General features: G+C 64.2%; 96 protein-coding genes and 2 pseudogenes (2 of these 98 running past the window's edge). 31 read left to right on the top strand and 67 right to left on the bottom strand.

Translation table 11 applies throughout. The features are described from left to right. Window positions 1–39, top strand: partial view of a LysR family transcriptional regulator gene (locus tag HWV67_RS08325; RefSeq protein WP_175650768.1) — the end only. 867 nt of this gene lie to the left of the window's left edge; only the last 39 of its 906 coding nucleotides appear in the window; the start codon falls outside the window, past its left edge; it ends in the stop codon at window positions 37–39. A gap of 1 nt (window position 40) precedes the next feature. On the opposite strand, the gene HWV67_RS08320 is transcribed toward HWV67_RS08325, so the two are convergent. After that, window positions 41–349: a hypothetical protein gene (locus HWV67_RS08320; protein WP_175650767.1), complete on the bottom strand. Its 309-nt coding sequence runs from the start codon at window positions 347–349 to the stop codon at window positions 41–43. A 153-nt stretch (window positions 350–502) separates the two neighbouring features. After that, entirely contained in the window at window positions 503–1444 is a 942-nt protein-coding gene (locus HWV67_RS08315) for a LysR family transcriptional regulator (RefSeq protein WP_175650766.1), read from the bottom strand. A gap of 127 nt (window positions 1445–1571) precedes the next feature. Here HWV67_RS08315 and HWV67_RS08310 point away from each other — a divergent pair, with 127 nt between their 5' ends. Continuing rightward, entirely contained in the window at window positions 1572–2624 is a 1053-nt protein-coding gene (locus HWV67_RS08310; RefSeq protein ID WP_175650765.1) for a Rieske 2Fe-2S domain-containing protein, read from the top strand. A 7-nt stretch (window positions 2625–2631) separates the two neighbouring features. Continuing rightward, window positions 2632–3582, top strand: a complete 951-nt coding sequence (locus tag HWV67_RS08305; RefSeq protein WP_175650764.1) for a PDR/VanB family oxidoreductase — start codon at window positions 2632–2634, stop codon at window positions 3580–3582. 8 nt (window positions 3583–3590) lie between these two features. On the opposite strand, the gene HWV67_RS08300 is transcribed toward HWV67_RS08305, so the two are convergent. Further along, window positions 3591–4100: a GNAT family N-acetyltransferase gene (locus HWV67_RS08300; protein ID WP_175650763.1), complete on the bottom strand. Its 510-nt coding sequence runs from the start codon at window positions 4098–4100 to the stop codon at window positions 3591–3593. Between the two features lie 188 nt (window positions 4101–4288). Here HWV67_RS08300 and HWV67_RS08295 point away from each other — a divergent pair, with 188 nt between their 5' ends. The 4 genes from HWV67_RS08295 (at window position 4289) to HWV67_RS08280 (ending at window position 8151) form a co-directional block, all read left to right on the top strand. After that, entirely contained in the window at window positions 4289–5200 is a 912-nt protein-coding gene (locus HWV67_RS08295) for a LysR family transcriptional regulator (protein ID WP_175650762.1), read from the top strand. A 141-nt stretch (window positions 5201–5341) separates the two neighbouring features. Then, complete coding sequence (locus tag HWV67_RS08290) at window positions 5342–6541, top strand: NAD-dependent formate dehydrogenase (protein ID WP_175650761.1); 1200 nt, start codon at window positions 5342–5344, stop codon at window positions 6539–6541. A gap of 56 nt (window positions 6542–6597) precedes the next feature. Continuing rightward, complete coding sequence (locus tag HWV67_RS08285) at window positions 6598–7083, top strand: HPP family protein (RefSeq protein WP_256680038.1); 486 nt, start codon at window positions 6598–6600, stop codon at window positions 7081–7083. Between the two features lie 87 nt (window positions 7084–7170). Next, window positions 7171–8151, top strand: coding sequence for a D-2-hydroxyacid dehydrogenase family protein (locus tag HWV67_RS08280; RefSeq protein WP_175650759.1), 981 nt, complete (start codon window positions 7171–7173; stop codon window positions 8149–8151). Here the strand turns inward: HWV67_RS08280 and HWV67_RS08275 are convergent. From HWV67_RS08275 to HWV67_RS08255, 5 genes are all read right to left on the bottom strand, one after another. Beyond that, window positions 8139–9032 (bottom strand): LysR family transcriptional regulator, encoded by an 894-nt coding sequence (locus HWV67_RS08275; RefSeq protein WP_175650758.1) that lies wholly within the window; start codon window positions 9030–9032, stop codon window positions 8139–8141. The two genes, HWV67_RS08280 and HWV67_RS08275, sit on opposite strands and share 13 nt — an antisense overlap. A 74-nt stretch (window positions 9033–9106) precedes the next feature. Continuing rightward, a complete protein-coding gene (locus tag HWV67_RS08270; RefSeq protein ID WP_175650757.1) occupies window positions 9107–10174 on the bottom strand; it encodes an alpha/beta hydrolase in 1068 nt (355 codons plus the stop codon). Further along, window positions 10171–10962, bottom strand: a complete 792-nt coding sequence (locus tag HWV67_RS08265; protein WP_175650756.1) for a carboxymuconolactone decarboxylase family protein — start codon at window positions 10960–10962, stop codon at window positions 10171–10173. The genes HWV67_RS08270 and HWV67_RS08265 overlap by 4 nt, the downstream gene beginning before the upstream one ends. 6 nt (window positions 10963–10968) lie before the next feature. After that, window positions 10969–11958: an aldo/keto reductase gene (locus tag HWV67_RS08260; protein WP_175650755.1), complete on the bottom strand. Its 990-nt coding sequence runs from the start codon at window positions 11956–11958 to the stop codon at window positions 10969–10971. A 202-nt stretch (window positions 11959–12160) separates the two neighbouring features. Next, on the bottom strand, window positions 12161–13354 hold the full coding sequence (locus HWV67_RS08255) for a GAF domain-containing sensor histidine kinase (protein ID WP_175650754.1): 1194 nt from the start codon (window positions 13352–13354) through the stop codon (window positions 12161–12163). Window positions 13355–13552: 198 nt separating this feature from the next. Between HWV67_RS08255 and HWV67_RS08250 the strand changes: the two genes are divergently transcribed. Continuing rightward, the gene (locus HWV67_RS08250) at window positions 13553–14647 is read left to right on the top strand and encodes an NAD(P)-dependent alcohol dehydrogenase (protein ID WP_110968798.1); all 1095 of its coding nucleotides are present in this window, start codon (window positions 13553–13555) and stop codon (window positions 14645–14647) included. A 51-nt stretch (window positions 14648–14698) separates the two neighbouring features. Here HWV67_RS08250 and HWV67_RS08245 read toward each other — a convergent pair whose 3' ends face one another. From HWV67_RS08245 to HWV67_RS08225, 5 genes are all read right to left on the bottom strand, one after another. Continuing rightward, window positions 14699–17143, bottom strand: coding sequence for a TonB-dependent siderophore receptor (locus HWV67_RS08245; protein WP_256680037.1), 2445 nt, complete (start codon window positions 17141–17143; stop codon window positions 14699–14701). Window positions 17144–17242: 99 nt separating this feature from the next. Then, window positions 17243–18196 (bottom strand): FecR family protein, encoded by a 954-nt coding sequence (locus tag HWV67_RS08240; protein ID WP_175650753.1) that lies wholly within the window; start codon window positions 18194–18196, stop codon window positions 17243–17245. 3 nt (window positions 18197–18199) lie between these two features. Then, on the bottom strand, window positions 18200–18712 hold the full coding sequence (locus tag HWV67_RS08235) for an RNA polymerase sigma factor (RefSeq protein ID WP_175650752.1): 513 nt from the start codon (window positions 18710–18712) through the stop codon (window positions 18200–18202). Between the two features lie 155 nt (window positions 18713–18867). Continuing rightward, the gene (locus HWV67_RS08230) at window positions 18868–19056 is read right to left on the bottom strand and encodes a hypothetical protein (RefSeq protein ID WP_175650751.1); all 189 of its coding nucleotides are present in this window, start codon (window positions 19054–19056) and stop codon (window positions 18868–18870) included. Window positions 19057–19174: 118 nt separating this feature from the next. Continuing rightward, window positions 19175–19336: a DUF2986 domain-containing protein gene (locus tag HWV67_RS08225; protein WP_110968793.1), complete on the bottom strand. Its 162-nt coding sequence runs from the start codon at window positions 19334–19336 to the stop codon at window positions 19175–19177. Window positions 19337–19458: 122 nt separating this feature from the next. Between HWV67_RS08225 and HWV67_RS08220 the strand changes: the two genes are divergently transcribed. Both HWV67_RS08220 and HWV67_RS08215 read left to right on the top strand, forming a co-directional pair. Beyond that, entirely contained in the window at window positions 19459–19959 is a 501-nt protein-coding gene (locus tag HWV67_RS08220; protein WP_175650750.1) for a hypothetical protein, read from the top strand. A gap of 49 nt (window positions 19960–20008) precedes the next feature. After that, window positions 20009–20455, top strand: a complete 447-nt coding sequence (locus tag HWV67_RS08215; protein ID WP_175650749.1) for a GNAT family N-acetyltransferase — start codon at window positions 20009–20011, stop codon at window positions 20453–20455. A 385-nt stretch (window positions 20456–20840) separates the two neighbouring features. Here the strand turns inward: HWV67_RS08215 and HWV67_RS08210 are convergent, their stop codons facing one another. The 7 genes from HWV67_RS08210 to HWV67_RS08180 form a co-directional block, all read right to left on the bottom strand. Continuing rightward, window positions 20841–23354 (bottom strand): TonB-dependent siderophore receptor, encoded by a 2514-nt coding sequence (locus HWV67_RS08210; protein WP_175650748.1) that lies wholly within the window; start codon window positions 23352–23354, stop codon window positions 20841–20843. Window positions 23355–23429: 75 nt separating this feature from the next. Next, window positions 23430–24371 (bottom strand): FecR domain-containing protein, encoded by a 942-nt coding sequence (locus HWV67_RS08205; protein WP_175650747.1) that lies wholly within the window; start codon window positions 24369–24371, stop codon window positions 23430–23432. Next, window positions 24371–24916, bottom strand: a complete 546-nt coding sequence (locus HWV67_RS08200) for a sigma-70 family RNA polymerase sigma factor (RefSeq protein WP_371929288.1) — start codon at window positions 24914–24916, stop codon at window positions 24371–24373. Before HWV67_RS08200 ends, HWV67_RS08205 begins: the two co-directional genes overlap by 1 nt. 71 nt (window positions 24917–24987) lie before the next feature. Beyond that, a complete protein-coding gene (locus HWV67_RS08195) occupies window positions 24988–25809 on the bottom strand; it encodes a hypothetical protein (protein ID WP_175650745.1) in 822 nt (273 codons plus the stop codon). 80 nt (window positions 25810–25889) lie between these two features. Further along, a complete protein-coding gene (locus HWV67_RS08190; RefSeq protein ID WP_175650744.1) occupies window positions 25890–26726 on the bottom strand; it encodes an SDR family oxidoreductase in 837 nt (278 codons plus the stop codon). A gap of 7 nt (window positions 26727–26733) precedes the next feature. Continuing rightward, window positions 26734–27216 (bottom strand): (R)-mandelonitrile lyase, encoded by a 483-nt coding sequence (locus HWV67_RS08185; RefSeq protein ID WP_175650743.1) that lies wholly within the window; start codon window positions 27214–27216, stop codon window positions 26734–26736. 151 nt (window positions 27217–27367) lie between these two features. Next, on the bottom strand, window positions 27368–28048 hold the full coding sequence (locus HWV67_RS08180; protein WP_175650742.1) for a phytanoyl-CoA dioxygenase family protein: 681 nt from the start codon (window positions 28046–28048) through the stop codon (window positions 27368–27370). Window positions 28049–28244: 196 nt separating this feature from the next. On the opposite strand from HWV67_RS08180, the gene HWV67_RS08175 reads away from it, so the two are divergent. The 3 genes from HWV67_RS08175 (at window position 28245) to HWV67_RS08165 (ending at window position 33310) form a co-directional block, all read left to right on the top strand. Beyond that, window positions 28245–29996 (top strand): SulP family inorganic anion transporter, encoded by a 1752-nt coding sequence (locus tag HWV67_RS08175; RefSeq protein WP_175650741.1) that lies wholly within the window; start codon window positions 28245–28247, stop codon window positions 29994–29996. A gap of 123 nt (window positions 29997–30119) precedes the next feature. Then, entirely contained in the window at window positions 30120–32324 is a 2205-nt protein-coding gene (locus HWV67_RS08170) for an OsmC domain/YcaO domain-containing protein (protein WP_175650740.1), read from the top strand. Between the two features lie 176 nt (window positions 32325–32500). Continuing rightward, a complete protein-coding gene (locus HWV67_RS08165; RefSeq protein ID WP_175650739.1) occupies window positions 32501–33310 on the top strand; it encodes a substrate-binding periplasmic protein in 810 nt (269 codons plus the stop codon). Here the strand turns inward: HWV67_RS08165 and HWV67_RS08160 are convergent, their stop codons facing one another. Then, complete coding sequence (locus HWV67_RS08160; RefSeq protein ID WP_175650738.1) at window positions 33311–33742, bottom strand: hypothetical protein; 432 nt, start codon at window positions 33740–33742, stop codon at window positions 33311–33313. Window positions 33743–33933: 191 nt separating this feature from the next. Here HWV67_RS08160 and yfcF point away from each other — a divergent pair, with 191 nt between their 5' ends. After that, on the top strand, window positions 33934–34566 hold the full coding sequence (yfcF, locus tag HWV67_RS08155) for a glutathione transferase (protein ID WP_175650737.1): 633 nt from the start codon (window positions 33934–33936) through the stop codon (window positions 34564–34566). Window positions 34567–34646: 80 nt separating this feature from the next. Continuing rightward, on the top strand, window positions 34647–35144 hold the full coding sequence (locus HWV67_RS08150) for an AAA family ATPase (protein ID WP_175650736.1): 498 nt from the start codon (window positions 34647–34649) through the stop codon (window positions 35142–35144). Between the two features lie 409 nt (window positions 35145–35553). Here the strand turns inward: HWV67_RS08150 and HWV67_RS08145 are convergent, their stop codons facing one another. The 3 genes from HWV67_RS08145 to HWV67_RS08135 all read right to left on the bottom strand — a co-directional run bounded on the left by HWV67_RS08145 (window position 35554) and on the right by HWV67_RS08135 (window position 40109). Then, window positions 35554–37872, bottom strand: coding sequence for a TonB-dependent receptor (locus HWV67_RS08145; protein WP_175650735.1), 2319 nt, complete (start codon window positions 37870–37872; stop codon window positions 35554–35556). 79 nt (window positions 37873–37951) lie between these two features. After that, entirely contained in the window at window positions 37952–39070 is a 1119-nt protein-coding gene (locus HWV67_RS08140; RefSeq protein WP_175650734.1) for an aryl-sulfate sulfotransferase, read from the bottom strand. Between the two features lie 61 nt (window positions 39071–39131). After that, window positions 39132–40109 (bottom strand): ABC transporter substrate-binding protein, encoded by a 978-nt coding sequence (locus HWV67_RS08135; protein ID WP_175650733.1) that lies wholly within the window; start codon window positions 40107–40109, stop codon window positions 39132–39134. 34 nt (window positions 40110–40143) lie between these two features. Here HWV67_RS08135 and HWV67_RS08130 point away from each other — a divergent pair, with 34 nt between their 5' ends. Next, window positions 40144–41280, top strand: a complete 1137-nt coding sequence (locus HWV67_RS08130; RefSeq protein WP_175650732.1) for a GlxA family transcriptional regulator — start codon at window positions 40144–40146, stop codon at window positions 41278–41280. A 52-nt stretch (window positions 41281–41332) separates the two neighbouring features. Here HWV67_RS08130 and HWV67_RS08125 read toward each other — a convergent pair whose 3' ends face one another. The 3 genes from HWV67_RS08125 to HWV67_RS08115 form a co-directional block, all read right to left on the bottom strand. Beyond that, window positions 41333–42469, bottom strand: coding sequence for a M14 family metallopeptidase (locus tag HWV67_RS08125; protein ID WP_175650731.1), 1137 nt, complete (start codon window positions 42467–42469; stop codon window positions 41333–41335). A gap of 52 nt (window positions 42470–42521) precedes the next feature. Then, window positions 42522–43034: a sigma factor-like helix-turn-helix DNA-binding protein gene (locus HWV67_RS08120; protein WP_175650730.1), complete on the bottom strand. Its 513-nt coding sequence runs from the start codon at window positions 43032–43034 to the stop codon at window positions 42522–42524. Between the two features lie 437 nt (window positions 43035–43471). Beyond that, complete coding sequence (locus HWV67_RS08115; protein ID WP_175650729.1) at window positions 43472–43810, bottom strand: DUF6124 family protein; 339 nt, start codon at window positions 43808–43810, stop codon at window positions 43472–43474. A 127-nt stretch (window positions 43811–43937) separates the two neighbouring features. Between HWV67_RS08115 and HWV67_RS08110 the strand changes: the two genes are divergently transcribed. Further along, the gene (locus tag HWV67_RS08110) at window positions 43938–44552 is read left to right on the top strand and encodes a LexA family protein (protein WP_175650728.1); all 615 of its coding nucleotides are present in this window, start codon (window positions 43938–43940) and stop codon (window positions 44550–44552) included. A gap of 64 nt (window positions 44553–44616) precedes the next feature. Here the strand turns inward: HWV67_RS08110 and HWV67_RS08105 are convergent, their stop codons facing one another. The 4 genes from HWV67_RS08105 to HWV67_RS08090 all read right to left on the bottom strand — a co-directional run bounded on the left by HWV67_RS08105 (window position 44617) and on the right by HWV67_RS08090 (window position 50270). Further along, complete coding sequence (locus tag HWV67_RS08105; RefSeq protein WP_175650727.1) at window positions 44617–46578, bottom strand: acetyl/propionyl/methylcrotonyl-CoA carboxylase subunit alpha; 1962 nt, start codon at window positions 46576–46578, stop codon at window positions 44617–44619. Further along, window positions 46575–47393: a gamma-carboxygeranoyl-CoA hydratase gene (locus HWV67_RS08100; RefSeq protein ID WP_175650726.1), complete on the bottom strand. Its 819-nt coding sequence runs from the start codon at window positions 47391–47393 to the stop codon at window positions 46575–46577. Before HWV67_RS08100 ends, HWV67_RS08105 begins: the two co-directional genes overlap by 4 nt. Window positions 47394–47396: 3 nt before the next feature. After that, window positions 47397–49001 carry a carboxyl transferase domain-containing protein gene (locus HWV67_RS08095; protein ID WP_175650725.1) on the bottom strand — a complete coding sequence of 535 codons (1605 nt, stop codon included), beginning with the start codon at window positions 48999–49001 and terminating at the stop codon, window positions 47397–47399. Window positions 49002–49106: 105 nt separating this feature from the next. Then, the gene (locus HWV67_RS08090; RefSeq protein ID WP_175650724.1) at window positions 49107–50270 is read right to left on the bottom strand and encodes an isovaleryl-CoA dehydrogenase; all 1164 of its coding nucleotides are present in this window, start codon (window positions 50268–50270) and stop codon (window positions 49107–49109) included. 183 nt (window positions 50271–50453) lie between these two features. On the opposite strand from HWV67_RS08090, the gene HWV67_RS08085 reads away from it, so the two are divergent. Further along, a complete protein-coding gene (locus tag HWV67_RS08085) occupies window positions 50454–52124 on the top strand; it encodes an AMP-binding protein (RefSeq protein ID WP_175650723.1) in 1671 nt (556 codons plus the stop codon). 46 nt (window positions 52125–52170) lie between these two features. Here the strand turns inward: HWV67_RS08085 and HWV67_RS08080 are convergent. Beyond that, window positions 52171–53474, bottom strand: a pseudogene (locus HWV67_RS08080) (NtaA/DmoA family FMN-dependent monooxygenase). 79 nt (window positions 53475–53553) lie between these two features. Further along, window positions 53554–55644: a TonB-dependent receptor gene (locus HWV67_RS08075; protein WP_256680035.1), complete on the bottom strand. Its 2091-nt coding sequence runs from the start codon at window positions 55642–55644 to the stop codon at window positions 53554–53556. Between the two features lie 283 nt (window positions 55645–55927). Here HWV67_RS08075 and HWV67_RS08070 point away from each other — a divergent pair, with 283 nt between their 5' ends. Continuing rightward, window positions 55928–56698, top strand: coding sequence for an IclR family transcriptional regulator (locus HWV67_RS08070; protein WP_175650997.1), 771 nt, complete (start codon window positions 55928–55930; stop codon window positions 56696–56698). 561 nt (window positions 56699–57259) lie between these two features. Here the strand turns inward: HWV67_RS08070 and HWV67_RS08065 are convergent. Next, a complete protein-coding gene (locus HWV67_RS08065) occupies window positions 57260–58051 on the bottom strand; it encodes an ABC transporter ATP-binding protein (RefSeq protein WP_175650722.1) in 792 nt (263 codons plus the stop codon). 127 nt (window positions 58052–58178) lie between these two features. Here HWV67_RS08065 and fepB point away from each other — a divergent pair, with 127 nt between their 5' ends. The 3 genes from fepB to HWV67_RS08050 are packed head-to-tail and all read left to right on the top strand — an operon-like array spanning window position 58179 to window position 61162. Further along, window positions 58179–59081: a Fe2+-enterobactin ABC transporter substrate-binding protein gene (gene fepB / locus HWV67_RS08060; RefSeq protein ID WP_175650721.1), complete on the top strand. Its 903-nt coding sequence runs from the start codon at window positions 58179–58181 to the stop codon at window positions 59079–59081. 39 nt (window positions 59082–59120) lie between these two features. Continuing rightward, the gene (locus HWV67_RS08055) at window positions 59121–60131 is read left to right on the top strand and encodes a FecCD family ABC transporter permease (protein ID WP_175650996.1); all 1011 of its coding nucleotides are present in this window, start codon (window positions 59121–59123) and stop codon (window positions 60129–60131) included. After that, complete coding sequence (locus HWV67_RS08050) at window positions 60128–61162, top strand: FecCD family ABC transporter permease (protein WP_175650720.1); 1035 nt, start codon at window positions 60128–60130, stop codon at window positions 61160–61162. The genes HWV67_RS08055 and HWV67_RS08050 overlap by 4 nt, the downstream gene beginning before the upstream one ends. A gap of 31 nt (window positions 61163–61193) precedes the next feature. Here the strand turns inward: HWV67_RS08050 and HWV67_RS08045 are convergent, their stop codons facing one another. Genes HWV67_RS08045 through HWV67_RS08035 form a run of 3 tightly spaced genes read right to left on the bottom strand, consistent with a single transcriptional unit; the run spans window position 61194 to window position 65843 of the window. Beyond that, complete coding sequence (locus HWV67_RS08045) at window positions 61194–62513, bottom strand: di-heme oxidoreductase family protein (RefSeq protein ID WP_175650719.1); 1320 nt, start codon at window positions 62511–62513, stop codon at window positions 61194–61196. Next, entirely contained in the window at window positions 62513–63811 is a 1299-nt protein-coding gene (locus tag HWV67_RS08040; RefSeq protein WP_175650718.1) for an ABC transporter substrate-binding protein, read from the bottom strand. The genes HWV67_RS08045 and HWV67_RS08040 overlap by 1 nt, the downstream gene beginning before the upstream one ends. Further along, window positions 63798–65843 (bottom strand): TonB-dependent receptor plug domain-containing protein, encoded by a 2046-nt coding sequence (locus HWV67_RS08035; RefSeq protein WP_175650717.1) that lies wholly within the window; start codon window positions 65841–65843, stop codon window positions 63798–63800. Before HWV67_RS08035 ends, HWV67_RS08040 begins: the two co-directional genes overlap by 14 nt. Window positions 65844–66205: 362 nt before the next feature. Between HWV67_RS08035 and HWV67_RS08030 the strand changes: the two genes are divergently transcribed. After that, window positions 66206–66847 (top strand): LysE family translocator, encoded by a 642-nt coding sequence (locus HWV67_RS08030; protein ID WP_175650995.1) that lies wholly within the window; start codon window positions 66206–66208, stop codon window positions 66845–66847. Between the two features lie 43 nt (window positions 66848–66890). Here HWV67_RS08030 and HWV67_RS08025 read toward each other — a convergent pair whose 3' ends face one another. From HWV67_RS08025 to HWV67_RS08000, 6 genes and pseudogenes are all read right to left on the bottom strand, one after another. Next, window positions 66891–67193, bottom strand: coding sequence for a DUF3077 domain-containing protein (locus tag HWV67_RS08025; protein ID WP_175650716.1), 303 nt, complete (start codon window positions 67191–67193; stop codon window positions 66891–66893). 375 nt (window positions 67194–67568) lie between these two features. Then, window positions 67569–68352 (bottom strand): annotated as a pseudogene (locus tag HWV67_RS08020) (SDR family NAD(P)-dependent oxidoreductase). Between the two features lie 216 nt (window positions 68353–68568). Continuing rightward, a complete protein-coding gene (locus HWV67_RS08015; protein WP_175650715.1) occupies window positions 68569–69237 on the bottom strand; it encodes a class I SAM-dependent methyltransferase in 669 nt (222 codons plus the stop codon). A 186-nt stretch (window positions 69238–69423) separates the two neighbouring features. Continuing rightward, on the bottom strand, window positions 69424–69705 hold the full coding sequence (locus HWV67_RS08010) for a hypothetical protein (protein WP_175650714.1): 282 nt from the start codon (window positions 69703–69705) through the stop codon (window positions 69424–69426). Between the two features lie 160 nt (window positions 69706–69865). Continuing rightward, complete coding sequence (locus HWV67_RS08005) at window positions 69866–70468, bottom strand: hypothetical protein (protein WP_175650713.1); 603 nt, start codon at window positions 70466–70468, stop codon at window positions 69866–69868. A gap of 224 nt (window positions 70469–70692) precedes the next feature. After that, the gene (locus HWV67_RS08000; protein ID WP_175650712.1) at window positions 70693–71250 is read right to left on the bottom strand and encodes a GNAT family N-acetyltransferase; all 558 of its coding nucleotides are present in this window, start codon (window positions 71248–71250) and stop codon (window positions 70693–70695) included. Window positions 71251–71331: 81 nt separating this feature from the next. Between HWV67_RS08000 and HWV67_RS07995 the strand changes: the two genes are divergently transcribed. Continuing rightward, window positions 71332–71808, top strand: coding sequence for a GNAT family N-acetyltransferase (locus tag HWV67_RS07995; RefSeq protein ID WP_175650711.1), 477 nt, complete (start codon window positions 71332–71334; stop codon window positions 71806–71808). A 220-nt stretch (window positions 71809–72028) separates the two neighbouring features. On the opposite strand, the gene HWV67_RS07990 is transcribed toward HWV67_RS07995, so the two are convergent. Next, the gene (locus tag HWV67_RS07990) at window positions 72029–72373 is read right to left on the bottom strand and encodes a carboxymuconolactone decarboxylase family protein (protein ID WP_095153678.1); all 345 of its coding nucleotides are present in this window, start codon (window positions 72371–72373) and stop codon (window positions 72029–72031) included. A 95-nt stretch (window positions 72374–72468) separates the two neighbouring features. Then, the gene (locus tag HWV67_RS07985) at window positions 72469–73866 is read right to left on the bottom strand and encodes an L-lactate permease (RefSeq protein WP_175650710.1); all 1398 of its coding nucleotides are present in this window, start codon (window positions 73864–73866) and stop codon (window positions 72469–72471) included. Window positions 73867–73942: 76 nt separating this feature from the next. Here HWV67_RS07985 and HWV67_RS07980 point away from each other — a divergent pair, with 76 nt between their 5' ends. Beyond that, complete coding sequence (locus HWV67_RS07980) at window positions 73943–74497, top strand: helix-turn-helix domain-containing protein (protein ID WP_175650709.1); 555 nt, start codon at window positions 73943–73945, stop codon at window positions 74495–74497. A 43-nt stretch (window positions 74498–74540) separates the two neighbouring features. On the opposite strand, the gene lpxO is transcribed toward HWV67_RS07980, so the two are convergent. Together lpxO and HWV67_RS07970 are read right to left on the bottom strand one after the other, a co-directional pair. Then, window positions 74541–75440 (bottom strand): lipid A hydroxylase LpxO, encoded by a 900-nt coding sequence (gene lpxO / locus HWV67_RS07975; protein WP_175650708.1) that lies wholly within the window; start codon window positions 75438–75440, stop codon window positions 74541–74543. 159 nt (window positions 75441–75599) lie between these two features. Then, window positions 75600–76115: an AidA/PixA family protein gene (locus tag HWV67_RS07970; protein ID WP_175650707.1), complete on the bottom strand. Its 516-nt coding sequence runs from the start codon at window positions 76113–76115 to the stop codon at window positions 75600–75602. Window positions 76116–76488: 373 nt separating this feature from the next. On the opposite strand from HWV67_RS07970, the gene HWV67_RS07965 reads away from it, so the two are divergent. Further along, window positions 76489–78045: a GGDEF domain-containing protein gene (locus tag HWV67_RS07965; protein ID WP_256680034.1), complete on the top strand. Its 1557-nt coding sequence runs from the start codon at window positions 76489–76491 to the stop codon at window positions 78043–78045. Here HWV67_RS07965 and HWV67_RS07960 read toward each other — a convergent pair. Next, window positions 78029–78577, bottom strand: a complete 549-nt coding sequence (locus HWV67_RS07960) for a cysteine hydrolase family protein (RefSeq protein ID WP_175650705.1) — start codon at window positions 78575–78577, stop codon at window positions 78029–78031. The genes HWV67_RS07965 and HWV67_RS07960 overlap by 17 nt on opposite strands. A gap of 186 nt (window positions 78578–78763) precedes the next feature. Between HWV67_RS07960 and HWV67_RS07955 the strand changes: the two genes are divergently transcribed. Next, window positions 78764–84322 (top strand): Tc toxin subunit A, encoded by a 5559-nt coding sequence (locus HWV67_RS07955; protein ID WP_175650704.1) that lies wholly within the window; start codon window positions 78764–78766, stop codon window positions 84320–84322. After that, window positions 84319–88443, top strand: a complete 4125-nt coding sequence (locus HWV67_RS07950) for a Tc toxin subunit A-related protein (protein ID WP_175650703.1) — start codon at window positions 84319–84321, stop codon at window positions 88441–88443. Before HWV67_RS07955 ends, HWV67_RS07950 begins: the two co-directional genes overlap by 4 nt. A 108-nt stretch (window positions 88444–88551) precedes the next feature. On the opposite strand, the gene HWV67_RS07945 is transcribed toward HWV67_RS07950, so the two are convergent. From HWV67_RS07945 to HWV67_RS07900, 10 genes are all read right to left on the bottom strand, one after another. Next, a complete protein-coding gene (locus tag HWV67_RS07945) occupies window positions 88552–91380 on the bottom strand; it encodes an RHS repeat-associated core domain-containing protein (protein ID WP_175650702.1) in 2829 nt (942 codons plus the stop codon). Beyond that, window positions 91373–95686, bottom strand: coding sequence for a SpvB/TcaC N-terminal domain-containing protein (locus HWV67_RS07940; RefSeq protein WP_175650701.1), 4314 nt, complete (start codon window positions 95684–95686; stop codon window positions 91373–91375). The genes HWV67_RS07945 and HWV67_RS07940 overlap by 8 nt, the downstream gene beginning before the upstream one ends. A gap of 90 nt (window positions 95687–95776) precedes the next feature. Next, on the bottom strand, window positions 95777–96628 hold the full coding sequence (locus HWV67_RS07935; RefSeq protein WP_175650700.1) for a CAP domain-containing protein: 852 nt from the start codon (window positions 96626–96628) through the stop codon (window positions 95777–95779). Window positions 96629–96835: 207 nt separating this feature from the next. Further along, window positions 96836–97456, bottom strand: a complete 621-nt coding sequence (locus HWV67_RS07930; RefSeq protein ID WP_175650699.1) for a cell wall hydrolase — start codon at window positions 97454–97456, stop codon at window positions 96836–96838. 162 nt (window positions 97457–97618) lie between these two features. Further along, the gene (locus HWV67_RS07925) at window positions 97619–98326 is read right to left on the bottom strand and encodes a GNAT family N-acetyltransferase (protein ID WP_175650698.1); all 708 of its coding nucleotides are present in this window, start codon (window positions 98324–98326) and stop codon (window positions 97619–97621) included. Between the two features lie 67 nt (window positions 98327–98393). Next, the gene (locus tag HWV67_RS07920; protein WP_175650697.1) at window positions 98394–100019 is read right to left on the bottom strand and encodes a methyl-accepting chemotaxis protein; all 1626 of its coding nucleotides are present in this window, start codon (window positions 100017–100019) and stop codon (window positions 98394–98396) included. 116 nt (window positions 100020–100135) lie between these two features. Continuing rightward, on the bottom strand, window positions 100136–100990 hold the full coding sequence (locus HWV67_RS07915; RefSeq protein WP_175650696.1) for a helix-turn-helix transcriptional regulator: 855 nt from the start codon (window positions 100988–100990) through the stop codon (window positions 100136–100138). Next, window positions 100987–101310 carry an AzlD domain-containing protein gene (locus HWV67_RS07910; RefSeq protein WP_371929276.1) on the bottom strand — a complete coding sequence of 108 codons (324 nt, stop codon included), beginning with the start codon at window positions 101308–101310 and terminating at the stop codon, window positions 100987–100989. The genes HWV67_RS07915 and HWV67_RS07910 overlap by 4 nt, the downstream gene beginning before the upstream one ends. After that, window positions 101310–102005 (bottom strand): AzlC family ABC transporter permease, encoded by a 696-nt coding sequence (locus HWV67_RS07905; protein WP_110971137.1) that lies wholly within the window; start codon window positions 102003–102005, stop codon window positions 101310–101312. The genes HWV67_RS07910 and HWV67_RS07905 overlap by 1 nt, the downstream gene beginning before the upstream one ends. Before the next feature lie 293 nt (window positions 102006–102298). Continuing rightward, window positions 102299–102940: a sel1 repeat family protein gene (locus HWV67_RS07900; RefSeq protein ID WP_175650993.1), complete on the bottom strand. Its 642-nt coding sequence runs from the start codon at window positions 102938–102940 to the stop codon at window positions 102299–102301. A 276-nt stretch (window positions 102941–103216) separates the two neighbouring features. Here HWV67_RS07900 and HWV67_RS07895 point away from each other — a divergent pair, with 276 nt between their 5' ends. Beyond that, window positions 103217–105583, top strand: coding sequence for a DNA polymerase II (locus HWV67_RS07895; RefSeq protein ID WP_175650992.1), 2367 nt, complete (start codon window positions 103217–103219; stop codon window positions 105581–105583). 211 nt (window positions 105584–105794) lie between these two features. Beyond that, window positions 105795–106352: a DUF4174 domain-containing protein gene (locus HWV67_RS07890; protein ID WP_175650694.1), complete on the top strand. Its 558-nt coding sequence runs from the start codon at window positions 105795–105797 to the stop codon at window positions 106350–106352. Between the two features lie 57 nt (window positions 106353–106409). Here the strand turns inward: HWV67_RS07890 and HWV67_RS07885 are convergent, their stop codons facing one another. From HWV67_RS07885 to HWV67_RS07860, 6 genes are all read right to left on the bottom strand, one after another. Beyond that, window positions 106410–107195: an amino acid ABC transporter ATP-binding protein gene (locus HWV67_RS07885; protein WP_175650693.1), complete on the bottom strand. Its 786-nt coding sequence runs from the start codon at window positions 107193–107195 to the stop codon at window positions 106410–106412. A 30-nt stretch (window positions 107196–107225) separates the two neighbouring features. Next, window positions 107226–108467: an NAD(P)/FAD-dependent oxidoreductase gene (locus tag HWV67_RS07880; protein WP_175650692.1), complete on the bottom strand. Its 1242-nt coding sequence runs from the start codon at window positions 108465–108467 to the stop codon at window positions 107226–107228. 24 nt (window positions 108468–108491) lie between these two features. Continuing rightward, window positions 108492–109202: an ABC transporter permease gene (locus HWV67_RS07875; protein WP_175650691.1), complete on the bottom strand. Its 711-nt coding sequence runs from the start codon at window positions 109200–109202 to the stop codon at window positions 108492–108494. Next, complete coding sequence (locus HWV67_RS07870) at window positions 109199–109918, bottom strand: ABC transporter permease (protein ID WP_110971118.1); 720 nt, start codon at window positions 109916–109918, stop codon at window positions 109199–109201. Before HWV67_RS07870 ends, HWV67_RS07875 begins: the two co-directional genes overlap by 4 nt. Before the next feature lie 141 nt (window positions 109919–110059). Further along, a complete protein-coding gene (locus HWV67_RS07865; protein WP_175650690.1) occupies window positions 110060–110818 on the bottom strand; it encodes a transporter substrate-binding domain-containing protein in 759 nt (252 codons plus the stop codon). Between the two features lie 32 nt (window positions 110819–110850). Continuing rightward, window positions 110851–111720 (bottom strand): MurR/RpiR family transcriptional regulator, encoded by an 870-nt coding sequence (locus tag HWV67_RS07860; protein ID WP_175650689.1) that lies wholly within the window; start codon window positions 111718–111720, stop codon window positions 110851–110853. Window positions 111721–111869: 149 nt separating this feature from the next. Between HWV67_RS07860 and HWV67_RS07855 the strand changes: the two genes are divergently transcribed. Next, complete coding sequence (locus HWV67_RS07855; protein ID WP_175650688.1) at window positions 111870–112880, top strand: Ldh family oxidoreductase; 1011 nt, start codon at window positions 111870–111872, stop codon at window positions 112878–112880. Between the two features lie 20 nt (window positions 112881–112900). Here HWV67_RS07855 and HWV67_RS07850 read toward each other — a convergent pair whose 3' ends face one another. The 3 genes from HWV67_RS07850 to HWV67_RS07840 form a co-directional block, all read right to left on the bottom strand. Then, window positions 112901–113650 (bottom strand): SDR family oxidoreductase, encoded by a 750-nt coding sequence (locus tag HWV67_RS07850; RefSeq protein ID WP_175650687.1) that lies wholly within the window; start codon window positions 113648–113650, stop codon window positions 112901–112903. Between the two features lie 54 nt (window positions 113651–113704). Further along, window positions 113705–115093, bottom strand: coding sequence for an MFS transporter (locus HWV67_RS07845; protein WP_175650686.1), 1389 nt, complete (start codon window positions 115091–115093; stop codon window positions 113705–113707). Between the two features lie 241 nt (window positions 115094–115334). Further along, window positions 115335–115343, bottom strand: the final stretch of a protein-coding gene (locus HWV67_RS07840; RefSeq protein WP_175650685.1) for a dipeptide ABC transporter ATP-binding protein. Its footprint extends 1602 nt past the window's final position; 9 of the gene's 1611 nt are visible here — the last part of the coding sequence; its start codon lies beyond the right edge, outside the window; its stop codon occupies window positions 115335–115337.

Below are 115343 nucleotides of genomic sequence, written 5' to 3'. Positions count from 1 at the left end.
CGGCGCAAGATTCGCGCGCTGTGCGAGGCCAGCGCTTGAGTCAATCAGTGCTCTGCACGCACTCACCGTCCTCGACCAGTTCGAAATACTCGCCATTACCGGTGCGCTCGGTCACACGCCCGGTGAACACTCGCCCGTCCGGCAGGGTCAGGCGAGCACGGCTGGGGCCCTTGAGCACATCAAGGTACAGCGCTTTGGGCAACAGCACGGCAAGCGGGCGATCCTTGGTGCGGCGGCTCAGCACCAGATCGGCCCCCGGGCGCTGCGCCTCCCGGCCAAGGCCGCCGGCTTCGCCGTAGGTCAGCGTCAGGTCAACCGGCCCGCGATACAGCACATCCGCGAAGCTCATAAGCGTTTCTCCGCCAGTATTGTCGCCTCTCTGTCCAAGGCAGGCCCTGGCTTCAGGCGCAGGTTCAGCAGCCGTTGGGTCATGTCGCGATCTCCTTTACTTCACTGTCGAAGGTGTCGGCTAAAACCAATACCAAGGATTGTGCAATTGAGTCTAGCGGGACCGGTCAGCGATGTTTTCCTGGGCCATTTCGCGTTGCAAGTCATCCATCTGCACCTGCAAGGACTCAAGCGTGAGCTGCGCCGCCTTGGACAGTTGCCGCTGCGCCGCGACGCTGAGGCTCAACAGCATGGGTTTGGCCTGGCCTCGCTTGAGGGGGACGAACGCCAGTTGACCCGCGCGCAGGTCCTGGGCGACGTCCAGCCAGGACAGCAGGCCAACGCCCACGCCCTGGCGGATCAGCGAGCGCATTGTGCGCATGTCGTTGCAGGAGGTCAGTTGATGAACGTTGACCCGTTGCCGCTGGTACAGCGTCAGCGCGTGGCGATGGACGATCAGCGGCTCGGCCGGAAGCAACAGGCGAAAACCCAGTGTCTCCGCCAATTGCAGATCGGCTTTATCCGCCAGCGGATGGCCGACCGGCATGGCGATGCCCAGCGGGATTTCCACGGTCGCTTTCGATTGCAACTCTGACGTGGGCGGCGGATCGAGCAGTAGTCCCAGGTCGACCTCAGCCGACAGCACCTGATCGATCACTTCCTGGTTGTGCGCCGTGCGCAAGCCGAACGTCAGCCGTGGAAAGCGCTCGACCAGTTCGGCGACCGCTTCGACGACGAAGCCTTCGCTGAGGGCGTCGATCATTGCAATGTCGGTGTGGCCGCGGCGCAGACCCTGCAGTTCGTCCATGTGCTCCAGGGCCCGGCGGAACGACTTCTCGGACTGGCGCGCGCTGGCCAGCATCAGCTCGCCCGCCGCGGTCAGGCGCAGGCCACTCGGCAAGCGTTCGAACAGCGGAACCCCCAGTTCCTGCTCGGCGTTGAGTATCTGCCGGTCGATCGCCGAGGCGGAAACATGCAGGACTTCAGCCGCCTTGCGGATGCTCCCGCAGCGGGATACTTCGATGAAGTAGCGAGTGAAGCGGGACAGGGTCAGCATCCGGGGTGTTCTCTTTTTTGCAACGGGGCGGTGTAAAAACGATGTTTGAGTGCATCACGTTGGCTCTCTAAAGTCCATCGACAAGAGGCTCTGTAACGGGCCCTGGATCAACTACCGAGCCGATGAGATGACCTATCAAGATTTCCTGAGCGTTCCCCCCAACTGCACCTTCGAAGAGAACGACTGGCGGCTCTTGGCCCAGCACTGGTACCCGGTGGCCGCCGCCGCCGATGTCGCCCAGGCACCGGTGAAGGCCACCTTGTTGGACGAACCGCTGGTGCTCTATCGAGTCGAGGGCGCGTTGGTGGTGGCACGGGACGTTTGTCCCCACCGCGGTGTGCCGCTGAGCATGGGCGAGAACGACGGCGCAGGGGTCGTCTGTCCTTACCACGGGCTGCGGTTTGGCCAGGGCGGGCGCTGTAACCGGATTCCCGCCAGCCCCGGTCAGGCGGTGCCGGCGAAAATGCACCTGCGCGCCTACGCGGCGACCGAACGCTACGGTTTGATCTGGGTTTGCCTGGCCCAGCGGGCCGAGGCGTTGCCAGGGCTGGACCCGGACATCCCCGCGATGCCGCACTGGGACGACCCGCAATTCCAGCAGATCCTGTGCCCGGCTTTCGAGGTCGAAGCCTTCGCCGGGCGTCAGGTGGAGGGGTTTATCGATGTCGCCCATTTCGCCTGGGTCCATACCGATACTTTCGCCGACCCGGGCAACGCCGAGGTCCCGCCGTACAGCACCCGGCCGATCGACAAGGGGTTCGAGGCCAATTACTACAGCACGGTCGGTAACTACCCAATCGGTGTCGATGGGCATGCGCCGGAAGGGTTTGTCTGGCACCGGCAGTTCCGGGTGCATTTGCCGTTCACCGCGACGCTGTCCATCCAGTTTCCCGATGACGCGCGCCTGGTGATCATGAATGCGGCGTCACCGGTGTCCGCTAGAAAAACCCGGATGTTCGCGCCCATTGCCCGCAACTTCGACAAGGAACTGCCCATTGCCGATGTGCACGCCTTCAACCTGATGGTGTTCGAAGAGGACCGGGCGCTGGTCGAAGCGCAAAAGCCCGAGAACCTGCCGCTGGACCCGGCGCTGGAGGCACACATTCCCGCCGACATGAGCTCCATCGCGTACCGCCGCGGGCTGCGTGCGCTCGGCATCAGCAGCTTTTTCCTGAGTTGAGGTGGGTATGACGACCATAGCGGTTCGCATCAGCGCTATCGATGAGCAAGGCGCGGGCAATCGAAGCCTGCGGCTGGAGCCGGTTTCGGGTGACCTTCCGCCTTTCGAGGCCGGTGCACATATCGATGTTCACCTGCCCAATGGGTTGACCCGCCAGTATTCGCTGGCCGGTTCGCCGCGTGAACGCGGGCATTACCTGCTCTGTATCAAGCACGAGCCGCAATCCCGTGGCGGCTCGTCCTTCGTCCACCAGCAGTTGGCGGCGGGGGCCGAGCTGCTGATCTCCGCGCCGCGAAACGCCTTTCCACTGCTGGAAGCCGAGCATTACCTGTTGCTGGCGGCCGGGATCGGCATCACGCCCTTGTTGTCGATGGCTGAGGAGTTGCAGGCGCGCGGCACGCCGTTTTCGCTGCACTACTACACCCGCAGCCCGGCTGAACTGGCCTTTGCCAAGCGCCTGAGCGACGGGTTTGCGGAGGGCAGCGTGCAACTGCACCACAGCATCACGGGGTGCAGCCCAAGGCAGCATGTCCCGGAAACGATGCTCGCCAGACGACCGGGAAGCCGCCTCTACCTCTGTGGCCCGGCGGCCTTCATGGCGGCGCAGCGTGAACGCGCTGCACTGGCGGGCTGGCCGCAGAGTCATGTGCACACCGAAGCGTTCGCGCCGGCGACCGAGGGCGTGGTCGGCGATGCGTTCGAAGTGACCCTGGCGAAATCTGGAACGACCGTCGCTGTTGGCCCCGAACAGAGTATTGCCGCAGCGCTGCTGGCGGCGGGCGTCGAGGTGCCGTTGTCCTGCGAAATGGGTATGTGTGGGGCCTGCCTCACCGGATTGCTGGAAGGCGAGGGCGATCATCGCGACCAGGTGCTCAGCGATGCCGAGCGCGCCTCCAACCAGCAGATCGCGCTGTGCTGTTCCCGTAGCCACAGTGCGCGTCTGGTGCTGGATATGTAGGCGGGAACTTACCCATTCGCGCGGAGCATCACCCAGTCCCGGTGGACATCGGCCCCGCACTGGAACGTCGTTTCACCGACGATTGCAAAGCCGTTGCGGGTATAGAAAGCGATCGCGCGGCTATTCGTGTCGTTGACCGTCAAGCGCAGCGGTCCCGCAACACCACCGAGGACGTCAGCGACGAGGCTCTGGGACGCGCCCGTGCCATGGTAGTCGGGCAGAACGTAGCACTTGGTCAGCTCCGCGACGCCATCGGCACCGGCGATACCCAACGGTTCGGGATCATGGCTGACCAGGCTGTAGCCGACGATGGTATCGCCCAGCAGCGCCACCGACAGGCGCTTGTCCGGCTCCTGGCTCAGTCGCTCGAAGTCCGCTGGCTTCAGGTGTTCCTGTATGTACGCGTGAATCTCCGACGCTGGCGTATTCGCCGGGCACGCCAAGGCGAAGGTCTGCGCGGCAACCTGGCTGATTGCAGGGCCATCGGCGGGCATGGCGCGCCGGATAGAAAATTGCATTCGGGTCATCCTGGTAGAGGGTGTCTGGTTTGTCTTGAACAGCCGCGAAGGTCGTCTTGCGCCAATCGCTATATTGCTGACTATATATCGGTCGGCGCGATGGAGATAACCTGCTCTGCCTCGGGCAGCGGTAGCGCTGACCCGGCAGCCATCGGCTGTATCCAGACAAGAACAAGGAATGCCCAGCCATGCTTTTGCGCCAACTGACCTACCTGGTAACGCTCGCCCAGGAGCAACACTTCGGCCGGGCCGCGGAGAAGTGCAACGTGTCGCAGCCCGCGCTGTCCGAGGCGATTCGCTCCCTGGAACAAGACCTCGGGGTCGCCGTGGTGCAGCGCAGCCGGCGGTTCGAGGGGTTCACCGCCGATGGCCAGAAGGTCCTGGTCTGGGCCCGGCGTATTCTCGCCGACTGTGGCGCCATGCGCCAGGAAGCGAGCCATCGCGAGCAGGGCCCGGCCGGGACGCTGCGTCTCGGCGCAATCCCGACGGTGCTGTCGATGGTGCCGCTGATGACCGATTCATGCCTGATCGCCTACCTGGGGATGAACCTTGAGGTCTACACGCTCGCCACCTCGCAGATTCTCCAGGGCATCAGCAATTTCGAGCTGGATATCGGCATGACCTACCTGTCCGACGGCCGCCTGAAGTCCTTCGATACCTACCCGCTGTTCACCGAGCGCTACGTGCTGATCGCCCGCGACGACAGCAGCCTGCAAGGCAAACCGGCGCTGGCTTGGGAGGAGGTGGCGCAACTGCCCCTGTGCCTGCTGACCCGCAACATGCAATGCCGGCAAGGCGTGGACGAGGCATTCGCCAAGGCTGGGGTGCAGGTCACTCCACGGGTGGAAACCGATTCGATGATGGTGCTTTACGGCCATGTGCGCTGTTCCGGCCTGTACAGCGTGGTGCCCCACAGCGCGCTGGCCCTGGCGGAAATGCGCGGGGAAATCGTCGCGATCCCGATCGTGCCCGAGTTGCAGCGGGAGATCGGCCTGGTGCTGTTGCGCCGCGATCCGCAGCCGCTGCTGCTGGAGTCCGCGCTGACGCTGTTCACGTCGCTGGACCTACAACGCCGCGTGGACGGCTTTCTGCACTGCTGATCGGTTTGCCTGATCTATTGATCGGAACAAGCGATTGGCCGCCACCCGCCGCTCTCCCTGAGGATGCCCGCAGGCAGCACGATCTGCCCGGGACCGCGCCGACACGGTCGCGCGACCCATTCCAATAATCAGGAGGCTTCAATGGCGAAGATTGTTTGCGTACTTTACGACGACCCTGTCACCGGCCAACCTCACAGCTACGCCCGCGATGATCTGCCCCATCTGGACCGCTATCCCGACGGCCAGACCCTGCCCACCCCGAAAGCCATCGACTTCCAGCCGGGCACGTTGCTGGGCAGCGTTTCCGGTGAGCTGGGCTTGCGCAAATACCTCGAAGCCAACGGCCACGAACTGGTAGTGACCTCCAGCAAGGACGGTGCCGACAGCGTTCTCGACCGCGAACTGCACGATGCCGAAATCGTTATCTCGCAGCCGTTCTGGCCGGCCTACATGACCGCCGAGCGCATGGACAAGGCGCCGAAGCTGAAGATGATCGTCACCGCCGGCATCGGCTCGGACCACACCGACCTGCAGGCGGCTATGGAGCGCAACATCACCGTTGCCGAAGTCACCTACTGCAACAGCAACAGCGTCGCCGAACACGTGGTGATGACTACCCTGGCGCTGGTGCGCAATTACCTGCCGTCGCACCAATGGGTGCTCAAGGGCGGCTGGAATATCGCCGACTGCGTGGCACGCTCTTACGATGTCGAAGGCATGCACGTCGGTACCGTGGCGGCCGGCCGTATCGGCCTGCGGGTGCTGCGCCTGCTCAAACCGTTCGACATGCACCTGCACTACATGGACCGCCATCGCCTGCCCGAGGCCGTGGAGAAAGAACTGAACCTGACGTACCACAGCACCCTGGAAAGCCTGGCCAAGGTCTGCGATGTGGTCACCCTGAACTGCCCGCTGCACCCGGAAACCGAGCACATGATCAACCAGGACTCGCTCAAACACTTCAAGCGCGGCGCGTACCTGATCAACACCGCGCGGGGCAAGCTGTGCGACCGCGATGCCATCGCCGCGGCGCTGGAAAGCGGGCAACTGGCGGGTTACGGCGGCGATGTCTGGTTCCCGCAGCCGGCGCCGGCCGACCACCCATGGCGCGGCATGCCGCACCACGGCATGACCCCGCACATCTCCGGCACCAGCCTTTCGGCCCAGGCGCGTTATGCCGCCGGCACCCGCGAGATTCTCGAGTGCTATTTCGAGAACCGGCCGATCCGCAACGAGTACCTGATCGTCAAGGGCGGCGAGCTGGCGGGTGTGGGGGCGCACTCGTACAGCGCCGGTAACGCCACCAAAGGCTCGGAAGAAGCAGCGCGCTTCAAGAAATGACCTCACCCACGACGAAAGCGGGCCAGGCACCTGGCCCCCCTCGGCGACTCCGGGCCTTGTCCTTGTTGTGGATCGGGCTCGGAGCCTTCATCGGGCTTGCGGCATTGGGCGCCATCACCGTCAGCACCGGCCAGCCGTTGCTGATCGGTTCCTTCGGCGCCAGCGGGGTGTTGCTCTTCGCTTATCCGGAAGGGCCGTTTTCTCAGGTGCGCAACGTGATTGGCGGGCACTTGTTGACGTCCCTGGTTGGGCTGGTGTGCTTGCACGCTCTTGGGCCTGGTCTGTTGCCCATGGCATTTGCCGGCGCTCTGGCGACCGTGTTGATGGTGGTCACGCGCACTGTTCACCCGCCCGCGGGTGGCAACCCCATCATCGTGTTCATGACCCAGGCTGGCTGGTCGTTCTTGCTGCTGCCCACCTTGGGCGGTGCCTGCCTGCTGATGTTGATGGCCTGGCTGTACTGGAAAGGTGTTCGCTGGCTTAGCCAGAAGCCTGATGAATCATCGGTCACTAAAACCAGCAAGCCGGTAGCCGGAGACTGAATGGAACGGGCGGTTGATGCGCAGCCATCAATCCGCCCTGCATTCAGCTATCGTCTAACCCCACACAACCGGCAGGCTCCCATCACCATGCGCATTGTCATCCCCGACGACTACCAGAACGTGATCCGCACGCTCGACTGTTACAGCCTGCTGGCCGGGCACGAGGTCACTGTCCTTCATGAGCGGCAACCAGCCTCGCTGGACGAACTGGCCGCACGCTTCGCCGAGGCGGACGCGCTGGTGCTCACCCGCGAGCGCACCCGTATCGATGCCGCGTTGCTGGACCGGCTGCCGAAACTGCGCTTGATCAGCCAGACCGGCAAAGTCGCCGGCCATCTCGATCTGGACGCCTGCACCGCGCGCGGCATCGTCGTGACCGAGGGGCGCGGCTCGCCGGTGGCGCCGGCGGAGCTGGCGTGGGCGCTGATCCTCAATGCGCGGCGTCAGCTCGTTCCGGCCATCGAGGGGTTCAGACGCGGTCAATGGCAGGTCAATCTGGGCCAGTCGGTGGCGGGGCAGGTTCTCGGGATCTGGGGTTACGGCAAGATCGGCCAGCGGCTGGCGCGCTATGCCCAGGCGTTCGACATGCCGGTGCTGGTGTGGGGCAGTGAGAGCAGCCGCGCCGCTGCCGAAGCCGATGGACATTGTGCTGCGGCGTCGCGCGAGGCGTTCTTCGCCGAGTCGGACATCATCAGCCTCAACCTGCGCCTGTCCGAGCGCACGCGCCATATTGTGACCCTCGACGACCTGTCGAGGATGAAGGCCGACGCCTTGCTGGTGAACATCAGCCGCGCCGAACTGATCGCCCCCGGCGCCTTGCTGCAGGCGCTCGATGCCGGGCGGCCGGGCTTTGCCGCCGTGGATGTGTATGAGGAAGAACCGGTGCTGGACCCGAGCCACCCCCTGTTGCGCCACCCCCGTGTGCTGTGCACGCCGCACCTGGGATACGTGGAGAAAAACGGCTACGCGCTTTACTTCGGCGATGCCTTCGACAATGTGCGGGCGTTCTTTGCCGGTGAACCAAAGAACGTCGCGAACCCGCAGGCCCTGGCGATTCAGCGGCTGTAACGCAGCGCATCCACCACCACCCGGAACGCCGAGGAGTGCTCGCGGCGGTTCGGGTAGTAGAGGTGGTAGCCGGCGAACGGTTGGCACCAGTCCTCGAGCACCCGCACCAGCGACCCATCGGCGACTTCTTTGGTCACCATGTCCTCCGGCAGGAAACCCAGTCCGCACCCGGCAATCGTGGCGCGCAGGATGGGCAGGCTGCTGTTGAATGTCCATTGGCCTTCGACGCGGACTTTAAGTTCGCGGTTGTCCTTCTCGAAGTCCCACTGCAACAGGCTGCCGTGAGTGGGAAGGCGCAGATTGATGCAGTTGTGACCGGCAAGGTCGCCCGGCACCAGCGGTGCAGGGCGGTTTTCGAAGTACCCGGGCGAGCCCACCACCGCCATGCGCAACGACGGACCGATCGGCACGGCAATCATGTCCTTGGCAACCTGCTCGCCCAGCCGCACGCCGGCGTCATAGCGCTGGGCGACGATGTCCGTGAGGGCGTAGTCGACGGTGATTTCGACGTGGATGTCCGGGTAGTCGGGAAGCACCTTCTGCAGTGCGGGCCAGAGGATGTTGTTCGCCGCATGTTCGGACGCCGAAATGCGCACGGTGCCGGCCGGGGTGTCGCGGTACTCGCTGACCACCGCCAGTTCCTGATCGATCTCGGCAAACAGCGGTGCCATGGACAGGTACAGGCGCTGGCCGGCTTCGGTGGTCGAGACGCTGCGGGTAGTGCGGGTCAGCAGCCGCACCCCGAGCCGCGCTTCGAGGGTGCGAAGGGTGTGGCTCAGGGCCGACTGCGAAACCCCGAGCTGCGCCGCCGCGCGGGTGAAGCTGCCCTCGCGGGTAATCACCACGAAGGCTTGCAGGTCGTTGAGGTTGGGACGGTACATGGGTGAAAACCTCTCATGAGACGCCCGAGATTATCCGATGCAGCCCGGTCCCGCATGGCGAAGCTGAAGTGCGCTCAACGCGGATCAGACAGGGTTTTAGCGTAGAACGCCGTCAACTTGCCCATCGCCGCGTCCACATAGCGCGGCACCCAGTAGGTTTCGATATGGGTCGCGCCGTCGATCATGAACAGTTCCTTGTTCTGAGTGCCGGTCGCCTTGGCGAACGCGTCCTTGGTCATGTACAGGCTGTCCGCCTTGCTGCCGGCGATCATCAGCAGGGGCTGGTCGATCAGTTCGATCTGGTCGGTGGCGTCGAAGCGCATCAGGTCGAGCAGACTGCTGGTGGTGTACTTGAAGGTCGAATTGGGGTGCGCGTGGGTCTTCCAGTAGTACGCGTAGCCTTCGCGATACAGGTCGAAGGGCAGTTTGGCGACCTGTTCATCCGTCAGGTTGACGTCGCCCGAGTAGATCACCGCGCCGCCGGCGGCTTCCTGGGCGCGGGCCGCGGAAGCCTGGCGTAGGCGTTGCTGGACGGTGTCCAGTTGCGAGTCGTTGTAGCCGTTGCGACGAACCCGCCCGGAATTGAACATGCTGATGGTGGCCACCGACTTGAAGCGCTTGTCGGTCTCGGCGGCCGCCAGCGAATAGCCCCCGCCGCCACAGATACCCAGCAGCCCCAGGCGCTCACCATCGACCCCGGCATAGCGGGTGATGAAGTCCGCCATGCCGTGGATATCCTCGATCCGGTTTGCCGGCTTGTCGACACTGCGTGGCTGTCCTGCGCTGCCGCCCTGGTAGGCGGCATCTGCGGTAATCGTGATGTAGCCCTGCTCGGCCAGGCGCTGTGCGTAGAGGCCGGCGACTTGCTCTTTTACCCCGCCATTGGGGTGGGCGACGACGACCGTCGGGTAGGCCTTTTTCGGGTCGTAGTCGGCCGGGGTGTAGACGTTGGCGGCGATGTCCAGGCCATTGAGTTTGTAGGTGACGGGATGGATGTTGACCTGGCCCGGCTGGTTTTTCGCAATCGCGCCGTCGTAGGCCAGGGTAAACGGGTTGGCCTTGTAGTCCGCGGCGCTGGCTTCGCCAGTCGAAAGGCCGACCATTGCGGCCATTAGCGAAGCTTTCAAAAAGGTATTTCTCATGATTTTTCTCCTGATAACGCAAGTGCTTGTGCCAGCGCGCTGCTCGCTCGCCTGGCTGCTTGTTCATCGCCACGCTCGGCCAGCACTTGGCAGAGGTGATGCAACTGTTCTGCGCTGAGCCCGACCCGAAGGCTCGCACCCATGTGCGAGCGCAACTGGGGTTCGACGCCCGGCGTTGCCGCCAGCGCCCCGACCGTGGCCAATTCCCGGCTTTGCCAGTCCAGGTTGTCGCGTTCGAAGATGTCGCCGAACAAATGGGCCTGGAGGAACTGGTTGATCACCGGGGCGAAGTCGAATACCGGGCCTTTTACCGGACCACCCGAGATGCGTGTCTGATTGGCCGTGCCGGCCGCGAGCAAAGCTTCGCCGGTCGCGATCGTCCGGCTGGGTTCACGCCCTGGCGCATCCTGAAGGCCACGCTGTTTGCGCGCTTCGACCACCGTCATCAGTTCGTTCAAGGCATTGAGGCTGCGGGGAAAGCCGACATAGGCGTAAAGCTGCACCAGGATTTCTCTGGCATCGCTGATGGTCAGGCCCGCGTCCAGGCCCTGCTCCAGCGCAGTGTTGAGCCTGGGCATGTCGCTCGTGGCCATGAACGCGGCGATCAGTGGAATGGCCTGTTGCGTGGCTGAAAGCGTCGTCAAGGCGGGCTGTGTGCGGGGCATGGCTGGCGACTCCTCGGCGTTTTGGGCGGCAATGCCCGGGGCCATTCCCAGCCCCAGGCTTATCGCCAATAGCGCGCAGAGCGCCGTGCGGGGCAGCGGGTTACGAGCGTTGATCATGGTCATCCTCCGCTAGCGGCCGACGCGGGCCTTGAGCGCCTCGGGGTAGCGGTCGCCGAGGATGCGCACCTGCGACAGCGCCGAATCGATGGCCTGCAGGTCGGTTTCGCTGAGGGTGATGTCCGCGCCGCCGAGGTTTTCCTCCAGGCGGTGCAGCTTGGTCGTTCCGGGAATGGGCACGATCCAGGGCGCTTGGGCGAGCAGCCAGGCGAGGGCGATCTGCGCGGGTGTCACCGCTTTCTGCGCCGCCAGTTCGCGGACCACGACCACCAGCGCCTGATTGGCCTGCAGGGCTTGCGGGCTGAAGCGCGGCACGATGCTGCGGAAGTCGTCGCTGCCAAACGAGGCGTCCGCCGCTACCGCACCAGTGAGGAAACCCTTGCCCAGCGGGCTGAACGGCACGAAACCGATACCCAGCTCGGCGAGGGTCGGGAGAATCTCCTGCTCCGGCTCGCGCCACCACAGCGAATACTCGCTCTGCAAGGCGGTGACGGGCTGCACCGCGTGGGCGCGGCGAATGGTCTGCGCGCCGGCTTCCGAGAGGCCGAAGTGCTTGACCTTGCCTTCCCAGATCAGCTCTTTCACTGCGCCCGCGACATCTTCGATTGGAACGTCAGGATCGACCCGGTGCTGGTAGAGCAGGTCGATGACATCGGTCTTCAACCTGCGCAAGGAGCCCTCGACCGCGATGCGGATGTGCTCCGGGCGGCTGTTGAGAATCTGCTGCTTGTTGTCCGAACCGAAGGTGAAGCCGAATTTGGTGGCGATCACCACCTTGTCGCGCACCGGTGCCAGGGCCTGACCCACCACTTGCTCATTCAGGTAAGGGCCGTAGACCTCGGCGGTATCGAAGAAGGTGACACCGCGCTCGACCGCTGCCCGGATCAGCGCGATGGCCTGTTGGGTGTCGGTGGCCGGGCCGTAGCCGTGGCTGAGGCCCATGCAGCCCAGTCCCAGGGCCGATACTTCCAGAGCGCTGTTGCCGAATTGGCGCTTTTGCATTTCCCGTTTCCCTGTTCAAACCGTTGGCAGGCGTGCGCGCGAGCTTTTGGCCTGACGCACATTCGTTGGGAAAACACTAAGCGAGGAGGGGGATGGGGACTAGATGGATAAATCAGCAAGCACTTATGAAGATGATTCATCAGTGCGGTAACGCGCGGGGATCACAGGCAGGGCGGTCATGGCTGACCGCCCTCGGCTCACGTCAGGCCCATTGCAGTTTCGCGGGAAATCTCGCGACGAAACAGGTGCCCGCCTCAGGCGTGGACACAACGTTCAAGGTGCCGTTGTGGGCCGTCACGATCTGCGAGGCGATATACAGCCCCAAGCCCAGGCCTTCACCGTGTTGCCCTGCCTCGGAGCGGGTAAAGGGTTCAAACAGCAACGGCATCAGTTGCGCGGGGATGGGCGGCCCCTGGTTGGTCACGGAGATGACGATTTCACCGTTCAGCGCGTGGGCCTCGACGGTGACTGGCGTTGTGGTCGAACCGTGGGTCACGGCATTACCCAACAGGTTCGAGAGCATCTGGCTGATCCGCACGGGGTCGCAATAGACGCCGCTTGGCAGGTCCAGCGAATGAATGAAGGTGACCTGCGGGTACGAGCTTTGCAGTTCATCCAGGGTCAGGCCAAGGGTGTGGCCGAGGTCATCGACCAGTTGCCGCTTGATCGGAATCCCGCCGCCCATTCGGCCGCGCGCCAGATCCAGCACGTTTTCGATCAGCACGCCCATGCGGATGGCGCTGTTGCGAATCGCCGAGACCAGTTTCAGCGATCGTTTGTCGGTGGTCTTGGTTTCCAGCAGGTCGGCGCTCATTCGCACGGCACTGAGCGGGGTGCGCAAGTCATGACCGAGCACCGCAACGAACTGTTCGCGCAGCCGGCCTTGTTCATGGGCGCTGGCCAATGCGACTTGAGTGGTGTGAAGGGTGTTGTGGGTGTCGAGGCTCATCGCGATCAATTGGGCGAAGAGGGTCAGCGTCTGGGCAATGGACGGTTCATCAAGGTGGGCGGGAACCGAGTCGATGGCGCACAGGGTGCCGAAGAAGTCGCCGTTGGCCTTGACGATGGGAATAGAGATATAGCTTTCCAGCCCATAGGCCTTGGGGGTGTGGTGCGAGGAAAAAACCGGGTGCTCACTGGCATGGCCAAAGATCACCGGCTTTCGGTGCTGGCGGATTTCGTGGCAGATGGTTGATTCAAGGACCAGTTCGTCACCGGGCCTCAAGCCGAACTCGATGGAGTCATCGACGGCGCAGGTTACCCAGTTCTTTTCGGTCACCCGGGCCACGGCGGCGAAGCGCATCCCGGTGTAGTGCTTGACCATGCTCAGGATGACCGGCACCGCCTCGATGGCTTGAACGGCATTGATGTCTTGCGAGAACTCTGGGCTGGTCATGTTCGGGGTCGTTCGAATGAGTGCTGCGAAAGAGTAATCCTTATCTGCAGGCGGGCCAATGACCGGCACTCGGAAGTTCAACTAGCGGTTCTGTACGCGCTCAATCGCCAGCAACATTCCCCCTTTATGTTTGCCAGACCGCTCTAACTGGGCTTTGCTTGATGGCTCAGCACATTTCAGCAGTCAGGAGGATGAGAGATGGCCACGATGAGAGCAGCCGTTTTCGTAGCGCCCGGGCGAATCGAACTGGCGGATAAACCCGTCCCGGACGTTGGCCCCACCGATGCGCTGATCCGCATCACCACGACGACCATCTGCGGCACCGATGTGCATATCCTCAAGGGCGAGTACCCGATCGCCAAGGGGCTGACCGTCGGTCATGAGCCGGTGGGGGTGATCGAGAAGCTCGGCAGCGCGGTCAAGGGCTACAAGGAAGGCCAGCGGGTGATCGCCGGGGCGATCTGTCCCAACTTCAACTCTTATGCCGCTCAGGACGGGGTTGCCTCGCAGGACGGCAGTTACCTGCTGGACCGCGGCGCCTGCGAATGCCATGGCTACAAGGCCACGGCCGGCTGGCGCTTCGGCAACCTGATCGACGGCACCCAGGCCGAATACGTGCTGGTGCCGGATGCCGAGGGCAATCTGGCGCCGATTCCCGATGGCCTGACCGATGAACAGGTGCTGATGTGCCCCGACATCATGTCCACCGGCTTCAAGGGCGCGGAAAACGCCAATATCCGCATTGGCGACACCGTGGTGATTTTCGCCCAAGGGCCGATCGGGCTGTGCGCAACCGCCGGTGCGCGGCTGTTGGGCGCCTCGACCATTATTGCGGTCGACGGCAATGACCATCGCCTCGGCATTTCCCGGACCATGGGCGCTGACATCACGCTGAACTTTAATCAGTGCGATGTGGTGGAGGAGGTGATGAAGCTGACCCGTGGACGCGGCGCCGATTCTTCCATCGAATGCCTGGGGCTGCCTTCGACGTTCGAGCAGGCCATGAAGGTGCTCAAGCCGGGCGGCACGCTGTCCAGCCTGGGCGTGTATTCCAGCGATGTGAAGATTCCGCTCGGAGCCTTTGCCGCTGGTCTGGGCGACCACCGGATCAATACCGCCTTGTGCCCGGGCGGCAAGGAGCGCATGCGTCGGCTGATGAGCGTGATCGAGTCGAACCGGGCGGATTTCGGCTCGCTGGTGACCCACCATTACCCGCTGGGCGACATCGTTGCGGCCTATGACCTGTTCGCCCATCAGCGCGACGGCGTGCTCAAGATCGCGATCAAACCGTAAGACGGGAGCGGAACGCCCGGTGGCGGGCGTCCCGTGGGGTGACGCCGGGCCTCAGAAGGTCGGCGTGTAGGTCAGGGTGAACATCACGTTGCGCGGGTCGCCGAAGTAGTTGTTGCCGGTCAGCGTCCCGTACGACGGAATCAGGTAGTTCTTGTCGAACAGGTTGTTCAGGTTGGCTGCCACGCTGACCTGATCGCTGACCTTGTAGGCCACCCGCGCGCTCCAGATGGAGAAGCCGCTGGCTTCATAGGCGCGGTCGAAGCCGATGGTGCGGCTCTGGCTGTTGACGCCGCCACCGACGCTGACGCCTTCCAGGTCACCCTGCAACTGGTAGTCGGCCCACACCCGCAGCATGTGCTTGGGGGTGAAGGTGCTGAAGGTCTTGCCCTTGAGTTCCGGGTCGTCCATGAAGCGAGTGGTGTTGTAGGTGTAGCCGCTGGACAGTTGCAGGCCCGGCAGCACCTCGCCGTTCACCTCCAGTTCGACGCCCTGGCTGCGCACCTTGCCGCTGGCCATCGAGCAGTACCAGCCATCGCACTCGAAACCACTGCCCAGGTCGGCGACCGCACGGTTTTCATGCAGGTAGCGGAACACCGCCAGCGAGGTGTTCAGGCGGCCATCCATCAACTCGCCCTTGATACCGACTTCATAGTTGGTGCCGGTGATCGGTTTCAGCGGCGCCTGGTTGAGGCCGCGCTCGCTCTGCGGGATGAACACGTCGGCGTAGCTGGCATAGGCCGACCACTGATCGTTGAGCGCGTACACCAGACCCGCGAACGGGGTGACCTTGCCGGTGCTCTGGGCCGTGGAGTGCACCGGATCGCCGTTGACCTCGCGCTGGAAGTAGTTGTTCGCGTCGTAGCTCATTTCATACCAGCTCGCCCGGCTGCCCAGCACCAAGGTCAGCGGCTCCAGCAGGTTGATCCGATAGCTGGCGTAAATGCCTTTCTGGCGCACGTCGTATTCGCTGGTGGTCAGGTTGGCACGGTCGGCGATGCCGTTGTAAGTCTGGTAGGGGCGGTCGTGGTTGACGTTGGTGATATCCACGCCCGGAGTGAATGCGCGGGCATAGCCATCGTCGGTGGTGTATTTCGAATAGTTGGCGCCCAGCACCAGGCTCTGCTTGAAGCCCAGCCCTTCGAACTGGCCGTCGACGTACATGTCCAGGCCCAGGTTGTGGTTGCTGAAGTCGGTGCCGTAGTCGGCATAGATCGGCGCCGGGCCAGGTCCCACGGCGCCGGTGATGAACTGGTAGACCGCTTCGTTGGATTCGAACATGCCGAGGGCCGAGGCCTTGAAGCGCCAGGCGTCGTTGAAGCGGTGTTCGAGGTCGAGGTAGACGGCGGTCTGGTCGCTGCTGGCGCGGTTCCAGTTGGCGCCGATGTAGGTCGAGCGGCCGACGTCCAGACGGCTGCCATCACGGTTACGCGGCAGGCCGATCATGTACGGCTGGTAGTGGGTCTTCTTGTTGCTCGCGCCGACGCCCAGGGTGGTGTCGCTGCTGAGGTCGAAGTCCAGCGCGGCATAAACCGTCTGCTCCCAGTTCCACAGCGAATCCGTGAAGGAATTGCCCTTCTGGTAGTCGACCACGGCGCGGCCACGGATAGTCCCTTCATCGTTGAGCGCATTGCCGGCGTCGAGCTGCATGCCGTAGCGGTCCCAGCTCCCGGCCTTGGTGGTCAGGGTGACGGTCGGCTCGGCCTGCGGGCGCTTGCGCACCATGTTGATCGCGCCGCCCGGATTGTTCGCGCCCTGCAGCAGGCTGGCGGCACCGCGCATCACTTCCATGCGGTCGTAGATGGACATGTTCTCGCTGATGTAGCTGCCCAGCGAATAGACGTTGCGCGGCACCGGCACGCCGTCGTACTGGATGCTCTCGATGTCGAAGCCACGGGAGAAAATGAACAGGCCGGAGCCGGGCGACTTGATCGCGCTCAGGCCAGTGGTGTTTTCCAGCGCCTGCTTGAGGTTGACGATGTTCTGGTCGTCCATGCGCTTGCGCGTCAGCACGCTGACCGACTGCGGGATGTCCTTGAGCTTCTGCGCGCTCTTGCCCAGGGTGACCGCGCCGGTGGTGTAGGAACCGCTGCCTTCGGTGGTGCTGCCCAGTTGCTCGGAATTGATCCGGGTCACGCCCAGTTCCATGGCCGAGCCTTCTTGCGTGGCCTGGGTGATCATCAGGGTGTCACCGCTCAGTGCCGCGCTCAGGCCGCAGCCGGCGAGCAGGCGTTGCACGCCTTGGGCGACGCTGTAGTGGCCGTTCAAACCGGGGCTGTTGCGCCCGGCCAGCAGCTCGCTGTTGACGATCAGGCGCAGGCCGCTCTGATCGCTGAAGCGCGTCAGCGCCTGGCCAAGCGGGCCGGCTGGAATGGCAAAGGCGCGGGTCGCGCTTTGTGCGGCATCGGCTGCCAGGGTCTGGGTGCTCACGGCAAACGCCAGGCCGCAGGCGGTGCTCATCGCCAGGCCGAGGGCGGCACGTTTGAAGGATTGTTGCATGTCTCTCCCCGCTGAAATCAGCTAATTAAAAATCACTCTCAAATGGGAAAGACGCTGAAGATTTCAAACCTGACAGTGCCGCGTGAAAAATTTTTCGGCTTATCGCGTTTTGCGTTGCTCGTCCGGCTCCACCACCGTCAGCCACGGCAATTTGCGGATGCGGATCGGCAGCGACTGTTGCAGCAGGGCCAGTTGTGCGTCGAGGTCACGGGTTTCGAACAGGCCGGTGACCGGTAGCTGACGCAATGCCGGATCGCGGATCCACAGCAGTCCTTTGTGATAACGCGACAGTTCGTCGAGCACCTCGCCCAGCGGCTGGCCGTCGAAGATCAGCCGGTCGCGACGCCAGGCGGTCAGGCTGTCGGCGTCCACGTCGAGCGGCTTCGACACACCATTGGCGTCGTAGGTGATGGCCTGACCGGCCTGCACCACGGTCTGCGTGCCGGCGCCCTGGCGGGTAACGCCCACGCTGTGTTCGGTGACCACAAGGCGCACCCGCGAACCGTCGCGGCGTACGTCGAAGCCGGTGCCGAGGGCGCGCAGCGTACCGTCCGCCGCTTGCACCTCGAACGGTCGCGAGGCGTCGGCTGCGACCTGCACGAACAGCTCGCCGGCGTACAGGTGCAGCGTGCGGCGGTTGCCTTCGATGTGGATATCGACACGGGTTTGCGGGGCCAGGTGCAACTGCGAGCCATCGCTCAACTGCAACTCGCGGCGCTCGCCCGCGCCGGTGCGCTGGTCGGCCAGCCAGCCGTCTTCGCGCACCTGCCACACGGCGCCGCTGGCCAGGCCGAGCGCAAGTACAAGTCCCAGGAGCGGGCCGGCGCGCCGTCGAGGCGCCGGGCGTTGCAATGCACTGCCCAAGCGTTCCCACAGCCGTTCAGCGGCAAGCGACGCCGCCTGATGCTGCTCGGAGCGTTCGCACCAGCGCTGGTAGTTTGCCCAATCGCCGTCGTCGGCCGTGCCGCTGTGCAGGTCCACCAGCCATTGCAGCGCTTCATCGGTCAGGCCGGGCAGGGGACAGTCGAGGTCTTTCGCGCGGATCGCGGCCATCGCTCAGTCCTCCAGCAGTTCAAGGCTGCGCACGCAATGACGCAGCGCGCGCATGATGTATTTGCTGACCATGCTCGGAGAAACCTCCAGGCGTTCGGCAATCGCCTGGTGGCTCAGGCCCTCGACGCGGTTGAGCAGCAGCGCGGTGCGGCAATTCTCCGGCAGTTCGCTCAGGGCCAGGTGCAGGCACTGCAATTGCTGGCGCAACTCGAACAGCCGTTCGGGGCCGGGACGCGGGTCGAGCAACTCGTCCTGCACTTCTGTGAGGTCAACGGGTGAGCCCTGGCGTTTGCGCCCACGGGCGAGGTCGATGATCAGGTTGCCGAGCACCCGGATCAGGAAGAAGCGTGGGTTCAGGATGGTGTCGGTTTGCTGCTGCTGGCCGAGGCCGGCGTAGCGCACGAAGGTGTCCTGGGTGAGGTCGGCCGCCAACTCGCGATCGCCCAGACGGCGATAGGCGATGTTTTGCAAGTCGCGGTGATAAAGGCGAAACAACCGGTCCAGATCGTCAGCCAAAGCGAACCTCACGTGTCCAGAAGCCGGCAGGGCCCGGCGGGAAAACGCGAAGAATATAGTGATTAAGAATCGTTCGCAAATCTATCCGATTGGCTTGTTCCGCCTGCCCCCATCGCAATACCGAGAGGACAGGGGAAGTCAGGGACGGCTGGTGGTTAGAGCCCGATCAGGCGCCGAATGTCCTCCCTTGAAATACTGAATGCTTGGTCAAGCACGCTCCCAAGGCTTGAGAGCGTGCCACCGACGAGGCCATCGCCGTCGGCCGCGAACACGGTTTGCGCCGCCATCAGCGCCACGGTGGCAATACCGGTAATCAATACGGATTTCTGTACTGAATTCAACATGAAGACACTCCATTGCATGGCTTTGAGTAAGGGTTGATTCCCTTGCGCTGGAGTATCTGAAAAGCGCCCTGAACGTGAAAATCCTCTCTTTGTGTTATGGCAAAAGTAATAACGGGGCTCAGCTTTCAGCCGAAAGGGTATTGTCCTGGGCGGGCTCGGCTTCCAGTTTCAAGCGGTCAGCCTTGCTGATGTATTTGGGTTTGCTCTTGGGCGCCAGTTTGGCACTGGCCTTTTTGGCGTGAGCTTTTAACAGCTGGTTGATCTTTTTACGGCGATTCATGTTTTCCACTCCCTCTGAACGTCTGCCGGGATGCGTATGATGGCTGCTTTTGCATTCCTGACAAGAATGGCCGCCATGCTACCTGACAAGGCCGTTTTCAGTTCGACGATCAAGGAGTATGTATGCCGGAAGAAATCAGCCCGTCAGCGGTGGCTCAATGGTTCGCCCTGTTCGATCTGGGCGCACTGCCGCACGACAGCACGTTCTCCTTCGTGCTGAGCAACGATCCCATCGAACACTGGTTTTACAAGCGCAACAAGTTGCGGCCTGAGAGTTTGAAGCTCGAACTGCTCGTCCCTTGCACCGGGCACTGGCGCGTCCAGTTGGAGCGTAATGACAACCTCTACCTGGCCCAGTGGCGTCCCAACGATGATCTGCGTATCGACTCTGAACAACTGCGCTATCGAAAACTCGTGAAGTGGCCACGGCTGGCGAGCCTCATGGATTTTCCTCAGTTGATCGAGCAACTGGAAAAGAGCCTGGACGTGCGTTTTTTGCCTCACGCCAATATCGGTGCTCGGGGTGTTGAACCTGAGACCTTGGCGAGTAATCCGCACTTGCGCCGTTGGTTGGCGCCTTGCGCGCAGAGCTTTGGCTGGAACTGGAAAGTGCAGTCGCTTTGATAGCCTTGCCTGGCTGGCAAACACAACTTGCAGACACGGACGAAATGCCATGCAGATACGCAAACTGACCCACGACGACCTGCCTCGCGCCAGTGCCTTGTGCCTGGCGTCATTTATGGCGGCGGTTGCGCCCTCCCTGTCGGCGCAGGGCGTTGAAACCTTCGCCAAGGTGGCATCGGAGCAGGCCTTTGCCGAGCGGATGGAGGGCGACAACCTGATGCTGGTGTGTGTCGCGGAAGGGGTGCTGACCGGGTTGATCGAACTCAAGGAGGGGCGTCATGTGGCGATGCTGTTTGTCGCGCCGGGCTGGCAGCGTCGAGGCATCGGCCTGCAATTGATGACCGCGGCGCTGGAGCAGGCGAGGGGGGAGGTCGTGACGGTCAGGGCGTCATTGTCTTCAGTGGCCGCTTACGAGCGATACGGATTTGTTCTGGCAGGGGACGTTGATGAGTTCGCCGGGCTGGTGTATCAGCCGATGGAGAAGAGGTTGTCTTGATGATCAAACGCTGCAGTTGCCCGCTCCCCTCCGTGTCGAAACCCCTCTGCCAAATACAGAGATATCTACACCTCACAGGCAAGCACAGAGCGTCAGGGCACAACGGACTGTGGGAGTGGCGTTAGCCGCGAAGGGCCGCAGAGCGGCCCCAAAACCATCCAGCACGAAGTGGCTGTCTATGCCCGGGATTCCTTTCAACTTTCAAGATGCTTGAATGTGAGATCCAGACCCGCCAGAAATAGGGTGTTGGATGGATTTAGGGCCGCTCTGCGGCCCTTCGCGGCTAACAGCCGCTCCCACCGGATTGCAAGTGGCTTAACGTTTGCGATTGGCTGCGAGATCTGTAAATGCCCATGCGGTCATATCACCAGAGAATCACTCAACCTCAAAAATCAGCCTTCAAAGTCACCGTGTAGTTACGCGGATCACCGTAGTGGTTGGCCGCGTACAGCCAGCCGATGGTGGAGTAGTACTTCTTGTCGAACAGGTTGTTACCGTTCAGGGCGACGCTGAAGTTCTTGTTGATCTGGTACGCAAGGCGGGCGTTCCAGATGGCGTAGCCGGCCTGTTCGATGTCTCCGACGCCGTCAGTACCACCGAAGTTGGAGTGGTAGTTCCGGCTCTGAATACTGGCGCCACTCCCGACGGTCCATTGGTTCAAATCATCCGGCAACGTGTAGTCAGCCCAGAACCGCAGCATATGGCGCGGGGTGTAGCTGTTGAAGGTCGCACCGGATGCGGAGGTGCCATCGCCCGGGTCGTTGAGGTACTCGGTGGTGGTGTAGGTATAACCCGCGAAGAGTTGCAGGCCGGCCAGCACTTCACCGCTGATTTCCGCATCGAAGCCTTCGGCGCGAACTTTGCCCCCGGACACGTAGCAGTTGTCTTCGCCGTTCTGCCCGCACACGGAGTTGTAGTCGTACTGGGCGCGGTTTTTCTGATCGACGCGGAACACCGCGAAGCTGGTGTTGACGCGGCCGTCGAACAGTTCGCCCTTCAAACCGATCTCGTAGTTGGAGCCTTCAAGCGGTTTCAGCGCGGCACTGTCTTCGCTCAGTTCCGTTTGTGGTTTGAAGATGTCGGCGTAGCTCACATAGGTCGACCACTGATCATTCAGCGCGTAGATCAGGCCGCCATACGGCGTGAACTCGCCGCTTTCCCTGGCATGGGCCGGCGTGGGTGAGGCGGTATTGAAGCGGTGCAGTTCGTAGTCGTATTTGTAGTTGCTGGCCCGTCCGCCCAGCACCAGGGTCAAGGGTTCTGTCAGCTTGTAGCGCACCACGCCATAAACGCCGTTCTGGCTGATCTTACCCCTGGACGTGCCGGCATAGGTGGTGCCGAGCAGTTGCTCCATGCTGGGTTTCTGTGGCGAAACCGGGTCGTAGAGGTTGATCGCGCCAAGGTTGAGCAAGCCGCCTTGCAGGTCATCGGTCTTCAGGTCGCTGGCGTTGGCGCCCACCACGACTTCGTGTTCAAGGTCGAAGGCGCGCCATTTGCCGGTGAGGTTGATGTCGGCGCCTTTGTTGACGTTTTCGAAGTCGTAGAGGTAGGCGCGTGAGCGCATGCCGTCGCCGGTTGCCGGGTCGACGGAGCCGCGGCCGAAGCTGTAGAGGATGTAGTTGGTTTCGCGGATGTAACTGCCGGAGGCTTTCAGGCGCCAGTCGTCGTTGAAGTCATGGGTGATGTCGGCGAAGTAGGTGGTCTGTTTGTTGTCCCACTTGTTCCAGTCGGCGCCGGTGAAGGTGGAACGCCCCGCGTTCACGGCACTGCCGTCCTTGTTGCGCGGCAGGCCGCTGAAGAACGGCACGGCATGCAGGTCTTCCACGCTCACCCCGGCGGCGAGGGTGGTGGCGTCGCTGAGGTCGTATTCGAGGATGCCGTAGAGAACGTTCTTGCGGCTTTCGGCCGTGTCGTAGAAGTAGTTCTGGTCTTCATGGGCGGCCACAAAGCGGCCGCGCAACGCACCGTCGGCGCTGAGCGGGGCGCTGGCGTCGAGGGTCTGGCGATAGGTGTCCCAAGAGCCGGCGCTGGCGGTCACGGAGAGCGCGGCCTCGGCTTTCGGGCGTTTGCGCACAAGGTTGATGGCCGCGCCGGGGTTGCCGCTGCCTTGCAACAGGCCGTTGGCGCCACGCAGGACTTCGACGCGGTCATACAGCAGGGTGTCGGAGGTGAAGCTGCTGCCGATGGCGTAGTAGCGGCGGTCGAGCGGGACGCCGTCGTACTGGATGGTTTCTACCTCGAAGCCGCGCGAGTAGATGTACTTGCCGCCGGACGGGCTCTGGAACGTGGTGACGCCAGTGGTTTTCTCCAGTACTTCATCCAGGGTGTCGAGGCGTTGGTCGTCCATGGCCTTGCGCGTCACCACGCTGACCGACTGCGGGATGTCTTTCAGGCGGTGGGCCGACTTGCCGATGGTGACCGCGCTGGACGTATAGCTACCGGAGTTCTCGGTGGTCGCATCGATCTGCCGACCGGTGATGCTCAACGGCTCCAGGTTCAAGGCCCCGGCCGGTGTGTTCAGCGGCGCAGGTTCCAGGCCATAGACGCCGTCCCCACGGCGTATGACCTGCAAACCGGTGCCGGCAAGCACCCGCAAGAATCCCTCTTCGATGCCGTAGCGTCCTTCCAGTCCCGGGCTGGACAGGCCGCGGGCCAATTCGGGGGTGTACTGCAAGGTGATCCCGCCTTCACTCGCGAACCGCGCCAGTACCTGAGCCAGGCTGCCGGAACCGATGCTGTAGGTTTGCGGCGCCTGAATCGGCGCCGCCCAGGCGCAGACACCCAGCCCCTGCAAGGCGAGTGTCAGGGCGCTCAAGGCCAGCATCCGCCTATAGCGGGGCGCGCAGGGTTTATCGAGGGTTGGCACGGTCGGGCTGACCGGGGTGGAAGCGTGAATCATGGATAAGGTGTCCCTATGTATGTGGCAGTGTCATATCTAAGGACTGATGAGCGGTGGGAAACGGGCCAAACATTTTCAACGGGCGGTGACGGTGACCCAATAGCGCGTCCGGTACTCGACATGCACCGGGAGCGTGGCGGGTAGCGCGGCCAGGATCTGGTCGGTCTTCTCAAGCTGGAACGCCCCGCTGATCGGCAGCCGCGCAACCTCTGGGGCGCACCGCAGCCAACCGTGGCGGTAACGTCCCAGCTCACTGAGGAACTCACTCAAGGGCATCTCTTCTGCGATCAACCGGCCACGGGTCCACAGGCTGTCCTGTTCGCGAGCCGCCGCTACCGCCCCCGACCCCTGACTATTGAAATCGATCTGCTGGCCCGCCTCGATGACCTGTTGCAGTCCATGGGCCGGCGTCACCCGCACCGCACCCTCGAACACGGTCAATTGCGTACTGTCGTCACGCTGGCGAACCAGGAAGCGCGTACCCAGCGCTTCCATCAGGCCCTCGTTGCTGGCGACACGTAATGGCCGATGGCGAACACTGTCGGCATCGGCTCCGCTGTCGACGAGGATTTCGCCGCGCAGCAGGCGGATCAGCCGTTGCTCCGGATCGAAGTTCACGTCCACGGCGCTGTTGGTGTTCAGGTCCAGAACGGTGCCGTCCGCCAGTTCCACCCGTCGGTGCTCGCCGACGGCGGTGGTGTGGGAAGCCGCTGGTACGACCTGTCGATAGCCCGCATAACCCAGCGGCGCGACGATGGCCAACACCAGCAGTTGCTTGAGCGTCTGCCGCCGCTCGCGGTTGAGCGCGCCCATGGCCAGGCGTTGTGGCAGCAGCCCCAATTGGGCTTGCACACGTTGTGCTTTCAGCCAGGCCCGTTCGTGCTCGGGGGCGGCGGCGCGCCAACGCGCGCAGGCGTCGCGCTCTGCGGGGCTGACCTGCTCGTCGAGCATCAACATGTACCACCGGGCAGCTTGCCGGGCCACTTCCGGGCTGATGCGTGAGCGGTTGGCGTGCATCAGAAATCGTCTTCGAACAGGATGCAGGCTTCCACCGCGCTGGCCATGTGGCGCTTGACCGTGCGCTCGCCGATGCCCAGGCGCTGGGCGACCTGCACGTAGGTCAGACCCTCCAGTTGAACCAGCAGAAACACCGAACGCACGATCGGTTTGAGGGTATCGAGCAGGGCATCCAGTTGCTGCAGGGTTTCCTGCAGCGAAAAACGTTCTTCTTCGGAAAGGTCGAAGGCCTCGGGCAGTTGCGCGAGCAATTCCAGGTAGGCACGTTCCAGCGATTGCCGACGAAAATGGTCATACACCAGACGCCGGCCCACGGTGGTCAGGTAGGCCCGGGGCCGTTGCAGGCTCAGGCTGGCGCCGGCCTTTTGTTGCGCCTGAAGAATCCGCAGGAAGGTGTCCTGTGCCAGATCGGCAGCCTGCGCCGAGCAGCCCAATCGACGGTACAACCACTGCTTGAGCCAGCCATTGTGCTCGGTGTAGACCTGACTCAGATCATCGTTGATCACGGGTAAACCCTCCGGTGCGATGGGCGCACCATAAATGATAACGATTATCAAATCAATTCGAGCTGCAAGGCGTGAAGCGACTCTCCTGCGGACCTTGAATCAGGCGCCTGCTAGGGGTGCAACGCCGAGTTCGCCATCAACGTGAACAGCCGCAGGTTCCTCGCCATCGGGTTCTCGATCGAGGCGGGGAAGGTCTGCAGCAGCATCGCGTTGTTGAAGCGGTCGAGGCTGGTGGTGGGCATGTATTTGCCCGTTTCCGGACGGTCGTTGGTGCGGAACCGCAGCGGTTCGTGGGCGTTGGGCAGGGTGTAGGTCAAGCGTTTGCTCGTACCTGCCTGGTCCATGACCAGCGTCCCGGTGGTCGCGTCGTAGCTGGCGTTACCCGCCTCGTGGGTCAGCAGGATCTTGTTGGTTTTCGGGTTGTACCAAAGCAGATGAACCTGCCCGCCGTGCAGGTAAACGAATTGCACGGCGTCGGTCTCGCGGTCCACGACGCCACGACTCAGGTACAGGCCGTCCACCGGGGTGAACAGTTCGATTTCCAGCAGGTCCGTTGCGGCGCCGGGTTCCTGGCCGAATTTAGCGTACAGGTCGCTCATGATGGCCTTGAGCGGCACCCACAGCGAAGTTTCCAGGGTCTCGGCATCCAGCTTGACGATGCCGTCATGGGCGGTGGACAGGTCGATCGAATACGTGAGGGATTCCCGTGGCGGAATCGACGAGCAGTTCTCGCGGTGCTCGACGATGTAATCGTCCGCGCCTTCGTAACCACCCTGCGCCCATGCCTGGGCGAGGGCCTTGGCCGAGGTTTCGTCCAGGCAGTTCATGATGCCTTCGACCTGTTCGATCGCGTCGATCGTTGTCACTTTGGCGGCTGCGGCGTTCATCGAGAGTGCTGCGAGCAGGCTCAGCAGCATCAGTTTTTGCTTCATTGCAGATGATTCCTGGAGGGACGACGGCTTGATATCGGCCAGGGGGCACTGGCCTTTAACAGGCGTCGGCAACAGCCGGATCAACCTGCCGCCAGATCGCCGTACCAGTAAGCCGCGGTGACGCCGCCATCCATGAGGAAATCGCTGCCGGTGATGAATGTCCCCTCAGGCCCCATCAGTAGCGCCGCTACAGCTGCCACTTCATCCGGTGTGCCGCCGCGCCCGGCGGCGCTGAGGGCGATCATGCGCCGGTAGCCTTCACCGCGCGGGCCGCTCAGTTCGTCCCGGGCCAGCGGGGTGAAGATGATGCCAGGGCTGATGGTGTTGACCCGCGCACCGCGTTTGCCCCAGCGCACGGCCTCGGCCATCACCCGCAGCGAGTTGCCGCGCTTGGAGAGCTGATAGGCGTGCAACGGATCGGTCAGCTTGTTGGCCTCCAGCATCGGCAGTGCCAGCAGTTCCTCGACTGGCGTGGTCGCCAGCGCCGTGTTCTGTTCAGGCGTCAGGGCGGGGAGGCGATGGCCGGATTGCGAGGCGATCACGATCCCCGTGCCGCCCTCGGCGATCACATCGCCGAACAGCTCCAGCACCAGCGCGGTGCCGTACAGGTCGACGCGCAGGATGGTTGCCACCGGTGCTTGCGACGGTGAAACGCCGGCGGCGTGAATCACGCCGGTAATCTCACCGAGGGCGCTCGCCAGTTGAACCAGGGCTTGCACCGACTCCCGTGAGGCCACATCGACCACGGCGGCGGTCACCTCGAATCCGCCATCGAGCAACACCCTGGCTGCGGCATCGGCGTTTTCCTGGCGCAGGTCGGCCAGCACCACGTGCCGGCCCGCGCTGACGCGGCGGGCAATCGCCAGACCGATGGAACCTGCGCCGATAACAACCGTGACGGTAGTGGGCTTTTTCATCGACACCTCAGTGCTCACGGCCGTGGCCGTAGTCTTCGTCGCTGACCTGTTCCATCCAGTCGACCACTTTGCCGTCGAGTACTTCGGCAATGGCGATGTGGGTCATGGCGGTGGTCGCGGTTGCGCCGTGCCAGTGCTTGACGTTCGGCGGGATCCACACGGTGTCGCCGGGTTTGATGGCGCGCACCGGTTGGCCCTGTTCCTGAACCAGGCCGGCGCCGCCGGTCACGATCAGGGTCTGGCCTAGAGGGTGGGTGTGCCAGGCGGTGCGAGCGCCGGGTTCGAAGGTCACGGTGGCGCCGCTGACCCGGGCGTTATGGGTGCCCTTGAACGGCGCGTCCACCCGGACGGTGCCGGTGAAGTAATCGGCGGGCCCCTTGGCCGAGGGTTGCGAGCCGTTGGGCGTGACGGTGAGTACGGGTTTTTCCTCGGCGGTGGCGTCGAGGGCGAGCAATGACAGCGATAACGCCGTGGCGGCGAGGCGTTTCATGACGATCCCCCTGGGCATCTGGATTGATGGGTGCGGTGGGCACGTCGTCAATCTATCAGCGGGGAATTGGCGTGATTAGCCGGAGGAATCAGATAGGAGTGATGAGGGTTGTTCATGAGTGGGGTGGGGCTCTTCAAACTGAGCGCCGATCTCACACCTCAAAAAATCCAAAATCCCCAGGCTCAAAACGCTCGCTGGTATCCATCGTGACGCTGCGCAGCGCCGCCGTTTCCTGGTGCATCGGGTACAACGGCTCGGCGAAATAGCCTATCAGCAGCGAGCGGCGATTGGCGCCACTCACATTCAGACTGGCTGCGTGCACCAGGTCGACATCGAACACCAGGATGTCCCCCGCGCTACCTGAAAGCTGAACGGCGCCGGACTCGTCATTGAAATCGAAGGGCGCTTGGTCCGGCGCCGGGCGGTGGCTGCCGGGGACGATACGGGTCGCGCCGTTGCCGGGGCCGTAATCGTCGAGATAGACCATCGCGTTCGCCGAGTCACCGGGGCGTTGGTGCGATAAATCCCGGTGCAGTTTCTGCTGACCACCTCCGCCGAGCGGTGCGCGGCCTTCGACCTGGGCGAGGAAGAACCGCTCGTCGATCAACTCACTCACCACCGCCAGCACCGCCGGCAGGCGGCACACCGCCTGAATCTGCGCGTCGCCATCCAGGTGCGAATGCTGCCAGCCAATGCCGCGTGGCACGGGCCACTGCTCCGAGGGTTTCACCCCGGCATCGAACACGCCACGCAGGTGCTCCAGCCAGTCGGCCGGGACCGCCTGGCGCAGCAGCAGATAGCCTTGGCGATGAAGTTGTTCGCGGTCAGTCATGGCGCTTTCGATTTCCTTTTCGGCACGGCGTGCGGGATAACGGCAGCCAGCCTAAAGCATCGGCTAATGGCCTGCCATTGATTGAGCGCAGCTTATTTACTCATCGGTTGCCTGAGGTCGGGTGACAGTCCGCTCGTTGCGGATTAGGCTCTTCAGCCCATTGTTTACCCCTCTCGCACGGAAGCTACGACACCCCATGGAACAACCATCGGCCCGGCAAGGGCAGCTACCCCGTACCCCCGCGTCCCTTCGCTCCGGCTGGCGGCGCTGGATGCCGGGGCTGGAGATGTTGCGCAATTACCCGCTGGCCTGGCTGCCGAAAGACCTGCTCGCCGGGCTCGTGCTGACCGCCATGCTGGTGCCGGTCGGTATCGCCTATGCCCAGGCTTCGGGGGTTCCGGGTATCTATGGCCTATACGCCACCATCATTCCGCTGCTGGTCTACGCGTTGTTCGGGCCCAGCCGCTTCCTGGTGCTCGGCCCCGATTCGGCGCTGGTGGCGATCATCCTGGCAGTAGTCTTGCCGCTGTCTGCGGGCGATCCCGCGCGCGCCATTACTCTGGCCAGCGCCATGGCGCTGGTGTCCGGCCTGGTGTGCGCCGCCGCGGGCTTGCTGCGGCTGGGCTTTATCACCGAGCTGCTGTCCAAGCCGATCCGCTACGGCTACATGAACGGCATCGCCTTCACCGTGCTGATCAGCCAGACCCCGAAACTCTTCGGCATCTCCCTCGACAGCGCCGGGCCGTTGCACGACATTCCCGGCCTGTTCCAGGCGCTGTTCGACGGCAAGGCCAACTGGCACGCCTTCGCCATCGGTGGCGGAAGCCTGGCGATCATCCTGCTGCTCAAGCGTTTCGAGCGGGTGCCGGGCATTCTGATCGCCGTGGTGCTTGCCACCTTGGCGGCATGGGGTTTTGCGCTAGAGGCCGAAGGGGTGCAGGTGGTCGGCTCGCTGCCTCAGGGACTTCCTGGGTTTTCCATCCCGCTAATCGGACTGAACGAACTGACCACCGTGTTGATTGGTGGCTTCGCCGTAGCGCTGGTGTCATTCGCCGACACCAGCGTGCTGTCGCGCACCTACGCCGCCCGGACCCGCTCGCCGGCCGACCCCAACCAGGAAATGATCGGCCTGGGCATGGCGAACCTCGCCACCAGCCTGTTCCAGGGCATTCCCGTCAGCAGCAGTTCATCGCGGACCCCGGTGGCCGAAGCCGCTGGCGCGCGCAGCCAGTTGACCGGCGTGTTCGGCGCCCTTGGCGTGGGCCTGTTGTTGCTGTTTGCGCCCGATCTGTTGCGCCATCTGCCAGTCAGCGCCCTGGCCGCGGTGGTTATCGCCGCCGCCATCGGCCTATTCGAGTTCCGCGACCTGCGGCGCATATACCGCATCCAACAATGGGAATTCTGGCTGTCGATCGTCTGTTTTATCGGCGTGGTGGTGCTGGGGGCCGTGCCCGGGATCGGCCTGGCGGTGGTGATCGCCGTGATCGAATTTCTCTGGGACGGCTGGCGCCCGCATTACGCCGTGCTGGGGCGGGTTGCCGGGATTCGTGGCTACCACGACATCAGCCGCTATCCCGATGCCCGCCTGGTGCCGGGCCTGGTGTTGTTCCGCTGGGATGCGCCGCTGTTCTTCGCCAATGCCGAACAGTTCCAGAGTTGCGTGCTACAAGCCATCGAACAGTCACCGACACAGGTCCGCCGGATCGTCATCGCTGCGGAGCCGGTCACCAGCGTGGATGTCACCTCGGCGGACATGTTGATCGAGCTTGAACAATACTTGCGTTCCGCAGGCATAGAGCTGCGTTTTGCCGAAATGAAGGATCCGGTGAAGGACAAGCTGCGGCGCCTGGAAGTGCTGGCGCGGATTGGCAGTGATGTGTTCCAGCCCACAGTCGGTGCGGCTGTGGATGTTTATCTGGAGGAGCATGGGGTGGACTGGACGCCTTAGCCGTTCCAGCGAAGAGGCCATCAAGCGCACCAAAGAGCAGCGATCCGACGATCCTCTCTGGCTTCCCGCGGAAAAAACCGGATACTGGCGACCATTTCGTTTAGCCCGTTCTGGTAATCCCGCATGGAAATCAAGGTCAACTTTCTCGACAACCTCCGACTCGAAGCCAAGTTCGATGACTTCACGGTGGTGGCCGACCAGCCCATCCGCTACAAGGGCGATGGCTCGGCCCCTGGACCGTTCGACTATTTCCTGGCGTCTTCGGCGCTGTGCGCGGCGTACTTCGTAAAGCTGTACTGCCAGACGCGGGACATCCCCACCGACAACATTCGCCTGTCGCAGAACAACATCGTCGACCCGGAAAACCGCTACAACCAGATCTTCAAGATCCAGGTCGAGCTGCCAGCGGACATTTCCGCCAAGGACCGCCAGGGCATTTTGCGCTCCATCGACCGCTGCACGGTGAAGAAGGTGGTGCAGACCGGCCCCGAGTTCATCATCGAGGAAGTCGACAACCTCGACGCCGATGCCCAGGCCCTGCTGATGCCGAGCGCCGCGGAGGGCAGCAGCACCTGCATCCTCGGCAAGGACCTGCCGCTGGAAGAAACCATCGCCAATATGTCGGCCATCCTCGCTGACCTCGGGATGAAGATCGAAATCGCCTCGTGGCGCAATATCGTGCCAAACGTCTGGTCGCTGCATATCCGCGACGCGCAATCGCCGATGTGCTTCACCAACGGCAAGGGCGCGACCAAAGAAGGCGCGCTGGCCTCGGCGCTGGGCGAGTTCATCGAGCGGCTGAACTGCAACTTCTTCTACAACGACCAGTTCTGGGGCGAAGACATCGCCAATGCCGAATTCGTCCATTACCCCAACGAGCGCTGGTTCCAGCCGGGCCGCAAGGACGCGCTGCCGAAGGAAATCCTCGACGACTACACCCGCGCGATCTACAACCCGGACGGCGAGTTGCTGGGCACCCACCTGTACGACACCAACTCCGGCAACATCGAGCGCGGCATCTGCTCGCTGCCGTTCGTGCGCCAGTCCGACGGCGAAGTGGTGTACTTCCCGTCGAACCTGATCGAAAACCTCTACCTGAGCAACGGCATGAGCGCCGGTAACACCCTGGCCGAAGCGCAGGTGCAGTGCCTGTCGGAAATCTTCGAGCGCGCCGTGAAACGGGAAATCCTCGAAGGCGAACTGGCCCTGCCGGATGTGCCGCAAGAGGTGCTGGCCAAGTACCCGGGCATCGTCGCCGGCATCCAGGGCCTGGAAGAGCAAGGCTTCCCGGTGCTGGTCAAGGACGCGTCGCTGGGCGGAGAATTCCCGGTGATGTGCGTGACCCTGATGAACCCGCGTACCGGCGGCGTGTTCGCCTCGTTCGGCGCGCACCCGAGCTTCGAAGTGGCTGTGGAACGCAGCCTGACCGAACTGCTCCAGGGCCGCAGCTTCGAGGGCCTCAACGACCTGCCGCAGCCGACGTTCGAAAGCCATGCGCTGATGGAACCGAACAACTTCGTCGAGCACTTCATCGACTCCAGCGGTGTGGTGTCGTGGCGCTTCTTCAGCGCCAAATCCGATTTCGAATTCGTCGAGTGGGACTTCTCCGGCCAGGGCGAAGACTCCAACGCCGACGAAGCCGCGACCCTGTTCGGCATCCTCGAAGGCATGGGCAAGGAAGCGTACATGGCCGTGTACGACGACCTCGGCGCCACCGCCTGCCGCATCCTGGTGCCGGGCTATTCGGAAATCTACCCGGTGGACGACCTGGTCTGGGACAACACCAACAAGGCGCTGTTCTTCCGCGAAGACATCCTCAACCTGCACCGCCTTGATGACGACGGGCTGGGGGCATTGCTGGACCGCCTGCTGGAATCCGAACTGGACGAGTACACCGAGATCAAGACGCTGATCGGCGTCGAGTTCGACGACAACACCGTCTGGGGCCAGTTGACCATTCTCGAGCTGAAGATCCTGATCCAGGTCGCGCTGCGCAAGTTCGACGACGCCAAGGAGCTGGTGGAAATGTTCCTGCAGTTCAACGACAACACCGTCGAGCGCGGGCTGTTCTACCAGGCGCTGAACGTGGTGCTGGAAGTGGAGCTGGACAACGAGCTGGAACTGGGCGACTACGAAGTCAATTTCCGCCGCATGTTCGGCAACGAGCGGATGGATGCGGTGATCGCCTCGGTCGAGGGCAGCCTGCGCTTCCACGGCCTGACGCCGACCAGCATGAAGCTGGAAGGTCTGGACCGGCACCTGCGTCTGATCGACAGTTACAAGAAACTGCACGCGGCACGGGCCAAGGCGGCGGGCCTGAAGGGCTAAGCCCTTCGCCGTGGTCAATTTTGCGGGCCACCCTCTGGCCCGCAAAAGGATGGTTCACCGAAACATTTGTTGCCATACGACAATCTATCGCCGATCCACACTGCTACTCTGGCATCTGGCCATATCTGGCCCAGACTGTGAAAACCGCCGAATTTCACCTGTGCCGAGGGTCGTGAATGATCGAGCGTCGTTACCGCCGCTCCTTGTGGCTGTCGCTGGTGCTGCTGCTGATGTCCGGGGCCACAATGGCCGCAGAGCAGTGCCAGCACCTCACTGCCACGGGTAATCCCGAATATCCCCCATATCTCTGGCGTGATCCCGACAATCCGGGACAACTGATCGGCGCCAATGCCGACCTGCTCAAGCAGGTAGCCAGCGAGCTGGGACTGGAAGTGGACGTCCGCTACACCGGTCCCTGGTCCCGCGCCCAGGAAGAGGCGCGCACCGGTCGTGTCGACCTGCTGGCCGGCTATTTCCTCACCGAAGTGCGCCAGCAAAGCATGGACTTCATCAAGCCCGCGTTCCTGTACACGCCGAGCGTGGTCTGGGTGCGTCAGGATGACGGCTTTGTCTATCGCACCTGGGAGGACCTCAAGGGGCGCAAGGGCGGGACGCTGGTCAGCAACAGCCATGGCCAGCAGTTCGATGACTACGCCCGGGACCAGCTCAACCTCGAAGCGGTGCCCGGCGCCAGCCAGGCCTTCCAGAAACTGCTGCTCAAGCGCAACGACTACGTGATCTACGAACAGTATCCCGGCATGGCGCTGAGCCGCACCCTGGGCATGGAAGACAAACTCAAGGTGCTCGCCCCGCCGGTTTCCAGCGAAGGGCTGTACCTGGCGCTGTCCCATGACTCGCCGTGCAACCGCCCGGAGCTGCGCGCGCGGCTGGCGCAGAAAATGCGCGAAGTCGTTGCCGGGCCGAAGCCGGAACAGTGGGTGACGGAGAATCTGGAGCGCTGGAAGAGCCAGCAGGAACCCCGCTAGTTAACCGATCTGTCCCCACACCTGCACCAGCCCCAGGGCATGCACCAGGCCGATGCCGGTGCAGAGGACCGAGCTGATAACGACGAAGCGCAGACTGCGGCCATCGTTGAGCAGCACGAACGGCCCCACCAACCCGCGAAACAGATAAACCAGGGTGATGACGCACAGCGCCGGCCGCAGCAGCGGCAGCGTGCCGATCACCCCCGCGCCGGACAGCGCGTAGGCCGCCCAACTGGCCAGGACCAAAGCGATGCCCAGGGTGACGATGGCCGGAAAGCGATAGCCTTTCTCGGCGGCGCGAACAAAGCGCTGCCCCGCGCCGGCCAGGCGGTAACCGGCGGGGCCGGCGATGATCACGCCCAAATGGAGCACGGCGGCGAGCAGGCTGAGGGCTGCGGCAATGATGAGGGGCAGGTTGTGTTCGACGTCCATTCGCGCTGTTCCTTGCTGGGTTTGAGCACCGCTGTCGTCGGTTTGAAACGCTGATAAACGCCATCGCGCCGAACAACGCGCGCACTGTACCGCCATTGCATTCCACCGAGGAATGCCCCCATGAATATCTTGAATTTTATTTTTCCCGGCGAACCCCCTAGCGTGAGCGCATCGCACAAGGAGTTCCTGTCATGTCCCGCTCGCCGCTACAGCTCTTCGTTGACGCCCGCTTCACCAGTCCTTACGCCATGTCCGCCTACGTGACGCTGCGGGAGAAGGGCCTTGAGTTCGAAACGGCGCTGGTCGATCTCGACTGGTCCGAGAACCTCTCGGACGACTACACACGCCTGTCGCTGACCCAGCGCGTACCGACGCTGATCGACGAAGGCTTCGCCCTGTCCGAGTCCTCGGCCATCACCGAGTACCTGGAAGAGCGCCATCCGCAGGTTGCGGTCTACCCGAAAGACACCGTGCAGCGGGCGAGGGCACGGCAGGTCCAGGCCTGGCTGCGCAGCGACCTGCTGCCGATCCGCCAGGAGCGTTCCACGCTGGTGGTGTTCTACGGCGTCAAGGCCGGGCCGCTGTCGGCGGAAGGCGTCGCGGCGGCGAAGAAACTGATCAACGCGGCGGAAACCTTGCTGGCGGGTGGGGCCGAGTACCTGTGCGGCGAGTGGTCGATCGCCGATGTCGAACTGGCGGTGATGCTCAACCGCCTGATCCTTAATGGCGACCCGGTGCCGGCTGGGCTGAAGGAGTACGCCGCGCGGCAGTGGCAGCGGCCGAGCGTGCAGGAGTGGGTGCAGAAAGTGCGTCCAGCGTTGTAATGCCGCAACGAGGCCGGCCGGGTTTGCCCACCCGGCCGGCCTTGTGCATCATCACTGGCTCGACACAAGGAGCCGTGCCCATGTCCTCGACCCACCTTCACCTGCTGTGCGGCAAGATCGCCTCCGGCAAATCCACCCTCGCCAAACACCTCGTGGCAGAGCACAGCGCGCTGCTGATCAGCGAAGATCACTGGCTTTCGCGTTTGTATCCCGACGAGATCCGTTCGGTAACCGACTACCTTGACCGTGCCCGACGGATTCGTGCCGTGTTGGGGCCGCTGGTGATCGACCTGTTGCGGACGGGTGTCACGGTGGTTCTGGATTTTCCCGCCAACACCGTCGCTGACCGTAGTTGGCTGCTGAGCCTGGCGCGGACGGCGGGCGTCCATCACACCTTGCACTACCTCGAACAGGACGACGCCACCTGCCGCGCCCGCCTGCATGCGCGCAATGCACATGGCGAGCACGACTTTGCGGCCACCGATGCCGAATTCGAGGTTATTACCCGGCATTTCCAGGCGCCTGCGGTGGGTGAGGGGCTGGATATTGTGGTTCATGGTCAGGAGGGGGGCGAATGATCAGCACATCTCATGGCTCCATGAGAGCCATAAGACGTCAGTCAGAAGATTGGGTAATGGCGACCAGGTGCTAGCCGACAGTTTTTCAGCGTTTTTGAGATCGAGCGCCGCCCGCGCGGCGCATCGCGGATGAATCCGCTCCTACATTTTTTGCAACGTGCCTATGCCTGTCAGGCCATGGTTGACTACCTTGGTGGTTCGGCTCGATTTTAAGGCTGGCGCCTCAGCCGCCCCGCACTTTCCCGCCATATACCAAGGCTGGCAACGCCAATCACACAGGCCATGGCACGTTGCAAAAAATGTAGGAGCGGATTCATCCGCGATGCGCCGCGTGGGCGGCGCTCGATCTCACAGGCGCTAGAAAACTCTCGGCATGCGCCTGGTGGCCATTACTCGGTCTACACAACCACTAAAAGTCATACCGCCCCGTAACCCCCACCGTCCTCGGCGTTCCCAGCACCCCCGTGTACCCGCCATTCGGTGAATTCCACAGCGTGGTGTAGTAGGTCTTGTCCGCCGCGTTCTTCACCCATAGCGACACATCCCACTGCCCATCCGCAAGATCGCCACGCACCCCGGCAGACAGATTGACCAGTGCATAGCTCGGCAATTGCGCATGTTCCGAGTCGTCCACCGTGCCGACGGCATGGGAGCGGAAGGCGTAGCTGGCGTTCACATACGGCCGCACCGGACCCGCTTCCCATTCATAGGTGCCGCTGGCGTTGAGGATCCACTTCGAGGCGCCGACCACGGTGTGTCCGGTCAGGTCGCAGGACGCCGGCGCACCCGGTCGCAAGGCGACTTCGGCCGGGCAGGGGGCGTTGCTGTAGTCGAGGTAGCGCACGTCGTTCAGCGAGCCGTTGAGGTTCAGGGTCAGGCCGCGCACCGGCAGCAGGGTCGATTCGAATTCCACACCGCGGCTGCGCACGGCGCCGGCGTTGGTCAGGTAGCTGGTGAGGTTGGCGTCGTCGTAGGCGTTGGTCTGGTAGCCGTGAACCTCGGTCCAGAACAGGTTGGCGTTGAGCAGCAGACGCCGGTCGAGCAGGGTGGTCTTGATCCCCAGTTCGGCGTCGTTGGCCCGTTCGCTGCCGATCAGCAGGGAGTCGGCACCGGCCACCGGAGCACTGGCGACGCTGAGGTTGACGCCACCCGACTTCTCGCCGTGGGACAGCGAGGCATAGCCCAGCACCTGATCGTTGAAGCGATAAGCCAGGCTGACCAGCGCCGACGGGCTGAAGCTGTAGACGCTGAGGTCGCCCGAGTCATACGCACCGAGACGCCCCTGGCGCACACTGGCCGCCGCACCGGTGACCGCCGCGCCGCCGGTTGGCGCATAGCGGCCGACCCGCGCCTGCTTCACCTCGTAGGTGCCGCGCACGCCGGCGGTGAGGTCCAGGCGTGGCGTCAGGTGCCAGGTGCTCTGGGCGAACAGGGCGAAGCTGTCGGTGTCGATGCGCCCCTTGCCCAGGCTGTAGACGTTGTTCAGCGCGCCCTGCGGCGTGCCGTTCCAGGTGTCGGCCAGCGGGCCGTAGTCGGTGAAGACTTCGTTGCGCATTTCCTGGCGGAAGTAATACGCGCCGAGCACATAGTCGAAGACGTCGCCGGTGGGCGAGGCCAGGCGCAGCTCCTGGGAGTATTGCTGGTCCCGCGCCGACTGGCCGACGTTGTACATCACCGGGACGTTGAGTTCGTCATCGTTGCGCGGGGTGAAATCCCACCAGCGCCAGGCGGTGACGGAGGTCAGGGTGTAGTCGCCGGGCAGGCTCCAGTTGGCTTCCAACGAGGTGCCACCCTGGAACACTTTGACGTTCTGGTCGGCGTCGAGGTTGACGTGGCGACCCTGGGCCAGGCTTGCGCCCACCGCAGCGGCGCGCTGCTCGTAGCGGTTGACGCCGTTGATGGTCGGCCCGGTGCTGAACAGCGAGCGGGTGCCGGCGCTGGAGTCCTCTTCGTTGTAGTCGGCGATCCAGCGCAGGTTGAAGGATTCATTGGGTTCGAACAGCAGTTGCCCACGGAAACCCTGGCGGGTCCCGCCGCCGAGGGTGTGGCCGTTGTAATCGTTTTCGACGTAGCCGTTTTCCCGGGTGCGATAGGCAGAGAAACGCCCGGCCAACTGGCTGGTCAACGGCCCGCCGATACTGGCGTGGGTCTGCACGTAGCCGTCTTCGCCAAACGAGGTCGAGACGCTGCCTTCCGGGGTGAACGAGGGCCGGCGGGTGCTGATATTCAGCACGCCGGCGGTGGTGTTCTTGCCGAACAAGGTGCCTTGCGGACCGCGCAGCAGTTCGAGCTGCTCGATGTCCAGCAGGTCGAACACGGCCATGCCGGGACGGCCGAGGTAGACGTTGTCGAGGTAGATCCCGGCGCTGCCTTCCAGGCCGTCGCTGGCCGGGTTGTTGCCCAGCCCGCGGATCGACAGGCTGGACTGGCGCGGGTTCATGAACGACACGTTGACGCTGGGCAGCGCCTGTTGCAGGTCTTGCACGCGGTACAGGCGCTGGTTTTCCAGGGTCTGCGCCGAGAGCACGGTCATCGCGGTGGGCACCGTCTGGACATCTTCCACACGGCGGCGGGCATTGACGGTGATGGTCTGCAAGGTCGCGTCATCGGCCTGCGAGCCCTCGACGGTTTCGGCGCTGTAGCCCGGCGAGCAGGCCAGGGCCAGCAAACCGGGAAGAAAACGGGGCCAGACGCACGCGCGGCTGTTTCGTTGCAAAGGCATGGTCATCATGAACTCCTGTGATGAGTGAACCTCTCGCTGCGCGTGGTCTGCGTAAGCGTGATCGGAAGGGTTGGGGGGTTGTGGATCAGTCGCGCAGCCAGGGCAGTTCATGGGCCTGATAGCGGTGCGCGCGGAAGATCGCGTTGTTCTCGCCCGGCAGGTAGGCGCGGGAGGCGGCGTCCGGGTAGGCGGCGAAATGCGGGTTGATGTATTCCCAGACCACTTCGCCTTCGCGGGTCACTTCGAACAGCCGGCCGAAGTTGGCCTCGGTGATCAGCGTGTTGCCGTTGTGCAGGCGCTGGGCGCCGCCCATGAACGGGGTGAAGAAGGCGTAGCCGGGGGTGTCGGCGTACTGCCACTCGATGCGTTGGGCGTGCGGATCGACTTCGATCACCCGCGAGTGCGGCATGGACACATGAGGCCGCGAGATGCCGTTGTCGAACACCAGGATGCGCCCGTCTTCCAGCTCGCTCGGGCAATGCTGCTGCGCCACCAGGTCGTGGCCAAGGCGCCAGAGCACGCGGTCGCTGGCCTTGTCGACGGCGATCACCGAGGACACGCTGCGCAAACTGAGGATGACCTTGCCGTCGCGGCCCGGCGTCACCGAGTTGGTCATCGGCCAGTGGTAGCGTTCGAAGCAGTCGTGAAGCGGGTAGTCTTCCGGCGCCAGGTGTTCCCAGCTCCGCCATTCCCAGACCAGCGTGCCGCTGCGGTCGACTTCCTTGACCACGTCGCCGTAGATCACCCCTCCTGGCGCCTCGCTGCCGGGAATCCCGCCGAGCACGCGACTGGCGATATCCAGTGGCAGCGGCTCGGCAGTGGTGTAGAGCAGGTTGCCGTTGTCCAGCCATTGGGCGTCGTGGTGGTGGGTCAGGTCGGTGTATTCCCAGACCACTTCACCCTCCGGCGTCACCTCGCTGAACGCACCGCCATGCCATACCGACCAGCCTGGAAACAGCTCTGGCGAGTCCGGGTGGTTGCCGTTGTAGCCGAGGTTGCCGTTGGCCAGGATCACCGCGTCGCGGCCGGGGCGTTGCGGCAGTTTCCAGCGGTGTACTTCTTCGCCGCGCAGGTTGATGAGGAACACATTGCCGTCCGCAGTTTGCGGGGCGAACAGGGTGTAGCCACCGGCCGAACGTTCGGCATCGACGGCGATCAGGCCGGTGGCGTGGCGACGCAGGGTGGTGCGGTCGAGTGCAGGCATGACTTTTCTCCAGATGAGCGGCGCCCTGCCGGCAACTGCGGCATGGCGCGAAGGTTTCAGATCAGGGGTGTTGTGGCAGCAGGCGGTTGTAGCGGTCGTCGAAGGCGTCGACGACCTTCAATGGGCGGGGAATCAGCCGGGCCTCGGAGAAACGGTCGGCCAGGCGTTGTTGCAGGCCGGCGACCCGGGCGTCCAGCGCGACGTACTGCAAGCGCTGTTGGCCGAGCATTTCCTGCAGCAGTGGCAGCGGCAGGCGGGTGACCTGGACCAGACGCTCGGCCCAGGCGTCAGGGTGAGCGGTGGCCCAGGCCTGAGCCCTGGCCAAGCGCTGGATAAAGTCGCCGAGCAGCTCGGCCTTTTGCGGATCGTTGAGCGCTGCGAGGCTGGCGACGGTGAAGTTCAGACCGGTCTCGGGCCATTGCGCGCCGTCCACCAGTTTGCGGGCGCCGCGGGACGTGGCTTGGCCGACGAAGGGGTACCAGACCGCCCAGGCATCGAGCTTGCCGCTGGCAAAGGCGTTCTGCGCATCGATGGGGCTGGCGTAGATCACAGTCACATCCTTGATGCCCAGGCCGGCCTCGGCGAGGACGGCGAGCAGCAGGTAATGGCCGCTGGTGCCCTTGGCCACGGCGATGCGCTTGCCCTCGAGGTCGGCGGGACGGCTGATGGTCGAGTCGGCCTGGACCAGCAGCGCATTGTTGTTCTGCGCGCCTTCGGCGGCGGCTACCACCCGCACATCGAAACCACCGGCCTGGGCGAACACCGGTGGCGCGTTGCCGACCACGCCGACATCCACTGCGGCGGCGCTCAGCGCTTCCATCAGCGCGGTGCCGGTGCCGAACGGGTGCCAGTCGAGGGTGTAGGCGAGGCCCTGGTCTTCACCGGCGGCGCCCAGCAGCGCCTGGATCAGCCCGCTCTGGTCACCGACTTCCAGCTCCGGCGCGGCCTGGACGGGCAGGGCGCCGAGCAGCGAGGCGAGCAGCAGCCAGGGCGTCAGGTGGCGACGAAGGCGCTTGGCAGGGAAGGACTTTCTGGGCATCGTCTTGGCTCTTGAATCGGAAAGTGTTGCCAGTATGTCCACGCCCGTCCAACGCCACCATGTCAAACACCCCTCGTTTTCTGCCATCTCGGCGCCGCGAACCGTGCTGGTGCTGGCGTTTCCCGGCGCATTGCTGCTCAACGCCGCCGGCCCGCTGGAGGTGTTCGCTGCCGCGCCGCGCATTCTGGGTGGCGAGCTGAAACAGAGCCCGCCGTACCGGATCGTGCTGGCCTCGCCGTTGGGCGGCGAGATCGAGACGATTTCCGGGATTGCGGTGATGACCCGCTCCCTGGCGGACGTCGAGGCCGAGGCGGAGTTGGACACGCTGATCGTTATCGGTGGGCCGGGGGTGTCGGAACTTGAAAGCGACCCTTACGTCAACGTCTGGCTGCAGCGCCACGCGCCGCGGGCGCGGCGGCTCTGTTCCATCGGCACCGGCGCCTTCGCCCTGGCCGGCGCCGGTTTGCTGGAAGGTCGGCGGGTGGTGACCCACTGGAGCTTTGCCGAAGAACTGCAACAGCGATATCCGGCGTTGATCGTCGAGCGCGAGGCGCTGTACCTGCACGACGGTCACCTGTGGACCTGCGGTGGGGCGAGCGCGGGGATCGACCTTGGCCTGGCCTTGCTGGAACAGGACCTTGGCCCGCATGCGGCGCTGACCCTGGCGCGTTATTTCACCCTGTTCCTGCGCCGCTCGGCGGAACAGGCCCAGCTCAGCGCACCGCTCAAGGCGCAGAGCGATGCGCTGCGCAGCGACCGTGACCAGCGCCTGGTGCGCCTGCATGCCTGGATCGCCGGCAACCTCGACAGTGATTTGCGCGTGGAGCGGCTGGCGGAAAAGTTCGGCATGAGCCCCCGGCATTTCGCCCGCGCCTACACCGCCGCCACCGGTGGCACCCCGGCGCAGACCGTTGAGACCTTGCGCCTGGAGGCCGCCTGCCGGTTGCTGGAAACCAGCAAGGAGCCGATCAAGCGGATTGCCGAGACGGTCGGTTTTGGCAATGAAGAGCGCATGCGCCGCAGTTTTCAGCGGCAGTTGGGGGTGAGCCCGCTGGGGTATCGCTCGCGGTCGCGGGTCGAGGGCGGGGGTGAAGAGAATCCGGTGGCCGGGCAGACCGGGTATCGGTATGAGGAGCGGGTGTCGATTGCGTTGGATCATCTGGCGCAGTAGTGGGGCCTGATCGCAAGCCCCACCGGGTCAACCACGCTGTTTGCCTGCTGAATCAGCGCAACTCGCCAACCATCTCCCCGATGCAGTCCAGCACCGAACTCGCCAGCTCGCGCGAGCGTTTGCCCGACCAGCCGGTTAGTGTATTCGGCGCGTCGTCGTGGTCCTTGAATGGCATCTCCAGGGTCAGCGACAGGCAATCATGGGTCTGGCCGACGGCGTTGCAGGCCAGGGTCAGGTTGGCCTCGCCGGGGGCGCTGCGCGGGTAGCCGTGGACGTCCTGGAAGTCGCGGGTCAGCCCGCACAGGGTTTGGCGGAAACGCGCCTCCAGCGCGGCGATGCGCGGGGTATAGCCAGGGTTGCCTTCGCAGGCGGCGGTGAAGACGTGGGGGATTTCTTCGTCGCCGTGGACATCGAGGAACAGGTCGACGCCGTGAAGCTTCATCTGGTGCTGAGCGAACAGTACTTCCGGAGTTTGCTCGACACTGGCGTCCTGCCAGGCACGGTTGAGGTCGCGGCCCTTGGCGTTGGTGCGCAAGTGGCCGTGGAAGGCGCCGTCGGGGTTCATGTTCGGGATCAGGTAGAGGTCGGCGGCAGCCAGCAGGGCTTGCAGCGTGGCGTCGTTGCGCTCCAGGCGCTCGATCACGCCTTCCATGAACCATTCAGCCATGTGTTCGCCCGGATGCTGCTGGGCGATGATCCACACCTTGCGCTTGCCGGGGGCGCCATCACCGGCCCGTAGCAACTGAATGTCACGGCCTTCGACGCTGCGCCCGGTGGCCAGCAGCGTGACGTTGGCCAGGCGGGTGGCGCGTTCGATCAACTGGTTATGGCGGGCGCGGGAGTAGGGCTCGAAGTAGGCGAACCAGGCCTGGGGTTCGCTCGCCTGCAGGCTGAAGTGCAGGGCCTTGCCGTCGAAGTGCGACGGTACGCGGAACCAGTTCTGCTGGTCATACGAAGCGACGGCCTGATAACCGTCCCAGGCTTTGTTGTAGGAAGACTCGCCGGCGTTTTCCAGGATGAACGTGTGGGACTGTCCTGGCGTCAGGCCGCTGGCCTTGAAGTGGAACCACTGGAAATGCGCGCTGCTGGTGTCGTTACGGATCGCCAGGCGGACCTGCAAGGGATTGCTGGAATCCCGTACTAGGATATTGCCGGAATCGAAGTCGCAGTCGATGCTCAGTGCAGTCATTGCCAGGTTCCTGTGTAGAGTCATGGAGGCCCATTACTCTACACAACCCGGGTCAGGACCAGAAACCCAACGCCAGCAGCGCCGCCACTCCGAGGCTCATGGCCACGGTGCAACCGCCGAGGGAGAACGCTGCGCGCCCTTGTCGGTACCACTGGTTTTCGCCCAGCAGGCGTGCCGGCGCGAGCAGGGTGCGCCAGCGCAGCTCGGTGGCATGGAAGGCGGCCAGGTGCTCCGGCGCGGCGTCGAGCCAGCGGCGGAAGTCGATACGCTCGCTGGCGGTAACCTGCGGGCTCTGCAAACGCACGTACCACTGGCCTGCGCTGCGGGCGATGGCGCAAGGGGCGGGCAGGGTGCATTGCAGGATCTGGTTCATGTGCCGTTCGACGCTGGTGTCGGAGAGGTCCAGGCGGCGGGCAATATCAGCGTAGGAAAGTTGATCGAGGCGGTTCAGCAAGAACACCTGCTGTACCCGGCGTGGCAGCTTTTTCAGGCGGTGCAACAACGCCAGTTCCGCGGGATCGGCACACTCGGCGTGATGGTCCAGAGGCAGCAACAGACGGGTCATATTCAAGCTCCTTGCTGGAGAAACGGAGGAGGCGGGGATGGGGGCATCGTCCTTGACGCGGGTACGAGCTTAATCGTAACGAGATTGATTCTCAAGTGCTAAATTCCGCAAAGCGCGGCTTCGGGGTTACATCCTGAGACATTCCTTTGATATCATCGCCACATTCAGTAACACACCGCCTTCATTAGCCTGAAGAGCCAAAAAAAAGACCCGGCAAAAAGCCGGGTCAAAAACCGTGATTAGCCTGATGAGGAGATAATCTGAGAGTCCGACCTAAGGGCTTTCAGTTTATCCAACCAGTCTCGCGACCAGTTGTGAGCAATAATAATCGTTCTCATTTTCAAGTCAAATGAATTTTCTGTAATTTCTTGAAAATTCTTTCTCCCTGTTTGCATCCCCCAGGCTTTCCGGGCCTTCCCCTTGGTTTCCTTCTTCCCTTAGCAGGGCGCCTTCGCCTCGCATTCCTCATTTCTCGCTGTCTGACTCAGGCTGTGCTCGACCATCGCGCGTGCGAGGTTGACCAGGTGCATCACCGTGAGCATCTGTTCCCGCGCCTTGCCCTGCAGGCGCAGCGCTGCGTCCGACGCGCTGGATGAAGCGCAGCGCAGCAGCCACGTTGCCTGCTCGCCGGCGTCCTCCTGCGAGAGGTCATGGCGGGCGACCACCAGTTGCATGTCACTCACCCCGGTCGCCGGCTGCGGCTCGGGATTAAGGTAGAAATCGATGGCGCGGCGGGCTGCCTCGCTGTCCAGGTAGGTGAGAGAGGGCGCACTCATGGGGCGGTCTTTCCTTGAGAATAGTGGGTGGTAGTTCGCAATATAGTACTAGTTGTATTTTTATCAGGGTTTTAAATACTACAATTTGTGTATTGAGCGGCCAGAGACAGTCCGTATCGTGCCTGCGATGGAAAAATGGATTGATCTGGTCAAAACCAGGATGCGTGTACTGAACCTCACGCAAGAACAACTCGCCGAGCGCCTCGGGGTTACCCAGGGTGCCGTTGGCCACTGGTTACGCGGCAAGCGGCGCATTTCTCTCGAACGCATGAACAAGATGTTGGTGGCGCTCGAACTCGAAATGGAAATGGGCGCCACCTACCTCGCGGAAGAGCCGGCGTTCTACGAGTTGCCCACGGCGTACCATTATCCGTTGTCGGACTGGCAGCGCCTGGGTGCAATAGATGAGGGCGACGAGGCGACCGACAGCGGCGAACTCACCGAATACCGGGCGCTGGGCCAGGCTTACTGGCTGCGGGTCGAAGGCGACGCAATGACAGCGCCCTCGGGCATGAGCATCGCCGCGGGCATGCTGATCCTGGTGGACAGCGGCGTCGAGGTGCAGGTCGGCAAGCTGGTGATCGCCCATCTGCCCGGCAGTCCTCAGGCGATCTTCCGCCAACTGGTGCAGGAAGGCGGACAACGCTTTCTCAAGCCGCTGAACCCTACCTACCCGATGATGCTCTGCGGCGACGACTGCCAACTGGTCGGCGTGGTGGTCCGCGCCAACCTCAAACTCTGATCGCTGAAAAACACAACGGCGCCACCCGCCATGGGCGAGGGCGCCGTTGTTGCAAGCGGGCCGGTCAGCCCGCTGCTTCTTCCAGCGCCACCAGCACGCTGCCGTCACTGACCATGTCGCCTTCCTGGCAATACAGCGCCGCCACGGTGCCCGCATGCGGCGCGCGGATGCTGTGTTCCATCTTCATGGCTTCCAGCACCACCAGTTGCGTGCCGGCTTCCACCACCTGACCCGGTTCCACCAATACCCGCACGATGCTGCCATTCATTGGCGCCGTCAGGCCGCCTTGATGGGTGTGGCTGGCCTCGGCCTCGGCAATTGGGTCGTAGGCGGTGACCGTGTGCAGCTCGCCGTTCCAGCGCAGGTACAGGGCGTCGCCACGACGAATCGCCAGGTGCTGACGGCGCAGGCCATCGTTATCGACCCGCAGTTGCTCGCCATCGAGCTGGAAGGTGGACGCAGCCTGACGATCGAGGCTCAGCGCCTGCTGTTCGCCATTGCAGCTCAAGTGCAGGCTGATATGCGCCGGAACTCCGGCACGTAAACCCTGGCGCGAGGACCACGGCGAATGTGGATCATCGCCGCGCACGCTGTTCGGCATGCTCTGCACGAAGCCTTCCGCCGCCGCCTGCCAGAAGTTCGCGGGCAGCGCGCCCGGGGCCGGCAGCAGGTCGTCGTGGTAGCGCGGGATGAAACCAGTATCCAGCTCGGCCGCAGCGAACGCTGGGTGGGCGAGGATGCGCCGCAGGAAGGTGATGTTGGTCTTCACGCCGCCAATGGCGAATTCATCGAGCATTGCCAGCAGGCGCAGGCGTGCTTGTTCGCGGTCTTCGCCCCAGGCGATCAGCTTGCCCAGCATCGGATCGTAGAACGACGAAACCTGATCGCCCTCGCTGACCCCGCTGTCCACCCGGCGCCCCGCACCCGGTGCGCTTTCGCGGTACAGCGCCAGGGTGCCGGTGGCCGGCAGGAAATCGTTGGCCGGGTCTTCCGCGTACAGCCGCACTTCGATGGCGTGGCCGATAAGTGGCACCTGTTCCTGGCTGATCGGCAGCGCCTCGCCGCGGGCAACGCGGATTTGCCAGGCGACCAGATCAAGGCCGGTGATGGCTTCGGTGACCGGGTGCTCCACCTGCAGGCGGGTGTTCATCTCCATAAAGAAGAATTCGCCGCGTGCGTCCAGCAGGAATTCCACGGTGCCGGCGCCGACATAGCCAATGGCCTGGGCCGCGCAGACCGCCGCTTCGCCCATGGCCCGACGCAGTTCCACGCTCAGCCCCGGGGCAGGCGCTTCTTCGACCACTTTCTGGTGGCGGCGCTGGATCGAGCAGTCACGCTCGTTGAGGTACAGGCAGTTGCCGTGCTGGTCGGCGAACACCTGGATTTCCACGTGACGCGGCTTGAGCACGTATTTCTCGACCAGCATCCGCGCATCGCCGAACGACGACAGCGCTTCCCGCTGGGCCGAGGCCAGGGCTTCGGCCAGTTGGCTTTCCTGCTCGACAACTTTCATGCCCTTGCCGCCGCCGCCGGCGGTGGCCTTGAGCAGCACCGGGTAGCCGATGTGCTCGGCGGCGGCGCGGAAGGTTTCCAGGTCCTGGGCTTCGCCGTGGTAGCCGGGCACCAGGGGCACGCCGGCGGTTTCCATCAGCGCCTTGGCGGCGGATTTGCTGCCCATCGCCTCGATGGCGCTGGCCGGTGGGCCGAGGAAGATCAGCCCGGCCTGTTCGATAGCTTTGGCGAAGCCGGCGTTTTCCGAGAGGAAACCGTAGCCGGGATGGATCGCCTGGGCGCCGCTGGCCTTGGCCGCAGCGATCAGTTTGTCGATGACCAGGTAGCTCTCTGCCGCTTTGCTGCCGCCCAGGTCGACACGGATGTCGGCTTCACGGCTGTGGCGCGCTTCGCGGTCGACCGCGCTGTGCACGGCGACGGTGGTCAGGCCCAGGGATTTGGCGGTGCGCATTACCCGGCAGGCGATCTCGCCACGGTTGGCGACCAGCAGGGTGGTCAGCTCGGGACGGCTCATGGGCGTGGCTCCTTGTGGGTCGGTTCGGCCTGCCAGGCCGGCGTGCGTTTTTCCAGGAAGGCGCGCAGGCCTTCCTGTCCTTCGGGGCTGACGCGGATGCGGGCGATGGCGTTCTCGCAGTAGCGGCGCAGGGACGGGGTCAGTTCGCCTGAGCCGACTTCACGCAGCAGCTCCTTGCTGGCGCGCATGGCTTGCGGGCTGTTGAGCAGCAGGTTGGCGACCCAGTCTTCGACCCGAGCGTCCAGTTCCGCCGCCGGATAGCTTTCCGCGAGCAGGCCCAGTTCACGGGCGCGGACGCCGCTGAAGCGCTCGGCGGTGAGGGCGTAGCGGCGCGCGGCGCGCTCGCCCATGGCCTGGACCACGAACGGGCTGATCACCGCAGGCGCCAGGCCAATGCGCACTTCCGAGAGGCACAGTTGCGCGTCGTCGGCGCCGATCGCCATGTCACAGCAACTGATCAGGCCCAATGCGCCGCCGAAGGCCGCGCCCTGAACCACCGCCAAGGTCGGCAGCTTGAGCCGCGCCAGGTTGTACATCAGTTCCGCCAGTTCGCGGGAATCGTCGAGGTTGCTCTGGTAGTCGAGCGCCGCGCTCTGCTGCATCCACGCCAGGTCAGCGCCGGCGCTGAAGTGCCGGCCACGGCCGCGCAGGACGACGAAGCGCAGGCTGGCGTCGGTGGCGAGCTGGTCGATGGCGATGATCAGTTCGCGGATCATCTGCGCGTTCAATGCGTTGTTCTTGTCTTCCCGGCTCAGCCACAGGGTGGCGAAGCCGCGAGGATCCTTGATCAGTTCGAGGGTGCTGAAGTCGGTCATCGGTCACATCCGGAAAATGCCGAAGCGGGTGGATTCGATCGGCGCGTTGAGCGCGGCGGACAGGGCCAGACCGAGGATGTCGCGGGTCTGCGCCGGGTCGATGACGCCGTCGTCCCAGAGCCGGGCGCTGGAATAGTAGGGGTGGCCCTGGTGCTCGTACTGATCGAGGATCGGCTGTTTCAGGCGGGCTTCGTCGTCGGCGCTGAACGGCTGGCCGCTGCGCTCGCTTTGTTCACGCTTGACCTGGGCCAGCACGCCGGCGGCCTGTTCGGCACCCATCACGCCAATCCGCGCGTTGGGCCACATCCACAGGAAGCGCGGGTCGTAGGCGCGGCCGCACATGCCGTAGTTACCGGCGCCGAAGCTGCCGCCGATGATCACGGTGAACTTCGGCACCTTGGCGCAGGCCACTGCGGTGACCAGCTTGGCGCCGTGCTTGGCGATGCCGCCGGCTTCGTATTTCTGGCCGACCATGAAACCGGTGATGTTCTGCAGGAACAGCAACGGGATGCCGCGCTGGCAGGCCAGTTCGATGAAGTGCGCGCCTTTCTGCGCGGCTTCGGCGAAGAGGATGCCGTTGTTGGCGAGGATGGCGATGGGGTAGCCGTGCAGGTGGGCGAAGCCGCAGACCAGGGTGGTGCCGAACAGCGCCTTGAATTCATCGAACACCGAGCCGTCCACCAGACGGGCGATGATTTCGCGCACGTCGAACGGTTGCTTGGCGTCGGCCGGAACCACGCCGTACAACTCGTCGGCGGCGTACTGCGGCGCGATCGGCGTGCGCAGTTGCAGCTCGCCCTGTTTGTGCCAGTTGAGGTTGGCCACGCAGCGGCGGGCGATGGCCAGGGCGTGCTCGTCGTTGTCGGCGTAGTGGTCGGCGACGCCGCTGGTCTTGCAGTGCACGTCGGCGCCGCCGAGGTCTTCGGCGCTGACCACTTCACCGGTGGCAGCCTTCACCAGCGGCGGGCCGGCGAGGAAGATGGTGGCTTGCTGGCGGACCATGATGGTCTCGTCGGACATCGCCGGCACATAGGCGCCGCCGGCGGTGCACGAGCCCATCACCACGGCGATTTGCGGGATGCCCAAGGCGCTCATGTTGGCCTGGTTGAAGAAGATCCGGCCAAAGTGCTCGCGGTCGGGGAACACTTCATCCTGGCGCGGCAGGTTGGCGCCGCCGGAGTCCACCAGGTACAGGCAGGGCAGGCGGTTCTGCTGGGCGATGGCCTGGGCGCGCAGATGCTTTTTCACGGTCAGCGGATAGTAGGAACCGCCTTTCACCGTGGCGTCGTTGGCCACGATCATGCACTCCACGCCTTCCACCCGACCGATGCCGGCGATCACCCCGGCGGCCGGGACGTCTTCGCCATACACCTCATGGGCGGCCAACTGGCCGATTTCCAGGAACGGCGAGCCCGGATCGAGCAGGCGGTCGATACGCTCGCGGGGCAGCAATTTGCCGCGCGAGGTGTGGCGCTCCTGCGCTTTGGCGCCGCCGCCCTGGTGGACCTGGGCGAGCAGGGTGCGCAGCGCATTGACCTGCTCCAGCATGGCGGCGCTGTTGACGGCGAACTCGGGTGCGCGGGGGTTCAACTGAGACTTCAGAATCATCGGAGGTCCTTGGCAGCTTCAAGCGGCAAGCTTCAAGCTGCAAGAAGGGTAAGGGAGGCAAGCTGCTTTTACTTGCAGCTTGCCGCTAGAAACTTGCGGCTGCCCCTAGCGCGTCTCGTTGAACAGTTCGCGACCGATCAGCATGCGGCGGATTTCGCTGGTGCCGGCGCCGATTTCGTACAGCTTGGCGTCACGCAGCAGACGGCCCGCCGGGAACTCGTTGATATAGCCATTGCCGCCGAGAATCTGGATTGCTTCGAGGGCCATCTGGGTGGCGCGTTCGGCGGTGTAGAGGATCACCCCGGCGGCGTCCTTGCGGGTGGTCTCGCCGCGATCGCAGGCCTGGGCCACCGCGTACAGATAGGCGCGGCTGGCGTTGAGCTGGGTGTACATGTCGGCGATCTTGCCCTGGATCAACTGGAACTCGCCGATGCTCTGGCCGAACTGTTTGCGGTCGTGGATGTACGGCACCACCAGGTCCATGCACGACTGCATGATCCCGGTCGGGCCGCCGGAGAGGACCACGCGCTCGTAGTCGAGGCCGCTCATCAGGACTTTCACGCCGCCATTCAGCGCGCCGAGGATGTTTTCTTCCGGCACTTCGACGTTGTCGAAGAACAGCTCGCAGGTGTTGGAGCCGCGCATGCCCAGTTTGTCGAACTTGTTGCTGCGGCTGAAGCCGGCCCAGTCACGCTCGACAATAAAGGCGGTGATGCCATGGGCACCCTTTTCCAGGTCGGTCTTGGCGTAGATCACATAGGTGTTGGCGTCGGGGCCGTTGGTGATCCAGGTTTTGCTGCCGTTGAGGACGTAGCGGTCGCCGCGTTTCTCGGCGCGCAGCTTCATCGACACCACGTCGGAGCCGGCGTTGGGTTCGCTCATGGCCAGGGCGCCGATGTGCTCGCCGCTGATCAGCTTGGGCAGGTATTTGGTTTTCTGCTCGTGGGTGCCGTTGCGGTTGATCTGGTTGACGCAGAGGTTGGAGTGGGCGCCGTAGGAGAGGGCGACCGAGGCCGAGCCGCGGCTGATTTCTTCCATTGTTACCACGTGGGCCAGGTAGCCCAGGCCGCCGCCGCCGTATTCTTCGCTGACCGTCACGCCCAGGAGGCCCATGTCGCCGAACTTGCGCCACATGTCGGCGGGGAACAGGTTGTCGTGGTCGATCTGCGCGGCGCGGGGCGCCAGTTCGTTAGCGACGAAGGCTTGTACCTGGTCACGCAGCATGTCGACGGTTTCGCCGAGGGCGAAGTTCAGGGAGGGATAACGCATGCTCTGGCACCTTCTGTTGTTAGTTCTTGTGAGGGGTGTGATCGGGTTCGTCACCTTTACGTTAACGTAAACCTGAGTCCCTTTACTGTCAATCATCACCATGACCTTTACGTTAACGTTAATTTGCGCCAGAGTAGTCCGCGCCCCGATCAGCTCCCAGAACAAACACAAAAAGGGATCGCCATGAATCAACCGAGCTACACCCAGGGTCGTCAGGACAAAGCCTTGCTGGCCATGACCATCGGCCAGGCATTCGACCACACGGTGTCACGTTTCGCCGACCGCGAAGCCCTCGTGGTTCGTCACCAAGACCTGCGCTACACCTGGGCGGAACTTGCCGCCAGCGTCGACCTGCATGCCCGCGCGTTCATGGCCCTGGGCCTGAAGACCGGCGACCGCCTGGGCATCTGGGCACCCAACTGCGCGCAGTGGTGCATCGCCCAGTTCGCCAGCGCCAAGGCCGGGATCATCCTGGTCAACATCAACCCCGCCTACCGCACCAGCGAGCTGGAATACGTGCTCAAGCAGTCCGGTTGCCAGTGGCTGATCAGCGCGGGGGCGTTCAAGAGTTCCGATTACCACGGCATGCTCGGCGAACTGCTGCCGGAGCTGCCGCGCGCGGTGCCTGGTCAGTTCAACAGCGAGCGTCTGCCGGATTTGCGCGGGTTGGTCAGCCTGGCGGACGAGCCGCCCGCGGGCTTCCTGCGCTGGGGAGCTCTGGCGGAACTGGCCGCGCAGGTCAGTGAGGAAGACTTCCAGGCCCGCCAGCGCAGCCTGCAATTCGATCAGGCGGTAAACATCCAGTACACCTCCGGCACCACCGGTTTCCCCAAGGGCGCGACCCTCAGCCACTACAACATCCTCAACAACGGCTACATGGTCGGCGAGAGCCTGGGCCTCACCGAGCAGGACCGCATGGTGATTCCGGTGCCGCTGTACCACTGCTTCGGCATGGTCATGGGCAACCTGGGCTGCATGACCCACGGCACCACCATGATCTACCCCAACGATGCCTTCGATCCGCTGTTGACCCTGCAAGGCGTCGCCGCCGAGCGCGCCACTGTGCTGTACGGCGTGCCGACCATGTTCATTGCCCTGCTGGACCAGCCGCAACGTCGGGAATTCGACCTGTCGAGCCTGCGCACCGGGATCATGGCCGGCGCCACCTGCCCGATCGAGGTGATGCGTCACGTCATCAGCGAGCTGAACATGAGCGAAGTGCAAATCGCCTACGGCATGACCGAGACCAGCCCGGTGTCGCTGCAGACCGGCCCGGATGACGAACTGGAACTGCGCGTGACCACCGTCGGCCGCACCCAGCCGCAACTGGAGAGCAAGATCATCGACGAGCACGGCTGCGTGGTGCCGCGCGGGCAGATCGGCGAGCTGTGCACCCGTGGCTACAGCGTGATGCTCGGCTATTGGGGCAACCCGGCGGCCACCGCCGAGGCCATCGACCCGGCGGGCTGGATGCACACCGGCGACCTGGCGAGCATGGATGAGCAGGGCTACGTGTGCATTGCCGGGCGCAACAAGGACATGATCATTCGCGGCGGCGAGAACATTTATCCGCGCGAGCTGGAAGAGTTCTTCTTCACCCACCCGGCGGTGGCGGACGTGCAGGTCATCGGCATTCCGGATGACCGCTACGGTGAGGAGATCGTCGCCTGGATCAAGTTCCACCCCGGTCACAGCGCGACCGATGTGGAATTGCAGGCCTGGTGCAAGAGCCGCATTGCCCACTTCAAGACGCCGCGTTTCTTCCGTTTCGTCGAGGAATTCCCGATGACGGTGACGGGCAAGATCCAGAAGTTCCGCATGCGCGAGATCAGCATCGAGGAACTGCGTCGCTGAAAGCGTCTTCGGGGCTGCCGTTTGGCAGCCCCAAGGACGAGCGGTTTCAGTACTCGGTCAGGTGCTCGATGAACGTCGAGCCGCTGTAGCGCTCGCGGAACAATCCCGCCTTCACCAGCTTCGGCACCACCTCATCGAGGAACAGGTGCACCGACTCCACCGAGCCGCCCGGCGCGGCGATAAAACCATTCATGGCCCCGGCCTCGGCCCATTCGGCGATCTGCTCGACGGCATCGTCGACGGTGCCGACCACCTGCCAGTGCGCGGCGGAGATCACTTCCGGGCGCAACAACAATTCATCCACCGTCAGCGATTCGCGCTCGATCAACCGGCGCAGCAGGTTGGTGTGGGTGCGGCTGCTGGTTATCGCCAGCGGCGGTGGCAGGTCGTCGCGGGTGACCGGGCGCTCCTGCGGCCAGTCGCTGAGGTCCAGGCCGGTCATTTCCTTGATCGAAGCGAATTTACGGCCGCGATCAAGGCGGGCGTGGGTCCGCATGAACAGTGCGCGGGCTTCTTCGCGGGTCGCCGCCAGGTACAGGCTCAGGCCCGGCAGCAGGCGGATGTCTGCAGGCGAGCGGCCGTGGCGTTCGGCGCGTTGGGACAGGTCGCGGCGCAGTTCGAGGGCAGCTTCCTTGTCCGGGGTCGGGGCGAACACCAGGTCGGCTACCGAGGCGGCGAAGTCGCGGCCCGATTCCGACGCGCCGGCCTGCACGAACGGAATCCGCGCAGCGGGGAAGGCCGGCACATTGAGCGGCCCCTTGACCTTGAAGTGCTCACCCTCATGGCTGATGGGGCGGATCTGCGCGGTGTCGGCGTAGCGGCCAGCGGCGCGGTCGATCTTCAGCGCTTCATGGGGGAAGCTGCGCCACAGCGCCTGCACCAGCTCGGTGAATTCGCCGGCGCGCTGGTAGCGCTCTTCGGCGCCGGGCATCTGCTCCAGGCCGAAATTCTCGTGGCCTTGCAGGGCGGTGACGATGTTCCAGCCGGCGCGGCCGTTGCTCACCCAGTGCAGCGATTGCAGTTGCCGGGCCACCACATAAGGCGGGTAGAAGGTGGTCGACACCGTCGACACCAGCCGATACGCGACGTGGCCCGGGCGACGGCGGCGAGCAGGACGGTCGGGTCGAGGCTGGCGAAGCCGGGGGCGGTTTCCATGATCTCGGTGGTCAGGCAACTGACATCCGGGCGAAACACGAAGTCCAGGTGCGCGGCTTCGGCGCGGCGGGCCAGGTCGATGGCGAAATCGGCGCTGAAGACGCCTTCTATATTGCTGTTGTCCTGGCGCCAGCCGTCACCGCTGAGCCAGGTGGGGGCCAGGGACAGGCCGATATGGAGTTTGCGTTGGGTCATTACGGGGGTCCTGTTCAAGCGGATTTTCTTGGGCCTGCGTCGCGAAGGACCGCAACGCGGTCCCCGATGGCAACGATGATCAGAACGAACCCTTGACCCCCATCCCGAACATCCGCGGCGTGGTCATGCTCGCCTCGGTGCCGCCGATGCCGCGGTTCTGCTGCATGTAGATCGCGGTGCGGTCATCGAAGACGTTCTTCACGTACCCATACAACTCAACCGCTTTGCTGAACTGGTAGCTCATCCGCGCATCGGCCAGGGTGTAGGCGTCCGTGGCGTAGCTCTTGGTGTTGGCGGTGTCGGAATAGTACCCGTCGATCCGGCGTACCTGCGCCGAGACATTCCATTTGTCGGTGATGTCCCAGCTCGGTCCGAAGCTCAGGGTGTAGCCCGGCGAGCGGGCGAATTCGTTGGCTTCGTAGCTGTTGTTGGCGGAGATCTTGTCGATGCGGGTGCGCAGGGTGCCGGCGCTGGCCTTGAGGGTCAGGTTGTCCAGCACGCGGTAGTCGGCGCTCAGTTCCAGGCCGTAGGCGTGGGCCTTCTCGGCGTTGATGGTGTAGGACTGCGACACGCCGGTGGAGATCACCACCGGGATGTTGTACTGGGCGTCCTTGTGGTCCATGTAGAACAGGTTGCCGCTCAGTTGCAGGCGGTTATCCAGCAGGCTGGCGCGGCTGAACAACTCGTAGTTCCACACCGATTCGTCCTTGAACGCGGTCCAGTTGCGGGTGGTCAGGTTCAGCGCCACGCCGCCCGGGTTGTAGCCGCGGCTGACCATGCCGCCGACAGTCCAGTCCGGGGTCAGGGCGTAGGCCAGGGAGACTTTCGGCAGCAGCGCGGAGAAGGTTTTCTGGTAGTCCAGCGCGGTCGGCGCCAGCACCGAGCGGCCTTCGCGCTCGATGCGGTCTTCCTGATAACGCAGGCCGGTGCCGAGGGTCCAGCGGTCGTCCAGGCGCCAGCTCAGTTCGCCGAACACGCCGAGGTTTTCCTTGGTGTCGTCGAAGGTCGAGAGACCGCTCAACAGCAGCATTTCATCGGATTTGGTGCGCGCCACGTAGACCCCGGTGGCGCCGCTGACGCTGCTGTCCTGGTCGCCGAAGCTCAGGCGGGTTTCATTGGACAGGTTCTTCTGCTGGATATCGGCGTCGCCGCTACCGGGGATACCGGTGTAGCGCTGCACGTGGGACAACGAGTACTGCGCCTGGTTGAGCAGCTTGAAGCCGTTGTCGAAGTCGTAGCTCACGTCCAGCACGCTGGTATTGGTCGACTGCTCCCAGCTCGGCATGGTCGTGGTCGGGTGCTTGAGCTTGTGGTACGGCGCCGCGGCGGCTTCCTGGCTGGGCCGGTTGGAATCGCCGTGGGAGAAGGTGTACTTGGCTTCCAGGCCGGGCAGTGCGCTGGGCAGCCAGAGCAACTTGGCGCGGGCGTTGAGCGAGCTGAAGTTCTTGTCCGCCTTGCCTTTCTGGAAGGCGCTGCTGGTGTAGTCGATGACGGTGTCACGGGCCGAGTGGTCCACCGCCAGGCGTGCGGCCAGTTCGTTTTCCAGCAGCGGGCCGGAGACGGCCAGCGAGGTGCGGTGGGAATCGTAGTTGCCGACTTCGGCCTGGTAGGCGGCTTCCGGGGTGAAGCTTGGGTCCTTGGTGTTGACGATGATCGCGCCGGCGATGGCGTTGGCGCCCTGGGAGGTGGTCTGCGGGCCGCGGAACACTTCGATGCTGTCCAGATCCCAGACCGAGGTCGCGCCGAAGTACATCTCGTTGTAATTCAGGTAATGGCCGTCGAGGTTGATGGTGGCCCGTGGCACGGTGCCGCCCCAGAACACGTTCTGGCCGTTGTTCGGGCCCTGGCTGTCCATGCCGCGAATCACCGGCGCGCCGACGCTGTCGGTGTAGATCACGTTGGGCACGTCATTGAGCACTTCGGTGACGGTGGAACTGCCGGTTTTCTCCTTGTCGATCTCGCGCCCGGTCTTCACCGTCACCGACGACGCGGTGTTCTTCAGTTCCCGTTCGATCTTTTCCCCGGTGATGACGATGGGCTCGAAGGTGACGCTGCCGGCGCTGGTGCTGGCGGCGGTTTCCTGGGCCATGGCCGCCGTGGCGCCCAACAGCGTCGAGAGGGTCAGAACACTGAAACCGCGGGCAAGGGTGAGGGGTGAATAGGCCTTCAAGGGATACTCCAAATGAGAATGATTAAGCTTTAGCGGATCGTAGCATGTGGCTATTGCGTTCCTCAATAAAGAATTGATTCCACAATGTGGTTTTAGCCTGGATCGGATAAGCTCCTTTGCGGCCCCACGCAGGGCTCTGCGCCGCGTTGCCTGATGTGCTGGCGCGCAAAATCGGTATCATGCGTCGCGCCGCCACCGGTCCGCGGCGCTGCACCCCAGCCTGTTGAGAAACAGCCGCGAGACAGCGGCGAGGAGAGGACATTTGAAGTCAGACGAGTCCGTACTGGACGATGCGCCCCAGAATGAAAAGCGCTCCGGCACCATCCAGTCGGTGGCGATCGCCGCGCGCTTTCTCAATGTGCTGGCCAGTGCCGAGCGCGAACTGGCCCTTGGCGAAGTCGCCCGGCTTACCGGCACCGGTGGCTCCAGCGCGCACCGTTACCTGCAGAGCCTGGTCAAGGAAGGGCTGGCGCGGCAGGACCCGGCCACCGGCCTTTACGACCTCGGCCCGGCGGCGCTAAGCATCGGCATTGCCGCGCTCAAGCGTGTGGATGCGGTGGAAATTGCTGCGCAACACATGAAGGCCCTGGCTCACCACCAGGCGGCCAGTGGCGGGGTGGCGATCTGGACCGAGCGGGGTCCGACCCTGGTGCGCTGGTACCGCAGCGCGTATTTCTCGGTGAACCCGCTGGCGCTGGGCGACATCCTGCCGCTGGACAACACCGCGTGTGGCCTGGTGTTCCAGGCGTTCCTGCCCAAATCCACCATCGACGCTGCGCGCAAGCAGCAGCCCGCGCATTTCCGCGGCACGCCGCCGAGCAAGGCTGTGCTGGATGAAGTGCGCGACAGTCGCTGGGCCGAGCTGACCAGCCATTTGCTGTCCAACGTCACCGGCCAGGCCGCGCCGGTGTTCGATGCGCAGGGCGAGATCGTGTGCTGCATGACCACCGTCACCGACCTCGGCCGGCTGAATTCGCCGGAAGACCGGGATGCGTTGTTTCGCGAGGCGAAACTGGTGAACCAGTCCACGGGTGGGCAGGCTTGGGAAGGCTGAGCGAGGAATGAACCCTGTGGGAGCCAGTCTTGCCGGCGATGAGGCCGGCCGGAGCAGGTCTGGCCCTATCGCTGCATGGGTATCTACACATCTCGCAGGCAGTCGCAAACCGTCAGCCGCTTGCAATCCTGTGGGAGCGGATTCATCCGCGAAGGGCCGCAGAGCGGCCCTAAATCCATCCAGCACCTGGTTTCTGGCTCGCCTGGATCTCACATTCAGGCATCCTGAGGTCGAAAGAAATACCGAACATAGACAGCCACCTCGTGCGGGATGGTTTTAGGGCCGCTCTGCGGCCCTTCGCGGATGAATCCGCTCCCACCGTTTGTGGTGGTCTGAAGCTTTTTGCTTGCCTGTGAGATGTGTAGATACCCATGCCTATCGCTGGCAAACCAGCTCCCACCGGGTGTTGAGCGGAATTCAATTTCAGTGTCTGGCTCGGAATCCTGTGGGAACCGGTCTTGCCGGCGATGAGGCCGGCCGGAACAACGCTGTTGCGGGGCCTGGACCTATCGCTGGCAAGCGGAGCGCCGCCCGGCCAGCTCCCATAGAGTGCTGGCCTGACTACCCCCGCAACACCCGCCCCTTGGGCACCAGCAACGGTGTCCCCGTCACCGGATCGGCAATGATCAGTGACGCCAGCCCAAACACCCGCTCCACCAGTTCCTCAGTGAAAATCTCGGCCGGGGCGCCGCTGGCGACGATCGCGCCGTCCTTCATCGCCACCAGGTGCGAGGCATAGCGGCAGGCCTGGTTGAGGTCATGCAGCACCGCGACGACGGTTCGACCCTGACGGTTAAGGTCCGCCAGCAGGTCGAGCAATTCGACCTGATGAGCGATATCCAGGTAGGTGGTCGGCTCGTCCAGCAGCAGGATCGGCGTCTGTTGCGCCAGCACCATGGCAATCCACACCCGCTGGCGCTGGCCGCCAGACAATTCGTTCAACGCACGTTCGGCCAGCTCACTGACGCCGGTCGCCGCCATCGCGTCCTTTACCGCCTGTTCATCCGCTTTCGACCACTGCCGCAAAAATGACTGATGCGGATAGCGTCCACGCGCCACCAGATCAGCCACGGTGATGCCGTCCGGCGCGGTGGCGCTTTGCGGCAGCAGACCGAGGCAGCGGGCGACTTCGCGAGCGGGAAACTCGCCGATCGGGCGTTGGTCCAGCAGCACCTGGCCGGCAGCCGGAGCCAGCAGGCGGGAGAGGGCGCGTAACAGGGTAGATTTGCCGCAAGCATTGGGGCCGACGATAACGGTGAAGGAACCGTCCGGAATGCGCAGCGAAAGGTCCGTGGAAATGGTGCGCTGTTCGTAGCGCAGCGTCAGCGCATCGGCCTGGAGGCGGTGCGTCATGGGGGCGGGTTCCTCGGCAATGATGGCGCGGCAGTATTGCATGTGCGGAATTTATTCCGCAATATGGAATGCGAAACGCTCTCAAATCGTATCACTTCGCATTCCATCTGCCGATATCGACCTCACCATGACGACTTCTTCGCTGTTGCGCCTCGCCGGCGCTACCACACTGGCCCTGCTGGCGGGTTTCGCCCAGGCCGCGGACACCCCGCCCAAACGCATCGTCTCCACCACGCCCAGCGTGACCGGCATTCTGCTGGCCATGGACGCGCCGCTGGTGGCCAGTGCCGCCACCACGCCGAGCCGGCTGTCCGACGGCAAGGGCTTCTTCACTCAGTGGGCTGAGGTCGCCGATCAGCGCGGCGTGCAGGTGCTGTACAAGAATCTGGTGTTCGACATCGAGTCGGTGATCGGCCAGGACCCGGACCTGCTGGTGATTTCCGCCACCGGCGCTGACAGCGTGATCCAGCACAAGGCCGAGCTGGAAGCCCAGGGCGTCAAGACGCTGGTGGTCAACTACTCGAACCAGAGCTGGCAGCAGATCGCTACCGAGCTGGGCCGTCAGACCGGACTGGAAACCCAGGCCGCCGCCGCGATCAAGCGCTTCGACGACTACACCGCCGACGTTGGCGCGCAGCTCAAGGTGCCGGCCGGCAGCGTCAGTGTGGTGGGTTACAACATCGGCGGCAGTTACTCCATCGCCCGCGAGAACAGCCCGCAGGCGCGGGTGATCGAGGCGCTCGGCTTCAAGGTGGCGGGGCTGCCGACGGTGCTGGAATCGCAGGTCAAGCGCAGTTCCGACGTGGCCTTTATTTCCCGCGAGAACCTGTCGGCGGGGATCACCGGCGACAGCGTGTTCCTGCTCAGCGCTACCGATGCCGATGTCCAGGCGTTCCTCGCCGATCCGGTGCTGGCCAACCTGCCGGCGGTGATCAACAAACGGGTGTATCCGCTGGGGCCCAGCTCGTTCCGGATCGACTACTACTCAGGACGGGAAATGATCGACGCCGTGGCGCGGAATTTCCGTTAAGTGGCTGTCGGTTTTTCTTCGTGTGCACCGCTGACGCTGATGGAGCGTCGGCGGCGTCGACGTTTGCAGGGGCTGGTGTTTGGCCTGGCGCTGCTCGCGTTGGCGGTGGTGCTGAGCCTGATGGTGGGTTCGCGCACCGTGCCGCCCGCCGACGTGCTGCAAGCCCTGCGCGCCTATGACCGGCACAACGACCTGCACCTGATCGTGCGCGAGATGCGTATTCCGCGCACGCTGGTGGCGATTCTCGCCGGGCTGGCATTGGGGCTGGCGGGGGCGATCATGCAAGCGGTGACGCGCAATCCGCTGGCCGAACCCGGTCTGCTCGGCATCAATGCCGGCGCCGCCCTCGCAGTGATCGGCGCCGCAGCAGCCTTCGGCATGGCGAACATGGCCAGTTACGTCTGGTTCGCCTTTCTCGGTGCCGGGCTGGCTGGCGCTGTGGTGTTCATGCTCGGCCAGGCCCACGAAACCACCACCAACCCGGTGCGTCTGGTGCTGGCCGGGGCAGGGCTGTCGGTGCTGCTAGCGTCGGTGACCGGGGTCATCATCCTCAATGCCCCGGCGGATGTGTTCGACCAGTTCCGCCACTGGGCTTCCGGCTCCATCGAGCGCGCCGGCTTCGATGCCGTGGCGGTACTGCTGGTGGCGGTGCCGCTGGGTGCACTGGCAACCTTCGCTATCGTCGGCAACCTCAATGTCCTGGCCTTGGGCAATGACCTTGGCCAGGCACTGGGCGCCAGTGTTCGCGGCACCTGGCTGCTGGCGTGCCTGGCGGTGATGCTGCTGGCCGGTGCGGCCACTGCCGGCGCCGGGCCGATCGCCTTCGTCGGGCTGGTGGCGCCGCACCTGGCGCGGCTGCTGGTGGGGCCGGATTACCGTTGGCTGCTGCCTTATTCGGCACTGTTTGCCGCGGTCCTGCTGCTGGTCGCCGACGTGCTCGGGCGAGTAGTGGGCGGCAATGCGGAAATCGCCGCCGGGGTTATCGCCGCCTTGCTGGGCGGCCCGTTCTTTATCGCCGTGGTGCGCAAATACCGGTTGAACACGCTATGAACAAAAGCGCTTCGGTTCTCCGCTTCGGCGGCTGTTCCTTGCTCTGGCGCCCACGGGTGGCGCTGGTCTGTTTGCTGCTGGCGGTGACCGCACTGACGCTGGGCGTCCTGCTGCTGGGCATCGGCAGTCTGCACCTGACCCCGGCCCAGGTCGTCGCCGGTCTGTTCGGCACGGCGGATGACCCAACCCTGCAGCGGGTGATCACCCGCGTGCGCCTGCCACGGGTGCTCACCGCCGTGCTGGTCGGCGCGTCGCTGGGCATGGCCGGCTCGATCTTTCAGTCGCTGTCGCGCAACGCCCTCGGCTCGCCGGACATCATCGGTTTCACCACCGGCGCGGCCAGTGGTGCGATCGTCCAGATCATCCTGTTCGATGCCGGTCCGCTTGGCACCTCCGTGGCGGCGGTCGCGTCCGGCATGGCCACGGCGGCGCTGGTGTTCCTGCTGTCGATGAAAGGGCGCAGTACCGGTGGTTATCGGTTGGTGCTAGTGGGCATCGGCATCGGCGCCATGCTTTCAGCGCTCAACACCATCCTGCTGGTGACCGGTAACCTCGACCAGGTGATGACCGCACAACTGTGGCTGGCCGGCTCGCTCAATACCCGCACCTGGTCCCATGTGCTGCCCGCCGCGCTGGGCCTGTTGCTGATCGTGCCGGTAGCGCTGTATCAGGCGCGGCGGGTCAACCTGCTGGAAATGGGCGATGACAGTGCCAGCCAGCTTGGCGTGGCGGTGGAGAGCACGCGCTTGCTGATGATGCTGGCGGCGGTGGCGCTGACCGCGATTGCCACTGCGGCGGCCGGGCCGATCGCCTTTGTCGCCCTGGCCGCGCCGCAACTGGCGCGGCGCCTGACCGCCAGTGCCGGCGTGCCGCTGGTGTCCGGGGCGTTGATGGGTGCGGTGCTGCTGCTGGCGGCGGACATGCTCAGCCAGCGCTTTCCGCTGTCGCTGAACATGCCGATCGGGTTGACCACGGGGATGTTGGGTGGGGTGTATCTGCTGTGGCTGTTGGCGCGGAATCGGCGGGTGTGAGGTGGGGGCTTTAGCGCGAGCGAGCTCGCGCCTACAGGGATTTCAGAAATGCCAACAATGTAATGCGATCTTCACCCGATAACGCGGCAAACCGCTGCCGCGCCACCGCCGCTTCGCCGCCGTGCCACAACACCGCCTCGGTCAGGCTGCGGGCGCGGCCGTCGTGCAGGTAGCCGGCGCCGGGGTTGATCTGTTCGATCAGGCCCACGCCCCACAACGGCGGGGTGCGCCATTCGCGGCCGCTGGCCAGGTAATCGTCGCGGCCATCGGCCAGGCCTTCGCCCATGTCGTGCAACAGCAGGTCGGTGTAGGGCTCGATCTTGCGCCCGGACAACGCCTTGTAGTCCGGATGCACTCCGGTAGTCAGTTGCGGCCGATGGCACAGGGTGCAACCGGCTTCGGCGAACAGCCGCTCGCCGTGTTTCACCGCCGGCGTATCGCGCTCCCGCCGAGGCGGCGGCGCCAGATGGGACAGGTAGAAATGCAGCTCGCTCAGTTGCATCCCGTCCACTTCCGGCTGCCCGCCGCTGACGGCCTGCTGGCAGGCGCTTTGCTGCGGGGCGCAGTTTTCCTGCGGGTACAGCGACGAGGTCAGGCCCATGTCGCCGTGCAGGGCGCTGGCGATCTGCTGGTTTAGGCTCGGCTGGTTGGCCTTGAGGCCGAAGCGCCCGACTTCCAGGCGCTGGCGCTCCACGCTCCAGACCTGGTTGACCCGCCCGCGCACGCCATCCGGCTTGCGCTCGTCGGCCATGCGCTGCAGGGTGCTGGCGCTGACCGTTTCCAGCAAGCCAAGGCCGAACACCGGCGTGCCGACCCGCGCCGAGGTACGGATATCGCCGAGCGGCCCGTAGGCCAGTTCGCTGAACTTCAGTTGCGGCCGGCGCATGTTGACGGTCTCGCCGGCAGACAGCGTGACCTGTTTTTCCTGCCAGAGAATCTGCGCCCGGCCTTCGCCGCGCACGCCAGGAATGCCCAGCTCGTTGAGCTGGTCGCCATAGGCCGGATGCGGCTGCGGCCCGCCGTGGGCATCGCGGCCCGGCAACGACAGGCGGACCAGCATGGTGCGCATCGGCGAATGTTCATTGATCGGTGCCTGGCCACGGCCGTTTTTCGGGTGGCAGGCAATGCAGGTGATGCGGTTGTACAGCGGGCCGAGGCCGTCCACCGCCTCATCCCGCGACGGGGCGACGACCCAGGCCTGGCGAAACAGCCCGCGTCCGCGGAAGAACCGTTCCAGTTGTGCCTCGTCGTCCATCCCCGACAGGGGCTGGGCGAAGGCCTCGCGGTCGGCCTCGGCGCTGGCGGAAAAACTCGCCAGCGCCGCGACTACCGCCACTAACCAAACGCGCATTACAGGCCCATCTCGTCAAGCTGTCGCGCCGCCTCGGCATGCCGGGTGGCGCTGTAGAACTGCCAGGCGATTTCGCGCTTGCCGAGTTCGTCCTGATCGGTGACGGGCTGTTGCTCAATGCCGCTGTCCTGGCGCTGGCCGAACAGGCTGAGCAGGTCCGTCGCGGCGGCCTGTTCAGCGCTGATCGGGGGCACCGCGAGGTACGCCCGCACCGCGCTCAGATCGCGGCCCGCCGCTTCGCCGGCATGCACCCGCGCCCACAAGGCCGTGAGGCGCTCATGGGGTTGGCTGAGCCATTGCGCGAACAGCGAGGTGATCAACGCCAGGCGCTCGCGGGACATTTTGTCGCCGTATTGGTAGGCGCCGTCGCGTGCCGCCGCAAACGGGTCGTGATAACCCGCCGGCAGCTCGGCGTAGACGCTCGGGCGCACCGGCAGCTTGCGGATGTCCGGGTCGGCCAGCAGTTTTTGCCCGGCATCGGACAACACGAAGCGCACGAACGCCCGCGCGCCATCGACGTCCTTCGCACTGCGGGTAATCGCAATGTGCGCAGGGTTGAGCCCGCCGTGGGCCGGGTAGACAAAGTCCACCGGCTGGCCGTTACTCACCGCCGAGGCGACGAAGAAGTCGATCGACAAACCTACCGCCGAACGCCCGCTAGCCACCTCGTCGCTGACCAGGGTGCCGCCGCGGCTGACCAGCCGCGACTGCCCGGCGATCTCGCTCCACAACGCCCAGCCCCGTTCCCAGCCGTAGGCCTGCAGGACGATGTCGAGCAACACCGGAGCGAAACCGACCCGCGCCGGGTCCGGCAGGGCGATGCGTCCGCGCAGCCGGGCGTCGAGCAGGTCAGGCCAGTCCTTCGGCGGCGCCACGCCCAGTTCGGCGAGCACCTTCGGGTTGGTGGCGAAGCCATAGCCGGCCAGTTCCGTGGCCTGGTAACGGCCGTCGCGGTCGCGCAGGGCGGTGCCGCCGATACGGTCCGGCAAGCCCCGCAGATCGACCCCCAGCGGTTGCCAACTGTTGTCCCGGGCCAGCCGGGCGAAATTGCCCGGCGACGGCGCCCAGTAGACATCGACCCCGCCCTGGTCCGCCTGGCGCAGGAAGGGCAGGGCATCGAAGCCCTGGCGCCAGAGGATTTGCAGGCGGTAATCGGGGTTGGCCTGTTCGAAGGCCTCCTCGAAGCGGGTCATCATCTCTTCCGGGTAGCTGGTCATCACCACCACCGGCTGCGGCGCGGCCAGTGCGCTCGTCGAACCGAGCGCCAGGGCCAGCAGCCAGGCCTTACAGCGGAACATTGAACTGCACGAAGTAGTTACGGCCAATTTCCGGGTATCCCTCGCTGTATTCATAGAGGCGGTCGAACAGGTTGCGCACGCCGGCTTCCACCAGCACATCGTTGCTGAAGCGGTAGCCGGACTTGAAGTTGTACACCGCGTAGCCGCCGGACATCTGGCTGCCATCGGACACGTTGTAACGGCGCGAGGCCGCTTCGGCGCTACCGGTCAGGCGCAAGGCATCCAGGTTCCAGGTGGCCGAGGCGAACAGGTTGTGGCGTGGCGTGTCGATCGGGTGCAGCTCGGGATTGCTGCGGTTTTCGCGGTCGAGGAAGGTGTAGCTGGCGCCCAGCTCCCAGTCGCCCAGATCACCTTTCAGGCCCAGTTCAAAGCCCTGGTTACGCGCCTTGGCGATGTTCTGGTATTGCCCGCATGGTGCCGCGCAATTGAGTTGCGCCGGCACGGTGACCTGCTGGATGGAGTCCTCGATATTGGCCACGAACAGCGCCGCATCCAGGCTCCACTGCGATGTCAGCGCGCCACTGTAGCCCAGCTCGTAATGAGTGGCACGTTCGGACTTGAGGTCCGGGCTCGGGATGACCGTGCCGAAGCGCGTCGAGTAGCGGTCCTTGATCGTGGCGAAGCGGCTTTTGCGCGACACGGTCAGGCGCACCTGGCCGTTGTGGTCGATGTCCAGCAGCGGGCCGGTGTTCATGAACAGGCCGAGCTGACTGTTGACCGCGTCGTCGCTGCCGGTGGGTTCGTCGTACAGGGTCTTGACCCGCGTCGAGGACGGGTTGGTGCCGAAGTTCTCGGCGTCCAGGCTCTTGCGGTAGTTGTACGAGACGCCGCCGACCACGCTGAAGATGTCGTTCAGGCGCAGGGTGTCTTCCAGGGCGATGGATTGGGTCTGGTCGCGGAAATGGGTTTGCGGGTCGCTGCCGTCGCGGGAGCGGTGCACGTCTTCCTTGAAGTGGTACGCCACGCCCAGGCGGTTGCCCTCGGTGATCGCCAGGTCGCCTTCGACCGAGAAACCGGTGGATTCGTCGTCGTACTTGCTCGGGAAGCCCGACTGCAGCGTGCCGGGGATGCCGTTGTTGTAGTTGAAGCTTTCCAGCGAGTTCTTGAAGGTGTCGTGGTAGACGCGGGTCTTCAGGCCGTGGTCGCCGAAGCGGGTGTTGGTGGCCAGGAACAGGCTGGTCTTGTCCCAGGTCGGCCATTCCCACCAGCGCTTGCGCTGGCCGGTAGCGGGCAGGTCGCCGGCGTAGGGCGGCTGGCCCTTGCGGCCTTGTTGCTGGACGTAGCCGAGCACGTATTCGTCGGTTGCGTTGGGGGTGAAACCGAGTTTGAAGCTGAACTTGCCGTCGCGCTTGTCGCTGTTCTCGCGGCGACCGTTGCCTTGCTGGTTGTTGGTCGGCTCGAAGTCGTCCGGCAGCAGGGTGTAGTCGTAATCGACGTAGGAAACGCCGCCCTGCATCCACCAGTTGCCCTGGTTGGAGCCGACGTTGGCGTAGCTGCGGTAGGCGTTGACGTTGTCATGGTCGGTCATCTCCAGGCCGCCGCCGACTTCACCTTCGAAGGCCTCGGTCGGGCGCCGGGTCACCAGGTTGATCGCCCCGCCCAGGGTGTTCGGCCCGTACAGCAGCGACGCGAAGCCCTTGGCCACCTCGATGCGCGACAGGTCGTAGGTGGTGAAGCGGCCCAGGTCGATGTTGCCGTCATAAGGCACGTAGGTCGGGATGCCGTCGATGAACACCGGCACCTGCAGCCGGTCGAAACCGCGCACGTACACCACCTGCTCGGCGCGGCCGCCGATGTAGCTCTGGTTCACGCCGGGCGCGAGGGCCAGGGCGCGGTCCACGGTTTCGCGGTCGTGCAGGCGCATGTCCTGCAACTCGACCACGGTGCTGCCGGTGGCGAGTTTCTCGTCCTGCGGGGCGGAAATCTGGATTTCACCGAGGCTGAAGGGCTTGCTGGTTTCGGCGGCGATAACGTACTGAGCGTTGATGGCGGCAATGGCCACGACCAGGGCGCGAGGGGTGAACGACTTCATGACTGCTCCATGTTATGGAGGCTGGCGTGTTGTTTCACGCGCCAAAGAGCGCCACAAAACCGCGACCCAGCCTCATCGTTATATATTCTTGTATACAGCGACACCCGTAAAAAGACCCGAAACCTCCCTCCCCGGAGAGCTCGAATCCTGACGACCGAACGGATATCTGACCCGGAAGACAACCAGGCCGGGGCGAATACTAGCGTTGCCGACCGCCTGCTGACAACGCTGTATATCAAAATGCATAACGATATTGCCGTAATGGCACTGGCGGGCTCGCGTCATCCTCAGCGACAGGATCATCCTGTTAGCCCGAAGCATTCGGTAACATGCAGCCTTTCAACCGTTCACGAGCCGGAAAAATGGATCTTCACTCGATACTCGCCTTCACCCTGGTCGCCGCGATCGCCATCGCCAGCCCCGGGCCGGCGACCTTGATGGCCATCAACAACAGCCTGGCGCATGGCCAACGCAGCGCCGTGTGGTCGTCGCTCGGCAATGCGAGCGGTTTGTTCTGCCTGTCTGCGGCGGCGATGCTCGGCTTGGGCGCGCTGCTGCTCAGCTCGGAATGGCTGTTCAACGCGGTGAAAATCCTCGGTGCCGGCTACCTGTTCTACCTGGGCGCCAAGCAACTGCTGAACAAGCGCCCGATGCTTGCGGAAGGCATCGAGGAGGGCGCGGAGAAGGTCCGGCCCACTCGCCTCAAACTGTATAAATCGGCGTTTTTGACCGCGGTCACCAACCCCAAGGCGACGATGTTCTTCACCGCGCTGTTCCCGCAGTTCATCGACCAGAGCGCGGCGCTGCTGCCGCAGTTCTTCATCCTGACGGGCATCTTCATGACGTTGTCGGTGACATCCTTGAGCCTATACGCCGCGCTCGCCTCGCGGGCCAAAGGCGTCCTGACCCGACCCGCGCTGTCGCGCTGGGTGAGCCGTGTGGTGGGTACGACGTTTATTGGGTTTGGTGCGGCGATTCTGACGTTGCGGCGGCAGGGAGCGTAAGGCTGCGATAAAGGGGCCGCGATCGCGGCCCCTTTACGGTCGATCAGCTCACCTGCGGCCTTTCGACCCGGCCCAGCAACGACTCCACCAGTGCCTCGCAAATCTCCAGCGAATGGCAAGTTGCCCACGCCAATCCGCCGAGCGGTGGCGTGTCGATCATCTCGCAAAGCTGCGCGTTGGTTTCGAAGGCTGACTTCAAGCTCATGGACAGATGCACCAGGGCATCTTCGATATCGACACCTTCGCACACGGCAAACAGCGGTTTATGGCTGTCATTGCAGGTGCTGAAACGGGTGTGGACGGTGGTGAGGCGAGGGGCGGGTGGATCGGGGACGATCTTGATCATTGCGGTGCTCCGATTTTTTCAGTGGAGCCGCCACGCATACGTGACCAAACGATGGGTGGCGACTGTACGCAGGTTGGTCAACCGGGAAAATCGAGAAACCCGGCGCGCACAAAGGCGCCCCGCGCACAGCCGCCGTAACACGAATCAGCAGCCACAAAAAAGCGCCTACATGAAACGGATGGGCGCTTGTGCGCACGATTTTCCAACAGGTGACCAAACCTGATCGCTGATTTGGCAGCGACCGGCGAAGCGTAGGCACTGATACCGTGGGAAACAACCGCTCAGGAGGCGCGGAAGTATGATTCGGAAATTGCCTACGGGAAAGTCGTACATCGAAGGGATTTCGTAGCTTTTTGCGTCACCTTTCCAGCGCGTTCAACCGCTCGGACTGGCCGCCGACCCTGCCAACAAACCACCGTCGATATTCACTTCCGTCCCCGTCATATACGCTGCCTCATCCGACGCCAGCATCAGCGCCACCGCTGCGACTTCCTCGACCGTGCCGAAGCGCTTGAGCGGCGTGTCCGCGACCAAGGCGGCCATCCGCGTGTCGCGATCAGGCCCGTCGCCGAGCATGGTTTCCCACATCGGCGTCAGAATTGCCCCCGGATGAATCGAGTTGCAGCGAATCTGCCATCCCTGCTGCGCGCAATACAGGCGCCACCGACTTGGTGTGATTGCGCACCGCCGCCTTGGACGACGCATAGGCCGCCGCCCCCGGAATCCCCACCAGCCCGGAGCGCGAGGAAATATTGATGATCGAGCCCGCACCGCGCCCCTTCATTGCGCCGATCGCATAGCGGCAACCGAGAAAGGTGCCATCCAGATTCACCCGATGCACCGCACGCCAATCCTCCAGACTCGCGTGCTCGGGATCGTGCGCCACCACACCCGTCTCGAAACCCGTGATGCCGGCATTGTTCACCAGCACATCCAGCGTCGGCACCTGCTGCGCCAGGCGCAGCCAGTCGGTTTCGTCAGCAACATTGAGCTTGATGAACGGCGCGCCGATCGCCTGGGCAGCTGCCGGGCCGTTTGCCTCATCAATATCGGTCACGATCACAGTGCCGCCTTCTTCCTTGAAGCGGCTGGCAATGGCCCGCCCGATGCCGCGTGCGGCGCCAGTGATCAGGCAGGTTTTTCCCTTGAGTCGTTCCATGGTTGCTCCGGGTGAGGGTAATGCACGTCAGTTAGCGTTTGGCGCCTATGTTGGGGCTGCTTTGCAGCCCTTCGCGAGCAAGCTCGCTCCCACATTACCTGCATCTTGGCTAGATCCTGTGGGAGCGAGCTTGCTCGCGAAGGCCGCAAAGCGGCCCCAACTGATTTCACTGACTGGTATTACGGGTGAGGATGGCTTTCCGCGCGCAATCAACGCTTACACGCGTTGCAGAACGTAACTGCTTTCGAAGCCATGCACACTACCCAGCACATTAAAGCCACGGAAGAACCCTGTGGCTCTGAGCAGATCGACCGCCGGACCGACCTCAGGCGAGTGATCGAAATCGCGGTAATCGTCGAACACGATGAAGCCGCCCTTCACCACGCTCGGCGAATACAGCAGGAAATCCAGCACCACGTTGCGCGTGGTGTGCCCGCCATCGATATGCAACAGCGCAACCTTCGGTTCGAGGTTGTAGAAGCGTTCGACACTCATCTCCGAATAACCGCGGATTACCAACGCATCAGGCAGCAGCAGTTCCTTGTAGTGATTGAACTCTTCGAACTGGTTTGGCAGCTCGAAGGGGTCGATCCCGATAACACGACGCTGGTGGTTGCACGCCTCGTTCATCAGCATCAACGACTTGCCTTTCCACACGCCGATTTCCACCACGTCACCTGGCAGATCTTCAATCAGCGTAGAAAGGTAGCCCAAGAGGAGCACATGGTCGTGGAAGGATATCTCGCGACGCCGCATTGCCTGCTCAGGTGGCAAGCTGTCTTGCGCCTGTTCGAAATGCTGGCCGATCAATTCCCAGACTTGCGTTACGAAGCCAGTCAGTGTCGGGTCGCTGGTGAATTCATTAAGTTCTTGGATAGTTGTCATGTTTTCTCTACTTCGAACGGCTGGGGACGTTGGTTGGAAAGCAAACTGGAGTTCAGGCCAAGGCTGATGCTGCAATAGGGTGAAATTGAGGACGGCCTAATTGCGCTGGGTGATGGGGCGAAGACCAATATGAAAGGCCTCTAATATTGGTTAACCCCATCTGGCCCTTCGCGAGCAAGCTCGCTCCTACAGGTACAACAGCGGCGCTTTTGTAGGAGCGAGCTTGCTCGCGAAGATCTCTAATTTCTGATTGGAGTGATGGGAAAACGCTGCACGAACGGCAGTAGCGGTCATATCCCCAGAGTCGGAATAGACATTGTCGACGTAGCGCCCGTCGACCGGCGTAGCGATGGTAAAAACTTGCGGGGGATCAAGTTTGTTCGGGTTCGCCGATACATCCGTTTGCGTGTATTTGGCAGTGCAACCCGCTGCAAAAATCGAGAACAGAATTATCAGAAGTTTCTGCAAGACTTCCCCTCCTTGGAAAGATGATTGCCAGCTCCTTGGCAATACAGGCACGGTACAAGCAAAAGTACCAATTTGCCATTACTCTTTCCGCCTCGAAGCTGAGCTTCGGAGGAGAGCTCAAGCCGTTCTTGCAAACGGCTTGAGCCGCAGAGGGCAGTGCTCAGTCAAGCGGGATCACTTTGATGTCGGTGAACCACACGCCTTTGGGGTTTGTGGGATGCGGTGGATAGTTATCGAACGACCCTATAAAAAACCATGCGTTGATGAGGGGGGCTGTATCTTCTCTTCGTTCAAAATCGAACGAGAACTCAGTCCAGCCATGCCCGCAATACCGAAGCCCGGCCATCCTGTTGCCGCCGGTTGCTGTGTCGGTTTGAAAGGTGAATGTCAAGCCACACTCGGTATGCCGTGCCTCCTCAGTTGAGAACTCAATGGACGCTTTCGCCTTGAAACTGATGCGAAACTTCAATGAGTCTTTAAAAGACTCAGGGGAGACGTTCTGAAAAAGCCGGAGGTCTCTTGGAATCAGTGCGGCAAATCCATTCTCGTATTTTGCAAGTTCGATTTCTCCCTCGGGCTTGTCGTAGAGAATGCCCCAGGGGACCAATGGCCCGAATTCAGACTCCGCGTTTTCGAACCGACCATTGGTGATCACGTTACGCTCGTCGCGATTTCCTGATAGAGGGTTGTCATGATCCAGCGCGATCGGGTCATGTTCTTTGATCAGTTTCATGGATTGGCCAAGGCTTACGATACGATTCATTTTTCATTCCTCTGGAATGTGAAAGTAAACGCCACCTGCCCAAGACAAAATGCATCAGTCGATAAGCGTTCCGCGATCAGGCCAGGTATTGGAGATCGAGTTGCGTGGTAACGGTATATCGCTGGAAAAAGAAGCGAAACTGACATTAATGTCAGTTTCTCAGTTAATAAAGAGAGCTTATATTGAGCAGGCAACGCCTGGCATATTGGCTTTCTACGCCGCTATTACCGCCCTCGCTTGCGTGAAACCACCGCCTCAATATTCTTGCGCCCAATCAACTTCGGCTGCTCCAACTCCCCCAACCACTTGTACATCACCAGGCAATCCACCAACCCCAACCGCCCATGCCGATACGCTTTCGGCAATCTTCCCACCACCTCGAACCCAAGCTTCTGCCACAGCGCCACCGCCGCATCATTGGTCGCGACCACGGAATTGAATTGCAGCGCGAGAAATCCTGAGGCGCGGGCCAGTTGTTGGGAGTGTTCGCACATCTGCCGGGCGATGCCGCGGCCGCGGGCCGCTTCGCTGACCATGTAGCCGCAGTTGCCGACGTGGTTGCCGGGGCCGGCGGCGTTGGCCTTGAGGAAGTAGGCGCCGAGCAGTTCGTCGTTTTCTTCGGCGACCAGGGTGTGCTGTGGGACGTCCAGCCAGAGGTGGCGGGCTTGTTCGAGGGTCATGGCCGGGTCGTAGGCGTAGGTCTCCCGGGCGGCAATGATGCTCTGGAAAGTGGGCCAGAAGCGGTCGAAGTCAGCAGCGGTCATCGGGCGGATGTGGAGCATGGTGTTCCTTGGGGGGTGATCGGGCAGTGGGGAGATGCTAGCGTTGGGCCGCTAGTCATTCAATGTCAGAGAAGGATACTCATGAATTCCATTGTTCTGCGTCCGGCCAGGGCCGGCGACGGCGCCGCGGTGTTTGCGGTGACGCATCAGTCGATCAGCCGCCTCGGTCGCGAACGTTATTCCAGCGATCAGTTGCTCGGCTGGATGGGCGAGCGCACGCCGGAGGACTACGAGCGTTCGATCGCCAAGGGCGGGATGGTGGTGGCCTGTATCGCAGATCAGGTCGTCGGGTTTGTCGATGCCGAGCCGGGTGAGGTGACGCGGTTGTTCGTGCTGGAACAGGCGGCGGGCCAGCAGTTGGGCAGCCGGTTGTTGCAGGTCGGCATCGAGAAGGCGCAGGCGCCGGGAGTGGAGCGGGTGAGGGTGGAGTCGACGCTGAATGCCGAGGGCTTTTATCAGCGCCACGGGTTTGTGACGCTTGGCCATGGTGTGTTTTCCCACGGGGTAGGCGGGGCGCCGATTGCGGTGGTGTATATGGAACGGCCTGTCACCGGCTGAGCCGTGGCAGGCCGTAAGAATAATGTCAGTCAGTTAGCGGTTCAGCGCCTATGTTGGGGCTGCTCCGCAGCCCTTCGCGAGCAAGCTCGCTCCCACAGGTTCTTGAGCCAAGATGCAGGATTGTGGGAGCGAGCTTGTCGGAGCGCCGAACCGTCGTGAAGGGCCGCAAAGCGGCCCCAATTGGTTTAACTGACGGGCACTGGGCCGTGAGGGTGTTGGCTTATTCGCTGGCTTTGCCCACGGCATCCAGCGCCCGGGCGGAGTAGACCAGGGCGGCGCCGGCGTTCATGGCGACGGCGACGCCCAGCGCTTCGGCGATTTCCTCGCGGGTGGCGCCATGCTTGACCGCCTGCTGCGAGTGCACGGCGATGCAGCCGTCGCAGCGGGTGGTGACGGCCACGGCGAGGGAGATCAGTTCGCGGGTCTTGGCGTCGAGGTGGTTGGTCTTGGCCCCGGCGCCGCTGGCGGTCATGTAGCCGCTGACGGTGTCGGGGGAAAGTTGCTTCAGGTCACCGATGCCGGCCATCAACTGCTTACGGTAGGCATCCCAGTCCATCATGCTCATCTGCTTCACCTTGTGCGTTGCGACAAATTGAACAGTGAAGCTAGTTTTTTCCAGATTGCCTGGCCGCTGGTCGTTGGTCGCAAGCCGTTAGTGCTTTAGGCCAGTACGTTCACCAGTGCCAGCAGGCTGACCACGGCCATCACCACCGCAATCGCCATGCGCTGGATCCAGCGGCGCTGGAACGCGGCGTCGCCTCCTGCCAGTTGAATGGCCATTTCGATCTTGCCCGGCGAGGCGAGGATGGAGATCGCCGCCGCGACGTTGTGGGTGGCCATGAACAGCAGCAGGTCGGCGCCCAGCGAGCGGGAAATCTCCGCCTGGGTGGCGGCGAACATGGCGTTGGAGCCGCTGCTCGAGCCGGTGACGAAACCGCCCAGCGCGCCGACGAAGGGCGACATCGCCAGGTAGCCCGAGCCGATTTCGGCCAGCAGGCGCGCGAGGTACGCCGCGGTGCCGGTGACGGCCATGACGATACCCATGAAGATGAACAGCGCGGTCACCGGAGCCACCTGCAGCCAGGCTTTCCATGCGCGGGACCAAGGCTCGGCCGGCGGACGCCCGGCGCAGAACCACAGTGCGGCGACAAACAGCCAGAGCGCGGGGGAGGCGAGGTAGCGCCATTGCTCCGGCAGATGGCCGAAGCGCATCACCGCGCCCATCACCAGCACGCCGCCCAGCAACAGGCCGTAGGCCTGAAGCGCGCGGCGGCCGATGGGCAGAAGGGGTTCTCTGCCCATCGCGCGTCGGCTGCTCCAGAGCAGGTGCAGGCAGATGATCGCCACGCTGCCGAGGGCGCAGGCGGGGGCGGTGCCGAACGCGAGGTTGGACAGCCCGACGACGGTGGCGAAGACCAGCGCCGAGACACCCGCCAATGCCAGCGCGCGGCCTCGCTCGCCGGGCGCGCTGATCAGCCAGGCCGCCACGCCGCCGGTGATGGCGAAGGGGATGATGCTCAACAGCGCCGAGGCGATGCCCAGTTCATCGAAGCCGATGCCGGCCAGGCTGGCGGCGATCATGGTGCCCGGCCCCATCGACCCCCACGGCACCGCGCACAGGCCGAGCAGGCCGATCAACGCCGCCTGGCGCGCCGGCAGGCCCATGAACACCAGCAGCGGAATGCCGATGGTCACGCCGATACCGAAGCCGGTGACCGATTCGGCAAACGGCGTGATGCCGTGGACCACCAGCAGCACGGCGGCGACGCCGGTGCCGGCGCGGCCCTTGATCCAGTTGGCCAGCGCCGCCTGGGCGCCGGCATGGCGCAGCACTTCGGACATCAACAACCCGCCGCCGACGATCAACACCACCTCCGCCACCAGCGGCAGCCACTTGAGGCTTGCGTAGCCGATTTCCGTTGCGGGCAGTGGAAACGCCATAATCGCCGCAACGATCGCGGCGACCACCCCCAGCATCGCGGCATGCAAGGAGCGCATACCGAAGCCAAGGGCCAGGATGGAGGACAAAACGGGGGAGGCTGCGAGGAATGCGTTCATTTCGAAACTCGACGTTTGCGTATGCGCAATTATTATTTGCGTAACGGTAAAATCGCAAGACTAAAAAAGGCTCAGGATGAAAGACAACAGCGAACAGGCGGAGCAGGGGCAATTTGGCGCGGCGGTGCGCCAGCGGCGGCTGCAGTTGGGCGTCACCCTGGATCAGTTGGCGCAGAGCAGCGGCGTATCGGCGGCGGCGCTGTCGCGGGTGGAGCGAGGGATGCTGAGCCCGAGCCTGCGCAATGCGCTGGCGATTGCGCGGGGGTTGGGCTGTGATCTGTCGGAATTGATCGAGCAGGACTATGCCGAAGTCACCCGGGCGGGCGAGAACCTGCGCTTTGTCGATGAGACGACAGGGATTGTCAGGCTGGCATTGGCGCGGCCGAGTGCGGACCTGGAGTTGCTGTCGTACACCGTGCCGCCGGGGGCGTCATCGGCGCGGTTTGCCCCGCACCGGAGCGGCGGGCGGGAGATTTTCCACATCCTCTCGGGGACGCTGGAAGTGAACGCCGGGGATCAGGTGATCGAGTTGCGGGCCGGGGACACCGCGACGGTGCGGGTGGATTGCGAGCACTGGTTCCGCAATATCGGGGATGAGGATGTGCGGATTGTTTTGACCATCATGAAGTAGCGGATGGTGCAGGAGCCGTCTGGCCGGCTCCTGCAGTGGCAGATCAGATATAAATAAACACCAACGCAATCGCCGCCACCACCGCCCATTTCTCCGCGTAGTACCGCGCGCGGTTGCGTTTTTTCAGGGCTTTGCCGCGTTCGCGGATTTTGTAGATGCGGGGGAACAGGCGGTTGATGCCGCCCGTCTTGTCGCCGGCATCGTTCGGTGCGGCAGCGGCGGCCATGACGTTGGTGCTGAACCAGCGGTTGAACGCGGTAGCCCAGCGGTATTTCAGCGGACGCTCGACGTCGCAGAACAGGATCACCCGGTTGTGCTCGGTCTGGTTGGCGGCGTAGTGGATGTAGGTTTCGTCGAACACCACCGCCTCGCCATCGCGCCAGTGGTAGTTCTCGCCATCGACGCAGATGTAGCAGGCTTCGTCGTTCGGCGTGTCCAGGCCCAGGTGGTAGCGGTACGAGCCGGCATACGGGTCGCGGTGGCGGACCAGTTTCGACCCCGGCGGCAAGGTGGCGAACATGGCGGCCTTGACCGTGCCGATGCTCTGCAGCAATTCGGTGGTGCGCGGGCAGAGCTTCATCGCCGACGGGTGACTCTCGCCGTACCACTTCAGGTAAAAGCGCTTCCAGCCACTCTTGAAGAATGAGTTGAAACCAACGTCGTCGTAGTTCTTCGAACTCTTGATCTCGCCACCGTGCAGCAGTTGCAGGGCTTCTTCGCGGATCGCCTGCCAGTTGTCCTGCAGCGGCTTGAGCTCCGGGAAGGACTCGGTCGGCAGGTAGGGTTTGGCCGGCAGTTTCGAGAACAGGTAAAGGAAAGCGTTGACCGGCGCCAGGAAGCTGGAGTGGTCACCCAACTGGCGGCTGATCTTGTGCCGTACGCGACCGCGGAAGTGGACGTAGGCAATGGAGAGGACAAACAGCAGGACGATAAATACTTTCATGGGCGTTTACTTGTCGATGTGGCGATGCGCCATGGCATGAGCCCGCCAGCATAAACAATCGGCCCTGGGGTTTGTACAAAATGTTGCGCAGGGTAGGGGAGACATTGGTATCAGGCTCACCCTGGCGTATGCCGTGGGGTGAGCCGTTTCAGCGGACGATCAGTTGGTGATGGTGATGTACGGGTCCCAGGTGTGGGTGCCGCCGATTTGTTTCAGTTCCTGATCCAGCAGCACGAACTCGATGGTGTACCAGATTTTGCCCACCTTGGTGGCAGTCGCTTGCCACTCGGTATTGGTCACTGTGTTCCCATCGACACTGATCGGGTTGTTGCTGACCAGGTAGGCCACTGGCACGCCTTCGACCGTGAGGAAACCGGGGGTCGAAATGGCCCCGTCGTAGCCCGGTTGGGCGCGGCCTTGAGCGACTTTGGTGATCAGTGCGGTGGTGTCGAAGTTGCGCGACAGGGTGGTCGCGCGCCAGCGGATGTTGTCATTGCGCTTGACGTCGAACCACAGCTCGTTGCCGCCATCGAGTTGATTGCCGGTGGCTGCCTTGTCCACCAGATCAGTGCTTACCACCAGCGACACGGAGCCGAGAACGTCGTTGGGGTTGGCAATAAGGCGATCGGCGTTGACCAGCAGCAGTACGTCGACGGTTTGTGTCGTTCCAGACATGGTGTTGCTCCTTGAGGTGTGATGGGCAGTGTGCAACCGCGCCCATGGCCGGCTGCCAGGGGTGTCCGTTACCCCGTCCTTTGGGTGCGGTAGCGGACTCAAGCGTGGATGATGGCACTTCAATGTCAAACTTCCGGTTTCTGGCGCACCCGGCACGCCCTTGAACGGCGGCGCATCCATCTCCTTGAATCCGTTCACTTGTCGATAATGTCGCGCGTCGCTCAGGGCGATTCTCCTGTGCGGCCTATGGGAAATGGCTCACGCCCGCTGTCAGAAACTCCTGGCAGTTTCTGTTGTCTGTCCCCCGCCCGCGATCCCTCATCGCGGCTTGTGATCTATCGTTCTGAGGATTTACCGGACACGGATGAGGCCAATGACCTTCAAGCACATCGACCTGCGTACGCTCATCCTGCTGTTCGCCCTGGTGACCGCCGGGGTGACCCTGGCCAACAGTTTCTACGCGGCCCGGCAGGTGCAGCATCAGGTGCTGGTGGAGAATGCGCTGGAGGCCAACCGCGCCTACGCCGCCAAGGTGGCGTCGAGCATCGAGGCCTTTCTGCTGTCGGCGCAGCAGCAACTGGCCTACAGCGTCGACCGGATGAACGTGGACTTCGACGACCCGGACCTGCTGCATGCCGAAGCCCGGCGCATCCAGGAGCAGGATCAGGGCTTCAATGCCATCACCATTGTCGATGCCGAGGGCCATGTGCTGGCCGCGTGGCCGCCGTCGCTGCTGCGCGATGGCCAGGCGCTGACTTCCAGCGGCGCCGAGCACGCGCTCAACACCCGCGTGCCGCTGATCAGCGACGCCTACACCTCCAGCGCCGGCAACCTGGTGGTGTTTATTTCCCACCCGGTGTTCGACGCGCAAAAACGCTACCTGGGTTTTGTCGGCGGCGCCGTGTACCTGCGCGAGAAGGGCATCCTGCACACCCTGATCAGCAACCATTTCTACCGCGACGGCACCCTCAGCTATGTGGTCGACAACAACCGCCGCCTGCTTTATCACCCGCAGTTCGATCGGGTGGGCAGCGTGGTCGGCGCCAACCCGGCGGTGGACGCGTTGCTGGCCGGCGACAGCGGCGCGATGCAACTGACCAACTCGCAAGGGGTGGAGATGCTCGCCGGCTTCGCCAATATCCCGCTGACCGGCTGGGGTGTGGTGTCGCAGAAACCCTACCGCGACACCGTGGCGCCGCTCGACAGCCTGATGTGGCAGATGCTCTACCGCACAGCGCCCGTGGGGCTGCTGATTCTGCTGGGTATCTGGTGGATGACGCGGCTGATCACCCGGCCGCTGCGCCAACTGGCGGACAGCGCCAATGCCATGGAGGCCACCAGTTCGCCGGAGCGCATCGACAAGGTGCGCGCCTGGTATTTCGAGGCGGACCACATCAAGCGGGCCTTGCTGCGCGGCATCGGCCTGATGCAGGAGCGCATGGGCTGGCTCAACCTGCAGGCGCAAACCGATCCGCTCACCGGGCTGTTCAACCGCCGCGCCTTGGGCGAGGCGACTGCGGTGATGACCGAGCAGCAGCAACCGCTTGCCCTGGTGACGCTGGATGCCGATCACTTCAAGTCGATCAACGACACCTACGGCCACGACGCCGGTGACGAAGTGCTGGCGCGTCTGGCCGGGTTGCTGCGCCAGTGCTCGCGGGATGGCGACCTGGCGTTTCGCCTGGGCGGGGAGGAATTCTTGCTGCTGCTACCGGACACCTCGGTGGCCGATGCCAGCGAGGTCGCCGAGCGCCTGCGCCGGCTGGTGGAACTGACCCGGATCGAGCCGGTGGGCCACGTCACCGTCTCGCTCGGCGTGGCCCGCTGCCCCGGCGGCGGGGATTTCGCCGAGGCGCTGAAGCGGGCCGATGAGTTGATGTACCAGGCCAAGCAGGCCGGGCGCAACCGGGTGCTCAGCGAGCCGCTGTGAAGCTGACTTCGGCGGTGGGCGTGACGTGAATGCGCGGGCCGAAGCTGGTCATGTTGGCGAAGATCGCATTGTGGTGCGCGCTGATCTGCGCCGCCGTCAGCACCTCGTTGTCGAGGGTGGAATGGGCATCGGCCAGCAGCACCACTTCATAGCCCAGGCTCAGGGCGCGGCGCACGCTGGTGTCGACGCAGAAGTCGCTTTGCAGCCCGCCGATCAGTAGACGGGTGATGCCGCGGGCTTGCAGCCAGGCGTGCAGATGGGTCTCGTGGAAGGCGTCGGGAGTGGTCTTGCGTACCCGCTCATCCTCGCTGCCAACTTGCAGTTGCGCCGCCAGTTGCCAGCCGGGGCTGCCGAAGCGGAACAGCGGGTCGCTCTCTTGCTCGTGCTGCACGAACACCACCGCAACGCCCGCCTCGCGAGCCTTGGCGATGCCGGTGTTGAGGGTGCTTAGCACCCGCTCGATGTCGAAGGCGGCACTGGGGCCGGTGCACAGGGAAGTCTGGACGTCGATGATCAGCAAGGCGGTGGTCATGGGGGCCTCTTGGGGGCGGGCTGTGCTTTCGAAAAAAATGCAGGTTATCCCGACCGCCAGGCCCCGTGCCAGCGCCTTCCGGGCCGCCACCTGTTATTTCTGTCAGTAGTCGGAAAAGCGATCTCTGGTTAGTTTCGGCACAGGGCGGCCAGTTGGCGCCGTTCCTCGACCGAAGGAGAACACCTCATGCCCCGGCGCTCCCGTGTTTCCGCCTCTGCTGCCCAGCCCCGGGACCTGTTACAGGCGGGGCTCGACTCAGCCTTCAGCATCGCGCGCGGCACCCTGGCGCAACTGATGGCGCGGCGACCGGACCTGGCCGGTGACGAGGCGCGCGCGCTGCACCAGCGCGCCAGCACGCTGGCGGTGCTCGCCGCGCGGCACTATCGCGAACAGCGGCTGACCGGCACGGCGTCTGCCAGTGCACCCTGGCGGACCGGGCTGCGCGCGCTGGTGGACGGGCCGACGTTCGAGAACCAGTTCCAGCCCAGTTGGGGGGACAACTGCCTGCCCGGCGCCATCGAAGCGACGACCTCGCCCGTGGCCTACCTCGTGGCGCTGTACCAGTGGGTGACCACGGTCATCGAGCCGATGGCCAATGACCAGGCCATCACCCTGGCGCAGCGCCGCCCGGACCTTGCCAGCCTGATGCTGGACAATCAGGCGTTCGAACGGGTCGAGCCGACGATTGGCATCGTCAACGGCATCCTTGAGCGCGCCGCACGCAAACACCTCGACGACCATAACCAGAAAGACCGCACGGTAGACGATGCCCTGGCCGAAACGCGCTATCCGTTCGCGCTGCCGTTCGAGCGTTACCTGTTGCAGATTCGCGCGGTCCTGCAACGGGAGGACTATGGCCTGGGTGATCTTATCCGCCAGTTGGACCCGGACTTTCCGTACTTCTGCCAGGGCGGGCTGCATTCGCAGCGTTCCGACGATGCCCTGCAAATGGATATGGCCATGGGGCCGGAACTGCGAGCGTTGTTGCTGGAGAGTCCGTACTTTCCCCGTGGCGCCCGGCGGGCGAGCACCCGCTCGGTGCAGACCCGGAGCAACCCGCGCACGCTGCTGCGCGAATCGGTTCACGCCGCCCAGAGCGGGTTTTACCCCCGCCATTACGGCGTGGACACGGCCCGGGATCTTCTCGACCTGAGTGCGTTCAGCCTGCGCACCACCCTCGACCAGGACGCCGTGGCATCGCTGCTGTCGATCGAACAGCATGCGCCGACGGCGTCGCCCCATGTTCCGGGGTTGGCGCCCGCGAGCCCGGCGCGCTTTGGCTCGACCTATATCAACGCCGGCGAGGAGCCGGTGATCGCGTTGGCCAGCAAGGACGGCACGCACACGCTGAGCAACTGGACCGACGACCATTTCGACCGCATGCAGCGGGTCATTCGCTTGTCTCGCGGGCTGGGCCTGTCGCTGGGTGAAACCGACCGTCTGCTCGACGCGGCGCTACAGGCCGAGCATGGCGAGGCTGGCCGTGGCGCCGGGATCAGCGAGAACACCTTGCGCGCGCTGGGCCTGTTCTGTCGGCTGCGCCGTGATTTCAAGGTCAGCGCCGAGGACTTCGCCGCCCTGTTGAACGGTCTGGCGCTGTACGCGCTGGGGAGCGAGGCGGCGCAGTTCGACCGGGTATTCAACGACCCGACCCTGTTCAGCGAGCCCCTGCTGCTGGACGACAGTGCCTTTGATATCGCGCCGTCCACCGAGGCCGAGTACCGCAAGGTCCATCACCTGTGCAGCGCCCTGGGGATGAGCTTCGAGACTTACCTGTACGTCGCCCGCTACATTGCCCAGACCCTTGGCGAGCAACAGGTCATGGACGGCACGGTGCACCAGCAGCTGCATTGGTCGCAGGCGGTGGTCTCGGCGTTCTACCGCCTGACGCGCTTGCCGGCCTTGCTGGGGCTGAGCAGCATCGAGGCGATCGCGCTGCTGCAACTGATCGGCCAGCGCGGTCATCAGTACGTGTCGCGCCTGATCCGGCCAGCACTGGCGGTCCACCAGCACACGCACCTGAGCGATAGCCTCAGCGTGATCCAGTCGCTGACCGACACGGTGCAGTGGTGCCGCGACAACGACCTCACGGTGGCGTGGCTTTACCAGCACTTGATGCCGCTGGCGCCGGTCGCCGCCGCCAGCGACCGTGAACTCGACCTGCTCAAGCAGATCAACGGGCGCATGCTGCCGGCGATCCTCAGCGAGACGACCTTCATCGACGCCGGCGTGCCCATGGAGGCGGGGGTCGATCATCCGGTGCCTATCGACTGGTTGCAGCAGCTCGATCATTTCGTCTCGGCGCAGGGCCTGATCCGCGAGTTGCCCGGCTACCGCAACACCGACGCCTATGAAGAGGCCCTCAAGGCGCGGTTACAGATCATCATCGACAACCTGGAACTGTCCCCGGCGCCGGAGCTGCTGGTGCGGCTGTTCCAGTTGGTGATGGGCGCCCGCGCCGCACAGCAGAGCCTGGTCTGGGAATCACTGGCCAACACCCTGGGCGGCAGCGCCGAACTGAGCCGCGAGTTGCTGGTCTGGACCGGTGGCAACAGCTATCAGCTGCTTCAGGAGGTGTTGCGCCTGTTCGACGGCAGCGACCCGACGCCGCTGCCGGTACCGGTGGGCGACGAGGTCCTGGCGCTGCTGGCGCGCCTGACTCACCGCATGGGCATCGTCGAGCACTTGTCCCTCAGCCCGCTGGCGTTGCGCAGTTACATCGCCCACCCGGAGTGGTTTGACGCGGCAGGCGAGCCCGGCCCAGACGCTGCCGACATCAGCTTTTCCCGGCTGCATGTGCTGGTGCAATACCGTGCTCTGCTGGAGCAGACCCGCCAGGGCGAGGAGGCGCTTCTCGATTACCTGAAGCTGGTCAACAGCCTGCCGCCGGACCTGAGCGAGCAGGACCTGCTGATGATTCGTGAGGATGCGGCCGGCAAGATCGCGCTGTTCACCGGCTTCGGCATTCGCGATGTGCTGGAGACAATGGCGGAAATCACCGCCACCGGCTTCGTCACCACGGTGCGCCAGCTGGACCACCTGGTGCGCGTGCGCCAGGCCTGCCAGACCCTGCAACTGGGCAGCAGCGCGGCCATTGCCCTGAGCCGGCTGCGCAGCAACAGCTCGCGCGAGCACTACCGCAACGCCGCTGAGGGCGCCTTGAGCAGCCTGACCGGCAATCTGCAGGAGCAGGCCGGCGTGGATCAGGGCGAACTGGGCCAAAGCGAGGCCTCGTGGATCGTCGTCGACACCCAGCAACTGGTGGCGGGCTCCGGTGAGAAGGCCCTGTGCCTGTTGACCGTGAAGAACTTTCTCGGCCAGCCGATGGCCGACATCACGGTCACCTGGGAAAGCAGCCTGGGCCAGTTGCACGCGCCATCCTCGACCAGTACCGACGAAAACGGCCAGGTCAGCATCGAACTGCTGGCCGCCGGCGAGATGGGCGTGGCCCAGGTGATTGCGCGCTTCGGCCTGGACCGGCGGATCCTGGCGCCGTTGATTCACATCGACTGCGATGAGTCCTCGCTGCGGTTCAAGGACCCTGTGTGCGAGCCCACCGAGGCGCTGGCCGGCAATCTGCAAACCATCAGTTTCCACCTGCAATTGCTCGACAAATACGACAACCCCGGGCGGGATCGGGTGCTGGCGTGGAGCACCGACCTGGGCACATTCGAGCGCCCGCAGACCCGGACCGATGCCCAGGGTTTCAGCCGTGCGGGGCTGCGCAGCTTGTCGTCGGGGCTGGCGCTGGTCATCGTCGATTTCGCCAGCAACGGCGAGCGTGAGCGTTTCGAGCCGGTCACCTTCCTCGAGCAGCCGTACTTCCAGTACGTGCGCTTCAGCGGGCCGGCGGCGACCACCCAGGAAGTGACCGTGACCTGTCGGGTGGTCAATCTCGACGGCAGCCCGGTGGCCGGCGCCTCGGTGGACTGGACCGCGGACCTCGGCGGCTTCGTCGAAGACCCGGCGCGCAGCCTGACCGATGCGCAGGGCATCGCCAGCATTACCTTCCTCAGCGCCGTGACCGGTCAGGTGCGGGTGACGGTCAATGCCGAGGTGAAGGACGTGCCGTTGCAGACGCTTACCTCCGAAGCGGTAACGGTGCATGAACTGCCAAGGCTGTTTTACATGCACCCGGAAGAGCAGGATTTTGTCATTTACCAAAGCAGGCCGGCCCACTTCGAGGTCGGGCTGCGGCCGGAAGCTGCGGGCTATCCGGTGACCTGGTGGGCAGACGGGAAACTGCTGGCGACCACCGCCACCGACCGCTATGGCAAGGCCGAGTATCAGCGCCACTTCACCCAGGCCGAGCTGGGCGAGCACATCATCCAGGTGCGGTCGATTCGTGAAAACGACGTGTTCGATTACAAGGTCCGGGTGGTCAGCGCGCATAACGAACTCACGGCGCATATTGCCGATGACAGTGCAGTACTTCTGCCGGTGGCCGGGGCCGCGGGGACGTTCGTCGTGGATCGGGGTTATGCCGGCGGCCTGTTGATTCGTGCCTTGCGCAGCGACGGCTCGGGTGATGCCGATTGCCGCCTGACCTTCAGCCTCGGTAGCGGCGCTGATCCCGAACGCCTCGGGCTGCAGCTTGATCCGCCGCTGGGCAGTCCGGTGGACTGCGATGCCAAAGGCGAAGTGCTGTTGAGCATCGACGCCACGCGGGCCGCCTTCGAGGCCAACAGCGACCCGTACAACAACGAAGTCGTGCTGAATGTGATATCGAATCTCGGCATAACGCTGGTCCTGCGGGTTCGTCTGCGGGAGGTCGTGGACCTGACCCTCGGCACCTTGCGCCTGGCCCTGGACGGCAACGAGCTTGCGACCTACGCAGGGCTGTCCGGCTACCTGCGGCGCTTGAATGGCGACGCTGCGCCGAGCGTTCGTGAGACGGCCAATACCTTGCGCCTGACGGTCCGCGGGGCGACCCACAGCGCCGACAGCGCCTTGCACACCGACAGCGCCGGACAGGTCTGGATCTACTACCCCGCGGTGTCTGGCAAGGCTGGAGAACTCAAGCCCCATTGCACGTTCGAGCCGGTCGATGGCCTGGAGAAGCGCCTGCACCTCGTGGCGAACAGTATCGAGCCGGAGCCGATCAGCAAGGCCGCCCGGATTACCGTCACGGCAACGCCGTCGGACGCGCTGATCGAACTGGACGGCGACTATCTGCTGGACCACGGCAGCATTCACCGCTTCGTGCTGAATGTCAGCGATGGGGCCGGGGGGATCAGCGGCGTGCGCTTGCTGGGGCCAAGTCTGAACCTGCGGGGCGCGTTGTACACCAGTGATGGGTTGAGCGATCAGGCGGGCGACATGCTGCTGACGGTCGATACCCGCAATGCCGATTGCACAGTGTCCTCCATGCCCCTGGTCCTGGGGCCTGTGGGCGAGACAATGGCCGTGCGGGTCTGCGAATTCGTGGTTATGGAGACGAACCTTCAGCTCGACCTTGAAGCCAGCAAGGTCAAGGCGTCGGTGGAGTTTTTCCGGCGTGATGAGCAACTGTTCGGCTCAACCAACGCTTGGCATGGCTTCTTCAGGATAGAGGGCGGCGCACTCAATCCTGTCACCTTCAAGGGAGACGCGCAGCGTGTGCGTGGGTCGAGCGTCTGGCTGTCGACACCGGTGCCCGGCACGTTGGTGTTCGGTTTGTCGTTCCCTACGAGCCAGCGCGTGTACCTGCTGAGTCCGAGCGAATTCCCCATCACTGACGACCTGTCTTCGGGAGATGCATCATGACCCCTCTGTTCGGCGTCCTCGCACAGGACCATCGCGATGCCCTGGTTGCCTATTACCTGGGCCAGATCGTGCCCCAACACACGGTGCCGGCGGGGCAGGGTCTGGTCACCGAGCAGGACCTTTACGAGTTCCTGCTGATCGACAATCAGGTTAGCGCGCAGGTGGACACCAGCCGTGTGGCCATGGGTATGGCCAGTGTCCAGCAGTACCTTCACGCGATCCTCAACGGCATGGAGCCCGGTTACCAGGGCGTGTTCGACAGCAAGGCGCAACAGGAATGGCGTTCGAGCAAAAGCGAGTACGCCGTGTGGGCCGCCAACCAGATGCTCCAGGACTACCCCGAGAACTACGTCGATCCGGGTTTGCGCATCAAGCAGACCCAGGGCTTTCGCGAATTCGTCAACGACATCAACCAGAGCCGGATTTCCGCCGACTCGGTGCAAAAAGCGCTGCAGCATTACCTCGGCAAGTTCGAACACATCAGCAACCTCGACGTGCTTAGCGGCTACATCGACGGCACGGATTTCCGCCACGCCGACTACTACCTGATCGGCCAACAGAACGTCGAACCCCACGCCTACTACTGGCGCAAGGTCAGCGTGCGTTTCGCCGCCGAGGACACCGCTGCCCGCGCCGACGATTACCTCAGTCCGACGGCCTGGAGCGAGTGGCTGCCGGTCGAGATTCCCAAAGGGCACCGCGTGCTGCACATCCGTCCGCTGCTGATCGAAGGGCGCCTGCACGTGGCCTGGGTCGAGCACCGCCTGGAGCAGAAACCGGTGCCGGCGCGGCGTGCCGATATTCCCGGTCTGTTCGAGGAAGTCGCGCGTTACAGCATCAATCTGGCGTACCGCAGCCTGGACGGGAGTTGGTCCGTGCCGATGACTATTCCGTTGCTGAGCACCCCGGATCATTTCGCCGGCGCGGATGCGTTTGCTGCCTTCATCAGCGAGTCAGACCCGCACGACAAACGGATTGTCCTGGCCTACGGCGTCAACAATCAGTGGACCAAGGACTTCGAGGTCATCGTGCTGAACACGCGCTTTGGCACGGTGTTGCACGAGGCCGTGGGCGAGGTGCCAACCGATGGCGGCTACCTGGAAAAAATCGTCAATGCCCTCGGGCATTTTTCAAGCAACGGGCTGGAATTCCAGCACCCGCTGGCAACGGATCGCGCCGCCCGGACCTCGGTACACCGGGACCCCGATGGCGAGCACAACGAGCCGGGGCCTTATAACGGCAGGCTGTCGCTATGGGCGGGGTTTGGACAGGCCAGCGACGGCAGCTATTCGCTGCTGTGCCAGGGGATTTGCGACCTGCTGCTGATGGGCTGGACGGGTGAGTACTGGCAGGTGCGGCGCGGCGTGTTGCGGCTCACCTATCACCCCAGCCAAGGTCCGGAGCAGACCCTGGAGCAAGAGGTGCTGCTGAACGGCGGCGCCCAGATGACATTGATGCAGATCCCGCTGGGCAAGGACTTCGATGCCATCCCGGAGGTCCTGGTGCTGAGTTTCAGCCTGGGCCCGGATGACCTTCATGGCGTCGTCCAGTTCGCCGTGGAGCTGGGCGCGTTGCCGGCAACGCGCCCGAGCATCGTTGCGCAGCCCGACGGCAGTCAGTTTCTCGACCTGGCCGCGCTCGACCTGCAAGGCCTGCGCTACGTTCGCCTGAATACCCTGTTCGCAAGGGAACTGGTGGCCAGGGCCATGGTTTCAGTCGATGCGCTGCTGAGCTGGGATACCCAGCACATTGAAGAACCGCCGTTGCCAGGCAGCTCGGCCAGCCAACTGATGGATTTTCATGGCGCCAACGGGCGTTATTTCTGGGAGCTGTTCTTCCACATCCCGCATGCCGTGGCGTGGCGCCTGCACCACGAATTCGACTACCTCGCCGCCGAGCAGTGGCTGCATTACCTGTTCAACCCGCAGGCCCGCATCAAGCCGACCTATCCGCCAAGCCCGTTCTACTGGTCGGTGCGACCGCTGGAGGAAGAGGGGCGGGGCGAGTACGAAGTGGACGGCATCACCGATCCGGATGCCATCTGCTATTCGCAACCGGTGCACTACCGCAAGGCGATCTTCAGTTTCTACGTGCGCAACCTGCTGGCCTACGGCGATTTGCTGTACCGGCGCCTGACCCGCGATGCGCTAACTGAGGCGCAACTGATGTACACCCGGGCGCTGAACCTGCTCGGGCCCAAGCCCGACAACCGCACGGTGGGGCGCTGGGAGCCGGTGAACCTGGAACAGGCTGCCGAGCCCGACAGCACGCTGCTCGCCGGCATTGACGCGACACTGCCGCAAGGGCTTTCGCTGCACCTGCCGGTCAGCAGCGGGCCCTGGCTGGAGCTGCTCGATTCCCCGCGTTTTCGCTTGCCGGTCAATACCGAGCTGCTTGAGCTCTGGGACCAACTGGCCAGCCGCCTGAACAACCTGCGCAACAACCGCACGCTCGACGGCAAGCCGCTGATGGTGCCGTTGTACGCCCCGGCGCTTGACCCCAAAGACCTGCTGCGCGCGCAAAACAGCGGCAGTGGCCTGGTGCAGCGCAGTGTCGGCAGCCTGGCGCCGATACCGCCGTTTCGCTTTCGGGCGCTGTTGCCGCGTCTGCAAAATGCCGTGGAAACCCTTGGCCGGTTTGGCGAGCAGGTCCGCCTGTACCGCGAAATGAAGGACCGTGCACTCCAGGAAGAACTGCAGCAATCCCATGTACTGGAGCTTTCGCAGTTCTCGATCCAGTTGCAGGGCGCGGCGCTGGAACATGCCGAAGCCGGGTTGTTGGCGCTGGAGGCGAGCCGGCGCGTGATCGACAAACGCCTCGGGCATTTCCAGGCCCTGGCGGCGGAAAATATCTCCAGCACCGAGCAACACGTCATGGACTCGTACCTGACGTCGACGATTCTCGGCACCAGCGCACAAGTGATGCAGATCGCCGCTGGCGCGACGCAGATGGGCTCGTTCATCGCTACAGCATTCGGCGGCGGCCACATTCGCGTCGGGGCGGCGGTACTGGCAGCGTCCGAGGGCCTCGACATGGTCGCGGCCATTACCCGGACCGCCGCCGACCGGCTTGGGGTGACCGAGCAGTACCGTCGACGTCTGGAAGAATGGACCTTGCAGCGAGACCTGGCCGAGGCCGAGCTGTCGGCCATCGATGAACAGATCGCCGGCCAGCGCACCGCCATCGACATGGCCCGGATCCAGTTGGCCCAGGTCCGCAAGGGCGAGCAGCAGTCCCAGGATTACTACCGCTTCCTCAAGACCCGCAGCACCAACGCCGACCTCTATCAGTGGCTGCTCGGGCAGATGTCGACCTTTTACTTCCAGGCCTATGACGCCGTGGTTGCCCTGTGCCTGAACGGTGAGGCGTGCTGGCAGTACGAGATGGGCGACTACCAGACCCGCTTCATCCAGCCCAATGTCTGGTTCGACAATTACTACGGGCTGACCGCCGGCGACGCCTTGCGCCTGCAACTGCTGCGCATGGAATCGGCTTATCTCAAGCGTTTCGAACGGCGCCAGGAATTGGTCAGGACGGTCTCGCTCAAGGCTCTCTTTGACAGCCAGGCTTACCCCGATACGAACTGGTCGGCGGTGCTCGATGACCTGGCCGAAGGCGAGAGCGGCAGCGTCGAATTCGAGCTGTCTGCCCGGCTGTTCGACGACGACTACCCCGGCCATTTCCTGCGCCAGCTGGTCAGCGTCTCGGTGACCCTGCCGGCGCTGGTCGGGCCCTACCAGGACGTGCGCGCCGTACTCACCCAGATTTCCAGCCGCACCGTGCTCAAGGCCGACCCACGGGCCATGAACCACCTCTATGGCAAACCCGACAGCGACACCCGCCAGATCCTCTACAACCCGCGGGCCAGCCAGAGCATTTGCCTGTCCCGCGGGCTGGACGACCACGGTGTGTTCCAGCTCGACTTCAACGACGAGCGCTACCTGCCGTTCGAAGGCACCGGTGCGTTATCGCGCTGGGAACTGCGCTTTCCCCACCATGGCTCGGCGCAGCAGCAGGTGGTGCTGCAGAGCCTGACCGACATCATCGTGCAGGTCCGCTACACGGCGCTGGATGGTGGGCCGGACTTTGCGGCGCATGTGGAGGGGTTGTTGGGGGGATGAGCTGCTCAGCCTGAAAGCCTGCGCAGCCGGGGTGCGAGCAGGCGTGGCTGCGGCCGGGCTGGTTACTCGCCGTTTTCGCCTTGTCTGATCAAGCCCCAGGACGGGGCTTTAATTCAGGCCGGAGCGAGTGCGTAGAGGTGATTTGGGTTTGGGTGAGAGCCTGCCGGTCACGACATCGACAAGGGAAGGCAAAATCCCATTGCAATTGAAGCAGGCCGGAAAACTTGCCCCCAGGTTGTACCCTCTGCCAGCGGTCAATCGCTCTGTGAAAACGGTGGTCTCGCTGAGGGCCATGTTTATGCTTTCCGACTCCGAAAGGTTCAGCAATGCATTGATTGCCTGTACTTCGGCATGAAGGCCGGGGATACCCGCGTTGACCGGGATGGTGTAGCTATTGTTTTCAATATGTTGCCTGATGCTCCGCTCTATGAACGGATGCAAGGAAAAGCCATTGTCGGCGTATGCCTTTTTCACGCCATTCAATAGCGCAGTGCTGTTACTGACCAGGTAGTAATCCACATCGTTTTGATAGGCGACGGAGGTATTCAAGGGGGCCGTGGTTTCAGGAACATATTGGCTGAGCTTGAGAGACACCGTTCGCTGGCGGTTTATGAGCGTCACGCCCGGAAAAGGATTCTTGGCACTCACGCTCCCGGGGAAGTTGGTGAAGCCCGCGTAGTAGTCACCACTGTCTCGCCGAACGGCTCCGGCATGAGCGGCCATTGTTTTAAGTTTGCCCTCGGTTATCAGATCAGGGCGGTCCCGAAGGTACGCTTGTCGTTTGGCGGGCTTCATTTTTTGCAACTGCTCTGAGTTGAGTTTTGCGGAGCTTAAAATCTCTTGGGTTTCAGCTGAAAAACGACGTTGAGCGTTGATAGCCTGTTCAGTGTGTCGCCGGCCTATTGCTGCGGTCTTGCGGGCGTTGTCCGCAGGTTTCATCAGGCCCAACGCATGAATGATGCTCAGGCCCTGATGGTCCGTGAGTGTGATCGGGTTGTTGGCAACCATGCAGAACAGGTTCAGCCCATCCACGTCTCCCGCCGGGTCCGGATTGATCCACCGCGCCAGCCACGGCGCGTAGTAGCGCAAACCATAGTCGTACAGCCCACTGGCATCCCGTTCCTTACCCGCGTAACGGCGTACTTTGAAGCCCGCTTCAACGGCGGAGTGCGCGGCCCACCAGGCCGTGCCGCCGAACGGGTAATAGCCTTCGTGGCTGATGATCCGCGCTTGGTCATTCAGTTCCAGGGTACTGCTGTCGAGGTGGTCGCCGAGGCTGTAGCGCAGTTGTGGGGTCTCGATGCTGTCGGGTTTGCCTTCGAGCCAGTGGAGGCCGCGCACTGCGCAGCGGCCGGCCTGGACATTGATCACGCTGAGGCGCTCGCCGTTACGGTTGCGTAATTCCAGGCCGGGCAGATAGCGAACTTCACTGCGCGTCTGGCGGCCGCCAACCAGACGCGTGGTGACCTTGCGCACCCGCAATCCATCGCCGCCGTAGCGGTAATGTTCTTCATCGTGTTCGCCACCTTCGCGAGCGACCTGCCGCGTGCTGTGCAGCTGGTTGCGAGCGTTCCATCGCAGGGGCTGGCCGGCGTGCAGGTGTAGCAGGTTGCCGTTGCCGTCGAATCCGGCGCGGGGATTTTCAGGGGCAATGCTATCGACCCACGGCAAGGCGTGGTTGCTGTCGTCCGCCACCGCCATATGGCGTGTGTAAGCCTGCCAGCCAATGTGTTTGAGGCTCAGCAGGTTGCCGCTCGCGTCGTATTCATAGTGCTGGCGGTAGTTGAGCAGCCGACTTGTATCGCCGGGTGCCGGAGTCAGTGGCGGCAGCTCGGGGCTGATCAGCGCACCCGCAGCTTCGCGACCAGTGGCTTCGACCAGGCGGTAGAGCGAGTCGTAGCGGAAGGTGCTGACCGGGTCGATCTTCTGATTGGAGAAATGGCTGACCGGCAGGCTGAGGTCTTCGATACGCAGCACATTGCCGACCCGGTCGTAGGCGTAAATCAGATCCTGCAGGGCGCCGCGCTCCGGGCGGCTGGCGCTAAGGCGTTGCAGGCGGCCGTCGGCGGGGTCGTAGTGGGCGAGGCTGATAACGCCGTTGCCGGCGGTCTGGGTTTCGATCTGGCCGAAGGCGTTGAAGCCCACATCGCTCAACAGCTCATGCTCACTGCCGTCTTCCAGCCGCAAGGTGATTGAGGCCAGTTCACCGGCGAGGTTGAAGCGCGAGCTGTGGCGGTTGGCGAGGGCGTCGGTCTGCTCCAGCACGTCGCCCAGCGGGCCGTGAAGAAAGTCGGTGCGGGCGCCGTCGCCGGGTTCCAGAAGGGCATCGCGCTCGCCAATCGCGGCAGGCCAGTCGGACAGATCGAGGTCCGTCAGGAAGTGGCGAATCTCGCCCTGTTCCGCGCCGCCCAGGCTGTAGCCGGGAATCATGCGGCTTCCGGCTTCATCGTCATGGCGTAGCAGGCGACCGCAGCGGTTATTGGCGGACTCTTCGGAGCCGCCATAACTGAAGCGCTCGGCGACGCGTGCGGGTTGGCCGGCTGCGGTTTCGCCAATCAGCACCGGGCGCAGAAGCGCGTCGTACTCGGTGTGCCAGTGGCTGTCGCGGCTGTCCCAGTTTTCCAGCGGCTGCCCGGCGTCCCCGAACAACGTCAGGCGCCAGCCGGCGTCGGCGCTTTCCAGCCACAGCGGTTTACCGGACAGCGACGACAGCAGCGCCTGGCTGGGCGGGACGCTGTCGTCCTGGTCGAGCCGCTGGAACAGCCGCGGATCCCATTGCCGTGACCACTGCCCGGCGGCGTCGTACCGGCTCAAAGTGACTCGGCGTTCAACCGCCTGCTCCGGGGTGTCCCGGCAGTAAGCCACCTGGCGCAATGGCCGGCCGAGGCTGTCGCCGACGCTCAGATCCGGCGTGTGCAGATGGGTTGCGCTACGCATCCGGTCCCCGCATTTCTTCCCACGTGTCGTTTTCGTCCTCGCTGATGCTGTACCAGGGCAGGTGGCGCTGGCGGCGCAGGTAGCCCTTGGCGGTGAGGGTGCGCAGCACCCGGCCCAGCGGGTCGTAGAACTGCTGGTCGTTGTAGCCGAACAGGCGGAACGAGGCATCGTTGATGTAGCGCCAGCGATTGGCGAAATACGGCCGATAGACCCGCACCGCCAGCCCCTTGTTGTTGTATTCGACGCGCTCGCTGACCCGCCAGCGCTCGGGGCTGTCCACCAGCACCGGCTGGCCGTCCTCGATCAGCAGTTCGCCCTGTTCATCCACGGCGTAGGCCATGCCCGGTTCGACCTGCTGTTTGCCCTGCAACTCGCGGCCAAAGCCGTCGCTGCAACTCAGGCTGATGCGGACCTGCACTTCGGGATCGCCGGGGTAACGGTCGGCCAGCAACACCGCGCTGTGCACCGGCTGGCGCACTTCGGCCGGTTGCATCCAGCTGAAGGCGTCGTAGTAACAGGCGCTGGCGGCCTGTTGCAGGGCGCGGGCGGGGTCGGCGAGGGCGTCGGCGAGGCTGTCGCTGTCGCGCTGGTAATCGCTGAGCGGGGCGAACCCCACCGGCTGACCCGCCTCGGTGCCGTGGAAGCTGCTCGCCAGCAAGCGTCCGAGGCCGTCATACAGGGCTTCCTGATGGTTCTGGTTGGGATCGGTGATGTGCACCGGTTGCAGGCAGTGATAATCGAACCGGGCGTGGGTCCGGCAGCCATCGGCCAGGGTGATGTCGCTGATCAGGCAGTGATAGGGATCGTGCCCGACCTGGGTCAGGCCGTGGCTGTGGGTTTCGCGAAACTCCACGGTGCGATGGAACGCGCTGCCCGGGCCGAAGTGGGTGAAACCCTGGCGCACAGACCAGAGTTCCATCTCCGGCTGCGCCGGGAGGAAGGCCTGCATGCGCTGGTAGCCCAGGCTCAGGAGCTTCTCGCGCAGTTGTTCGCGGGTCATCACCCGGTCGTAGGCCTCTAGTGCGCTGTCGTTCAATTCGGCGCTTTCGAGGAAGCCGGGCAGGGCTTCGAAGGTGGCTTCACCGTCCGGCAAGTCGGCGCGAAGCGGGCTATCGGCGGCCTGGTAGCGTTGTAGGGTTTGCCCGGTCAGGACGCGCTCGGCTTCCGGGTGTAGCGGACCGTCGGCACTGGCGAAGTGTTCGTAGCGGCGTTGCCCGGCGGACAGTTGCGCCCGTGGCAGCACCAGGGCGTTGCCGCGCTGGCGCCAGGGCAGGGCGATGCGCCAGCCCTGCGGATCGGTCAGGTGAATGGCTTCGGCGCGGGTTTCGTGCAGGTAGTGGTTGTACTGAGCCTCGTCGTGCGCGTCGCGCCACCAGGTCTGTTCGTGCTCCGTGTCGAACGGCGGTGGATCGCTGACCTGGCGGCGCCGCGCACAACTGAGGGTGACGCCGTGGGTCAGTTGGCCGAACCGATCGTGGCCGAGGTTGATCTGGTGTTGGCAGCGCGGGTCGTCGGCCTGGCGTTCGTAGTCGTGGTGCACGGTTTCCAGGGTCAGGGGCAGCATCTGCGCATAGGGTTGGTGCGGGCTGGCCGCTGCCAGTTCGCGCACCCGGTAGCGGTGTTGTTCCACCGAATACGGCACTGTGCTGTCGGTGCCGGGGTCCAGGCCATAACGCTCGCTGCGGATCGGCAGGCCGCTGAGGGCGTGGGCCATGGCCTGCCGTTGCGGTTCGCTTGGGCTGTCGATGAGCTGCTCGTCTTGCGTGTGCGGGTCAAGCCGGCTGAGCAGGTCCGGGCCAAGGGTCGGGGCTTCGGCGTCGTGCCAGGGCGTGTCGAGTTCCGGCGTCGGGTACTCGCCGGTGTGGAACCAGTGCTTGCTCAGCAGCGGCGCGGTGAAATGCGCGTCGTCGCTGCCCTGGGCGCTCTCGCTGTCGGTTTGCAGCAGCAGGGCGAAACCGCGCATCTCGCGGGCGTGGCGGTCGTAGTAGCCACCGCGATAGCGCATGCACTGGACCAGGCGGTTGCCGGTGATTTCATCGAGCTGGCTCTGCCGCGTCACCAGGTGCAGGGCGAAGGGCAACTGGCTGACCGGCGACTGGCCGGTCTGGCGCCGCTCCTGTTTTTCATCCAGCCATTCCTGTGCCGAGCTGCGGTATTCGACGCAACCGACCGCGCCCATATGGTTGTCGGTGCGGTGCAGCAGGTACGGCTTGCGGGCGGTGAAGTCCAGGCGCCAGTGGTGTGGATTGATGTGCGGCACGGTCAATACCAGGCTGGCACAACCGAGTCCTTGCAGGTCGGCGGCGCTGACCTGGCACAGGCGGTCGTAGCGAACGCCGTCCGGCCAGGGGTGAAGCACGGGCGCTTCCAGGCCGAAGCCGCTGCGGTTCATGAACACCTGCACGCCGTCGCTTTGCAGGTACAGCAGGTCACTGGCGCCGGAACCGTCGAGGTCGGCCAGGAGCACGCATGAGGTATCGAATACGTCGTGGCCGAAAGGCAGATCGGCAAGGCGAAAACCCTTGCCGAAGCGGCCGTGACCGAGGTTCGGCCAGCAACGCACCTCGTTGTGGCGTATGCGCACCAGATGCTGCTGGCCGCTGCCGAGCACATCGCTGAAGGCGACCACTTCGGCGCGGCCATCGCTGATCACCGGCAGGGTGTCGTCGTCGTTGTCGTGATCGACCTCCACGCCCTGGCCGTAGCCCTGTTCGCGGCGCGACGGATACAGCCGCACGCTGCGCGGGCCGATCAGCGCCAGATCGGCCAGGCCGGCGCCACTCAAGTCGGCCAGTTGCGCCAGCGGGTGCAGCGCCTCGCCGGGGACGGCGGCAAAGGGCACGAAATTCGACCACTGCCGGTCCGGATCAAGGGTGAAGAAACCGTTCAGGCCCGGCGCGCTGACGCACCAGTCGAGGCGGCCATCGCCGGTCATGTCCGTCAGGTGCTGGTGCACGGGCCGGCTGCGGTCGGCCAGCGGGATGCTCGGCAGGACGGTCCATTCGCCGTAGGTCACGGCATCGGGCTGCTCAGCCTCGGCAACGCGCAGCGGTTCGCGGTAGTACCAGCCCTGGTCATTGCCGTGCAGCACACCGGGCAGGCCCTCGCCATACAGATCCACCAACTGGTAGAACTGGCCGTCGTTGAGCCCCGGCATGGTCGGGAATTCGCTGAAAGTGCGCTCGGCCTGGCTGTCGAAGGCGCTGTAGGCGAAGGCCAGTGGCGGCAGGCTGCTACGTCGACCGTCGGCGCCCCAGCCCTGTTGATGCACGGCGGCGAGCAGGGTGTAGGACAGCGCCGTGGTCTGGTAGTCCAGCAGCAGACGGGACACTAGCACCGGGTCCGGGCCCAGTTCATCGGGGAAGTGATGGAACATCAGCAATTGCCGGCACAGGCGCAGCGTGCCCAGCTCGAAACCGTAGGCGAAGCTGCTGTGGGGATCGCTGCGCACCGGCCAGGCCGTGGACGCGCCGTACGCCGGTTTGTCGTCGATACCGACCGGGCGTTCGCCGTAGTCCAGCAGCAGATCGAAATGCCATTGCTGACGGTCGATGTCCTCGGGCTGCCACAGGTACAGCCACGGATACGCCTCGGCGTTGCCGTAGCGCACCCGGCTGAGATAACGCTGGGCACGGAAGTCACGCGGGGTGTCCGGCGCCAGGCCGGCCAGGTCCTCAATCTTGTACTGGTAAAGGATGTGCTCGCCGTGGGCGTTCAGGCTTTCTTCCAGCAGCCACTCGGCGACCCGTTGCGGATCATCCGGGTCGCTATGGCGCGACGCGGCGGTGCGGCCATACAGGTGAAGGCTGCCGTCGGCGCCATGAACCAGCCAGAAACCGGGGTCGCCGGGGGCCGCGCGCCAGTGTTCGATGCGCTCGAAGGCGCCCTCGATCCGTGGGAAATGACGGATGACCTGATAGCGTTGGTCCAGCGCCAGACCACGGTAATTGTCGATTTCGCTGAACAGCGGCGCGCCGTTGTCGTCCAGCTCCGCCAGCCAGGGCTGGCCGTCGGGACCGAGGATCACATCGTCGTCGCTATAGCGCGGCACGCCTTTGCTGGTACGCCGGGCAACGCAGCCCGGCGACAGGCTCCAGCCCATGCCGAACACGCCGTTGCTGACGGTACTGCGGTAGTTCAGGGACAGCGTCGGGGCATAGCCGCGACCCGGCGAGAGCGGCAACGGAATCTCGAAGGCGGCGGCGCCGCTGCCGCCGGCACCCCCCCAGCTACCGCCGAGGCTCTGGATCGCGCCGCCGCCCTTGGGCAGGGCGGGCGGGGTGATGGCGGGCGTCTGATCCTGCATGTCCTTGCTCCATGTCCGTTGGGCATGGCGTCAAGAGTGCACTGTCAGAGGCTTTCCGTTAACTGACAGAAATAACAGGTGGCGCGGTCCTCATGGTGTGCCGAACAGCGCCGTCCAGTAGATCCCTGCATCGCTTTTCGGGTCGGTGGCATACGCCGCGCCGAGTTCGCGCAGGGCCGGGTTCATCAGGTTGGCGCAGTGGCCGGGGCTGGCCAGCCAGCCGTCGAGCACCTTGCGCGGGCTGTCGAGGCCGGCGGCGATGTTCTCGCTGATGCGCTGGCCGCTGTAGCCGGCCAGTTCGGCGCGGTCGCCGGGGGTGCGGCCGTCGCGGTCGATATGGTCGAAGAAGTTCTGGTTGGCCATCGCCCGGCTATGACTCTGCGCGACCCCGGCCAGGGTGGTGTTCCAGGCCAGCGGGCTGGTGGCGGCCATCGCCTGGTTGCCGCACTGGCGCGGTCGGGCGCGGGCGCTGTTGATCGCTTCGAGCAGTTGCTGGCCCTCGCTTTGCCAGTCGCCGAGGCGGGCGCTGAGCAGGGGGCGGGCGACGACGATGCGCCATTCGCGGTCAACGCGGCTGACGCCGATATCGACAAACTGCGGGTCGAGCACCACCTGGCAGAAGCTTTCGCGGATCGCCTGCATGGCGGCCGCCGCGTCGCGCGGGCCGGACAGGCTGATGGCCTGGACGTTGACCATCGGGTACGTGGCCCGGGCCAGTTGCTGTTGCAAGTCGCCCATGCCGGTGACCGACAGCACCAGGCGCGGATCGCTCGCCAGTGGCGGCAGCTCCAGCGAGCCTTGGCCGGCGCAGTGTTGTGGCTGGTTGCGGAAACCGTTGATCGCATCGATCAGTTGCGTCTCTTCGCTGGCCATGGCCTGGCTGGCGAAAACCGGGGCCAGGCAGAACATGGCGATACGCAGGATGGATGAGCTGACGCGCATTTGAATCTCCCTTGATCTGGCGCCACGGGGCGTGCTGGAGGGCCCGGCGTGGCACGTCTTGCGGTAAATCCGGCGGCCCGCGGTCATGGCCGGCCGGTGGTCCCCGGTCAATTGGGGAATGGTTGTCTGATGGCGAGCATGGTAGCCAGATATGACGTGCGCGTGTCGTCTTTGTCTGGCTCAAGGCCTTGAGGGTTCCGCAGGTCTTCAATGGGCGGCGCCATTCTTGGGTCGATAGAAGACGAATTTGCCGGTCTGGGCGGTTCTGAGGAAGGTTTTCGACCACGCGGGGGAGACGTTACGGGCGTGGAAATAGAGAGCGCCGCGGCTGTTGTCCGGCAGTTGCCGGTTGAGCACCTTGCGGGCGATTTCCTTGGTTTTCAGGTATTGCTCGTCTTCCTTGATCTGGTCGGCGCGGCCGTCGCACCACCAGGAGAACTGGCAGGCATGGCGTTCGGAGCCGTCCTTGACCACCGCGCAGACGGTGTCGGGGAAGCCTTCGTGGCCGACCCGGTTCATCACCACATTGGCCACCGCCTGCATATCGGCGTCGCTGGCGCCCTTGGATTCCCAGTAGATGGTGCGGGCCAGGCACGTCAGGGTGTCGTCGAGGGGTGCGGCGCCTTGCGGGTCCACGGCCTTGGCTTCGGTGGGGGTGATGGTTTCGCTGGGGGCGGGTTTGGCGTCGGTGGCCTGGGTGGCAACTGCGTGTTCCAGGGCTTCGGCTTTTTCCTCGGCCTTGACGGCGATGGCGGGGTCGGCCGCGCTGGCGGTGGTTGTGAGCACAAGCATGACGGACAGGCAGACGGCATTCAGCATGAGGCACATGATCGAACCCTTCCCGCAACGAGAGCTACCTGATTCGGTAGACATTGGGAGAAGTTCAATCATTCCGAAGTTGCCGCCGGACGGTAGGGGCGAGCTTGCTTGCGAAGGGGCGCGCGAGATTTACCGGCCTTTCGCGAGCAAGCTCGCTCCCACAGTACAGGCTCAGACCAGGCGGATCTCGCGAACCTGCACCTGCGCAACCCGCTCCAGCACAAACGCCCGCGCATGCCGGCTCAGTTCATCCAGATGGCGGTCACGCTTTTTCTCCGCCTCGACCATCGCCTTGCGCCCGTGCTGCTTGAGCAGGTAGCTGTGGATCTGCTGCACCTCGACCGTCCGCCACACCGGCGCGACGTCGAGCATCAGCAGCACGCCGTCGCCCGGCGCTGCGCCGCTGGCCATCAGCACCTGGGTATCACGCACGCCCACCACCGCGAAGCCAAGCGCCTCGAAGCACGGCACCTTGCCCTGGCCGCAGGCCAGTTCGATACGGCTGTAGCGCTGGCGAAGCTGGTCCAGTAGCGAGCGCGCAATCCCGCGCCGACGCAGATCAGGCCGCACCGCCATCCAGGCCACCGCGCAGGCGCCGGGCTCGCCGTCGATCGGCAGGCACAGGACAAAACCGTGCAACTGCTGCGGGTCGTCGTCGTCACAGGCCAGTAGCAACTCGACCGGTAGCCGCGAGCCGCCCAGGGCTTCGAGGTACAGGTGCACTTCGAAGCCAAGGCCGTACTGATAGAGGTTGTACAGCGGATTGCTCGGCGGCAGGGCGGTGCTGCTCAGTTGGCTGAAGTCATCCACCACCCACTGCAGCAGTTGGCTTTTCAGCGGTTCTTCGGGCGGGGTCTGGAGCAGGGTGACAACAGGCATCGGGCGGGCAGTTCCGGAAAAAGGGCGGGGCGCCAGTCTACAGCAGCCCCGCCCGGAGTTCCCGTGCTTACACGCGGAAGCGCCCGACCAGCGCGGTCAGTTCCTTGGCCAGCCCCGACAGGGTGTGGCTCGCCGCGGTGGTCTGCTCGGCGCCTTCGGCCGAGCGCGCCGAGAGTTCGCGGATGTTCAGCAGGTTGCGGTCCACTTCACGGGCAACCTGGGCCTGTTCTTCGGCGGCGCTGGCGATCACCAGGTTGCGCTCGTTGATCTGGCCGATGGCGGCGTAGATACCTTCCAGCACCTGCTCCGACGCCTGGGTGGTGTCGAGTGCGGCGCGGGCCCGTTCGGCGCTGGTGTGCATGGAACTCACCGCGATTTCGGTGCCGCTCTGCACGCTGCCGATCATCTGTTCGATTTCCTGGGTCGATTGCTGGGTGCGGTAGGCGAGGGTGCGGACCTCGTCGGCAACCACCGCGAAACCGCGCCCGGCCTCACCGGCCCGCGCCGCTTCGATGGCGGCGTTGAGGGCCAGCAGGTTGGTCTGTTCGGAGACGGCGCGGATCACTTCCAGCACCTTGCCGATATCGCGGATCTCGCCGGCCAGCAGTTGCAGGCGCTCGCTGCCGGCCTGTACTTCGCCGGCCATGGCCTGGGTGCCGTCGAGGGTTTCGCTGACCTGGCGACGGCTCTGTTCGGCAAGGCGGTTGGAGTCGTTGGCGGCCTGTGAAGTGGACACTGCATTGCGCGCGACTTCTTCCACCGCAGTGGTCATTTCGGTCACGGCGGTGGCCGCCTGTTCCAGCTCTTCATCCTGGCGGCGCAGGCTTTCGGCGCTCTGCTCGGTCACCGCGTTGAGGGCCTGGGCAGCCTCGGCCAGTTGCCCGGCGCAGCCGCTGATGCGGCCGAGGGTGTCGCGCTGGCTGTGCTGCATGCGTTGCAGTTCGGCGAACAACTGGCCGATTTCATTGTTGCCCGGCACCTGCACCGACTCGCTCAGGTCGCCGCCGGCGATACGCTGGAAGTGCCGACCCGCCTCGCGCAACGGTCGCAGCACGCGCTGCTGGATGAAACTCCAGCACAGGGCCGCGAGCAACAGGGTCACGGCCAACAGGGCGAGGCTGGTGATCTGCGCAATGTGCAGGCGCCGTTCGGACTCAGCCATGATTTGCTGGCCGCGCTCGCTGAGGGCCTTGACCAGTTCCTGGCGCAGGTTCTGCAAACGGCCCATGGCGTTGCCGGCATCGACGTTGACTGCGAAGTAATGGTCCAACGAGTTCGCCAGGGTCGCTTCGCGCTGGCCGGCGACGGCCTTGGCGTAGGTGGCGAAGGTGCGTTGCAGGTCGTCGGCCACCGGTTTCAGGGCCTGGTCCTCGACATTGGCGACGAAGGCGTCGACCAGTTTCAGGCTCTCGCCGATCAGTTCTTCGGAGCGCACCAGGCGGGCCTTGGCGCTGTCGGCGTGGCCGCCTTGCTGTTCGATAAAGCCCGAGGACACGTTGGCGCTGGCGCGGATGGCCATCAGCAGCGCGTTGTTGAGCCGGTCGGACTGGTGCGCGGTGTCGTCCAGTTCGTTGATCTGTGCGTCGCTGCCCACCGCGCCGCGCCAGGCGCTGACGGAGGAAAACAGCAGGGTCAGGCTGAACAGCGACAGCACCCAGAACATTCCGGTGCGGATTTTCAGGTCGACGAACATGCGGGCGAGGCTCCTGTAGGCAGTTTCAAGGTCCGTCACTTTTTGTACCGGACGGTTCAATGGCTATCGGAGGCGCACTGTGACGACTTGAGGGGCGCAAACGGGGTTTGGTTCGATTATCGAACAGAGATTACCGGCTGACGCTCGGCGCAGGCGCGACGGTATTCGCCGGGAGTGACGCCGTAGGCTTGCTTGAACTGGCGATTGAGGTGGCTCTGGTCTGAGAAGCCGAGGTCGAAAGCCACGTTGAACGGCAGGCCGCCGTGACGCAGCAAGGTCCGCGCCCGCCCCAGGCGACGTTGCTTGAGCCAGGCGTGGGGCGGCAGGCCGGTGGCCTGGCGGAACACCCGGGCGAAATAGAACGGCGACAGGTTCACCGCAGCGGCCAGTTCTTCCAGAGACGGCGGGCAGTCCAGGCGGGCGTCCATCAGTTCGCGGGCGCGGATCACCGCCAGCGGTTCGTTGCCCGGCGTGCGCGCATCGCCGACCTGGGCGTGGCGCTGCATCAGCAGCAGCGCCGCCTCGCGCCAGGCCGATTGCTGCTCCAGCGCACTGGCGCCGCCCTGGGCCGAGCGGTGCAGGCCGATCAGCGCGGCATGCAGTTGTGGGTCGTGCAGCACGCTGCCGGTGAAGGTGGGCGTGCCGCCGTGGCGGATGTCCAGTTCGTCCAGCACCTTGGTCAGGTGGATGATGTCCGGGTACGAGCCGCGGTAGCTCCAGCCCGCTTCATGGGCGCGGGCGCCGGTGTGCATCTCGTCCGGGTTGATCACCACCACGCTGCCCACCGGCGCCACATGGTCGGCGCCGCGGTGCCAGAAGCACTGCGCGCCGGCCTCGAGGGCGACGATGGAATAGCCTTCGTGCACGTGCGGGGCGAAGCGCTGCTGGAAGTAGCGGGCTTGCAGCAGCTCGAGGTTGTCCAGCGCTGCGGCTTGCCAGAAGTGTGTTTGTTCCCGGGATGCAAGGGTCATGGCGAACCGCCCAGCCACCAGCGATAGACGAAGAAGAAACCCATGCTCAACAGCATGCTGAGCAGGGTGTTGCGGGTCCAGAGTACCAGTACGGTGGCCACCAGCGAACCCAGCAGGTAGGGATTGAGCGGGTCCAGATTGAGCTGGTGGTCGGGCAGGAAGATGATCGGTCCGCAGATCGCGGTGAGCATGCCGGGCACGGCAAAGCCGAGGAACTGCCGCGCATTGGAACTCAGGCGCAGCGGCAGGCGCGGTTCGAGAAAGGCGTAGCGGTTGAGAAAGACGATCAGGCCCATGGCGACGATCAGCAGGAAAACCATCAGCGTGCTCCCCAGAGTTTTTGGCAGATGAACCCGGCGGCCATGCCCAGCAGGCCGGCGAGGACCAGCGCGGTTTCCCAGTGCCAGTGGCTGAACAGCACCGAGCAGAACAGCGACACCGCCACGCACACCACGGTCGGCACGTTGCGCACGCACGGGGCGATCAGCGCGACGAAGGTGGCGGTGATGGAGAAGTCCAGGCCGAGCTTGTCCAGGTGCGGGATGTTCTGGCCGAGGATGATCCCGGCCAGGGTGAACAGGTTCCAGGCCAGGTAAAAGGTGAAGCCGACGCCGAGTGCGTACCAGCGGTTGAACTGCTCGCGGTCGTACTGGCTGACCAGGGCGAAGAATTCGTCGGTCAGCAGAAAGCCCAGCGCAACCCGCCAGCGGCCCGGCAGCTCGGCGATCACCGGGCGCATCGACAGGCCGTAAAGCAGGTGCTGGGAGGTCAGCAGCAGGGTGGTCAGCAGGATCGACGCCAGGTTGGCGCCGCCCTTGAGCATGCCGATTGCCACCAATTGCGCGGCGCCGGCGAAGACGATCGCCGACAGGCCCTGGCCTTCGAGCGGGGTGAGGTTGGCTTCGATGGCCATGGAACCGGCCAGTAAACCCCAGGGCGCGACGGCCAGGGACAGCGGCATGCTGGCGATGGCGCCATGGAGGTAAGCGGTGCGGGCGAGGCGGGATCCGGACATGAGCGACAGCATGAGTGTGGATGGCCAGACAGGATGCCAGAGCGCCGTCCGGCTGGATTGAACAATCTTGCTCAGCTCAGGCTTAATGCCAGTCAGTTAGCGTTTTGGCGCCTATGTTGGGGCTGCTTTGCAGCCCTTCGCGACGGTTCGGCGCCCCGACAAGCTCGCTCCCACCTGCACCTTGGCGAGAGCCCTGTGGGAGCGAGCTTGTCGGGGCGCCGAACCGTCGCGAAGGGCCGCAAAGCGGCCACAATGGGTTTAACTGACTGACATTAAGCTCAGGCTTGCTCGACTCAGGGAAGGTGATTGACCACCTGCGGACGCACGGCGCGGCAGCCGTTGATCTCCACCGCCTTCTTCTGATAGCTGGCGCGCTGGTTCGGGTCCAGGCCGGCGAGCAGGCGATAGACCTCGGCCTGGAAGTCGCGCTGGCGCCCCCATTGCAGCGCCAGCCCTTGCGGTCGTTCGCTCAGGCATTGCAAGCGCACCGCCGGTTGCGGGAAATAGCCGGCGTACAGCGAGTCGCGGGCCGGCACCTGTTCCAGGGCCTGGCGGTATTCGGCGCTGTTGCGCAACTCCGGGCACCAGTTGCCCACTTCCAGCGCTGCCGGGGTGAAACCCTGGGACAGGCTGGAACGCAGCAGCGGACAGGCTTCGCTGGCAATCTGGTTGACCGGCAGGTGGGTGATGTAATGCAGGGCCAGGCGGTACTCGGCCACCGGATGATGCAGCAGCGCCGCACGTTGCAACAGCGCCACCGCCGGTTGCAGGGCCTGGTCCAGCGACTGCACCTTGCGGATCAGTTCCTGGTCGTTGGGCGCGGTATCGGTTGGCAGCGCGTTGCTCTGCGCGTCGGCTTTCTCCAGCAAGGGCAGGGCCTGGCGGTACAGCAGGTCGGCGTGGGGATCGATGACGGGCCCGCCGGCCACGGCCATGACGGGCAGCAGGCACAACAGGGAGAGCAGGGAGCGATCACAACGCACGTGGTAGGTCCTTGTGCCCGAAGAAATCAGGGCGGGAAAAGGCTGGGGTGCAATTCATGGTGATAGGCACTGTCCGTAGTGAATGAAGCATTTCCTTTGTCGGCGCATTCTAGCGGGAGAGACAGCGCGCCGAAACCCGTCGCTCTGTCGCGCCGATAAGGAGCGCCCCGGGCCGGTGGCTCGGGTAGACTCCGTGCCCTTTGAATGAATGTGGTCGAGGAAGCAGCGGTGCAGGTAGAACAGGGCTTTGTCCTGACCCGTCATTGGCGGGATACGCCGCAAGGCACCCTGGTGGAGTTCTGGCTGGCCACCGAGGCGGGGCCGCGGCGTGTGCGCCTGCCGGCGCAGACATCGGTGGCCTTCGTTGCGGCGGATCAGCGCGAACGACTCGGCGAACTGCTGCGCGGCGAAAAGGACGTGGAACTGCGCCCGCTGGCGCTGAGGGATTTCGCCCAGCGCCCGGTGCTCGGTCTGTATTGCCGTCAGCACCGGCAACTGATGCAACTGGAGAAACGCCTGCGCGGCGCCGGCATCGAGCTGCTTGAGGCGGATATCCGCCCGCCCGAGCGCTACCTGATGGAGCGTTTCATCACCGCGCCGGTGGATTTCAGCGGCCAGCCCGACCGCGACGGCGTCTGGCTCGACGCCCAACTGAAACCGGCCAACGACTACCGGCCACGGCTGAAACTGGTGTCGCTGGACATCGAGACCAGCGAGCGCGGCGAGCTGTATTCGATTGCCCTGGAAGGCTGCGGGCAGCGTCAGGTGTACATGCTCGGCCCGGCCAATGGCGACGCCAGCGGCATCGACTTCCAGCTCGAATGGTGCGACAGCCGCGCCGAACTGCTGCAGCGCCTGAACGGCTGGCTGGCCGAGCACGACCCGGACGCGATCATCGGCTGGAACCTGGTGCAGTTCGACCTGCGTGTTCTGCACGAACACAGCAAGCGCCTGAACGTGCCGCTGCTGCTGGGCCGCGACAGCCAGCCCATGGAATGGCGCGAACACGGCAGCCGCACTCACTACTTCGCCAGCGCTGCCGGGCGGCTGATCATCGATGGCATCGAGTCGCTGCGTTCGGCGACGTGGAGTTTCCCGTCTTTCAGCCTGGAAAACGTCGCCCAGACCCTGCTCGGCGAGGGCAAGGCCATCGACACGCCGTACCAGCGCATGGACGAGATTAACCGCATGTTCGCCGAGGACCGCCCGGCGCTGGCCCGCTACAACCTCAAGGACTGCGAGCTGGTGACGCGGATCTTCGACAAGACCCGGCTGATGGACTTCCTGCTGGAGCGGTCCACGGTCACGGGTTTGCCGGTGGACCGCAGCGGCGGTTCGGTGGCGGCGTTCTGTCACCTGTACATCCCGCTGATGCACCGCCTGGGCTTTGTCGCGCCGAACCTGGGCGGGCGCGAAGGCGAGGCCAGCCCTGGCGGTTTCGTCATGGATTCGCGGCCCGGCCTCTACGAATCGGTGCTGGTGCTGGACTACAAAAGCCTTTACCCGTCGATCATCCGCACCTTCCTGATCGACCCGGTGGGGTTGGTGGAAGGCCTGCGCGAACCGGACGACGAACACTCGGTGCCGGGTTTTCGCGAGGCGCGTTTCTCACGCACGCAGCATTGCCTGCCGGCCATCGTCGAGCGCGTCTGGCAGGGCCGCGAGGCGGCCAAACGCGACGGCAACGCGCCGTTGTCGCAGGCGCTGAAGATCATCATGAACGCCTTCTACGGCGTGCTCGGTTCCAGCGGCTGCCGCTTCTTCGACCCACGCCTGGCGTCGTCCATCACCCTGCGCGGGCACGAAATCATGCAGCGCACCCGCAAGCTGATCGAGGAGCGTGGCTATCAGGTGATCTACGGCGACACCGATTCCACCTTCGTCTGGCTCAAGCGCGCCCACGACCAGGACCAAGCCAGCCAGATCGGCCAGACGCTGGTGCGTGAGGTCAATGCCTGGTGGCGCGACCACCTGCGCGAGCAATACGGCCTGGAAAGCGCCCTGGAATTGCAGTACGAAACCCACTACACACGCTTTCTGATGCCCACCATCCGCGGCGCCGAGGAGGGCAGTAAAAAGCGCTATGCCGGCGTGGTGCAGCGTGCCGATGGCAGCGAAGAGGTGATCTACAAGGGCCTGGAAACGGTGCGCACCGACTGGTCGCCGCTGGCCCAGCAGTTCCAGCAGGCGTTGTATTTGCGCATCTTCCGCCGCGAGCCGTACCGGGAATTCGTCCGTGAATACGTGCAACGCACCCTGGCCGGCGAGCTGGATGAGTTGCTGGTGTACCGCAAGCGTCTGCGCCGGCCACTGGATGACTACCAGCGTAATGTCCCGCCGCATGTTCGCGCGGCGCGGCTGGCCGATGACTTCAACGACAGCCTGGGCCGGCCACGGCAGTACCAGAATGGCGGCTGGATCAGCTACGTCATCACCACCAGCGGCCCGGAACCCCTGGAAGCGCGGCGCAGTCCGATCGACTACGAGCATTACCTGAGCCGCCAGCTGCAGCCGGTGGCGGACGCGATATTGCCGTTCGTGGGGGATGATTTCAGTGGGTTGATTGATCGGCAGATGGGGTTGTTTCAGGACTGAGCGGTTTTGGGGGCGCATCGCGAGCAAGCTCGCTCCTACAGGATTGCTCACGCCCATCCGCCGCCATCCCAAATCCATCAGCTATCCTTCTGACACCGGAAGTTACTTTTGTCCCGTCCACCAGGTGATTGCGTTCGTTTAGGCTGCGGCCTTCGGATCTTTCCTACAGGTCTGTAGTCATTTGTTACGAGGAAAAAAGAAGGAGAAACACATGCTTGCCCGGTCACTGACCCTCGCCACTCTGCTCGCCATCGCCGCTCCCCTGGTTTTCGCCGATGACGCCCCTCTGGCCCAGGATCTGGGCAAGGCTCGTCCCCTGGTGGTGATAGCCCCCAGTACCGCCGACCCGGTGTTGCGCGGTATCAACGAAGCGCTCAAGGACCCCGCCGCCCAGGCCGGATTCAAGGAGCGCAATCTGGTGCTCTACAGCGTCGCGGGCATGGTCGGCAAGCGTGACGACAAATTCCTTGAGCAGCAAACCACTATGGCGCTGATCCGCGAACTGTCCTTGGGCGCGCGCAACGGCACCCAGGTGATCCTGGTGGGCAAAGACGGCCAGAAGCACGAAATCAAGCATGACGACACGCTCGATGCCAAAGAGATCTTCGCCGCGGTGGATGCCTTGCCGGCCGAAGAGAAAGCCATTACCGCACCGGAACCGGTGCCGGTCGCCGAGACCAAGGCAGGCAAGCCCGCCAAGGCCGGTGAACCTGCAAAACCGGCCAAGCCGGCCAAACCCCTGCCACCGCCCAAGCCGCTGGACGACTGAGTTCCAGGCCGCTCGAAAAACGGGTCAGCGTCATCGTGACGCCGGCCCGTTTTCGTTTCAGTGCAGGATCTGCGCGAGGAAGTCCCGCGCCCGCGGGCTGCGCGGCGCATTGAAGAAGGTCTCCGGTGGCGCATCTTCGATGATCTGCCCGCCGTCGAGGAACAGCACCCGCTGCGCCACTTGCCGGGCAAAGCCCATTTCGTGGGTCACGCAGAGCATGGTCATGCCGCTGTCGGCCAGTTTCACCAGCACGTCGAGCACTTCGGCGACCATCTCCGGGTCGAGCGCCGAGGTCGGCTCGTCGAACAGCATGATCTTCGGCTTCATGCACAGCGCCCGGGCAATCGCCACGCGCTGTTGCTGGCCACCGGAAAGCTGGCCGGGGTACTTCGCCGCCTGGCTGGAGATGCCGACCTTGTCCAGGTAGAACTGCGCCAGCTCCTCGGCCTGGGCACGGCTGAGGCCGCGCACGCTCATCGGCGCCAGGGTGCAGTTGTCCAGCACGCTCATGTGCGGGAACAGGTTGAAGTGCTGGAACACCATGCCGATTTCGCTGCGCACCTTCGTCGCCTCGCGGCTGTTGCCGGCAAGGTCGGTGTCGTTGACCAGGATCTTGCCGTGCTCGGCGACTTCCAGGCGGTTGATGCAGCGGATCAGGGTCGATTTACCCGAGCCCGAGGGGCCACACAGGACGATGCGTTCGCCCTCATGAACCGTCAGGTCGATACCGCGCAGCACGTGGTAGGGACCGTAGTATTTCTCCAGGCCGCTGATATGCACCGCGACGTTGCGCGAGTCGGTGGTCGCTTGCGGGACTGCGGCAAGGCTGAGTGAGGCGCTCATTATTGTTGTTCTCCGGCGGGTGGGCGGAACTCAGTTGAAACGCTCGGCGCTGTAGGGCGCGGGGTCGGTAAAAGGCTGTTCGCCGGTCATCATTTCGGCCAGCAGGCGACCGCTGACCGGGCCCAGCGTCAGGCCGTGGTGGGCGTGGCCGAAGTTGAACCAGAGACCCGCATGGCGGCCGGCCGGGCCGATCACCGGGCGCATGTCCGGCAGGCACGGGCGGCGGCCCAGCCACGGGGTTTCCTCGATGCGCTCACCGAGCGGGAACAGTCCACGGGCCACGGCCTCGCAACGCTGCAGCTGGATCTCATTGGCGGCGTCGCCACTGGCAGCGAACTCGATGCCGGTGGTCAGGCGGATGCCTTGTTCCATCGGCGCGAGCACGAAACCGGCCTGGGCATCGCAGATCGAATGGGTCAGTTGTGCGCCGGCGCGGGCTTTGTAGTGGGCGTGGTAACCGCGCTTGATTTCCAGCGGAATCCGGTAGCCCAGCGGCTTGAACAGCTCGGCAGCTTGCGGGCCGAGGGCGATCACCACTTCTGGCGCGGTGATCGGGCCGCGGCGGCTGTCCACCTGCCATTCGCCGGCGATCTGGCGCAGGCTGCGCGCATCGCCATGGATGAACTGGCCGCCGCGCTGCACGAACAGCGCCGCGTAGGCGCGCACCAGGGCGCTCGGGTTGCTGACGGTCTTCGGATCGCGCCAATGAATGCCGCCCACCGCGCCCTGGGTCAGGTCGGCTTCGCGTTCGTGCAGTTGCCGGCGGTCGAGAATCTCGAAGACCAGACCGTAGGACTTCAGCGCTTCGGCTTCGATCTTGGCCGCCTCGAACGCGGCGTCGTTGCGGTAGACCTCGATCCAGCCGTTGGCCTTGACCAGCGACTGCACGCCGGCCGCCTCGATCAGCGCGTCGTGTTCTTCGACGCAGCGCTCCACCAGCGGCAGCATCGCCTGGGTCGCCACGGCCAGCGGCGCGGGCGCCGAGTTGCGCCAGTAGCTCAGCAGCCAGGGCGCGGCCTTGGGCAGGTAGCGCCAACTGAAACGCACGTCGGATTGCTGGTTGAAGCCGTAGCGCACCAGCCTTGGCAGCGCGCGAGGGAAGGAGTAGGGGATCACGCTGGAGCGCTCGATCAGCCCGGCGTTGCCGTGGCTGGTGCCGCTACCGGGTTCATCGCGGTCGATCAACACGACCTTGCGGCCGCGCGCCTGCAGGTGCAGGGCGGTGCTGACGCCGACGATTCCGGCGCCCAGAACGATGGTTTGGCAGTGCATGACAAGATCCTCTACGGCAAGGGTTCAGCGCAGGTGGCGGCCCAGGCGGGCTTCGATATGTTTGAGGCTGCGTCGCACGATCTCGACGATCAGCAGGTAGAGCACGGCGGCCCAGAGGTAGATCTGGAAGTCGAAGCTGCGCGAGAAGGCCAGCTTGGTCACGCCCATCAGGTCGTAGATGGTCACCAGCGAGGCAATGGCGCTGGCCTTGATCATCAGGATCAGTTCGTTGCCCAGCGGCCCGATCGCCACCACCAGCGACTGCGGCAGGATCACCTTGAAGAAGGTGGTCGAGCGTTTCAGGCTCAGCGCGCTGGCCGCTTCGTATTGTCCGGGCGCCACGGCCAGCAGGCTGCCGCGGAAGATCTCCGCCTGGTAGGCGGCGGTGTTCAGGGTGAAGGCCAGCAGGGTGCAGAACCAGGCGTCGCGGAAGAACCACCAGAGGCCGACGTCCTGCCAGAAGCTCTTGAACGAACCCAGGCCGTAATACAGCAGGAACAGTTGCGCCAGCAGCGGCGAGCCGCGGAAGAAGTACACGTAGGCGGCGCTCAGGCGTTGCAGCGTGAGGCTTTTCGACATCCGCGCCAGGGCCAGGAGCATGCCCAGCAGGGCGCCAAGGGTGAAGGAGATCGCCACCAGTTTGGCGGTCACCAACAGGCCGTCGATAAAGCGCGGACCATAGCGCTCCAGCAGCTCGGGATTGAGAAACAGGGCCAGTAGTTCGTCGAAGCTCATGGACGGGCGCTCCGCAGGTGGCGGCTGAAGTGGTTCTCGATGAAGTGGAAGACCCGGCCCGACAGCGCCGAGAACAGCAGGTAGCAAAGGCAGGCGACGCCGTAGAACAGCATCGGCTCTTTGGTCACGCTGACGGCCAGGTTGGTCTGGCGCATCAGGTCGACCAGGGAAATGGTCGAGACCAGCGAAGTGTCCTTGAGCAACGACAGCCAGTTGTTCGACAGGCCGGGCAGGGCGATGCGCAGCAGTTGCGGGAACACCACCTTGCCGAACGCGGTGCGTTTGCCCAGACCGAGGGCGGCGCAGGCTTCGTATTGGCCCTTGGGCACGGTCTTGAACGCGGCCAGCCAGATTTCGCTGGAGAACGCGGCGAACACCAGGCTGAAGGCGACCATGGCGGCGAGGAAGGTGTTGATCATCACCTCGCCTTCATAGCCCATGGCAGCGAGCATTTTCTGCGCGGCGATCTGGCAGCCGTAGTAGATGATCAGCAGCGTGAGCAATTCCGGCAGGCCGCGGAACACCGTGGAAAACACCGTGGCGAAGGCCCGGGGCAGGCGTTTTTTCGAACGCGCGGCGAGGGCGATGCCCAGGCCCAGCGGCAGGCCGATGGGCAGGCAGGCGAGGGCCAGCGCCAGGGTCACCAGCGCACCGGCGAGCAACGCCTGACCCCAGCCGCCGCTGGCGAAGGAGAGGAGTGACAAATGTTCGAGCATGGGCGAAGCCTCGGGGAGGGGCAGTCTTGAGGGCCTTATCGCGAGCAAGCTCGCTCCTACAGGGAGGGGGGAGAAAGGTGTAGGAGCGAGCTCGTCGGGGCGCCGAACCGTCGCGAAGGGCCGCAAAGCGGCCCTAAAAAGTCACTGGTAGATATCGAAGTCGAAGTACTTGCCCGCGATCTTCTGATACGTCCCGTCCGCCACGATGGCATCCAGCGCCTTGTTCAGCCGCTCGCGCAGGGCTTCGTCTTCCTTGCGCACGGCAATCGATGCGTCGGCGCGTGTGCCTTCGACATCGCCGAGGGTCTTGCAGCAGTCCTTGCCGGCTTTGCCCAGCCATTCCAGCAGCGGGAATTTATCGGCGATCACGCCGTCGAGGCGGCCGGCGGCGAGGTCGGCGTTGGCTTCGTCGAGGGTCGGGTACAGCTTCACATCGGCACCGGCCTTGCCGTACACGTCTTCGGCATAGATGGCCTGGGTCGAGGAGGCCTGGGCGCCGACGGTGTAGCCCTTGAACTTGGTCTGGGCGTCGGTGATTTCGCTGTCTTTCGGTACGGCGACCGACAGCGGGGTGCGGTAGTAGTGGTTGGTGAAGGCGATCTTCTTGCGCCGTTCCTCGGTGTTGATCATCGACGCGACCACGGCGTCGTATTTGCGCGCGATCAGGGCCGGGATGATGCCTTCCCAGTCCTGCGCGACCACGGTGCATTCGACCTTCATCTGCTCGCACAACGCCTTGGCGATATCGACGTCGAAGCCGTGCAGGTTGTTGTTCGAATCAACGTAGTTGAAGGGCGGGTAGGCGCCTTCCGTGGCGATCTTCAAGGTCTCGGCCTGGGCCGACGTGATGCCGGCCAGCAACAATGCGCAGGCCCCTGCGAAGCGAAGAACAGGTTTCATGTGACACCTCGGTCTGTAGTTGCACTCTCTTGCTATTGTTTTGCCGTTGACGTGTAGCCAACGAACTCGTTGTGTAGAGCGGCAGTTGCGTCCAAGCGTTTTTCAACATCAGGTCCGAGTTTCTTGCAGACCTCGTTGACCATCAGGTGAGCCCACGACAGCATCGTCGCGGTGGACTCCCAGAACAGGTTGAACTGGGTGGGAATGCGGAACACCTCGTCGGCATTCGCATCGGCCCAATCACAGAAGGTGTCGGTAACCAGTGTTACCGGGATGCCCGCCTCGCGTGCCTTGTGACACAGCAGCAAGGCATGGCGGGAATAACGGCGCGCCTCGAACACCACCAGCGCGCACTGCGCCGGATCGCCCAGCAGCACTTCGCCAAAATGCCCGGCGCTGCCGTCAACCACCTGCACGCCATCGCGCAGGTATTGCAGCAGGTGGGCCATGCAGTGGGCGATGCCGCGCTCGGTCTGAAAGCCTGCGACGAACACCCGCGGGCGCTGCGCCAGGCGCGTGGCGACACGGTCCCACTCGGCGGTGCGGCTGTATTCGTAAACCCGCACCAGCGCGGCGACTTCCAGTTCCAGGCTGCGGCTGCGGTCTTCGCGGTCATCGCTGGAGTGTTGGCGGAATTCTTGCAGCCGATCGCCCACCAGCCAGGGACCGTCACCGAGGTCGTCCTTCAAGTCCTGCTTGAGTGCCTTGAGGTGCTCGTAGCCCAGCGAACGGCAGAAGCGCCCGACGCTGGATTCACTGACGCCGATTTTCTCCGCGAGGCTGGCGGAGGTTTCGAACGGCAGGTCGGTGAGGTGGGCGAGCATGTGGGTGGCGATCTTGCGACCCGAGGCCGACGCATTGGGCAGGCTGCTTTCCAGGCGTTGCTTGATGGGTTGGCTCACGGGCGATGCTCGATGACGGTTGCGGTGGAAGAGAAAATGAATGTTTTCTGTCATCAAGTCAATATTTGACAGCTAACTGTCAAAAAGAGGAAAGTCCGAACACCGTCATCCCTGTTGCCCAGTCCAATTCCAATCATCGGAGCTACAGAATGTCCGCACCTGCCACACAGATTCCCTTCAACGAACTTGAAACCCTGCTGCAGCGCATTTTCGTGCGCCACGGCACCAGCGAGGCGGTGGCCCGCGCGCTGGCGTTCAACTGCGCCAGCGCCCAGCGTGACGGCGCCCATAGCCATGGTGTGTTCCGTATTCCCGGGTATGTCTCGACCCTGGCCAGCGGCTGGGTCAATGGCCAGGCCGTGCCGAAGGTCGAGGATGTGGCCAGTGGTTACATCAGCGTCGATGCCGGCGGCGGCTTCGCCCAGCCGGCGCTGGCTGCGGCCCGCGAGTTGCTGATGAGCAAGGCGCGCAGTGCCGGCATCGCGGTGTTGGCGATCCATAACTCGCACCACTTCGCCGCCTTGTGGCCGGATGTCGAGCCCTTCGCCGATGAAGGTCTGGTGGCGCTGAGCGTGGTCAACAGCATGACCTGCGTGGTGCCGCAGGGCGCCGAGCGGCCGTTGTTCGGCACCAACCCGATCGCTTTTGCCGCACCGTGCGCGGGCGGGACGCCGATCGTCTTCGACATGGCCACCAGCGCCATTGCCCATGGCGATGTGCAGATTGCCGCGCGCAAAGGTGAGTTGCTGCCCGAAGGCATGGGTGTCGATCGTCTTGGCCAGCCGACTCGCGACCCCGCCGCGATCCTCGACGGTGGCGCGCTGCTGCCGTTCGGTGGGCACAAGGGCTCGGCGCTGTCGATGATGGTGGAGCTGCTGGCGGCGGCGCTGACCGGCGGCAATTTCTCCTTCGAATTCGACTGGTCGCAGCACCCCGGCGCCAAGACCCCCTGGACCGGGCAACTGCTGATCGTCATCGACCCGCGCCTGGCCCAGGGCGAACGTTTCGCCGAGCGCAGCCGCGAACTGGTGCGGCAGATGGAAGCGGTGGGCGTCACCCGCCTGCCGGGCGAGCGCCGCTTCCATGAGCGGGAGAAATCAGCGCGTGAAGGCGTGAGCCTGACCCAGGAAGAGCTGGAGCAGTTGCGGGCGTTGAGCTGATAGCCACTCGCGGCGTGCGCTCAGATATTGCCCACGCCGCCGTCCACCAGCAGTTCCGTGCCGACCACGAACGACGACTCATCCGACGCCAGGAACACCGCCGCCTGGGCCAGCTCCCATGGTTTGCCCAGGCGCCCCAGCGGCACCAGTTGGCGGATGCTGTCGCGCAGCGCTTGCTCCTCTTCCGGCGGCAGGCCGAGCTTGCCCAACGCGGCGGTGTCGGTAGGGCCGGGGCTCAGGCCGTTGACCCGGATACCGCGACCGATCAATTCCCCCGACAGGGTTCGCGCCAGTGACAGCAGGCCGGCCTTGCTGGCGGCGTAGGCGCTGCTTTGCGCCAGGCCGATACGGGCGCTGACCGAGCCGCAGAGGATCACTGAAGACGGGTCGTGCAACAGCGGCAGCAGTGCCTGGATCAGGAAGAACGGGCCCTTGAGGTTGGTGTCCTGCAGGCGGTCCCAGGTGGCTTCGTCCCAGTCTTGCAACGGACGGTGAGTAACGTCGCCGGCGTTGATGAACAGCACGTCCAGACGCGGCCAGTGTTGTGCGAGGGTGTCGGCGACGCGGCGTTGCCCGGCGATATCGCCGGCGTCGCTTTCGATCAGCAACACCTCGTCGCCGAGGGCGTCGCCGGCCAGGCGCAGGGCCTCGGCACTGCGTCCGGTGATCGCCACCTTGGCGCCCTGGGCGAGAAACTGCCGCGCGGTTTCCAGGCCGATGCCGCCCGTGCCGCCGGTGATCAGGGTGTATTTGTCTTTGAGTCTGCTCATTGAAATGGCCTTTGCCGAGGGGAGTCTGAGGGCCGCCACAGCGGCCCGGATCGCTTAAACCGAATCAACGCTGGCAAGCGGCCGCGCCCGGTTCACCAGCACGACCAACCCCAGCAACACCAGACCGCTGGCTGCGGCCAGCAGCACCATGGTGTCGTGGTAGCCGGAAACAAAAGCGCTGCCGCTGTGCTGGAACAACGCCGCCGTAATCGCCAGACCCAAGGCGCCGGCGAGGTTGTGGAAGGTCCACGACATGCCCATCGCCACCCCGGCATCCTGCGCCGGCACCGAGGCCATCGCCGCCACGGTGGACGGCCCGAGAATGCACGCCCAGCCCGCGCCCATCAGGGCGAAGGCGGCGATCACCAGCGGCCAGGCACTGTCACTGGCAAAGCGCGTTTGCAGCAGCGCCGAGGCTGCCAGCAACACGAACCCGGCCAGCAACACCGGCCGCGTGCCGTGGCGATCCGCCCAGCGTCCGGCCCAGGGCGACAGCAGCGCCAGCACCGCAGTGGTGGGCAGCAGCAACAGGCCGACGCTGGCGGCATCGAGGCCGCGCACCTCGGCGAGGTACAACGGCATCAGCAAGAACGCCGGGCAGTAGAAAAAGGCCAGCCCGCCTGTTGCCAGGCAGGCACCGGTAAAGGCCGGTCTGGCCAGAAAATCGAAACGCAGCAGCGGCGCGGGCACGCGGCGCTCGGTCCACACCAGCAGCCCCGAGAGCAACAGCGCCAGGCCAAACAGCGCCAGCACCGACGGCGACGACCAGCCCCACTTGCCGCCCTGCACCAGCAGCAAGACCCACAGCGGCAGGCTCAGGCTGAGCAGCGCCAGGCCGGGCAGGTCGAGGCGTTGGCCGTCGCCCTCGACGGCGGATTCGCGCACATGGCGCCAGCACAGCAGCAGGCCGATAGCGATCAACGGCACATTCAGCAAAAACACCCAACGCCAGCCGAGCGTCGCCACCAGCAAACCGCCGGCCACCGGCCCGATCGCCAGACCCAGGCCGTTGGCGCTGAACAGCAGGCCGATGGCACGACCGCGCCGTGCTTCGTCGAAAGCGTTGCTGACAATCGCACTGGACGCGGTGTAAAGCACCGCGCAAGACAGCCCTTGCACCACCCGCCAGAACACCAGCGCCGCGAGACTGTGACTGAGCCCGGCGGCCAGCGAAGCGAGGCCGAACAGCAGCATCGCGGCGAGCATCAAGCGACGTCGCCCGAACAGATCGGCCAGCCGCCCGGCGCTGACCATGAAGGTGGACAGGGCCATGACAAAGGCGGTGATCAGCCATTGTGATTGCTGCAGGCCGATGCCCAGTTCCTGGCTCAGGGCGGGCAGGGCAGTGTTGACGATGGTGAAGTCGATGCAGCCGAGAAAACTGGCAATGGCCACCCCGGTGAGGGCCAGCCAGGGGTTGGGCGAGGGTACGGCGGAGGACATCAGGCAATCCTTTGCGGCGAAGGGCAGGTGGGGACGATAGGCGGCGGGGGTTGGGGTTGTGAAAGACTTTTCGGGCCTAAGCTAATGATCGGGTTCGCTTTGGGTCTGCTGTGCAGGCCTTCGCGAGCAAGCTCGCTCCCACAGGGCGCCCGTCAAACTGCAGCTTTGAATACAACACCAGTAATGTGGGAGCGAGCTTGCTTGCGAAGGGCTGCACAGCAGCCCCAAAACCCACCGAACCTCACCCCGC

This window comes from Pseudomonas sp. Marseille-P9899 (genome assembly GCF_903166565.1).
Classification (GTDB): domain Bacteria; phylum Pseudomonadota; class Gammaproteobacteria; order Pseudomonadales; family Pseudomonadaceae; genus Aquipseudomonas; species Aquipseudomonas huaxiensis.
This window is presented reverse-complemented; position numbering and strand designations above follow the sequence as displayed.

Coding starts and splice junctions, on each gene's coding strand:
- HWV67_RS08115 (WP_175650729.1), bottom strand. CDS start 43,810: ATGAGTGCGCCCTCTCTCACCTACCTGGACAGCGAGGCAGCCCGCCGC.
- HWV67_RS08195 (WP_175650745.1), bottom strand. CDS start 25,809: ATGAAGCAAAAACTGATGCTGCTGAGCCTGCTCGCAGCACTCTCGATG.
- HWV67_RS08190 (WP_175650744.1), bottom strand. CDS start 26,726: ATGAAAAAGCCCACTACCGTCACGGTTGTTATCGGCGCAGGTTCCATC.
- HWV67_RS08295 (WP_175650762.1), top strand. CDS start 4,289: ATGCTTTTGCGCCAACTGACCTACCTGGTAACGCTCGCCCAGGAGCAA.
- HWV67_RS08320 (WP_175650767.1), bottom strand. CDS start 349: ATGAGCTTCGCGGATGTGCTGTATCGCGGGCCGGTTGACCTGACGCTG.
- HWV67_RS07915 (WP_175650696.1), bottom strand. CDS start 100,990: ATGACCCTTGCATCCCGGGAACAAACACACTTCTGGCAAGCCGCAGCG.
- HWV67_RS08310 (WP_175650765.1), top strand. CDS start 1,572: ATGACCTATCAAGATTTCCTGAGCGTTCCCCCCAACTGCACCTTCGAA.
- HWV67_RS08270 (WP_175650757.1), bottom strand. CDS start 10,174: ATGAGAAATACCTTTTTGAAAGCTTCGCTAATGGCCGCAATGGTCGGC.
- HWV67_RS07905 (WP_110971137.1), bottom strand. CDS start 102,005: ATGTCCGGATCCCGCCTCGCCCGCACCGCTTACCTCCATGGCGCCATC.
- HWV67_RS08255 (WP_175650754.1), bottom strand. CDS start 13,354: ATGACCAGCCCAGAGTTCTCGCAAGACATCAATGCCGTTCAAGCCATC.
- HWV67_RS08000 (WP_175650712.1), bottom strand. CDS start 71,250: ATGCTCCACATCCGCCCGATGACCGCTGCTGACTTCGACCGCTTCTGG.
- HWV67_RS08230 (WP_175650751.1), bottom strand. CDS start 19,056: ATGTTGAATTCAGTACAGAAATCCGTATTGATTACCGGTATTGCCACC.
- HWV67_RS08220 (WP_175650750.1), top strand. CDS start 19,459: ATGCCGGAAGAAATCAGCCCGTCAGCGGTGGCTCAATGGTTCGCCCTG.
- HWV67_RS08150 (WP_175650736.1), top strand. CDS start 34,647: ATGTCCTCGACCCACCTTCACCTGCTGTGCGGCAAGATCGCCTCCGGC.
- HWV67_RS08290 (WP_175650761.1), top strand. CDS start 5,342: ATGGCGAAGATTGTTTGCGTACTTTACGACGACCCTGTCACCGGCCAA.
- yfcF (WP_175650737.1), top strand. CDS start 33,934: ATGTCCCGCTCGCCGCTACAGCTCTTCGTTGACGCCCGCTTCACCAGT.
- HWV67_RS07845 (WP_175650686.1), bottom strand. CDS start 115,093: ATGTCCTCCGCCGTACCCTCGCCCAACCCCTGGCTGGCCCTCACCGGG.
- HWV67_RS08130 (WP_175650732.1), top strand. CDS start 40,144: ATGTCCACGCCCGTCCAACGCCACCATGTCAAACACCCCTCGTTTTCT.
- HWV67_RS08105 (WP_175650727.1), bottom strand. CDS start 46,578: ATGAGCCGTCCCGAGCTGACCACCCTGCTGGTCGCCAACCGTGGCGAG.
- lpxO (WP_175650708.1), bottom strand. CDS start 75,440: ATGAAAGTATTTATCGTCCTGCTGTTTGTCCTCTCCATTGCCTACGTC.
- HWV67_RS07870 (WP_110971118.1), bottom strand. CDS start 109,918: ATGCTCGAACATTTGTCACTCCTCTCCTTCGCCAGCGGCGGCTGGGGT.
- HWV67_RS08055 (WP_175650996.1), top strand. CDS start 59,121: ATGGAGCGTCGGCGGCGTCGACGTTTGCAGGGGCTGGTGTTTGGCCTG.
- HWV67_RS08085 (WP_175650723.1), top strand. CDS start 50,454: ATGAATCAACCGAGCTACACCCAGGGTCGTCAGGACAAAGCCTTGCTG.
- HWV67_RS08210 (WP_175650748.1), bottom strand. CDS start 23,354: ATGATTCACGCTTCCACCCCGGTCAGCCCGACCGTGCCAACCCTCGAT.
- HWV67_RS07910 (WP_371929276.1), bottom strand. CDS start 101,310: ATGGTTTTCCTGCTGATCGTCGCCATGGGCCTGATCGTCTTTCTCAAC.
- HWV67_RS08035 (WP_175650717.1), bottom strand. CDS start 65,843: ATGAAGTCGTTCACCCCTCGCGCCCTGGTCGTGGCCATTGCCGCCATC.
- HWV67_RS08280 (WP_175650759.1), top strand. CDS start 7,171: ATGCGCATTGTCATCCCCGACGACTACCAGAACGTGATCCGCACGCTC.
- HWV67_RS08315 (WP_175650766.1), bottom strand. CDS start 1,444: ATGCTGACCCTGTCCCGCTTCACTCGCTACTTCATCGAAGTATCCCGC.
- HWV67_RS08110 (WP_175650728.1), top strand. CDS start 43,938: ATGGAAAAATGGATTGATCTGGTCAAAACCAGGATGCGTGTACTGAAC.
- HWV67_RS08250 (WP_110968798.1), top strand. CDS start 13,553: ATGGCCACGATGAGAGCAGCCGTTTTCGTAGCGCCCGGGCGAATCGAA.
- HWV67_RS08175 (WP_175650741.1), top strand. CDS start 28,245: ATGGAACAACCATCGGCCCGGCAAGGGCAGCTACCCCGTACCCCCGCG.
- HWV67_RS07980 (WP_175650709.1), top strand. CDS start 73,943: ATGAAAGACAACAGCGAACAGGCGGAGCAGGGGCAATTTGGCGCGGCG.
- HWV67_RS07990 (WP_095153678.1), bottom strand. CDS start 72,373: ATGAGCATGATGGACTGGGATGCCTACCGTAAGCAGTTGATGGCCGGC.
- HWV67_RS08050 (WP_175650720.1), top strand. CDS start 60,128: ATGAACAAAAGCGCTTCGGTTCTCCGCTTCGGCGGCTGTTCCTTGCTC.
- HWV67_RS07900 (WP_175650993.1), bottom strand. CDS start 102,940: ATGGCCGTGGCCGGCGGGCCCGTCATCGATCCCCACGCCGACCTGCTG.
- HWV67_RS07885 (WP_175650693.1), bottom strand. CDS start 107,195: ATGAGCGCCTCACTCAGCCTTGCCGCAGTCCCGCAAGCGACCACCGAC.
- HWV67_RS08215 (WP_175650749.1), top strand. CDS start 20,009: ATGCAGATACGCAAACTGACCCACGACGACCTGCCTCGCGCCAGTGCC.
- HWV67_RS07920 (WP_175650697.1), bottom strand. CDS start 100,019: ATGTTCGTCGACCTGAAAATCCGCACCGGAATGTTCTGGGTGCTGTCG.
- HWV67_RS07875 (WP_175650691.1), bottom strand. CDS start 109,202: ATGAGCTTCGACGAACTACTGGCCCTGTTTCTCAATCCCGAGCTGCTG.
- fepB (WP_175650721.1), top strand. CDS start 58,179: ATGACGACTTCTTCGCTGTTGCGCCTCGCCGGCGCTACCACACTGGCC.
- HWV67_RS08275 (WP_175650758.1), bottom strand. CDS start 9,032: ATGTACCGTCCCAACCTCAACGACCTGCAAGCCTTCGTGGTGATTACC.
- HWV67_RS08125 (WP_175650731.1), bottom strand. CDS start 42,469: ATGACTGCACTGAGCATCGACTGCGACTTCGATTCCGGCAATATCCTA.
- HWV67_RS08205 (WP_175650747.1), bottom strand. CDS start 24,371: ATGCACGCCAACCGCTCACGCATCAGCCCGGAAGTGGCCCGGCAAGCT.
- HWV67_RS07930 (WP_175650699.1), bottom strand. CDS start 97,456: ATGTGCCTCATGCTGAATGCCGTCTGCCTGTCCGTCATGCTTGTGCTC.
- HWV67_RS08240 (WP_175650753.1), bottom strand. CDS start 18,196: ATGGCCGCGATCCGCGCGAAAGACCTCGACTGTCCCCTGCCCGGCCTG.
- HWV67_RS08170 (WP_175650740.1), top strand. CDS start 30,120: ATGGAAATCAAGGTCAACTTTCTCGACAACCTCCGACTCGAAGCCAAG.
- HWV67_RS07985 (WP_175650710.1), bottom strand. CDS start 73,866: ATGAACGCATTCCTCGCAGCCTCCCCCGTTTTGTCCTCCATCCTGGCC.
- HWV67_RS07940 (WP_175650701.1), bottom strand. CDS start 95,686: ATGCAGGATCAGACGCCCGCCATCACCCCGCCCGCCCTGCCCAAGGGC.
- HWV67_RS08040 (WP_175650718.1), bottom strand. CDS start 63,811: ATGTTCCGCTGTAAGGCCTGGCTGCTGGCCCTGGCGCTCGGTTCGACG.
- HWV67_RS08300 (WP_175650763.1), bottom strand. CDS start 4,100: ATGCAATTTTCTATCCGGCGCGCCATGCCCGCCGATGGCCCTGCAATC.
- HWV67_RS08160 (WP_175650738.1), bottom strand. CDS start 33,742: ATGGACGTCGAACACAACCTGCCCCTCATCATTGCCGCAGCCCTCAGC.
- HWV67_RS08065 (WP_175650722.1), bottom strand. CDS start 58,051: ATGACGCACCGCCTCCAGGCCGATGCGCTGACGCTGCGCTACGAACAG.
- HWV67_RS08135 (WP_175650733.1), bottom strand. CDS start 40,109: ATGCCCAGAAAGTCCTTCCCTGCCAAGCGCCTTCGTCGCCACCTGACG.
- HWV67_RS07955 (WP_175650704.1), top strand. CDS start 78,764: ATGCCCCGGCGCTCCCGTGTTTCCGCCTCTGCTGCCCAGCCCCGGGAC.
- HWV67_RS07850 (WP_175650687.1), bottom strand. CDS start 113,650: ATGAGCAGACTCAAAGACAAATACACCCTGATCACCGGCGGCACGGGC.
- HWV67_RS08245 (WP_256680037.1), bottom strand. CDS start 17,143: ATGCAACAATCCTTCAAACGTGCCGCCCTCGGCCTGGCGATGAGCACC.
- HWV67_RS07960 (WP_175650705.1), bottom strand. CDS start 78,577: ATGACCACCGCCTTGCTGATCATCGACGTCCAGACTTCCCTGTGCACC.
- HWV67_RS08030 (WP_175650995.1), top strand. CDS start 66,206: ATGGATCTTCACTCGATACTCGCCTTCACCCTGGTCGCCGCGATCGCC.
- HWV67_RS08260 (WP_175650755.1), bottom strand. CDS start 11,958: ATGCAAAAGCGCCAATTCGGCAACAGCGCTCTGGAAGTATCGGCCCTG.
- HWV67_RS07865 (WP_175650690.1), bottom strand. CDS start 110,818: ATGAAACCTGTTCTTCGCTTCGCAGGGGCCTGCGCATTGTTGCTGGCC.
- HWV67_RS08305 (WP_175650764.1), top strand. CDS start 2,632: ATGACGACCATAGCGGTTCGCATCAGCGCTATCGATGAGCAAGGCGCG.
- HWV67_RS08095 (WP_175650725.1), bottom strand. CDS start 49,001: ATGATTCTGAAGTCTCAGTTGAACCCCCGCGCACCCGAGTTCGCCGTC.
- HWV67_RS07855 (WP_175650688.1), top strand. CDS start 111,870: ATGTCCGCACCTGCCACACAGATTCCCTTCAACGAACTTGAAACCCTG.
- HWV67_RS08185 (WP_175650743.1), bottom strand. CDS start 27,216: ATGAAACGCCTCGCCGCCACGGCGTTATCGCTGTCATTGCTCGCCCTC.
- HWV67_RS07950 (WP_175650703.1), top strand. CDS start 84,319: ATGACCCCTCTGTTCGGCGTCCTCGCACAGGACCATCGCGATGCCCTG.
- HWV67_RS08145 (WP_175650735.1), bottom strand. CDS start 37,872: ATGACCATGCCTTTGCAACGAAACAGCCGCGCGTGCGTCTGGCCCCGT.
- HWV67_RS07925 (WP_175650698.1), bottom strand. CDS start 98,326: ATGCCTGTTGTCACCCTGCTCCAGACCCCGCCCGAAGAACCGCTGAAA.
- HWV67_RS07965 (WP_256680034.1), top strand. CDS start 76,489: ATGACCTTCAAGCACATCGACCTGCGTACGCTCATCCTGCTGTTCGCC.
- HWV67_RS08045 (WP_175650719.1), bottom strand. CDS start 62,513: ATGCGCGTTTGGTTAGTGGCGGTAGTCGCGGCGCTGGCGAGTTTTTCC.
- HWV67_RS07935 (WP_175650700.1), bottom strand. CDS start 96,628: ATGCGCGTCAGCTCATCCATCCTGCGTATCGCCATGTTCTGCCTGGCC.
- HWV67_RS08015 (WP_175650715.1), bottom strand. CDS start 69,237: ATGACAACTATCCAAGAACTTAATGAATTCACCAGCGACCCGACACTG.
- HWV67_RS08180 (WP_175650742.1), bottom strand. CDS start 28,048: ATGACTGACCGCGAACAACTTCATCGCCAAGGCTATCTGCTGCTGCGC.
- HWV67_RS08120 (WP_175650730.1), bottom strand. CDS start 43,034: ATGACCCGTCTGTTGCTGCCTCTGGACCATCACGCCGAGTGTGCCGAT.
- HWV67_RS07970 (WP_175650707.1), bottom strand. CDS start 76,115: ATGTCTGGAACGACACAAACCGTCGACGTACTGCTGCTGGTCAACGCC.
- HWV67_RS08225 (WP_110968793.1), bottom strand. CDS start 19,336: ATGAATCGCCGTAAAAAGATCAACCAGCTGTTAAAAGCTCACGCCAAA.
- HWV67_RS08005 (WP_175650713.1), bottom strand. CDS start 70,468: ATGAATCGTATCGTAAGCCTTGGCCAATCCATGAAACTGATCAAAGAA.
- HWV67_RS08090 (WP_175650724.1), bottom strand. CDS start 50,270: ATGCGTTATCCCTCCCTGAACTTCGCCCTCGGCGAAACCGTCGACATG.
- HWV67_RS08140 (WP_175650734.1), bottom strand. CDS start 39,070: ATGCCTGCACTCGACCGCACCACCCTGCGTCGCCACGCCACCGGCCTG.
- HWV67_RS08025 (WP_175650716.1), bottom strand. CDS start 67,193: ATGATCAAGATCGTCCCCGATCCACCCGCCCCTCGCCTCACCACCGTC.
- HWV67_RS07945 (WP_175650702.1), bottom strand. CDS start 91,380: ATGCGTAGCGCAACCCATCTGCACACGCCGGATCTGAGCGTCGGCGAC.
- HWV67_RS07995 (WP_175650711.1), top strand. CDS start 71,332: ATGAATTCCATTGTTCTGCGTCCGGCCAGGGCCGGCGACGGCGCCGCG.
- HWV67_RS08265 (WP_175650756.1), bottom strand. CDS start 10,962: ATGACCATGATCAACGCTCGTAACCCGCTGCCCCGCACGGCGCTCTGC.
- HWV67_RS07880 (WP_175650692.1), bottom strand. CDS start 108,467: ATGCACTGCCAAACCATCGTTCTGGGCGCCGGAATCGTCGGCGTCAGC.
- HWV67_RS07890 (WP_175650694.1), top strand. CDS start 105,795: ATGCTTGCCCGGTCACTGACCCTCGCCACTCTGCTCGCCATCGCCGCT.
- HWV67_RS08100 (WP_175650726.1), bottom strand. CDS start 47,393: ATGACCGACTTCAGCACCCTCGAACTGATCAAGGATCCTCGCGGCTTC.
- HWV67_RS08165 (WP_175650739.1), top strand. CDS start 32,501: ATGATCGAGCGTCGTTACCGCCGCTCCTTGTGGCTGTCGCTGGTGCTG.